This window comes from Streptomyces sp. NPDC034099 (genome assembly GCF_055575415.1).
Genome location: NZ_JBVISR010000005.1, coordinates 111384 through 223402, shown reverse-complemented (window position 1 = coordinate 223402; position 112019 = coordinate 111384). Strand labels below are relative to the sequence as shown.

Annotated in this window: 102 protein-coding genes and 10 pseudogenes (1 of these 112 only partly in view); 53 read left to right on the top strand and 59 right to left on the bottom strand. The window is 70.7% G+C overall.

Features of this window, described 5'->3' with window-relative positions; translation table 11 throughout:
- The first annotated feature begins 88 nt into the window (after nt 1–88).
- On the top strand, nt 89–3484 hold the full coding sequence (locus ACZ56V_RS16800; RefSeq protein WP_468942990.1) for a CARDB domain-containing protein: 3396 nt from the start codon (nt 89–91) through the stop codon (nt 3482–3484).
- Between the two features lie 19 nt (nt 3485–3503).
- On the opposite strand, the gene ACZ56V_RS16795 is transcribed toward ACZ56V_RS16800, so the two are convergent.
- Complete coding sequence (locus tag ACZ56V_RS16795) at nt 3504–5786, bottom strand: PI-PLC domain-containing protein (RefSeq protein ID WP_468942987.1); 2283 nt, start codon at nt 5784–5786, stop codon at nt 3504–3506.
- A 149-nt stretch (nt 5787–5935) separates the two neighbouring features.
- A complete protein-coding gene (locus ACZ56V_RS16790) occupies nt 5936–7390 on the bottom strand; it encodes a glyceraldehyde-3-phosphate dehydrogenase (protein ID WP_398911802.1) in 1455 nt (484 codons plus the stop codon).
- Between the two features lie 212 nt (nt 7391–7602).
- Between ACZ56V_RS16790 and ACZ56V_RS16785 the strand changes: the two genes are divergently transcribed.
- Complete coding sequence (locus ACZ56V_RS16785; RefSeq protein ID WP_059297372.1) at nt 7603–8013, top strand: SseB family protein; 411 nt, start codon at nt 7603–7605, stop codon at nt 8011–8013.
- A gap of 33 nt (nt 8014–8046) precedes the next feature.
- Here ACZ56V_RS16785 and ACZ56V_RS16780 read toward each other — a convergent pair whose 3' ends face one another.
- Nucleotides 8047–8454: a MarR family winged helix-turn-helix transcriptional regulator gene (locus tag ACZ56V_RS16780; RefSeq protein WP_356364474.1), complete on the bottom strand. Its 408-nt coding sequence runs from the start codon at nt 8452–8454 to the stop codon at nt 8047–8049.
- A gap of 129 nt (nt 8455–8583) precedes the next feature.
- Between ACZ56V_RS16780 and ACZ56V_RS16775 the strand changes: the two genes are divergently transcribed.
- The 5 genes from ACZ56V_RS16775 to ACZ56V_RS16755 all read left to right on the top strand — a co-directional run bounded on the left by ACZ56V_RS16775 (nt 8584) and on the right by ACZ56V_RS16755 (nt 11135).
- Nucleotides 8584–8871, top strand: a complete 288-nt coding sequence (locus ACZ56V_RS16775; RefSeq protein ID WP_398911800.1) for an ArsR family transcriptional regulator — start codon at nt 8584–8586, stop codon at nt 8869–8871.
- Nucleotides 8872–9082: 211 nt separating this feature from the next.
- Nucleotides 9083–9547: a fluoride efflux transporter CrcB gene (crcB, locus tag ACZ56V_RS16770; RefSeq protein ID WP_468942982.1), complete on the top strand. Its 465-nt coding sequence runs from the start codon at nt 9083–9085 to the stop codon at nt 9545–9547.
- Entirely contained in the window at nt 9544–9888 is a 345-nt protein-coding gene (locus ACZ56V_RS16765) for a DUF190 domain-containing protein (protein WP_398911798.1), read from the top strand. Before crcB (ACZ56V_RS16770) ends, ACZ56V_RS16765 begins: the two co-directional genes overlap by 4 nt.
- Complete coding sequence (gene crcB, locus ACZ56V_RS16760) at nt 9885–10259, top strand: fluoride efflux transporter CrcB (RefSeq protein WP_398911797.1); 375 nt, start codon at nt 9885–9887, stop codon at nt 10257–10259. Before ACZ56V_RS16765 ends, crcB (ACZ56V_RS16760) begins: the two co-directional genes overlap by 4 nt.
- Before the next feature lie 39 nt (nt 10260–10298).
- A complete protein-coding gene (locus tag ACZ56V_RS16755; protein WP_398911796.1) occupies nt 10299–11135 on the top strand; it encodes an undecaprenyl-diphosphate phosphatase in 837 nt (278 codons plus the stop codon).
- Between the two features lie 18 nt (nt 11136–11153).
- On the opposite strand, the gene ACZ56V_RS16750 is transcribed toward ACZ56V_RS16755, so the two are convergent.
- Nucleotides 11154–12212 carry a fatty acid desaturase family protein gene (locus ACZ56V_RS16750; protein WP_398911795.1) on the bottom strand — a complete coding sequence of 353 codons (1059 nt, stop codon included), beginning with the start codon at nt 12210–12212 and terminating at the stop codon, nt 11154–11156.
- Between the two features lie 135 nt (nt 12213–12347).
- Between ACZ56V_RS16750 and ACZ56V_RS16745 the strand changes: the two genes are divergently transcribed.
- Nucleotides 12348–13280 carry a glutaminase gene (locus ACZ56V_RS16745; RefSeq protein WP_467381160.1) on the top strand — a complete coding sequence of 311 codons (933 nt, stop codon included), beginning with the start codon at nt 12348–12350 and terminating at the stop codon, nt 13278–13280.
- An 18-nt stretch (nt 13281–13298) separates the two neighbouring features.
- Here the strand turns inward: ACZ56V_RS16745 and ACZ56V_RS16740 are convergent, their stop codons facing one another.
- The 3 genes from ACZ56V_RS16740 to ACZ56V_RS16730 form a co-directional block, all read right to left on the bottom strand.
- Complete coding sequence (locus tag ACZ56V_RS16740) at nt 13299–14474, bottom strand: D-alanyl-D-alanine carboxypeptidase family protein (RefSeq protein WP_398911793.1); 1176 nt, start codon at nt 14472–14474, stop codon at nt 13299–13301.
- 123 nt (nt 14475–14597) lie between these two features.
- On the bottom strand, nt 14598–15737 hold the full coding sequence (gene rho / locus ACZ56V_RS16735) for a transcription termination factor Rho (RefSeq protein ID WP_468942976.1): 1140 nt from the start codon (nt 15735–15737) through the stop codon (nt 14598–14600).
- A gap of 353 nt (nt 15738–16090) precedes the next feature.
- Nucleotides 16091–16501, bottom strand: a complete 411-nt coding sequence (locus ACZ56V_RS16730; RefSeq protein ID WP_398911790.1) for a nuclear transport factor 2 family protein — start codon at nt 16499–16501, stop codon at nt 16091–16093.
- Nucleotides 16502–16581: 80 nt separating this feature from the next.
- Between ACZ56V_RS16730 and ACZ56V_RS16725 the strand changes: the two genes are divergently transcribed.
- Together ACZ56V_RS16725 and ACZ56V_RS16720 are read left to right on the top strand one after the other, a co-directional pair.
- A complete protein-coding gene (locus ACZ56V_RS16725) occupies nt 16582–17169 on the top strand; it encodes a PadR family transcriptional regulator (RefSeq protein WP_398911789.1) in 588 nt (195 codons plus the stop codon).
- A gap of 4 nt (nt 17170–17173) precedes the next feature.
- Entirely contained in the window at nt 17174–17899 is a 726-nt protein-coding gene (locus tag ACZ56V_RS16720) for a class I SAM-dependent methyltransferase (protein WP_467381151.1), read from the top strand.
- Nucleotides 17900–17908: 9 nt separating this feature from the next.
- Here the strand turns inward: ACZ56V_RS16720 and ACZ56V_RS16715 are convergent, their stop codons facing one another.
- The 6 genes from ACZ56V_RS16715 to ACZ56V_RS16690 form a co-directional block, all read right to left on the bottom strand.
- Nucleotides 17909–18670 carry a GntR family transcriptional regulator gene (locus tag ACZ56V_RS16715; RefSeq protein ID WP_398911787.1) on the bottom strand — a complete coding sequence of 254 codons (762 nt, stop codon included), beginning with the start codon at nt 18668–18670 and terminating at the stop codon, nt 17909–17911.
- Between the two features lie 124 nt (nt 18671–18794).
- Nucleotides 18795–19763 carry an acetylxylan esterase gene (locus ACZ56V_RS16710; RefSeq protein WP_467381149.1) on the bottom strand — a complete coding sequence of 323 codons (969 nt, stop codon included), beginning with the start codon at nt 19761–19763 and terminating at the stop codon, nt 18795–18797.
- 119 nt (nt 19764–19882) lie between these two features.
- Complete coding sequence (locus tag ACZ56V_RS16705) at nt 19883–20467, bottom strand: Rv1733c family protein (protein ID WP_468942971.1); 585 nt, start codon at nt 20465–20467, stop codon at nt 19883–19885.
- 151 nt (nt 20468–20618) lie between these two features.
- Complete coding sequence (locus ACZ56V_RS16700; RefSeq protein ID WP_468942968.1) at nt 20619–21395, bottom strand: ferredoxin reductase; 777 nt, start codon at nt 21393–21395, stop codon at nt 20619–20621.
- Nucleotides 21388–21993: a sulfite oxidase-like oxidoreductase gene (locus ACZ56V_RS16695; RefSeq protein WP_123621704.1), complete on the bottom strand. Its 606-nt coding sequence runs from the start codon at nt 21991–21993 to the stop codon at nt 21388–21390. The genes ACZ56V_RS16700 and ACZ56V_RS16695 overlap by 8 nt, the downstream gene beginning before the upstream one ends.
- 90 nt (nt 21994–22083) lie before the next feature.
- Nucleotides 22084–22578: a MarR family winged helix-turn-helix transcriptional regulator gene (locus ACZ56V_RS16690; protein ID WP_398911783.1), complete on the bottom strand. Its 495-nt coding sequence runs from the start codon at nt 22576–22578 to the stop codon at nt 22084–22086.
- A gap of 273 nt (nt 22579–22851) precedes the next feature.
- On the opposite strand from ACZ56V_RS16690, the gene ACZ56V_RS16685 reads away from it, so the two are divergent.
- Nucleotides 22852–23694: a putative protein N(5)-glutamine methyltransferase gene (locus tag ACZ56V_RS16685; protein ID WP_398911782.1), complete on the top strand. Its 843-nt coding sequence runs from the start codon at nt 22852–22854 to the stop codon at nt 23692–23694.
- Here ACZ56V_RS16685 and ACZ56V_RS16680 read toward each other — a convergent pair.
- Nucleotides 23684–25795 carry a SpoIIE family protein phosphatase gene (locus ACZ56V_RS16680; RefSeq protein WP_467381143.1) on the bottom strand — a complete coding sequence of 704 codons (2112 nt, stop codon included), beginning with the start codon at nt 25793–25795 and terminating at the stop codon, nt 23684–23686. The genes ACZ56V_RS16685 and ACZ56V_RS16680 overlap by 11 nt on opposite strands.
- 256 nt (nt 25796–26051) lie before the next feature.
- On the opposite strand from ACZ56V_RS16680, the gene ACZ56V_RS16675 reads away from it, so the two are divergent.
- From ACZ56V_RS16675 to ACZ56V_RS16660, 4 genes are all read left to right on the top strand, one after another.
- On the top strand, nt 26052–26948 hold the full coding sequence (locus ACZ56V_RS16675) for a hypothetical protein (RefSeq protein ID WP_468942964.1): 897 nt from the start codon (nt 26052–26054) through the stop codon (nt 26946–26948).
- Nucleotides 26949–27038: 90 nt separating this feature from the next.
- A complete protein-coding gene (locus tag ACZ56V_RS16670; RefSeq protein WP_398911779.1) occupies nt 27039–27410 on the top strand; it encodes a hypothetical protein in 372 nt (123 codons plus the stop codon).
- A 111-nt stretch (nt 27411–27521) separates the two neighbouring features.
- The gene (locus ACZ56V_RS16665; RefSeq protein ID WP_398911778.1) at nt 27522–29537 is read left to right on the top strand and encodes an FAD-dependent oxidoreductase; all 2016 of its coding nucleotides are present in this window, start codon (nt 27522–27524) and stop codon (nt 29535–29537) included.
- Nucleotides 29538–29591: 54 nt separating this feature from the next.
- A complete protein-coding gene (locus tag ACZ56V_RS16660) occupies nt 29592–30143 on the top strand; it encodes a PadR family transcriptional regulator (RefSeq protein WP_356364519.1) in 552 nt (183 codons plus the stop codon).
- Between the two features lie 38 nt (nt 30144–30181).
- Here the strand turns inward: ACZ56V_RS16660 and ACZ56V_RS16655 are convergent, their stop codons facing one another.
- Together ACZ56V_RS16655 and ACZ56V_RS16650 are read right to left on the bottom strand one after the other, a co-directional pair.
- Nucleotides 30182–30739 carry a hypothetical protein gene (locus ACZ56V_RS16655; protein WP_356364520.1) on the bottom strand — a complete coding sequence of 186 codons (558 nt, stop codon included), beginning with the start codon at nt 30737–30739 and terminating at the stop codon, nt 30182–30184.
- A gap of 183 nt (nt 30740–30922) precedes the next feature.
- Nucleotides 30923–31912, bottom strand: a complete 990-nt coding sequence (locus ACZ56V_RS16650) for a fibronectin type III domain-containing protein (protein ID WP_468942961.1) — start codon at nt 31910–31912, stop codon at nt 30923–30925.
- 400 nt (nt 31913–32312) lie between these two features.
- Between ACZ56V_RS16650 and ACZ56V_RS16645 the strand changes: the two genes are divergently transcribed.
- Nucleotides 32313–33167 carry a glycoside hydrolase family 75 protein gene (locus ACZ56V_RS16645; RefSeq protein WP_468942958.1) on the top strand — a complete coding sequence of 285 codons (855 nt, stop codon included), beginning with the start codon at nt 32313–32315 and terminating at the stop codon, nt 33165–33167.
- A 49-nt stretch (nt 33168–33216) separates the two neighbouring features.
- Here ACZ56V_RS16645 and ACZ56V_RS16640 read toward each other — a convergent pair whose 3' ends face one another.
- The 3 genes from ACZ56V_RS16640 to dhaK are packed head-to-tail and all read right to left on the bottom strand — an operon-like array spanning nt 33217 to nt 35260.
- Nucleotides 33217–33627, bottom strand: coding sequence for a PTS-dependent dihydroxyacetone kinase phosphotransferase subunit DhaM (locus tag ACZ56V_RS16640; protein ID WP_398911774.1), 411 nt, complete (start codon nt 33625–33627; stop codon nt 33217–33219).
- A complete protein-coding gene (gene dhaL / locus ACZ56V_RS16635; RefSeq protein ID WP_398911773.1) occupies nt 33620–34219 on the bottom strand; it encodes a dihydroxyacetone kinase subunit DhaL in 600 nt (199 codons plus the stop codon). Before dhaL ends, ACZ56V_RS16640 begins: the two co-directional genes overlap by 8 nt.
- 48 nt (nt 34220–34267) lie before the next feature.
- Nucleotides 34268–35260: a dihydroxyacetone kinase subunit DhaK gene (dhaK, locus tag ACZ56V_RS16630; RefSeq protein ID WP_398911772.1), complete on the bottom strand. Its 993-nt coding sequence runs from the start codon at nt 35258–35260 to the stop codon at nt 34268–34270.
- A gap of 989 nt (nt 35261–36249) precedes the next feature.
- Here dhaK and ACZ56V_RS16625 point away from each other — a divergent pair.
- The 6 genes and pseudogenes from ACZ56V_RS16625 to ACZ56V_RS16600 all read left to right on the top strand — a co-directional run bounded on the left by ACZ56V_RS16625 (nt 36250) and on the right by ACZ56V_RS16600 (nt 40157).
- The gene (locus ACZ56V_RS16625) at nt 36250–36585 is read left to right on the top strand and encodes a hypothetical protein (protein WP_398911771.1); all 336 of its coding nucleotides are present in this window, start codon (nt 36250–36252) and stop codon (nt 36583–36585) included.
- Between the two features lie 492 nt (nt 36586–37077).
- On the top strand, nt 37078–38250 hold the full coding sequence (locus ACZ56V_RS16620; RefSeq protein WP_468942955.1) for a hypothetical protein: 1173 nt from the start codon (nt 37078–37080) through the stop codon (nt 38248–38250).
- A 400-nt stretch (nt 38251–38650) separates the two neighbouring features.
- Nucleotides 38651–38884: a peptidylprolyl isomerase gene (locus ACZ56V_RS16615; RefSeq protein ID WP_468943494.1), complete on the top strand. Its 234-nt coding sequence runs from the start codon at nt 38651–38653 to the stop codon at nt 38882–38884.
- Between the two features lie 174 nt (nt 38885–39058).
- The gene (locus tag ACZ56V_RS16610; protein ID WP_468942953.1) at nt 39059–39370 is read left to right on the top strand and encodes a transposase; all 312 of its coding nucleotides are present in this window, start codon (nt 39059–39061) and stop codon (nt 39368–39370) included.
- Nucleotides 39371–39396: 26 nt separating this feature from the next.
- Nucleotides 39397–39621, top strand: a pseudogene (locus tag ACZ56V_RS16605) (IS3-like element ISRhosp5 family transposase); the annotation flags it as partial.
- A gap of 377 nt (nt 39622–39998) precedes the next feature.
- Nucleotides 39999–40157 carry a hypothetical protein gene (locus ACZ56V_RS16600; protein ID WP_468943520.1) on the top strand — a complete coding sequence of 53 codons (159 nt, stop codon included), beginning with the start codon at nt 39999–40001 and terminating at the stop codon, nt 40155–40157.
- Between the two features lie 82 nt (nt 40158–40239).
- Here ACZ56V_RS16600 and ACZ56V_RS16595 read toward each other — a convergent pair whose 3' ends face one another.
- From ACZ56V_RS16595 to ACZ56V_RS16575, 5 genes are all read right to left on the bottom strand, one after another.
- Nucleotides 40240–40446, bottom strand: coding sequence for a hypothetical protein (locus ACZ56V_RS16595; RefSeq protein WP_468943517.1), 207 nt, complete (start codon nt 40444–40446; stop codon nt 40240–40242).
- A gap of 151 nt (nt 40447–40597) precedes the next feature.
- Nucleotides 40598–41893, bottom strand: coding sequence for an MBL fold metallo-hydrolase (locus tag ACZ56V_RS16590; protein WP_468942950.1), 1296 nt, complete (start codon nt 41891–41893; stop codon nt 40598–40600).
- Between the two features lie 319 nt (nt 41894–42212).
- On the bottom strand, nt 42213–42845 hold the full coding sequence (locus ACZ56V_RS16585) for an RraA family protein (protein ID WP_468942947.1): 633 nt from the start codon (nt 42843–42845) through the stop codon (nt 42213–42215).
- A 35-nt stretch (nt 42846–42880) separates the two neighbouring features.
- Nucleotides 42881–43870 carry a hydroxyacid dehydrogenase gene (locus ACZ56V_RS16580; protein WP_468942944.1) on the bottom strand — a complete coding sequence of 330 codons (990 nt, stop codon included), beginning with the start codon at nt 43868–43870 and terminating at the stop codon, nt 42881–42883.
- Between the two features lie 33 nt (nt 43871–43903).
- Nucleotides 43904–45199, bottom strand: a complete 1296-nt coding sequence (locus ACZ56V_RS16575; protein WP_468942941.1) for an MFS transporter — start codon at nt 45197–45199, stop codon at nt 43904–43906.
- Between the two features lie 304 nt (nt 45200–45503).
- On the opposite strand from ACZ56V_RS16575, the gene ACZ56V_RS16570 reads away from it, so the two are divergent.
- The gene (locus ACZ56V_RS16570; RefSeq protein WP_468942938.1) at nt 45504–47051 is read left to right on the top strand and encodes an IclR family transcriptional regulator; all 1548 of its coding nucleotides are present in this window, start codon (nt 45504–45506) and stop codon (nt 47049–47051) included.
- Here ACZ56V_RS16570 and ACZ56V_RS16565 read toward each other — a convergent pair.
- Nucleotides 47040–48206, bottom strand: a complete 1167-nt coding sequence (locus tag ACZ56V_RS16565; RefSeq protein WP_468942935.1) for an MFS transporter — start codon at nt 48204–48206, stop codon at nt 47040–47042. The genes ACZ56V_RS16570 and ACZ56V_RS16565 overlap by 12 nt on opposite strands.
- Nucleotides 48207–48363: 157 nt before the next feature.
- Here ACZ56V_RS16565 and ACZ56V_RS16560 point away from each other — a divergent pair, with 157 nt between their 5' ends.
- Together ACZ56V_RS16560 and ACZ56V_RS16555 are read left to right on the top strand one after the other, a co-directional pair.
- Nucleotides 48364–50142 carry a hypothetical protein gene (locus ACZ56V_RS16560; protein ID WP_468942932.1) on the top strand — a complete coding sequence of 593 codons (1779 nt, stop codon included), beginning with the start codon at nt 48364–48366 and terminating at the stop codon, nt 50140–50142.
- A gap of 127 nt (nt 50143–50269) precedes the next feature.
- A complete protein-coding gene (locus ACZ56V_RS16555) occupies nt 50270–50836 on the top strand; it encodes a TetR/AcrR family transcriptional regulator (RefSeq protein ID WP_468942929.1) in 567 nt (188 codons plus the stop codon).
- Nucleotides 50837–50874: 38 nt separating this feature from the next.
- On the opposite strand, the gene ACZ56V_RS16550 is transcribed toward ACZ56V_RS16555, so the two are convergent.
- Together ACZ56V_RS16550 and ACZ56V_RS16545 are read right to left on the bottom strand one after the other, a co-directional pair.
- Nucleotides 50875–52131 carry an MFS transporter gene (locus ACZ56V_RS16550; protein WP_468942927.1) on the bottom strand — a complete coding sequence of 419 codons (1257 nt, stop codon included), beginning with the start codon at nt 52129–52131 and terminating at the stop codon, nt 50875–50877.
- Nucleotides 52119–52946: a glycoside hydrolase family 3 N-terminal domain-containing protein gene (locus tag ACZ56V_RS16545; protein WP_468943491.1), complete on the bottom strand. Its 828-nt coding sequence runs from the start codon at nt 52944–52946 to the stop codon at nt 52119–52121. The genes ACZ56V_RS16550 and ACZ56V_RS16545 overlap by 13 nt, the downstream gene beginning before the upstream one ends.
- Before the next feature lie 407 nt (nt 52947–53353).
- On the opposite strand from ACZ56V_RS16545, the gene ACZ56V_RS16540 reads away from it, so the two are divergent.
- Together ACZ56V_RS16540 and ACZ56V_RS16535 are read left to right on the top strand one after the other, a co-directional pair.
- Nucleotides 53354–54058 (top strand): TetR/AcrR family transcriptional regulator, encoded by a 705-nt coding sequence (locus ACZ56V_RS16540; RefSeq protein WP_468942925.1) that lies wholly within the window; start codon nt 53354–53356, stop codon nt 54056–54058.
- A gap of 336 nt (nt 54059–54394) precedes the next feature.
- The gene (locus ACZ56V_RS16535) at nt 54395–55843 is read left to right on the top strand and encodes an MFS transporter (protein ID WP_468942923.1); all 1449 of its coding nucleotides are present in this window, start codon (nt 54395–54397) and stop codon (nt 55841–55843) included.
- Between the two features lie 327 nt (nt 55844–56170).
- Here the strand turns inward: ACZ56V_RS16535 and ACZ56V_RS16530 are convergent, their stop codons facing one another.
- A complete protein-coding gene (locus tag ACZ56V_RS16530; protein WP_468942921.1) occupies nt 56171–57538 on the bottom strand; it encodes a caspase, EACC1-associated type in 1368 nt (455 codons plus the stop codon).
- Nucleotides 57525–57962: an effector-associated constant component EACC1 gene (locus tag ACZ56V_RS16525; protein WP_468942919.1), complete on the bottom strand. Its 438-nt coding sequence runs from the start codon at nt 57960–57962 to the stop codon at nt 57525–57527. Before ACZ56V_RS16525 ends, ACZ56V_RS16530 begins: the two co-directional genes overlap by 14 nt.
- 463 nt (nt 57963–58425) lie before the next feature.
- On the opposite strand from ACZ56V_RS16525, the pseudogene ACZ56V_RS16520 reads away from it, so the two are divergent.
- Both ACZ56V_RS16520 and ACZ56V_RS16515 read left to right on the top strand, forming a co-directional pair.
- Nucleotides 58426–59153, top strand: a pseudogene (locus ACZ56V_RS16520) (SPDY domain-containing protein); the annotation flags it as partial.
- Nucleotides 59154–59485: 332 nt separating this feature from the next.
- Nucleotides 59486–59818 (top strand): MerR family transcriptional regulator, encoded by a 333-nt coding sequence (locus ACZ56V_RS16515; RefSeq protein WP_468942917.1) that lies wholly within the window; start codon nt 59486–59488, stop codon nt 59816–59818.
- Between the two features lie 359 nt (nt 59819–60177).
- Here ACZ56V_RS16515 and ACZ56V_RS16510 read toward each other — a convergent pair whose 3' ends face one another.
- Nucleotides 60178–60651, bottom strand: coding sequence for an ATP-binding protein (locus ACZ56V_RS16510; RefSeq protein ID WP_468942914.1), 474 nt, complete (start codon nt 60649–60651; stop codon nt 60178–60180).
- Between the two features lie 629 nt (nt 60652–61280).
- Between ACZ56V_RS16510 and ACZ56V_RS16505 the strand changes: the two genes are divergently transcribed.
- Nucleotides 61281–61436 (top strand): hypothetical protein, encoded by a 156-nt coding sequence (locus ACZ56V_RS16505; protein WP_468942911.1) that lies wholly within the window; start codon nt 61281–61283, stop codon nt 61434–61436.
- Between the two features lie 493 nt (nt 61437–61929).
- A complete protein-coding gene (gene trhA / locus ACZ56V_RS16500) occupies nt 61930–62706 on the top strand; it encodes a PAQR family membrane homeostasis protein TrhA (protein WP_468942908.1) in 777 nt (258 codons plus the stop codon).
- A 159-nt stretch (nt 62707–62865) separates the two neighbouring features.
- Here the strand turns inward: trhA and ACZ56V_RS16495 are convergent.
- The 3 genes and pseudogenes from ACZ56V_RS16495 to ACZ56V_RS16485 form a co-directional block, all read right to left on the bottom strand.
- A pseudogene (locus tag ACZ56V_RS16495) lies at nt 62866–63162 on the bottom strand (SCO5918 family protein); the annotation flags it as partial.
- A gap of 49 nt (nt 63163–63211) precedes the next feature.
- Entirely contained in the window at nt 63212–63547 is a 336-nt protein-coding gene (locus ACZ56V_RS16490) for a CBS domain-containing protein (protein ID WP_468942905.1), read from the bottom strand.
- A 238-nt stretch (nt 63548–63785) separates the two neighbouring features.
- The gene (locus ACZ56V_RS16485) at nt 63786–64622 is read right to left on the bottom strand and encodes an alpha/beta fold hydrolase (RefSeq protein WP_468942902.1); all 837 of its coding nucleotides are present in this window, start codon (nt 64620–64622) and stop codon (nt 63786–63788) included.
- A 131-nt stretch (nt 64623–64753) separates the two neighbouring features.
- On the opposite strand from ACZ56V_RS16485, the pseudogene ACZ56V_RS16480 reads away from it, so the two are divergent.
- Together ACZ56V_RS16480 and ACZ56V_RS16475 are read left to right on the top strand one after the other, a co-directional pair.
- Nucleotides 64754–65120, top strand: a pseudogene (locus tag ACZ56V_RS16480) (transposase family protein); the annotation flags it as partial.
- 57 nt (nt 65121–65177) lie between these two features.
- A complete protein-coding gene (locus ACZ56V_RS16475; RefSeq protein WP_468943488.1) occupies nt 65178–66863 on the top strand; it encodes a ribonuclease J in 1686 nt (561 codons plus the stop codon).
- 286 nt (nt 66864–67149) lie between these two features.
- Here ACZ56V_RS16475 and ACZ56V_RS16470 read toward each other — a convergent pair whose 3' ends face one another.
- The gene (locus tag ACZ56V_RS16470) at nt 67150–68268 is read right to left on the bottom strand and encodes a fatty acid desaturase family protein (protein ID WP_468942900.1); all 1119 of its coding nucleotides are present in this window, start codon (nt 68266–68268) and stop codon (nt 67150–67152) included.
- A 7-nt stretch (nt 68269–68275) separates the two neighbouring features.
- The gene (locus ACZ56V_RS16465) at nt 68276–69331 is read right to left on the bottom strand and encodes a ferredoxin reductase (RefSeq protein ID WP_398910318.1); all 1056 of its coding nucleotides are present in this window, start codon (nt 69329–69331) and stop codon (nt 68276–68278) included.
- Between the two features lie 87 nt (nt 69332–69418).
- On the opposite strand from ACZ56V_RS16465, the gene ACZ56V_RS16460 reads away from it, so the two are divergent.
- The 3 genes and pseudogenes from ACZ56V_RS16460 to ACZ56V_RS16450 all read left to right on the top strand — a co-directional run bounded on the left by ACZ56V_RS16460 (nt 69419) and on the right by ACZ56V_RS16450 (nt 71856).
- Entirely contained in the window at nt 69419–70558 is a 1140-nt protein-coding gene (locus ACZ56V_RS16460) for a PucR family transcriptional regulator (RefSeq protein ID WP_398910316.1), read from the top strand.
- A 177-nt stretch (nt 70559–70735) separates the two neighbouring features.
- Nucleotides 70736–71059 (top strand): hypothetical protein, encoded by a 324-nt coding sequence (locus ACZ56V_RS16455; RefSeq protein ID WP_468942896.1) that lies wholly within the window; start codon nt 70736–70738, stop codon nt 71057–71059.
- A 27-nt stretch (nt 71060–71086) separates the two neighbouring features.
- Nucleotides 71087–71856, top strand: a pseudogene (locus ACZ56V_RS16450) (transposase).
- Between the two features lie 54 nt (nt 71857–71910).
- Here the strand turns inward: ACZ56V_RS16450 and ACZ56V_RS16445 are convergent.
- The 5 genes and pseudogenes from ACZ56V_RS16445 to ACZ56V_RS16425 form a co-directional block, all read right to left on the bottom strand.
- A complete protein-coding gene (locus ACZ56V_RS16445; RefSeq protein WP_468942893.1) occupies nt 71911–72468 on the bottom strand; it encodes a hypothetical protein in 558 nt (185 codons plus the stop codon).
- Between the two features lie 154 nt (nt 72469–72622).
- Nucleotides 72623–73015, bottom strand: a pseudogene (locus ACZ56V_RS16440) (helicase-related protein); the annotation flags it as partial.
- A 411-nt stretch (nt 73016–73426) separates the two neighbouring features.
- Nucleotides 73427–74740, bottom strand: coding sequence for a replication-associated recombination protein A (locus ACZ56V_RS16435; protein WP_468942891.1), 1314 nt, complete (start codon nt 74738–74740; stop codon nt 73427–73429).
- Between the two features lie 100 nt (nt 74741–74840).
- Nucleotides 74841–75209 carry an MmcQ/YjbR family DNA-binding protein gene (locus ACZ56V_RS16430; RefSeq protein ID WP_468942889.1) on the bottom strand — a complete coding sequence of 123 codons (369 nt, stop codon included), beginning with the start codon at nt 75207–75209 and terminating at the stop codon, nt 74841–74843.
- Entirely contained in the window at nt 75206–75601 is a 396-nt protein-coding gene (locus ACZ56V_RS16425; RefSeq protein WP_398910311.1) for an MmcQ/YjbR family DNA-binding protein, read from the bottom strand. Before ACZ56V_RS16425 ends, ACZ56V_RS16430 begins: the two co-directional genes overlap by 4 nt.
- 88 nt (nt 75602–75689) lie before the next feature.
- On the opposite strand from ACZ56V_RS16425, the gene ACZ56V_RS16420 reads away from it, so the two are divergent.
- Nucleotides 75690–76628, top strand: coding sequence for a helix-turn-helix domain-containing protein (locus ACZ56V_RS16420; protein WP_468942886.1), 939 nt, complete (start codon nt 75690–75692; stop codon nt 76626–76628).
- A 54-nt stretch (nt 76629–76682) separates the two neighbouring features.
- Here the strand turns inward: ACZ56V_RS16420 and ACZ56V_RS16415 are convergent, their stop codons facing one another.
- Nucleotides 76683–77675 (bottom strand): aldo/keto reductase, encoded by a 993-nt coding sequence (locus tag ACZ56V_RS16415; protein ID WP_468942883.1) that lies wholly within the window; start codon nt 77673–77675, stop codon nt 76683–76685.
- Between the two features lie 123 nt (nt 77676–77798).
- Here ACZ56V_RS16415 and ACZ56V_RS16410 point away from each other — a divergent pair, with 123 nt between their 5' ends.
- Complete coding sequence (locus tag ACZ56V_RS16410; protein ID WP_468942880.1) at nt 77799–78416, top strand: TetR/AcrR family transcriptional regulator; 618 nt, start codon at nt 77799–77801, stop codon at nt 78414–78416.
- Nucleotides 78417–78498: 82 nt separating this feature from the next.
- On the opposite strand, the gene ACZ56V_RS16405 is transcribed toward ACZ56V_RS16410, so the two are convergent.
- The 3 genes and pseudogenes from ACZ56V_RS16405 to ACZ56V_RS16395 form a co-directional block, all read right to left on the bottom strand.
- Complete coding sequence (locus ACZ56V_RS16405; RefSeq protein WP_468942877.1) at nt 78499–79521, bottom strand: alcohol dehydrogenase catalytic domain-containing protein; 1023 nt, start codon at nt 79519–79521, stop codon at nt 78499–78501.
- Between the two features lie 74 nt (nt 79522–79595).
- Entirely contained in the window at nt 79596–81032 is a 1437-nt protein-coding gene (locus ACZ56V_RS16400) for a carboxylesterase family protein (RefSeq protein WP_468942874.1), read from the bottom strand.
- 650 nt (nt 81033–81682) lie between these two features.
- A pseudogene (locus tag ACZ56V_RS16395) lies at nt 81683–82447 on the bottom strand (integrase); the annotation flags it as partial.
- Between ACZ56V_RS16395 and ACZ56V_RS16390 the strand changes: the two are divergent.
- Nucleotides 82337–82678 (top strand): annotated as a pseudogene (locus ACZ56V_RS16390) (SDR family oxidoreductase); the annotation flags it as partial. The pseudogenes ACZ56V_RS16395 and ACZ56V_RS16390 sit on opposite strands and share 111 nt — an antisense overlap.
- Nucleotides 82679–82936: 258 nt before the next feature.
- Nucleotides 82937–83387: pseudogene (locus tag ACZ56V_RS16385) on the top strand (transposase); the annotation flags it as partial.
- 593 nt (nt 83388–83980) lie between these two features.
- On the opposite strand, the gene ACZ56V_RS16380 reads toward ACZ56V_RS16385, so the two are convergent.
- On the bottom strand, nt 83981–84997 hold the full coding sequence (locus ACZ56V_RS16380; RefSeq protein WP_467383980.1) for an Lrp/AsnC family transcriptional regulator: 1017 nt from the start codon (nt 84995–84997) through the stop codon (nt 83981–83983).
- Between the two features lie 149 nt (nt 84998–85146).
- On the opposite strand from ACZ56V_RS16380, the gene ACZ56V_RS16375 reads away from it, so the two are divergent.
- Nucleotides 85147–86751: an MFS transporter gene (locus tag ACZ56V_RS16375; protein WP_468942870.1), complete on the top strand. Its 1605-nt coding sequence runs from the start codon at nt 85147–85149 to the stop codon at nt 86749–86751.
- A gap of 43 nt (nt 86752–86794) precedes the next feature.
- The gene (locus ACZ56V_RS16370) at nt 86795–87496 is read left to right on the top strand and encodes an alpha/beta hydrolase (protein WP_467383983.1); all 702 of its coding nucleotides are present in this window, start codon (nt 86795–86797) and stop codon (nt 87494–87496) included.
- A 327-nt stretch (nt 87497–87823) separates the two neighbouring features.
- Here ACZ56V_RS16370 and ACZ56V_RS16365 read toward each other — a convergent pair whose 3' ends face one another.
- Entirely contained in the window at nt 87824–88060 is a 237-nt protein-coding gene (locus ACZ56V_RS16365; RefSeq protein WP_467383984.1) for an integrase core domain-containing protein, read from the bottom strand.
- A 36-nt stretch (nt 88061–88096) separates the two neighbouring features.
- Nucleotides 88097–88289: pseudogene (locus ACZ56V_RS16360) on the bottom strand (IS30 family transposase); the annotation flags it as partial.
- Nucleotides 88290–88798: 509 nt separating this feature from the next.
- Here ACZ56V_RS16360 and ACZ56V_RS16355 point away from each other — a divergent pair.
- The 3 genes from ACZ56V_RS16355 (at nt 88799) to ACZ56V_RS16345 (ending at nt 92153) form a co-directional block, all read left to right on the top strand.
- A complete protein-coding gene (locus tag ACZ56V_RS16355) occupies nt 88799–89980 on the top strand; it encodes a sensor histidine kinase (RefSeq protein ID WP_468943485.1) in 1182 nt (393 codons plus the stop codon).
- The gene (locus ACZ56V_RS16350; RefSeq protein WP_468942867.1) at nt 89967–90638 is read left to right on the top strand and encodes a response regulator; all 672 of its coding nucleotides are present in this window, start codon (nt 89967–89969) and stop codon (nt 90636–90638) included. Before ACZ56V_RS16355 ends, ACZ56V_RS16350 begins: the two co-directional genes overlap by 14 nt.
- A 264-nt stretch (nt 90639–90902) precedes the next feature.
- Nucleotides 90903–92153: a serine hydrolase domain-containing protein gene (locus tag ACZ56V_RS16345; protein WP_468943482.1), complete on the top strand. Its 1251-nt coding sequence runs from the start codon at nt 90903–90905 to the stop codon at nt 92151–92153.
- Nucleotides 92154–92744: 591 nt separating this feature from the next.
- On the opposite strand, the gene ACZ56V_RS16340 is transcribed toward ACZ56V_RS16345, so the two are convergent.
- The 6 genes from ACZ56V_RS16340 to ACZ56V_RS16315 form a co-directional block, all read right to left on the bottom strand.
- On the bottom strand, nt 92745–93911 hold the full coding sequence (locus tag ACZ56V_RS16340; protein ID WP_468942864.1) for an epoxide hydrolase family protein: 1167 nt from the start codon (nt 93909–93911) through the stop codon (nt 92745–92747).
- Nucleotides 93912–93934: 23 nt separating this feature from the next.
- Complete coding sequence (locus ACZ56V_RS16335; protein ID WP_468942862.1) at nt 93935–94243, bottom strand: hypothetical protein; 309 nt, start codon at nt 94241–94243, stop codon at nt 93935–93937.
- A complete protein-coding gene (locus ACZ56V_RS16330) occupies nt 94240–94731 on the bottom strand; it encodes an MFS transporter (RefSeq protein WP_468942859.1) in 492 nt (163 codons plus the stop codon). Before ACZ56V_RS16330 ends, ACZ56V_RS16335 begins: the two co-directional genes overlap by 4 nt.
- Before the next feature lie 298 nt (nt 94732–95029).
- Nucleotides 95030–95626: a class I SAM-dependent methyltransferase gene (locus tag ACZ56V_RS16325; RefSeq protein WP_467383992.1), complete on the bottom strand. Its 597-nt coding sequence runs from the start codon at nt 95624–95626 to the stop codon at nt 95030–95032.
- A gap of 47 nt (nt 95627–95673) precedes the next feature.
- Nucleotides 95674–97146 carry an MFS transporter gene (locus ACZ56V_RS16320; protein WP_468942857.1) on the bottom strand — a complete coding sequence of 491 codons (1473 nt, stop codon included), beginning with the start codon at nt 97144–97146 and terminating at the stop codon, nt 95674–95676.
- Between the two features lie 70 nt (nt 97147–97216).
- Nucleotides 97217–98245 (bottom strand): NAD(P)/FAD-dependent oxidoreductase, encoded by a 1029-nt coding sequence (locus ACZ56V_RS16315; RefSeq protein WP_468942854.1) that lies wholly within the window; start codon nt 98243–98245, stop codon nt 97217–97219.
- A 90-nt stretch (nt 98246–98335) separates the two neighbouring features.
- Between ACZ56V_RS16315 and ACZ56V_RS16310 the strand changes: the two genes are divergently transcribed.
- Complete coding sequence (locus tag ACZ56V_RS16310; RefSeq protein WP_468942851.1) at nt 98336–98938, top strand: helix-turn-helix domain-containing protein; 603 nt, start codon at nt 98336–98338, stop codon at nt 98936–98938.
- Nucleotides 98939–99308: 370 nt separating this feature from the next.
- Here ACZ56V_RS16310 and ACZ56V_RS16305 read toward each other — a convergent pair whose 3' ends face one another.
- The 4 genes from ACZ56V_RS16305 to ACZ56V_RS16290 all read right to left on the bottom strand — a co-directional run bounded on the left by ACZ56V_RS16305 (nt 99309) and on the right by ACZ56V_RS16290 (nt 104586).
- Nucleotides 99309–99935, bottom strand: a complete 627-nt coding sequence (locus ACZ56V_RS16305) for a histidine phosphatase family protein (protein ID WP_398910302.1) — start codon at nt 99933–99935, stop codon at nt 99309–99311.
- Nucleotides 99936–100078: 143 nt separating this feature from the next.
- Nucleotides 100079–102238, bottom strand: a complete 2160-nt coding sequence (locus ACZ56V_RS16300) for an ATP-binding SpoIIE family protein phosphatase (protein WP_468942847.1) — start codon at nt 102236–102238, stop codon at nt 100079–100081.
- A 169-nt stretch (nt 102239–102407) separates the two neighbouring features.
- Nucleotides 102408–103592, bottom strand: a complete 1185-nt coding sequence (locus ACZ56V_RS16295; protein WP_398910298.1) for a type III polyketide synthase — start codon at nt 103590–103592, stop codon at nt 102408–102410.
- A 283-nt stretch (nt 103593–103875) separates the two neighbouring features.
- Nucleotides 103876–104586: a TetR/AcrR family transcriptional regulator gene (locus tag ACZ56V_RS16290; RefSeq protein ID WP_468942844.1), complete on the bottom strand. Its 711-nt coding sequence runs from the start codon at nt 104584–104586 to the stop codon at nt 103876–103878.
- A 149-nt stretch (nt 104587–104735) separates the two neighbouring features.
- Between ACZ56V_RS16290 and ACZ56V_RS16285 the strand changes: the two genes are divergently transcribed.
- Nucleotides 104736–105857 (top strand): FAD-dependent oxidoreductase, encoded by a 1122-nt coding sequence (locus tag ACZ56V_RS16285; protein ID WP_468942842.1) that lies wholly within the window; start codon nt 104736–104738, stop codon nt 105855–105857.
- A gap of 59 nt (nt 105858–105916) precedes the next feature.
- On the opposite strand, the gene ACZ56V_RS16280 is transcribed toward ACZ56V_RS16285, so the two are convergent.
- Entirely contained in the window at nt 105917–106372 is a 456-nt protein-coding gene (locus tag ACZ56V_RS16280; RefSeq protein WP_468942839.1) for a DoxX family protein, read from the bottom strand.
- A gap of 408 nt (nt 106373–106780) precedes the next feature.
- On the opposite strand from ACZ56V_RS16280, the gene ACZ56V_RS16275 reads away from it, so the two are divergent.
- The 3 genes from ACZ56V_RS16275 (at nt 106781) to ACZ56V_RS16265 (ending at nt 108581) form a co-directional block, all read left to right on the top strand.
- Nucleotides 106781–107212, top strand: coding sequence for an NfeD family protein (locus ACZ56V_RS16275; RefSeq protein ID WP_398910291.1), 432 nt, complete (start codon nt 106781–106783; stop codon nt 107210–107212).
- Nucleotides 107213–107214: 2 nt separating this feature from the next.
- The gene (locus tag ACZ56V_RS16270) at nt 107215–108264 is read left to right on the top strand and encodes an SPFH domain-containing protein (RefSeq protein WP_398910289.1); all 1050 of its coding nucleotides are present in this window, start codon (nt 107215–107217) and stop codon (nt 108262–108264) included.
- 92 nt (nt 108265–108356) lie between these two features.
- The gene (locus tag ACZ56V_RS16265) at nt 108357–108581 is read left to right on the top strand and encodes a hypothetical protein (RefSeq protein WP_467384008.1); all 225 of its coding nucleotides are present in this window, start codon (nt 108357–108359) and stop codon (nt 108579–108581) included.
- Here the strand turns inward: ACZ56V_RS16265 and ACZ56V_RS16260 are convergent.
- Nucleotides 108559–109527, bottom strand: coding sequence for a DUF3152 domain-containing protein (locus ACZ56V_RS16260; protein ID WP_468942836.1), 969 nt, complete (start codon nt 109525–109527; stop codon nt 108559–108561). The two genes, ACZ56V_RS16265 and ACZ56V_RS16260, sit on opposite strands and share 23 nt — an antisense overlap.
- 113 nt (nt 109528–109640) lie before the next feature.
- On the opposite strand from ACZ56V_RS16260, the gene ACZ56V_RS16255 reads away from it, so the two are divergent.
- The 3 genes in view from ACZ56V_RS16255 to ACZ56V_RS16245 are tightly spaced (at most 26 nt apart) and all read left to right on the top strand, a layout consistent with a single transcriptional unit that may run on beyond the window.
- Nucleotides 109641–110330: a response regulator gene (locus tag ACZ56V_RS16255; protein WP_468942833.1), complete on the top strand. Its 690-nt coding sequence runs from the start codon at nt 109641–109643 to the stop codon at nt 110328–110330.
- A gap of 26 nt (nt 110331–110356) precedes the next feature.
- Entirely contained in the window at nt 110357–111838 is a 1482-nt protein-coding gene (locus ACZ56V_RS16250) for an ATP-binding protein (RefSeq protein ID WP_398910377.1), read from the top strand.
- Nucleotides 111835–112019, top strand: the 5' portion of a protein-coding gene (locus tag ACZ56V_RS16245; protein WP_468942830.1) for a hypothetical protein. Its footprint extends 439 nt past the window's final position; 185 of the gene's 624 nt are visible here — the first part of the coding sequence; it begins with the start codon at nt 111835–111837; its stop codon lies off the right edge, out of view. Before ACZ56V_RS16250 ends, ACZ56V_RS16245 begins: the two co-directional genes overlap by 4 nt.

Genomic DNA, 112019 nt, shown 5'->3' with positions numbered 1-112019 from the left:
CCTGCTCAATTGGCGCGCAGAGTCGGTGTTTCCCCCCAACTGCCGGACCGTCGCGCCCTCCCCGACTCCCCACGGAACAGAGGACCCCATGAGACGGAGATCTCTCGGCCGACGGACGCTCACCGGCGCCGCCGTCGCCGGGCTGATGACGGTCGGGCTGCTGCCACTGCCCCTCGCCGCCACCGCGCAGGCGGCGTCGGCGCCGGTGACGGCCGCCGCCGACGTCAATCTGGCCCTCGGCCGCCCCGCCAAGGCGGGTGGCTCGCACGGCGCCTACCCGGCCGGCAACGCCACCGACGGACAGCAGGCCACCTACTGGGAGGGACCGGCCGGTTCCTTCCCGCAATGGCTCCAGGTCGACCTCGGCACCGCACGCGAGGTGGACCGGGTGGTGCTCAAACTGCCCGCGGGCTGGGAGAGCCGGACCCAGACGCTCGCCCTGCGGGGCAGCACCGACGGTTCCACGTTCCACAGCCTCGACGCCTCGGACGGACGGGCGTTCGACCCGGCGCAGGCCGGCACCGTCGCCATCGACCTCGACTCACCCTCCGAGGCCCGCTACGTCCGCGTCGACATCACCGCCAACACCGGCTGGAACGCCGCGCAACTGGCCGAGGTCGAGGTGTACGGCGACGACGTCGACACCGGCCCGCCGCCCACCGGCACCAACCTCGCCCGCAACAAGCCGGCCGAGGCCACCTCCACGACCCAGAACTACGTCGCCGCCCACGCCACCGACGACTCCACCTCCACGTACTGGGAGGCCGCCGGCCACCCGGCCGATCTCACCGTCAAGCTCGGCGCCGACGCCGACGTCAGCGGTGTCGTGGTCAAGCTCAACCCGGACCCGGTGTGGTCCGCCCGCACCCAGAGCATCCAGGTGTTCGGGCGGGCCCAGGGCGCGAGCGACTTCACCTCGCTGCGCGACCGCGCCGACTACGCCTTCAGCCCCGGCCAGGACAACGCGGTGACCATCCCGGTCAGCGGCCGGGTCTCCGACGTACGGCTCCGGTTCTTCTCCAACACGGGTGCCCCCGGCGGCCAGGTCGCCGAGTTCCAGGTCCTCGGCAGCGCCGCACCCGCGCCCGACCTCACGGTCACCGGCCTCGACTGGTCGCCCGCCGCGCCGAACGAGCGCGACGAGGTCACCGTGAACACCACGGTCCGCAACGCCGGCACCGCGGCCTCGGCCGCGACCACCACCGAGGTCACCGTGGAGGGCAGGGCGGCCGGCAGCGCCGCGGTCCCCGCGCTCGGCCCCGGCGAGTCCGCCGAAGTCGCCGTCGCCACCGGCACCCACGCGGCCGGCAGCTACGCGGTCGCCGCCGTGGCCGACCCGCATGACACCGTCGCCGAACTGGACGACACCAACAACAGCCGCTCCGCCACCGACCGCCTCGTCGTCGACCGGGCACCCGGACCCGACCTCGAAGTGCGCTCCCTCACCACCGACCCGGCCAACCCGGCGGTGGGCGCCGAGGTCTCCTTCACCGTCGCCGTGCACAACCGCGGCACCAGCGCCGTCGAGGCGGGCTCCGTGACCCGCGTCCAGGCCGGCTCCACCACCCTGGACGGCACGACCGGGCAGATCGCGGCGGGCGCCACGGTGAACGTCCCGGTCAACGGCACCTGGAAGGCGACCGGTGGCGGTGTCACGCTCACCGCCACCGCCGACGCCACCGCACGGGTCGCCGAGACCAACGAGAACAACAACGTGCTCGCCAAGTCCCTCGTCGTCGGACGCGGCGCCGCCGTGCCGTACACCGAGTACGAGGCGGAGGACGGCCGGTACGACGGCACCCTGCTCACCACCGACGCCGAGCGGACCTTCGGGCACACCAACTTCGGCACCGAGTCCTCGGGCCGCGAGTCCGTCCGGCTCGACTCGACCGGCGAGTACGTGGAGTTCACGTCCACCACACCCACCAACTCCATCGTGGTGCGCAACTCCATCCCCGACGCCCCCGGCGGCGGCGGAGCCGAGGCCACCATCAGCCTGTACGCCGACGGCCAATTCGTACAGAAGCTCAACCTGTCGTCCAAGCACAGCTGGCTCTACGGCAGCACCGACGACCCCGAGGGCCTCACCAACCGGCCCGGCGGCGACGCCCGGCGCCTCTTCGACGAGTCCCACGCGCTCCTCGACCGGACCTTCCCGCAGGGCACCGAGTTCCGCCTCCAGCGCGACTCCGGCGACTCGGCCGCCTTCTACGTCATCGACCTGATCGACCTGGAACAGGTCGCGCCCGCCAAGGCGAAGCCCGCCGAGTGCACCTCCATCACCGAGTACGGGGCCGTCCCCGGCGACGGACTCGACGACACCGACGCCATCCAGCGCGCCGTCACCGACGACCAGAACGGCAGGATCGACTGCGTCTGGATCCCCGCCGGGCAGTGGCGCCAGGAACAGAAGATCCTCACCGACGACCCGCAGGACCGCGGCCAGTACAACCAGGTCGGCATCAGCAACGTCACCATCCGCGGCGCCGGCATGTGGCACTCCCAGCTCTACACCCTGACCCCGCCGCACGAGGCCGGCGGCATCAACCACCCGCACGAGGGCAACTTCGGCTTCGACATCGACGGCAACACCCGGATCTCCGACCTCGCCATCTTCGGCTCGGGCACCCTCCGCGGCGGCGACGGCAACCAGGAGGGCGGCGTCGGGCTCAACGGCCGCTTCGGCAAGGACACCAAGATCAGCAACGTGTGGATCGAGCACGCCAACGTCGGTGTCTGGGTGGGTCGCGACTACTCGAACATCCCCGAACTGTGGGGCCCCGGCGACGGACTGGAGTTCACGGGCATGCGCATCCGGGACACCTACGCCGACGGCATCAACTTCTCCAACGGCACCCGCAACTCCACCGTCTACAACTCCTCCTTCCGCACCACCGGCGACGACTCGCTCGCGGTCTGGGCCAACAAGTACGTGAAGGACACGTCCGTGGACATCGGCCACGACAACCACTTCCGCAACAACACGATCCAGCTGCCGTGGCGGGCCAACGGCATCGCGGTGTACGGCGGTTACGGCAACACCATCGAGAACAACGTCGTCTCCGACACCATGAACTACCCCGGCATCATGCTCGCCACCGACCACGACCCGCTGCCCTTCTCCGGGCAGACGCTCATCGCGGGCAACGCCCTGCACCGCACGGGCGGCGCGTTCTGGGGCGAGGCGCAGGAGTTCGGCGCCATCACCCTCTTCGCCCAGGGCCAGGACATCCCGGGCGTGACCATCCGGGACACCGAGATCCTCGACTCGACCTACGACGGCATCCAGTTCAAGACGGGAGGCGGCGCGATGCCGGACGTCAAGATCCAGAACGTCCGCATCGACAAGTCGAACAACGGCGCCGGCATCCTCGCGATGGGCGGCGCCCGCGGCAGCGCGACCCTGACCGACGTCACGATCACCAACTCGGCGAAGGGAGACATACGGATCGAACCCGGCTCCCAGTTCAAGATCAACCAGTAGCCCGACCAGGGGGAACCGGTCAGCAGTAGCGGGCCCGGCGGCGCGGAGCACCACCGCGCCGCCGGGCTTCCGCCGCGCCCGGGATCCGGCCGGGCGTGCGCTCGACGGGGACGCGGGTGTCGTCCTTCAGGCGCTCGGCGTTGAGTGCGTTCACCGCGCCGATCGCGTCGCCGATGGTCGCGTAGTCCACCGCGATGAAGTTGACCGGGCGGCCGCGCTGCCGTTCACAGGTGTGCGCCCGCTCCAGCACCCGCTGCCGGGAGTTGACGACCCCGGCGTCGAGCCGCAGCCCGCCGCCCGCGGTGACGAAGTGGTTCATCAGGAACAGCCGCTTGTCCGAGCCGCCCCGGTTGGGCAGGCAGGACATCTCGTCCGGGCTGCGGAAGGCGAACGGCGTCTCCATGCCGTACCGGTAGAGGTTCCGGTACCAGGGCGCGGGCCCGTCCGCCTGCTCCGCGAAGACGACCAGCCGCCGACCGCTGTCGATCATGTCGCCGAGCTTCGGCCACGGACGGTCCGGGTCCGGGTCCGGCTCGTGGAGCAGGTCCGACAGCCCGGCCCGGACGAAGGCGTCCCGCGTCGTCACCGCGTCCACGCCGTCCTGGAGGATCAGCGTGACGATCTCCGTGGGGTTGTCGCGCAGCCACTCACCGATCTGCCGCAGTGTCGGCTCCAGTTCGAGGGCTCCGGCGCCGCACACCGAGTGGCACAGCCACAGGCCCGGGTGGGGCGGGTTCACCCGCTTGAGGATCGTGGTCAGCCGGCGGCGCTCGGCGGGGGAGAAGTCCGAGGTGCTCAACCGCTCCGCGACCTCCTCGGGCCGCTCCCAGCGGTGGGTGTCGAGCAGCAGGACCCGCGATCCCGCGCCCAGCTGGCCGACGATGTCCGGGTCCTGGAGCGGGCCGATGAACCGGTCGGCCGTCGTCGCCATCGCGTTGTGCGACGCGAGCTGGGCGATCTCGTCGTAGCGGGCCTCGCACAGCTCGGCGCTGCCCTGGCAGATGCGCGGGGAGGAGCCGGTGATCGCCACCGGCGCCAGCATCGTCCCGACGAGGGCGACGGCGGTGACGGTGAAGGTCAGCGCCGGAACGTGCCGCGGATCGGTGAGGACCGGCACGCTGGGCCGGGTCTGCCAGACCCAGCCGACGGTGATCAGCAGGGCGCCCGCGGCGAGCAGGATCACCGCGACGACGACGGCGGTGGTCAGCAGCCGGTCGAGCGCGGCGGCCTGGACGTCGGCGAGCAGCCCCGAGGCCGCGGGCGGCCACGATCCCGGCGTGCCGAACAGCGTGTCGCCCAGCGTGAGCCGCAGTACGAGCACGGTGAGGGCCATGAGGGCGGCCGCGGCGGCCGGCACCCAGCCCAGTGGAATCAGCCGGCGCTTGGCGGGCGACGGCGTCAGGAACCACAGCAGGGTGAGCGCGGCGGCGCACAGCACGGCCGCCGCCGGTTCCACCACGTCCTGGAAGAGCCGGGTCACGTTCCGGGCGCGGTCCAGCGGGGCCAGCGCCTCGGTTCCGGGCTCGACGTCGACGGTGACGACCCAGGTGCCCTGCCTCGCCTCCCGCAACAGCTCCTCGGCGGTCTCCCGGACCTGGTCGGTCAGGGCGACCGGGGCGATCGCGGCCAGGGCCGAGGCCACGTCGCCCCGGTCCAGCGCCGTCAGCACGGTGGATCCGACCCCGTCGCGCGCCGTGCCGTCCGGCACCAGACGCATCAGCGCGTCCGTGGCGGCGACCGCCTGGCCGTGGGAGAGCGGCAGCGTCGGCAGCTCGTCCAGCGGCGCCTCACCGGCCACCACCCGCGCCACCAGTTCCGACACGCGTTGCACGAAGGCCTGGAAGTCGGGTTCGGACCGCTTCTGGAGCGCGGCGACGGCGTCGCCGAAGTACGCCTGGCTGAGCCGCTCGACGTTCGCGACGACGGGTTCCAGGTCGACCGTGATCCGCAGCCGGTCGCGGTCGCCCTCCAGGTAGTGGACCATTTCCGCGATCTGCCCGTCGCCCATGGTCCGCAGCGTCTCCGGCGGGATCACCACCTTGAGGTTCGAGGTGATGGTCGACTGCGGCACGGGCAGCCGGTCCAGCAGGTCGCTGGTGAACGGCGTACTGCCCGGGTCCACCAGCACCTCGTCGTAGAAGCGCTGGTAGGCGCGCTCGTCCTCCAGCACCTTGCCGTAGAACCCGGGGTCCAGCACCGTGCTGCGGACGACGGCCGCCGCGGCCAGGACGGTCAGGCTCAGCACCGCCACGCACCAGACCAGCACCTCGACCCAGGGCGGGCGCCGGAACAGTGCGTTCATGGAACCATTCTCGTATCAGCCGGCCGCCGTGCCGCGCGGCGGCCGGACGGGGGAGTGCCACCACACGCATGCCCCGCACCGTGCGCCGGCACGCGTGAGGGGCGGTGGGGACCGTCGTCCCACCGCCCCTCACGCGGCCGTGGCGCGGATCAGACCGCCGGAGCCGGGTACGTCGGGTACTCCACCCCGGAGACGTGCTGCACGACGCGGACGACCTGGCAGGAGTAGCCGAACTCGTTGTCGTACCAGAGGTAGAGGATCGCGTTGTCGCCCTCGACCTTCAGCGCGCCCGCGTCCACGATCGAGGCGTGGCGGGAGCCGATGAAGTCGCTGGAGACGGCGTCGGGCGCGCTGATGAAGTCGATCTGCCGCTTGAGCGGCGAGGTCAGCGACACCTCGCGCAGGTGGTCCACGACCTCTTCGCGACTGGCCTCCCGGGCCAGCTGGAGGTTGAGGATCGCGATCGACACGTCCGGCACCGGCACCCGGATCGAGCTGCCGGTGATCCGCGCCTTCAGGTCCGGGAGCGCCTTGGCGACGGCGGAGGCGGCGCCGGTCTCCGTGATGACCATGTTCAGCGGCGCGCTGCGGCCTCGGCGGTCCGACTTGTGGTAATTGTCCAGCAGGTTCTGGTCGTTGGTGAAGGAGTGCACCGTCTCCACGTGACCGCGCAGCACCCCGTACTCGTCTTCCATCGCCTTCAGCGGCGGGACGATCGCGTTGGTGGTGCAGGACGCGCAGGACAGGATCCGCTCGTCCGGCTTGATGGTGTCGTGGTTGACGCCATGGACGATGTTCGGGACGTCGCCCTTGCCCGGCGCGGTCAGCACGACCTTGTCGATGCCCGGACGCAGGTGCTTCGACAGGCCCTCGCGGTCGCGCCACTTGCCGGTGTTGTCGATGAGGATGGCGTCCTTGATGCCGTACGCCGTGTAGTCGACCTGAGTCGGGTCGTCCGCGTAGATCACCTTGATGGCGTTGCCGTTGGCGAGGATCGTGCTGTTGTCCTCGTCGACGGTGATCGTGCCCTGGAACTGGCCGTGCACGGAGTCGCGGCGCAGCAGCGAGGCGCGCTTGACGATGTCTTCGGCGGCCCGCTCGCCGCCGCCCCGGACGACGATGGCACGCAGCCGCAGCCCGTTGCCCGAGCCCGCCTTCTCGATGAGCAGCCGGGCGACGAGGCGGCCGATGCGGCCGAAGCCGTACAGGACGACGTCGCGGCCCTCACGCCGGTCGATCTTGTTGGCGCCGGTGGCCCCGGCGACGGCCTCGGCCGTGAACTCCTCGACCGACAGACCCCGGTCGTCGGTCCGGTAGGTCGCGGCGAGCATGCCGATGTCGATCTGCGAGGGGCCGAGGTCGAGCGTGGTGAGCGCCCGCAGGAAGGGCATCGTCTCGGTGACCGACAGCTCCGCCCCGGCGATCTGGCGGGCGAAGCGGTGGGTCTTGAGGATGCTGACCACCGACTTGTTCACCAGGGAACGGCTGTGCAGCAGGATCGTGACGTCCTGCTCCCGGTGCAGCTTCCCGATCATCGGGATCATCGATTCCGCGGTCTCTTCGCGGTGCTTCCAGTTGGTGAACGAGTCGTCGTTGACAGTCACGTCTCTATCTTTCGAGCTAGGCGGCGCTCATATGCTAACCCCACCGCATTGATGATCGATCAAGTGGGCCCCCGGTCGATCAGATGAGTACGGCACCGGGTGCGTGTCCCGAACAGGATTGCGCCGTGGACGTACCGGGTACGCGAGGCTGGACCGTGTCCGCGCCGATCACCCGCGTGGGCCGCAACACCGCCGCTACCAGGGAATCAGCCATGGAGACACCCGCGAACGACCACCCCGTGACGCCCGCCCAGCGGGCACTGGACACGCTCGCCGAGACCCCCGAGGCCGCCGACAACACGGCGGCGCTCGACACGCTCGCGAGCAGTGACGTCCTCGTGCCGGTGCCCGACGACGCGAACGACCAGGACACCGCCGACCCGGGCATGCTGGCGCTGCCGGTACTGGAACAGCAGGGCGGCCGCCAGGTGGTGCCCGTGTTCACCTCGGAGCTGGAGATGGCGGACCTGCTGCCGTACGTCTCCCGCTACCGCATGGTGCCGCTGGGTGCCCTCGCCGCGCAGTGGCCGGCCGACGACCTGTCGCTGTCCATCGACGCCGGCTCGGAGCACCGCCTCACCCTCACGTCGGACGGCGTGCGCACCCTGCTGGCCCGACCCTAGGGGCGGGACCGATGGCGAGGGCCTCCGCTCCCCTCAGGGGCGGGGGCCCTCGGCGTCGCCGAGCGTGCGGGCCAGCGCGGCCCGCTGCAGCGGCAGTATCTCGGCGTGCAGGTCCCGGCCCCTGGGGGTCAGCGCGACGTACACGCCGCGCCGGTCCTCCGCGCACATGGAGCGCTGCACCAGCCCGTCCTTCTCCAGCCGGGCGATCAGCCGGGACAGCGCGCTCTGGCTCAGGTGGACCCGGCCGACCAGGTTCTGCACCCGGCACCGGTCGCCGGCCCCGGGCCCCTCGGTCACGAGCAGGTCGAGCACCTCGAAGTCGCTCGCGCCCAGGCCGTGCGGGTGCAGTGCCCGGTCGATCTCGCACATCGTGCGCGCGTGCACCGACAGGATGTCCCGCCACCGTTCCTCGAGCCGCGCGCCGGCCGTCCTGGCTCCCATGGGTGAACGGTAGCACCGGAACCGATATTGGTTGAATGTGCAAATGGCCCGGTTGCCGGACAACGGGAGCCCGGCTGCGGGAAGGTGGAGGGACACGGCAGGGGCGGGCTCGCGCGGAGGGAGGACGAGATGCTCAGGACCCCCGTCCACGGCACCCGTCTCGACATCCTGGAGTGGCTGAAGGACCCGGCCGCGCACTTCCCGTCGCAGCGTCGCGTCGACCCCGTCGAGCACGGTGTCCACGCGGGCCCCGTCGCCGCGAAGCTCGGGGTGACCCGCCGGGTGGCCGAGACCCACCTGGGCCTCCTCGCCGGTCTCGGCCTGCTCCGCGCCAGGAGGATCCGCCGCCGCACGTACTACCGGCGCGACGAGGTGCGGATCGCCGAGGTGGCGCGGATGTTCGAGAAGGGCTGGTAGGCACGGGCACCCTCCCGGCGTGACCGGGCATCTCCCGGAGTGACCCGGGCGCCGCCCCGGCGTTACGCTGAGCATCGGCCGCGGCCCCCGGGGCGCGGCGCGGCGGTGGGGCCCGCCGTACCAGAACCGCGGCTCAGGCGCCGCCAACGGTCCCTACTTGACTTGCGCACGGGGGGCGTCCCCCTGCCCGGCGAGTAGGAGACGTACGACCATGACAGTCCCGAAGACCTGGCGTCCCGGCGGCACCCGGGCCGCCGCCCCGAGCCGGTCCGGGTGGCGCGCCCAGGCACCGGTCGTCGCGGCCGTGGCCCTCGGCGGCGGCACCGGCGCCGCCGCCCGCTACGCGGCCTCCCTGGGGTGGCCGACGCAGAGCGGGGACTTCCCCTGGACGACCTTCGCGGTCAATGCCGCGGGCTGCGCCGTGATCGGCGTGTTCATGGTGGTCATCACCGAAGTACGGGCGGCCCACCGCCTGGTCCGGCCCTTCTTCGGCACCGGCGTGCTCGGCGGCTTCACCACGTTCTCCACCTACGCGGTCGACACCCGGTCCCTGTTCGCCGACGGCCGGGCCCCCACCGGCCTGGCCTACCTCGCCGCGACCCCGCTCGCGGCACTCACGGCGGTGTGGCTCGCCGCATGGGCGGCCCGCCGGGTCCTGAAGAGGAGGCAGTCATGACGAGGCTGACCGGCAGTGCCCTGCGCCTGACCGTCTACGTCGGCGAGAACGACACCTGGCACCACCGCCCCCTGTACTCGGAGATCGTCCACCGCGCCCACGCGGCGGGCCTCGCGGGCGCCAGCGTCTTCCGCGGCGTCGAGGGCTTCGGTGCCTCCTCGCTGATCCACACCACCAGACTGCTGTCCCTGAGCGAGGACCTCCCGGTGGCCGTCGTCGTCGTCGACACCGAGGAGCGGGTCCGGGACTTCCTGCCGCTGCTCGACGAACTCGTCACCGAGGGCCTGGTCACCCTCGACCCGTGCGAGGTCGTCAGGTACGAGGGCGGGAGGCCGTCGTGAACTGGCTGCTGGTCGTCGCGGGCGGCATGGTGGGCGCGCCGCTGCGCTACCTCACCGACCGGGCCGTGCAGTCCCGGCACGACTCCGTCTTCCCCTGGGGCACCTTCACGGTGAACGTGATCGGCAGCCTGGTCCTCGGCCTGCTGACCGGCGCCGCCCTGGCCGGCGCCGCCGGCTCGGAGCTGCGGCTGCTGCTGGGGACGGGGCTGTGCGGCGCCCTCACCACCTACTCGACCTTCTCCTACGAGACGCTCCGGCTGACCGAGACCGGTGCGCGCCTGCAGGCCGCCGTGAACGTGGTGGGGAGCGTGGCGGCCGGCCTCGCGGCGGCGTTCGCGGGGGTGACTCTGGCCGACGCGCTCTGGACCTGACGCCGGGCTCACAGGCTGGTGTAGTAGGAACTGGATGCCATGAGCGCCATCAGCATCGGTCAGGCCGTCGTCCTCGGAGCCGTCGAGGGGGTGACCGAATTCCTGCCCGTCTCCTCCACCGGACATCTCAAGATCGTCGAGGGTCTGATGGGCATCCCCGTCGACGACGACGCCGTCATCGGCTTCTCCGCGGTCATCCAGGTCGGCGCGATCGCCGCCGTGCTCGTCTACTTCTCCAAGGACATCGCGCGGATCGTCTCCGCCTGGGCGCGCGGGCTGCGCGACCGCGACGAGCGGTACCACCACGACTACAAGTTCGCCTGGTGGGTCATCTTCGCCACCATCCCCATCGTCCTCGTCGGCCTGGCCGCCAAGCCCCTGATCAAGGGCCCCCTCGCCTCGCTGTGGGTGGTCGCGGGCTCGCTGATCGTCGGCAGCGGCGTGATGTGGTGGGCCGACCGCACCGGCCGGCACAAGCGCGGCGAGGACGACACGTCGTTCAAGGACGCGATGCTGGTCGGCGGCTCCCAGATCCTCGCCCTGCTCTTCCCCGGCTTCTCCCGCTCCGGCGCCACCATGTCCACCGCCCTGATGCTCGACCTCGACCGGGTCGCCGCCACCCGGCTGTCCTTCTTCCTCGGCATCCCGGCCCTGACCGGAGCGGGCCTGTACGAGCTGAAGGACGCCCTGGGCACCGGAGCGGGTGCCGCGCCCCTGGCGGTCGGCACCCTCGTCTCCTTCGTGGTGGCCTACGCCTCCATCGCCTGGCTGCTGAAGTTCGTCGCCAAGCACTCCTTCAACGCGTTCGTCGTCTACCGGATCGCGGTCGGCGTCCTGCTGTTCGGGCTGCTCGGCGCGGGCGTGCTGCACAGCTGACCGCCGCGCGCCGCCCGTTCAGCGGGCCGCGCGCAGCGGCTCCCCGACGCTCCTCATGTGCCGCAGGGCCTCGCGGTGCGAGGCCAGCAGCCCCGTCTGGTGATACGGCACGCCCAGCTCGGCGCAGTACGCCTCGGTGACGGCCTGGGCCCGGCCGAGGGCGGGGGTCGGCATGCTGGGGAAGAGGTGGTGCTCGATCTGGTAGTTCAGGCCGCCCATGAAGGCGTCGACGAGCACGCCGCCCCGCACGTTGCGGGAGGTGAGGACCTGGCGGCGCAGGAAGTCCAGCCGCATGCCCTCCTCGATCATCGGCATGCCCTTGTGGTTGGGCGCGAAGACCGAGCCCAGGTAGATCCCGAACAGACCCTGGTGCACGGCGAGGAAGACGAGCGCCTTGCCCGGCGGGAGGACCGTGAACAGGCCGCCGAAGTACAGCACGAAGTGGGCGACGAGCAGCGTGCCCTCCAGGACCGGCCGCTTCACGGCCCGGCTGCCCAGCGCCTTGAAGCTGTTGAAGCTCAGATTGAGGCCCTCCAACGTCAGCAGCGGGAAGAACAGGGCGGCCTGGTGCTTGCCGACGAACCGCGGAAGCCCGGTCGCCCGGTCGGCCTGGCCCCGCGACCACACCAGGATGTCGGGGGAGACGTCCGGGTCCTTCTCCTCGTGGTTCGGGTTCGCGTGGTGGCGGGTGTGCTTGTTCATCCACCAGCCGTAGCTCATGCCGAGCAGCAGGTTGGCCACCAGCAGACCGCCCGCCTCGCTGGGGCGCCGGCGCGTGAAGACCTGCCGGTGGGCGAGGTCGTGGGCCGCCAGTCCGAGCTGGCCGAAGACGACGGCGAGCGCGACCGCGACGAACAGCTGGCTCCAGCTGTCCCCCAGGGAGACGAACGCGGCGACACCGCCGGCGAGCGCGAGGGCGACGGCGCCGAAACGGACCGTGTAGTACAGCGGGCGCCGCCGGAGCAGACCCGCGTCGGCTATGCGCCGTGAGAGTTCGGAAAAGTCGCTCCCCTTTTCGCGTCCCTTTTCCCGTGCGGGCTTGGGCAGGCTCTCGACGAGCACCGTTGATTCGACCATGTACCTGAGTATGTGAACGATCTCCCCGCCGCAGAATGGCGTCCGCCCCCGAAACGGGGGTGAGGCCAGCACCACCCCGGCACGGGGGTCCACCCGCCGTCGGCCTCCGGCCGCCCGGACCGGCCCGGAGGGAGAATGGCGATCATGAACACACCCACGACCTTCCGGCCGGTCCTGGAGCGCATCGCCGAGGAGATCGAGCGGACCCCGGGCAGTGGCCGGCCCGCCGACTACATCCCCGCCCTCGCCGCCCGCGACCCGCGCCGCTTCGGCATGGCCGTCGCCGAGCCGGACGGCACGGTGTACGGGGTGGGGGACTGGCGGGAGCCGTTCTCCGCGCAGTCCATCACCAAGGTGTTCACCCTCGCCCTCGACCTGGCCAGGGAGGGAGAGGCCCTGTGGGAGCACGTGGGCCGCGAGCCGTCCGGCAACCCGTTCAACTCCCTGGTGCAGCTGGAGTACGAGAACGGCATCCCGCGCAACCCGTTCATCAACGCGGGCGCCCTCGTCGTCACCGACCGGCTGCACACCCGCACCGGCGACGCGGCCGGCGAACTGCTCGCCTTCCTGCGCGCGGAGAGCGGCAACCCGGACCTCACCCACGACGAGGAGGTCGCCGCCTCCGAGGCCGCGCACGGCGACCGGAACGCCGCGCTGGCGCACTTCATGGCGTCGTACGGGAACATCGACAACCCCGTGCCGGTGCTCCTCGAACAGTACTTCCGTCAGTGCTCCGTCACCGCCTCCTGCGCCGACCTCGCCCTGGCGACCGGATTCCTGGCCCGGCACGGCGTCCGAGCCGACGGCACCCGGCTGCTCAGCCGCAGCCGGGCCAAGCAGGTCAACGCGGTGATGCTGACCTGCGGGACCTACGACGCGGCCGGCGACTTCGCCCACCGGGTGGGACTGCCGGGCAAGAGCGGGGTCGGCGGCGGCATCATCGCGGTCGTACCGGGGCACTGCACGCTGTGCGTGTGGAGCCCCGGCCTGGACGAGCGGGGCAACTCGGTGGCCGGGGTGGCGGCCCTGGACCGCTTCACGACGCTCACGGGGCTGTCGGTGTTCTGAACGCGCACGACGCTCGCGTCAACTGCCGTCGTCCCGTACGAGCCTGAGCCGCAGGGCGAGCGCCATGACGCCCGCGCCGAGCGCCGCCACGCCCAGGATCGCGCCGGTCTCCGGCCAGCCCGGCTCGTCCTCGGCCGGCTTCGCCGCGGTCGCCGCCGCGGGGACGGCCTGCGGTCCCTGCCGGGGCCGGACGCCCTCGTGGGCCAGCGAGCCCACCGGGTCGACCTCGCCGGCCGCCTCGAAACCCCAGTCGAGCAGCGAACGGGCCTCCTCGTACACGGCGTGGCCGCCGCCCTCCTGAGGGTTCATCACCGTGACGACCAGGGTGCGTCCGTCGCGGCGGGCGGCGGCGACGAGGGTGTTGCCGGCGTTGCTGGTGTAGCCGTTCTTGACGCCGATCAGCCCCGGGTACGGCTCCACACCGTCGGCCCCGGTCAGCAGCCGGTTGGTGTTCATGATCCCGTACGAGCCGCCGTCACGGCCGGGGAACAGCGCGTCGACCTTGGCGCAGTACCGCGCGAAGTCGGGACGCCGCAGCCCCTCCCGGCCGAACACGGCCAGGTCGTACGCCGACGAGACCTGGCCCGGGGCGTCGTACCCGTCCGGCGAGCGGACGTGGGTGTCGAGGGCGCCGAGCGCGCGGGCCTCGGCCTGCATCCGGGCCGCGGTGGCGCTCCAGCCGCCGGCGAGGGAGGCGAGGACGTGCACGGCGTCGTTCCCGGAGTTGAGGAAGACGCCGTTCCACAGGTCGGAGACGCGGTACGTCTGGCCCTCGACCACACCGACCAGGCTGCTGCCCGGGCCGATGCCGGACAGGTCCTCGGTGCTGACCTCGTGCCGGATGCCGCCCGGCAGGGCGGGCAGCACCGTGAGGGCGAACAGCGTCTTGAGGGTGCTGGCCGGCGGCAGTCCGCGGTGCGCGTCGTTCGCCGCCAGCACATCGCCCGTGCCGGCGTCGGCCACGACCCAGGACAGGGCGGAGACATCGGGAACCCGGGGCGCTGTGGGGTGCGGCCGGACCTGGGTGCCCGAGCGGTACAGCAGCGACGGCGGGGCCGCCGTGACGCCGCCGGGCGGGCCGGGGTCCGGCCGCTCCGCGGGGGCGGCCGCGGCGGCCGGCACGAGCGTCAGCAGCCCTGCCACGCAGAGCATGCAGCTGGATCGAGCCGCCCGGGATGAGAATCCGATAGTCATACCGCAAACGTAGGAACGGCCCCTCGCACCGCCACGCTGACCGGGCCGGGTCCGCTCCGCAAACACCCGGATGCCGTAGCCGGGCCCGGAGTGCGGTGCCCGTCGGCGCCGTGGGCGCAGGCGTCAGCCGGCGGGCAGCGTCGGCTGCACCTGCCGCAGGAACGTGGCGTTGTCCGGCGTCCGGCGCAGCCGCTCCAGCAGGGTCTCCAGGCCGGACTGCCCGTCCCGGGTCCCCAGGGCCCGCCGCAGCCCGCGCACGGCGGTGGCCTCGGCGGCGGAGAGCAGCAGCTCCTCGCGCCGGGTGCCCGAGCCGACCAGTTCGACGGCGGGGAAGACCCGGTGGGAGGCCAGCTCCCGGCTCAGCCGCAGTTCCATGTTGCCGGTGCTCTTGAGCTCCTCGAAGTAGAAGTCGTCGGCCCGCGAGCCGGTCTCCACCAGGGCGGTGGCGAGGACGGTGAGGGAGCCGCCCTCCTCCGCCTTGCGGGCCGCGCCGAAGAAGCGCTTGGGCCCGAGCAGCGCCCCGGCGTCGACGCCGCCGCTGAGCGTGCGGCCACCGGAGGCGGCGGCGTTGTTGTGCGCCCTGCACAGCCGGGTGAGGGAGTCGAGGAGGATCACGACGTCCTCCCCGGCCTCGACGAGCCGCTTGGCCCGCTCGATCACCAGCTCGGCGAGCGCGATGTGCTGCTTGGCGCTCTGGTCGAAGGTCGAGGAGTACACCTCGCCGCGCACCGAGCGCCGCATGTCGGTGACCTCCTCGGGGCGTTCGTCGAGCAGTACCACCATCAGCCGGGACTCCGGGTGGTTGCCCGCCACCGCGGCGGCGATCTGCTGGAGGAGGACGGTCTTGCCGGTCTTCGGCGGAGCCACGATCAGGCCGCGCTGGCCCTTGCCGACGGGGGCGATCAGATCGGCGACGCGTCCGGTGAGGCCGGCCGCCGGGTGTTCGAGCCGCAGCCGCTCGTGCGGGTGCAGCGGGGTCAGGTCGGCGAAGTGCCGTCGCGCGCTCCGCCGGTCGGGCGTGCGGCCGTTGACGCGGACGACGTCGGTCAGGGTGCGCCGGTCGCCGCACACCCCCTCGACGAGGTCGCCCTTGCGCAGCCCGTGCCGTCGGATCAGCGCGGGGGAGAGGGTGAGGTCGGAGGGCTCGGGATGCAGGCTCCTGCCCCGAAGGCGCCCCTTTCCGCCCGCCTCGATGTCGAGGACACCGCTCGCGATCTCGGTCGGGGACTGCTGTACAGGGGGGTGTTCGAGTGTGGTGGTCATGGTGGTCGGTCCTTTCGAGGACACGGGCATGGGACATGCGGAAGGAAGGGGGAAGCCGCGCGAGGGGTCGGACGACACGCCTCCGGACGGCGGGAACAGCACCTCGGACACGGCGGGGCGAAGCCCCTGCTCACGAGGTTGGGCTGAGAAGCGGACACACCGGGACGGGCGGATCCGCGAACCGAAGGGAAACTGGCACCGGCGCCCCGATCGACGGGGCGTACACAAGTGCTGACTGCACCGTACCACGGGACCGTGCGCCGTGGCGGTGGGGCGGGACAGGTGATGTCCCACCCCGTGCAACGCGGCCGGTGCGCAAGCTGTTGTCGTCTTCCGCGTGTTCCGGGCCGGGCTCAGCCGGCCGAACTCGCCCGCGTCCCCTGCGCCTCCTCCGCGATCCGCTCGAACTGCGCGGCCATGGCCGTCTGAAGGGCCTGCGCGCCCGAGAGCGGGCGCACCATCACCGTGAGTTCGGCGATGCGGCCGGCCGCGTCGAGGCGCAGGAAGTCGCAGCCGCTGATCTCCCGGTCGCCCACCCGTGCCGCGAAGAGCAGCGCGTGGTCGCGGCCGTCCGCCTCCCCGATGACGCGTTCGTAGCGGAAGTCCTCGAAGACGCGCTCGACCGCGCGCAGGATCGCCGCCGTGATCGCCTTGCCGTGGTAGGGCTTGAAGACGACGGGGCTGGAGAACACCACGTCGTCGGCCAGCAGTGCTTCGACGGCGTCCATGTCGTGTGCCTCGACCGCCGCGCGGAACGCCCGCATCGCCACTCCTTCATACTGAACTATTTGAATAGGTGTGGAGTAGAGTAGTCGTCGTGGGCCGTGCTTGCTAGCGTGTCGACATGTCTCTCAAGTACGCCGTCCTGGCCGCCCTGCTGGAGGGCGAGGCCTCGGGCTACGAGCTGTCCAAGGTGTTCGACGTGTCGCTCGCCAACTTCTGGCCCGCCACGCCGCAGCAGCTCTACCGGGAGCTGGAGCGCCTCGCGGGCGACGGACTCATCGAGGCCCGGACCGTGCCGCAGGAACGCAGGCCCACCAAGCGGCTGTTCTCGCTCACCGAAGCGGGCCGGGAGCAACTGGGCGTCTTCGCGGCCGAGCCGACCCGGCGGCCCACCGCCATCCGCGACGAGTTCCTGATCAAGATGCAGGCCATGGACGGCGTCGACCCGGCGGCGGTCCGCGCGCTGGTCGAGGAGCGCAGGGCCTGGGCGCTGGGCAAGCTCGCCCGCTACGAGCGGGTGCGTGAACGCCTCCTGGACGGCCGCACCGAGGAGGAACACCTCCGGGAGGCCGACCGCGTCGGGCCCTACCTCACGCTGGCCGCCGGGATCGCGTTCGAGCGGGAGAACGCCCGCTGGTGCGCGTACGCGCTCACCGTGCTCGACGGGCGCCGCGCTCCCGCGGGGCCCGCCGGACAGACCCCGGGCTGACCGGATGTTCAGCCCCGAGGGCCCCACCCTGCGCGAACTCGCCGTCCAGGCACTGTCGTCGGTCGAGCACGGCTACGACCTGCTCGCACCGAAGTTCGACCGGACCCCGTACCGGACGCCGGACCGGGTGCTGGCCGCCGCGGCCCGAGCACTGGAGCCGCTGGGCCCCTTCGCCGCCGGACTCGACCTGTGCTGCGGCACCGGCGCGGGCCTGGACGTGCTGGCCCGGGTGTGCCGACGGAGCGTGACCGGCGTGGACTTCAGCGCCGGGATGCTGGAGGTCGCGCGCGGGCGCACCCTGCCGCGGGGCCCGGCGGTCTCCTGGGTGCGCGCGGACGCCCGCGCCCTGCCGTTCGGCCCCGCCTTCGACCTCGTGGTGAGCTTCGGGGCCTTCGGGCACTTCCTGCCCCGCGAACTGCCGGGCCTGTTCGGCCAGGTGTGCTCCGTGCTGCGGCCGGGCGGCTGCTTCGCCTTCCCCGTCGTCGCCCCGCCCCGCCCCGGCTCACCGGGGTACTGGACGCTGCTCGGCTTCGACGCCGCGATGCGGGTGCGCAACGCGCTGTGGCGGCCGCCGTTCGTCATGTACTACCGGACGTTCCGGCTCGGGGACGTGGGCCGCGAGCTGTCGCGGGCCGGCTTCCGGACGGACCTGCACGCCCTGCCGGAGTTCGGGCGCCGCCCCGACGGCAGCCCGCGGGTCCGGCTGGTCGTGGCCCGGCGACTCCCGTAGCGCGCCGGGTCAGCCCGCCGCCGGCAGGGTGAACTCGTAGACCAGGGCGTCCTGCCGGGTGTCCACCAGGAGGTCGGTGATCTCCAGCGGTCGCGCGTACTGGTCGTGCACCCGCCGTACGACCCGGACCGACGCGGTGTCGGGCTGGAGCGTGATGGTGTCCCGGTGATGCAGCGTCAGGCCCGCCCGGCGCATCCAGTCGTAGGCCCGCCGCAGCTGCGCGCGGGCGACCCCGTCGGCGCGGTCGCGATAGCGGGCCAGTTCCTCGACCTCGGCGAGCGCCACCGCGGAAAACGATGTCACGGCCGTCCGCCGGCCGTCGCCCCCGGCCACCGCCGACGTGTAGTGGTGCATCAGGGTGGGCCGGCCCGGCACCAGCCCCAGCGCCGCGGCGTGCTCCGGCGGCGGCGTCCCCCAGACGACGGTGGCACGCTCACCGGTGCGCGGCTCCGCCGCCCGGGCGCCGACCGGGAAGACCAGGGGTGCCGGACTCCCGGCCGGCGGCCCCGGCAGCGCGACGTGACTGCCCCGCCGGTCGGTGGTGAGCAGACCGTCCCTGCGCAGCACGTCCAGCGCCTGCCGTACGGTTTCCCGGCTGACTCCGAAGTGCTCCGCCAGCCGGCGCTCGCCGGGCAGCCGTTCACCCGGTGGGACGGTCCCGTCGCGCAACTCGCCCAGCAGCTGGTCCGCCACCCGCCGGTACAGGGGCGGCCGGACGTCGGCGGTCGGCGGGTCGGCGGGGGACGGGACGTGCGGGGTGGTGCGGGCCATGCCGCGCCTCCTGTTGATGACGTACGGTAGCCGCGCGGGCTCGGTGCGCCACCAGGATTACCATTGGTCTAAACCAGCAGGGAAGACCGGTCCGCCGGTTCGGCCGAAACACCACCCACGGACCTCAGGCGTGGCGGCTCAGCCAGCGCAGCTTGGCCGCCTCCTGGTACGGCCCGCCGCCCTCGTGATCGTTGAAGTCGTACACCTCGATCGTCTTGTCCTCGTGCGTCCAGGCGTTGAACGCGGCGAAAACGGTCGACGGCGGGCAGGTCTGGTCCTCCAGGGCGGCCGAGAACAGTGCCGGAGCCCGGCCCCGCGCCGCGAAGTGCACACCGTCGAAATAGGACAGCGTGCGCAGCGCGTCCCCGGTCCGGCCGCGGTGCGTCTTCAGGTACAGGCCGACCTCGCGGTAGGGGTGCCGGTCGGTGAGCGTGGTCGCGCGCGGGAAGTCGCACAGGAACGGCACGTCCGGCGCGACGGCGACCAGGTCCGGCACGAGTCCGCCCACCGCGATCGATATGCCGCCGCCCTGGCTCGCGCCCAGCACGACCGTGCGGGACGGGTCGGTCAGCGGGTGGGAGCGGGCCGCCTCGACGGCGCGCACGGCGTCGGTGAAGACCCGGCGGTAGTAGTAGTTCTCCGGAGCGTCCAGGCCGCGGGTCATGAAGCCCGGGTACGCGGGCGTGCCGCCGACGGGGTCGGGGGTCCCGCCACCGCCGCCCCAGGCGCTGCCCTGGCCGCGGGTGTCCATCACGAAATGGGCCCGGCCGGTGGACGCCCACAGCAGGTGCTCGTGCGGCAGCCCGCGTCCCCCGCCGTACCCGACGAACTCCACGACCAGCGGCAACGGCTCGGACGCCGCGGCCGGCAGGGTCAGCCAGCCCTTCACCGGGTGACCGCCGAACCCGGCGAACGTCACGTCGTACACCCGCACCGTGGACAGTCCCGTGTCGACCGGTTCGAAGCGGGCGTCCAGGTCGTGCTCGCGGGCCTCGGCGAGCGTCTTGCTCCAGAACGCGTCGAAGTCCTCGGGCTCGACCGACGCGCTGCGGTAGGCGTGGAGTTCGTCGAGCGGAAGGTCGAACAGGGCCATCGAGAACCGCCTTTGCGGGGAGACGCGGCAGACCGTACGGATGATCACACGGTACGTGAGCGGTTCGCGCAAACGCCAGGTCCGGCCCTACTCGGGAACCGCGCGGGAGGGGGGTGCGGTCAGGCCCGGCGATGGGTCCACTGCGGCTCGGTGAGGGCCCAGTCGCGGTCCCACTCCGCCATGCGCCGGCGCAGCGCCACCGCGCGTACGGCGCGGTGCGCGAGCAGCACCGTGAGCGCCGTCCCGATGGTGGTGAACGAGCCGATGGTGGCGCTGTGCTGCCAGATCTCGGCACCGTCCGACGGCGGGGGCACGCTCTGGCCGTGGGAGTCCAGCCACACGTCGACGCTGTCACCGTGCCGGGTGCCGGCCGGCACCCGGGCCGTGGTGCTCTTCTCCGCGCCGTCCGCCGCCCTCCAGTGGACGGTCGCGCGGTAGGTCTGCTGTCCGCCGAGCTGCCCCGTCGACAGGGCGTCGGGGGTCCGGTCCACGACCGTGGCACGGATCTGGTGCCGCTCGGCCCGTTGCTCGGCGACGATGGCCCGGGCCTGTCCGTAGCCCCACCACGCGGTGGCGGCGCCGAGCAGCGGAGCGGCCACGAACAGCAGGAGGGCGACGACCACCGTGGTCCACGCCTCGACGACGTCCGACCGGCGCCGCAGGGGATTGCGCCGCCAGCGCCAGCCGCGTACCCGGGTTCGCATGTCGACCTCCCCGCGATCACCGCGACCGGAGGGCGGGCGGACGGCCGTCGAGTGCGGGGGCCGCCGTGCCTTCGTGTCGCGCCACGTGTGCGAGTGCCCGCACTAGGACTGGTACCCAGTCCTGCGGGCCTCGCTCACGAACCCGGCGGGATCAGCCGAAGCGTTCGATCCGGATCCGGTCGACCGGCTGTCCGGCCGCCACCAGCAGCCGCGAGGCGTGCTCCGCGAACGCGTTCGACCCGCACACGTACGCCTCCCAGCCGCCGGCGGGCGGCTCGGACAGGAACGGCGCCAGGTGCGCGGACGTCAGCCGGCCCACGGGCGTCCCGGCCGGCGCGGTGCGGGTGAACACCGGCGTCGTCTCCGCGCCGAACTCACGGGCGTAGATCAGCTCCTCGGGGCCGCGCGCCGACACGAGGAGGCGCAGCGGCACTGTCAGGCCCCGTGCCCGGTGGTGCCGCACCATCGACATCAGCGGTACGACGCCGGAACCGGCGCCGAGCAGCAGGGCGGGCCGGTCGCCCGGCCAGGCGAAGAAGCCGCTGAGCGGGCCGCGCACCTCGATCCGGTCGCCCGGCCGCGCCACCGTGTGGAACCAGCCGGACACCTCCCCGTCCGGCACCCGGTCGAGGGTCAGCTCGATGTGCCCCGACTCGTCCGGGGCGGACGCCAGCGAGTAGTGGCGCTGGGCCCGGTAGCCGTCCTCGGCGGTGAGCCGCAGCATCAGGTGCTGGCCGGGCAGATGGCCCGCCCAGCCGGGCACGGCGAAGCGGAAGGTCGACGCGCGGGGCGTCTCGCGGCGGATCTCGGTGAGCGTGGCCGTCTGCCACGTCCCGGCCACCCGGCCGTTTACCTCGATGCGCCCGGGCACGGCGAACCGCGTCGGGGGTGTGAAGGCCCCTGCCGTGTGCGTGGCTGTCTCAGTCACCGGAGTACCGCTGCTCCTCCCAGGGATTGCCCCGCGCGTGGTAGCCGTTCTGCTCCCAGAAGCCCGGCTCGTCGTGGTCGAGGAGTTCGAGCCCCGCGATCCACTTCACGCTCTTCCAGAAGTACAGGTGCGGCACCACCAGCCGGGCCGGGCCGCCGTGCTCGGGGGCGAGCGGCTCCCCGTCGTACTCCCACACGATCCAGGCCCGTCCGCCGGTGAGGTCGGCGAGCGGCAGGTTCGCCGTGTAGCCGGTGTGCGCGTGGGCGACCGCGTGCGTGGCCGACGGCAGGGGGCCCGCCGCGTCCAGGAAGGCGTCCAGGGACACGCCCCCGAACCGCACCCCGAACTTCGACCAGCCGGTGACGCAGTGGATGTCGCCCGCGTACCCGGACGCCGGCAGCAGGCGGGCCTGTGCCAGGTCCCAGGTGCGGGGCTCGGCCACCAGGCCGCCCACGCGGAAGGTCCAGTCGGCGGGCGCGATCTCGGGCGTGACCTCGGCGGACAGCACGGGCCAGTCGTCGCCCGCGTCGTACTGGCCGGGCGGCAGTCCCGGCCGGGCGGCGCGCGGGCGCCCGGTGAAGCCTCGGGTGGTGTTCATGCGGTGGAGCCTTTCGGGCCGCCGGGGCGGGCTGCCCGCGGCCGGCGTGATCAGTGCGTACCCGTCAACGGTACGTGTCCCCGGCGCCGCTCAGACCGGGTCCCCGCCCGGGGCCGCACCCGGCCACGCGTTGTACCGCTCCAGATACGCGGCGAAGCGGAGCAGGTCATCCTCGGGCCAGTCGGCGAGCCGCTCCCGGAAGGCGGTCCTGCGGCGCTCGGTGACCCGGTCCAGGGCGTGCCGTCCGGACTCCGTCAGGTGCAGGACCTGGACGCGGTGGTCGTCCGGGTCGACGCGCCGCTCGATCAGCCCGGCGCGCTCCAGCGCGGACACCTGGCGGCTGACGGTGGACTTGTCCAGGGCGTAGTGGGCGGCCAGGTCGGTGGCCCGGCGGCCGTCCCGCTCCTCCAGGTGACCCAGCAGCGTGTACGACACCAGCGACAGCTCCGGGTGCATGCGTCCCGCGGAGGCGCGGGCCCGGCGGGCGAAGACCGTCATCTCGCGCTGGATGGTCTCCACGGCCGCGTCCGCGGGGCGTCCGCCGGGAGCGACGGTCGTCTCTTCCGGTGTCTCGGCAGCCGTCACGGTTCCTCCTCCGCTCCTCCTCCGCAGTGCTGGTTGCACAGTACAACTTTGACCAGGAGGTTGCGCGAGTCAACCATGTGCGGGAGGCCGTCGGCGTCTGATCATTGGGGTAGTGTGACCGTCGGCCGCGGACCGCCCCGGCCGCCGGACGACTGGGAGGTGAGACCGATTACCGCTGTGTCGGCCCGGGTGCTCTCACCTCACGGCAGTGCGGTCACCGGAAACGAGTGACCGGGAGAGCGCCCTTCGGTTCCCGAAAGGCTCTCGGCTTCCATGCCTCCCACCTTCCCCGCTTCGCCCACCCCCGCGTCCTCCCCGGACCTCGTCGCCCCCTTCTCGGCGGCTCTCCCGTCGCGTGACGCCGTCGTGGCCGCGCTGCGTGCCGCAGGATGCGTCTTCGCCGAGGACGAGGCCGCGCTCCTGCTGACCGCCGCCCGCACCGCCGCGGAACTCACCGCGCTGGTCGACCGCCGGGTCACCGGCCTGCCCCTCGAACTCGTCCTGGGCTGGGCCGAGTTCCGCGGCCTGCGCATCGCGGTCGCCCCCGGTGTCTTCGTGCCCCGCCGCCGGACCGAGTTCCTGGTGTCCCAGGCCCTGGCCCACGCGCCGCACGCGCACGTCGTCGTGGATTTGTGCTGCGGCTCCGGGGCCGTCGGCGCGGCCCTGGCGGCCGCCCTCGACCGTCCCGAGGTGCACGCCGCCGACGTCGATCCCGCCGCGGTGCGCTGCGCCCGCGGCAACCTCGCGGACGCCGGCGGCCGGGTGTACACCGGTGACCTGTTCGACGCGCTGCCCGCCGCGCTGCGCGGCCGGGTGGACATCCTCGCGGCCAACGTGCCGTACGTCCCCACGGACGAGGTCGCCCTGCTCCCCGCCGAGGCCCGCGACCACGAACCGCTGGTCGCCCTGGACGGCGGCACCGACGGCCTCGACGTGCTGCGCAGGGTCGCGGCCGCGGCGCCCGGCTGGCTCGCCCCGGGCGGCTGCCTGCTGGCCGAGACGAGCGAACGCCAGGCGCCCGACGCCGTCGCCGCCTTCACCCGGGCCGGCCTGACCACCCGCCTCGCGGTCTGCGAGGAGCTGTACGCCCACGTGGTGATCGGCGTCAGGGGCTGACCGTCCGGGCCCCGTACCGCGATTCCGGCGGCGTGGCCCGGGCGATCAGCAGGGCCACGTCGTCGGAGTTCTCCGGCTCGTGCAGGGTGCGCAGCAGCAGGTCGCAGACCTCCTCCAGAGGGCGGTCCGGGCCCTCCAGCAGGGCGAGCAGCGCGTCCAGCCGCTCGTCCAGCGGATGTCTGCGCGTCTCGACCAGGCCGTCGGTGTAGAAGACCAGCCGGTCGCCCGGCTCCAGGCCGACCTCGGTGGTGGCGAAGGCGACGCCGCCCACCCCCAGCGGCACCCCGGTGGGCAGGTCCAGCAGCTCGGGCGGCCGGCCGGCCCGCAGGCGGACCGGGGGCAGATGCCCGGCGTTGGCGATCAGGCACCGCCGCCGGTGCGGGTCGTGGACGGCGTACAGACAGGTGGCGATGGCCTGGTCGAGGCCCGCCGTGGTCCGCTCCAGGTGCCCGAGCAGCTGCGCGGGGTCCAGTTCGAGGGCGGCCAGGGTGTTCGTCGCGGTGCGCAGCCGCCCCATGGAGGCCGCCGCCGCGATGCCGCTGCCCATCACGTCGCCCACCACCAGCGCGGTCCTGCCGCCCGCCAGCTCGATCACGTCGAACCAGTCGCCGCCGACCTCGCTGGTGCCCCCGGCCGGCTGGTAGCGGGAGGCGACCTCGAGCCCGCCGGTCACCGGCGGATGGCTGGGAAGCAGGCTGCGCTGGAGGGTGAGGGCGGTGTCGCGGGCGTTCTGGTACCAGCGGGCGTTGTCGATCTGCAGCGCCGCCCGCGCGGCCAGCTCCCGGGCCAGCAGCAGGTCGTCCTCGTCGAACGGCACGGGGTTGGCGATCCGCTTCAGGTCCAGGGCGCCGAGCACCTCGCCCCGCGCGATCAGCGGCACGGCCAGGTACGAGTGGACGCCCGCCCGGCGCAACAGCTCGGCCGCCTCCGGCGAGCGGGCGACGCGTTCCAGGTCCTTGCGCGTCACCCGCGCCACCATCACCGGCCGGCCGGTGCGCACGCACTCGGTGACCAGGCGGTCCGGGCCGTACCGGGCGACCCGGCCGGGCGGGTCGGCCGCCCGCAGCGCGTCCCCGGCGTCGTCGTCGGCGCGCACGGCCAGTGCCCTGAGCACCGCGGGTTCGGCCGGGCCCAGCGTGCTGCGCCGGCCCTCGACCACGGCGTCCAGCAGGTCCACGGCGGCGATGTCGGCGAGGCCGGGCACGGCCACGTCGGCCAGCTCGTACGCGGTGCGGTCCAGTTGCAGCGTGGTGCCGATCCGGGCGGATGCGTCCGCGACGGCGGCCAGCCGGCGCCGCGCGCTCTCGGCCTCGGCCGCCGTCCGGTACTGCTCGGTGACGTCGACGACCGAGACGGCCACGCCCAGTACGGCGCCCAGGGCGTCCTCCAGCCGGTACAGCGAGACCGACCAGGTGTGCTCCTCGTCCGGGTCGGAGGGGGTCCGCCCGGTCGCGGTCCGGTCGACGACCGGCCGTCCGGTCTCCAGCACCTCGCGTGCCGCCGCCTCCAGCGGGCCGGCGTCCACCTGCGGCAGCAGCTCACGGATGGTCCGGCCGAGGTGGTCCTCGGCAGGGACGCCGTTGAGCCGTTCCAGGGCCGGGTTGACCGAGACGTACCGCAACCCGGGGTCCAGGACGGCCAGACCGATCGGGGACTGCATGATCACCCTCGTGGACAGGGCGACGTCCCGCTCCACGCGGCGGACCATCGACTGGTCGGCCGCGAGTCCGAGGGCGTAGACGTCCCCCCGGTCGTCAAGCAGGCGCATGTTGCGGAACTCCACCAGCCGGGTGCTGCCGTCCTTGTGCCGGACGGGGAAGGCACCGGCCCAGCTCCGGCCGGTCCTCATGACGTCCTCGAACAGCTTCACGACCAGGTCGAAATGGCGTTCGTGGACCATGATGCGGGCGGCGTACCGCCCCAGCGCCTCCCGCGCGGAGTAGCCGAACAGCTCCTCGGCCTGCGGGCTCCACAGGACGATCCGGCCCTCGGCGTCCAGGACGATCGAGGCCACGTTCAGCAGGTCGAGCAGCCCGCTGGGCCCCACCGGGCCGCGCGGCGACGGCTCGCCCTCGAACCCCGCAGACCCCGCTGCACTCATCCCACGCCCCGCCTTCGCCGTTCGACGCGGCACGCCCTGCGATGCCGACCTCCTTGTTCTACCGCGTTCCACCGCGCCGAGGACCGGTTCGTCAGGGCTCCGCCGTCTCCCCCCAGCATCTCCCCGCGGGCCGGGGACCGCCGCACGAAGCACGTCCGGAGTTGGTCTGTACATGACTCCATGGCCGGGCCAGACTGTGCGCCGAGTACCCCACGCCCGCCCCGTGCCGCCCGGCCACCCCCACCGAGGAACCCCGATGCCCCTGCGCGCCCGGCAACGTTGTCACGCCGCACTGACCGGACTCGCCGTCCTCACCCTCTCCGCCGCCCTCGCGGGCCCGGCCCGGGCGGACGCCCCCGAGGGAAGCGCCCGGGCCGCCGACACCTGGACCGAGGTGGGCTCCGACCGGGCCGACCCGCTGACCGAGAGTCAGGGCCTGGCCTCGGTGGAGGTCCCGGCGGGCAGCCCCAACCGCTACACCGGGATCGGCACCATTCCGCTCGGCCTCAGTACCCGCGGCTGGAACCATGTCGGCGATCCGGACGCCTCCTACGACGGCCACTACGTCGAGCCGTACCAGCGAGACGACGGGAACACGAAGATGTTCCGCGTGCAGGCGCCGGACGGGACCTGGTCGGAGTACGTGCACACGCTGAGCCCCGGCGAGGCGCTGAACAACTCGTGGTCCGCCGTCTCGCCCGACGGGCAGTGGATGCTGGCGGGCGAGTGGGGCACCATGAACCGGCTGCTGGTCTTCCCGAACCCGGGCGTCAACCCCGCCACCTCCCCCTCGGCGAACCTCTCGCAGGCGGCCACCGTCCATCTGGACCACGCCGTGCGCGACGTCCAGGGCTGCGACTTCCTGGACGCCACCACGCTGCTGTGCTCCTCCGACGACCCGGAGGGCACGCTCTTCGGCGTCACCAAGCCGCTGCTGAGGATCGACCTGTCGGCGGCGCCGAACGGCACCGCCGACGTCACCGGGCACGTCATCGCGCTGCGGCAGCTGCCCCTGCGCAGCGCCTGCTCCGGGGGCTTCGAGGCGGAGGGCGTCGACTACGACCGGCGTACCGGCACCCTGCGCGTGATCGTCGTGTCACCCGGGTTCTGCGTGCTCACCGACAGCAAGACGTACCGGTTCACCCGGAGCTGACCCGGCCCCTTCGCGCCCGGCCGCCGGTGGTGCTTTTCTGGGGGTATGGGAGAGCGGTATCGGCCATGACCACGAGAGGGAGCGATCACGATGGACGGTGAGCGACTGCATCCGGAGTCCGTCTCGGTGGAGCTGAGCGGGTGCAGCAAGGAGGACGCCCGGACCGTGTTCGACACCCTGTGCGCGTGCTTCTCCTCCGACCGGCACACGGGCGACGTGACCCGGGAGTACGACGAGGTGCGCCCGACCGTGTGGCTCGGCACCTTCGACGTGGCCGACGAGCAGCGGGGCGAGTGCGGCCCCGCCCGGCTCGGGGCGTCCGTGGAGGCCGACGCGCAGGGCGGCTACTGGGCGGTCGAGAGGCTCCGCACCACCCTGGACTCCCTGTTCACCGTGCACGACCTGAGCCAGGCCTCCGGGGACCAGGAGCGGGAGATGCACGTACGGCTCGAGAGCCGCTGAACGGGTCCCGCCGGGTGCGGTGAGGTGTGCGCCACCCCATTGTGCAACTAGTTGCACAATGGGGTGGCCGTCCTCTACAACAGAGGCACGTCACCGCGCACGGAGGGCCCGATGAGCCGTTACCCGCACCTGCTGAGCCCGCTCGACCTGGGCTTCACCACGCTCCCCAACCGGGTCCTGATGGGCTCCATGCACGTCGGCCTGGAGGAGGCCGAGCGAGGGTTCGAGCGGATGGCCGCCTTCTACGCCGCCCGGGCCCGCGGCGGAGTGGGCCTGATCGTCACCGGCGGCATCGCCCCCAACGACGAGGGCCGCCCGTACGAGGGCGGCGCCAAGCTCACCACCGAGGCGGAGGCGGACCGGCACCGTGTGGTCACCGACGCCGTGCACCGCGAGGGCGGCCGCATCGCCCTGCAGATCCTGCACTTCGGCCGCTACGCCTACCACGCCGACCTGGTCGCCCCGAGCCCGCTCCAGGCCCCGATCAGCCCGCACGTGCCGCGCGAGCTGACCGACGCCGAGATCGAGCGCACCGTCGACGACTACGTCCGCACCGCCCGGCTGGCCCGCGAGGCCGGGTACGACGGCGTCGAGATCATGGGTTCCGAGGGCTACCTGATCAACGAGTTCATCGCCGCGCGGACCAACCACCGCACCGATCGCTGGGGTGGCTCCTACGAGAACCGCACGCGCTTCCCCGTCGAGATCGTCCGCCGGGTGCGCGAGGCGGTCGGCGAGGACTTCATCGTGATCTACCGCCTCTCCATGCTCGACCTGGTGCCCGGCGGCTCCACCCTCGACGAGGTGATCGCCCTCGCCCGGGCCGTCGAGGCCGCCGGAGCCACGATCATCAACACCGGCATCGGCTGGCACGAGGCCCGCATCCCCACCATCGCCACCTCCGTGCCCCGCGGCGCCTACACCTGGGTGACCAAACGTCTCATGGGCGAGGTGTCGGTCCCGCTCGTCACCACCAACCGCATCAACACCCCCGAGGTGGCCGAGGCGCTGCTCGCCGAGGGCACGGCCGACATGGTCTCGATGGCCCGCCCGATGCTCGCCGACCCCGACTTCGTCGCCAAGGCCGCGGCCGGCCGGCCCGAGGCCATCAACACCTGCATCGGCTGCAACCAGGCCTGCCTGGACCACACGTTCAGCGGCCGGATCACCTCCTGCCTGGTCAACCCGCGCGCCTGCCACGAGACCGAGCTGGTCCTGTCCCCGACCCGGCGGCGCAAGCACGTCGCCGTCGTCGGCGCCGGACCGGCCGGCCTCGCCTGCGCGGTGAGCGCCGCCGAACGCGGCCACCAGGTCACCCTGTTCGACGCCGCGAGCGAGATCGGCGGGCAGCTGAACGTCGCCCGCAAGGTCCCCGGCAAGCAGGAGTTCGACGAGACGCTGCGCTACTTCCGTACCCAGCTCGCGGCACACGGCGTCGACGTGCGCCTGAACACCCGTGTCGGTGTCGACGACCTCACCGGCCACGACGAGGTCGTCGTCGCCACCGGCGTCACCCCCCGCACGCCCGACATCCCCGGCGTCGACCACCCCTCCGTCGTCGGCTACCTCGACGTCCTGCGCGAGGGCGCCCCCGTCGGCGAGCGCGTCGCGATCCTCGGCGCGGGCGGCATCGGCTTCGACGTCGCCGAGTACCTCACCGACGGCGGCGACAAGGCGCACGAGGACCCGGAGACGTACTTCCGCCTCTGGGGCGTCGACACCGGCTACCGCGGCCCCGGCGGCCTCGCCGCGCCCGAACGCCCCGCACCGCCGCGCACCGTCCACCTGCTCCAGCGCAAGACGTCCAAGGTCGGCGCCGGCCTCGGCAAGACCACCGGCTGGATCCACCGCACCGAGCTGAAGCACCGCGGCGTCACCATGGTCCCGGGCGTCCGCTACGACCGGATCGACGACGCCGGGCTGCACATCACCGTCGGCGACGAGTCCACCGTGCTGGAGGTCGACACGGTCGTCCTGTGCACCGGCCAGGAGCCGAGCCGGGGCCTGTACGACGACCTGGTCGCCGCCGGACACAGCGCCCACCTCATCGGCGGCGCCGACGTGGCCGCCGAACTGGACGCCAAGCGCGCCGTCAAGCAGGGCACCGAGCTGGCGGCGGCACTGTAGGGCAGGGCGCGGGCGGAGAGCGGACGGCGGGCGGCCCGTCCCTAGGATGAGGCCATGTCACTCCCGCACGCGATCCTCACCGCCCTGGTCGAAAAGCCGTCCTCGGGGCTGGAGCTGACCCGCCGGTTCGACCGGTCGATCGGCTACTTCTGGTCGGCGACGCACCAGCAGATCTATCGCGAGCTGGGAAAGCTGGAGGCGCAGGGCCTGATCCGGGCCCTGCCCGGCCGGCAGCCGGCCCGCGGGCAGAAGAAGTCCTACGAGGTCCTGCCCGCGGGCCGCGCCGAACTGTCCCGCTGGACCGCGACCCCGCAGGACCCCAAGCCCCTGCGGGACACGATGCTGCTGCGGCTGCGCGCCGCCGCCGTGGTCGGCACCGACGGCGTCGAGGCGGACCTGCGACGCCACCTGGAGCTGCACGAGCGGCAGTTGGCCGAGTACGAGGAGATCGAGCGGCGCGACTTCCCGCCCGGCCGGGACAGCACCGAGGACCGGCTGCGCCACCTGGTGCTGCGGGCCGGCATCGACCTGGAGACGTTTTGGACCCAGTGGCTCAGGCACGCCCTGGCCCAGTTCGCCGAGCTGCCCGGCGACGAACCGGCCTGACCGGGCCCGGCGGCCCCGTGGGCCCCGTGGGCCCCCGCTCAGAACCGGTACGGCTTCGACCGGCGGCGCAGGAACCAGGCCGCGGCGATGACACCGGCCCCCACCAGCGCGCCGCCCGCCACCAGGGTGGCCGTGCCGTAGTCCTGGACGGCTCCGCCCAGACCGCCCATGACGCCGCCCGGCGACGCGGACGGGGCGGGGGTGGCGGAGCGGCTCGGCGAGGGCCTGGGGGAGGGGGCCGAGGAGACGATGACCGTCTGGGTGCCGGCGGTGCTGTTGTTGGAGCACATGACGATCACCGTGTACGTGCCCGGCGAGATTCCCGACCAGGCAGCGGACTGGCCCGAACCGCTGCCGGACAGCGCCACCTGGCGCCCCTGGGCGAAGTCCCGCTGGCTGCTGGTGAGCAGCGAGGCGGTGCCCCAACTGCCGTTCAGCTGGGCGCAGGCCGTGGTCGTGACCGACACCGTGGTCCCGGTGGTGCTCACGGAGATCCCCGGTCCCGCCGCAGCCGGTGCGGCGGCCAGGGCGACGGGCAGCGCGGCGGCGGCCGCCACCGTGGCACCGGAGCGGAGAAGTGGCGATGAGATGCGCATGTGGACTGCCCTCCGGCGGCACGGTCGGCGGTACATCCCTTGCGCCGCCGGGATCGGGAACGCCCGTGCCCCCTCTGGCAGCCAACAGGGCGCTGGCCGGGCCCGCATGCCGAGCGCGACCGGCCAGGTGACGCGTCCGCCGGACCGGACCGCACCGGACACCTGAGCCGACCGGGCGTCAGGTCACCGGCCCGCTCCCGTGGTCACCCTCCGCTCCGCCGAGAAGCCGCCCCAGGTTCCGTCGGCCAGCCTCGCCCGGACCTTCACCCGGTGTGTGACCCCGGCCTCGCGCCCGGCGTAGAAGCTGTACTCGGCGCGGTCGCGCGGCGCGTCGGCGCCGTAGACCAGCGAGGTCGCCGCCCGGCCGTCCAGGTGGATCTGGTACTCGGTCACCGGCGTCTCCGCGTGCGGCGGGACCCAGGAGAGGTCGAGGTAGTAGGCCCCGTCGGCCCGATGGGAGGCGGCGCGCAGCCGAGTGGGCGCGGTGGCGCGTCCGTCGTCGGTGCCCGGGGTGGTGAGCCGGACGGCGGCGCCCGCGGGGGAGACGTTGTCGGCGGCGTCCCGCGCCCGCACGGTGAACGAGTAGCGGGTGTCCGCCCGCAGTCCGGTGACCACGGCCGCCGTCTGACGGCCACCGACGCTGTGGACCTTCGTGCCGCCCTGGTAGACGTCGTACGACACCACACCCTGGTCGTCCTTCGCGGCCGACCAGGTGAGCTGGACCGCCCGGCTGCCCGCCGCCCGGCCGTGGACGTCCCCCGGACGGGTCGGAGCGGAGTCGTCGGCCACCGCGGCGGGCGTGGTCGCCCGCACCTCCCGGCTGCGCGGACCGGGCCTCCCGTCGGCGTCCCGCGCCCGCACGGTGAAGACGTACGCCGTCGAGGGGCGCAGCCGGACGACGTCCACCATCCGCTCGGCCGCGGGCACCTCCTTCACCAGCGTGCCCCCGCGGTAGACCTCGTAGGTCTCGACGTCCTCGACCGCGTTCCACATCACGTGCACGGTGGTCGCGCTGCCGGCCTTCGCGGTGACGCCCGTGGGCACCGCGGGCAGACCGCCGCCGTCACCGCCACCGTCCCCGGCCGAGCCCCAGCCGCAGGACGTGAGCAGGAGGAGCGCCCCGCAGAACAGGGCGCAGCGGTGCGGGAGAGCGGGAACGGAAACCTCGCGCACGGCTCTGCCTCCCCGGTGGCGCCGGCTTCGACGGCGACGGCTGTAAAGGTCCGGACCAATATGACGCCGTGGCGCGATCACATCAAGAGGGCCGTGGGTGAACCGCACCCGGACGGGTTACGTATGCTGAGTCACCTCACGGCCGAACTCCCGGGAAACCCAGGGATGTTCGGGCCGACGGCGCGTGGACCGCTGTCGTCGCCGACCCGCGCCGGCATGAGCGGCCGGGTGGGCCGGAGCCGGACCAGGCCCGGCCCGCCCGCCCCCGGTCGCGCAACCCCTGGGACGCGGAGCGCGCGGCGGACGTGCACCGTCTGGCCCTGTGAAAGGTGGCCGCGCGAGCGTTTCGGGGACACATGGGGCCGAGTGTCCGCCCATGTCCCCGAGGAGAGGCCCCATCGTGCGTGTCCAGTCGCTGACACTGGTCGCGGCCAGCGCCGCCCTGCTCGCCCCCACGACGTTCCCCGACGCTCCGCCCCCGCCGCGCCCCCACCCGCCGGCGCGGATCCTGCTGCCCGGCGTCCTGGACCGGACCGGGAGCCTGCGCGCGGACCGGTCCGGAGTCCGAATGGGCCCCGTTCCGCACGTCACGGCCGGGCCGTCCGAATCCCGCTCGCGGGTCGGGGCGGAGTCCCGGGCCGGGGCCCGAACGCAGCGGGACGGGAGCGGGGAACCCGTCCGCGCCGCCGACCTGCTGGCCAAGGTGCGGGACTGCGCACCCGTCTCGCGCGGGCGCTACCGCAGCGACGCCGGAGCACCGGCGGACATCCCGGTGTGCGGCACGCGGGACGCCGTGTACTGGAAGGCCGACCTGGACGTCGACTGCGACGGCCGGCCCGGCGACCGGTGCAACGCCCGCACCGACCCGCAGTTCAGCCCCGCCACCGCGTTCACGGAGTCCGACGGCCGCCCGCTGGACGCCGAACGCCTGCCCTACGTCGTCGTGCCCGGACCCAGCGACACCTGGGACCACCGCGAGGACGACGTCCGCGGCGGATCGCTCGCGGCCCTCGTCCACGGGGACCGGGTGCGGTACGCGGTCGTCGGCGACGTCGGCCCGAGCGAGCTGATCGGCGAAGCCTCCTACGCCGCCGCACGCTCCCTCGGCATCCCGGCGGACCCCGAGGGCGGCGGCGTGGCCTCCGACGTCACGTACATCGTCTTCAAGGGCAGCGAGGTCGAGCCCATCGAGGACACGGCCGCGGCCGAGAAGGCGGGGGAGCGGCTGGCGCGGCGGTTCGTGGACGGGGACTGAGCGGACCGGGCGGGGCCCCGCGCCCGGACCTCCCGGCCGAACCCTTCGATCAGACCTTCCGGTAGGAGTACGCCTCCGCGGCCGCCGCCTCCACGGCCGCGAGGTCGGCGCCCGTCGAGGCCGTGACGACCGCCGCCACCGCGCCCTCCACGAAGGGCGCGTCCACCAGTCGGGTGTTCTCGGGGAGTTCGTCGCCCTCGGCGAGCAGCGCCTTCACCGTGAGCACCGCACTGCCGAGGTCGGTGAGGACGGCGACGCCCGCGCCCCGGTCCACGGACGCGGCGGCGGCCGCGACCAGTTCCGAACTGGTCCCGAACTCCCCGGACGCGGTACCGCCCGCGGGGGCGACGGCCACGGCCCCGGCGCCGCCCGACAGGGCCTTCGCCAGCTCCGCCACCGACGCGGCGACCTCGGCGCTGTGGGACACCAGCACGACGCCCACCAGCTTCCCGTCACTCACCGGCCGTCTCCTTCAGCGCCTCGAAGAGCAGGGCGGCCGAGGTCGCCCCCGGGTCCTGGTGTCCGATGCTGCGCTCACCCAGATAGCTCGCCCTGCCCTTGCGGGCCTGCATCGGCGTGGTCGCCCCGGCCCCGTCCGCGGCGGCCGTACTGGCTGCCGCGAAGGAGTCGCCCAGGGCGTCCACGGCGGGCACCAGGGCGTCCACCATCGTCTTGTCCCCCGGGGCGGCGCCCCCGAGCGTCCGGACGGCGTCCACTCCCGCCCGCAACGCGTCGGCCAGCTGTTCCGCGCTCACCTCGGGGGAGTCCCCGAGCGCCTTGCCGGTACGGCGCAGCAGCGTCCCGTACAGGGGCCCCGAGGCGCCGCCGACCGTGGAGATGAGCTGCCGCCCGGCGAGGATCAGGACGGCGCCGGGAGTGTCGGGCGCCTCCTTCTCCAGCGTGGCGGCCACGGCCGTGAACCCGCGCTGGAGATTGCTGCCGTGGTCGGCGTCGCCGATGGGTGAGTCGAGGGCGGTGAGCCGCTCCGCCTCGCGGTCGACCAGCGCGGTGGCCGCCGTCATCCAACGGCGGAAGAAGTCGGCGTCGAGCACAGGATCTCCTTGCCTGGTAGGTACGTGGCGATTCTTCCCGGCTCGCCGTCACATGCCCCATCGCAGACCCGGGGTGCTGACCGGCGCGTCCCACAGTCCGAGCAGCTCCTCGTCGATCTCGCACAGGGTGACCGAGGCGCCGGCCATGTCGAGGGAGGTGACGTAGTTGCCGACGAGGGTGCGGGCGACGGCCACACCGCGCTCGCCGAGCACCCGCTGCACCTCGGCGTTGAAGCCGTACAGCTCCAGCAGCGGCGTCGCGCCCATGCCGTTGACCAGGACCAGGACGGGGTTGCGCGGGCCGAGGTCGGTCAGCACCGCGTCCACGGCGGCCTCGGCGATCTCGCCCGAGGTCATCATCGGGCGGCGCTCCCGGCCGGGCTCCCCGTGGATGCCGATGCCCAGTTCCAGCTCACCGGCGGGGAGGTCGAAGGTGGGGCTGCCCTTGGCCGGCGTGGTGACGGCGCTGAGCGCCACCCCGAAACTGCGGGAGCTGTCGTTGACCCGGCGGGCGATCGCCTCCACCTGCTCCAGCGGCCGGCCCTCCCGCGCCGCGGCCCCCGCGATCTTCTCGACGAACAGCGTCGCCCCGGTGCCGCGCCGGCCCGCGGTGTAGAGGCTGTCCGTCACCGCCACGTCGTCGTTGACCAGCACCTTCGCGACCCGGATGCCCTCCTCCTCGGCCAGTTCGGCGGCCATGTCGAAGTTGAGCACGTCGCCGGTGTAGTTCTTGACGACGAACAGCACCCCGGCCCCGCTGTCCACGGCCGCCGCGGCCCGCACCATCTGGTCCGGCACCGGCGAGGTGAACACCTCACCCGGACAGGCGGCCGACAGCATCCCGGTGCCCACGAATCCGCCGTGCAGCGGCTCGTGCCCGGAACCGCCTCCCGACACCAGGGCGACCTGCCCGGAGACCGGGGCGTCCCGCCGCACGATCACCCTGTTCTCGACGTCCACGGCCAACTCGGGATGGGCGGCGGCCATACCGCGCAACGCGTCCGCGACGACGGTCTCGGGTACGTTGATGAGCATCCTCAAGGGTATCTCCTAGGCAGGTTAGCAGATGGGCTTGTGAGCTGTGTTTTTGCTGGTCAGAGTTGGTTCGGGCAGTTCATGATCTTGGCGGTCCGTGGCGGTCGTGAGCGGGTTCTGGCGGTACTGATGCTGACTCAATGCTGACTTCGGTGACGCACCGTCAGGTCTTCGTGGCAAGTCGACTACAGCCCGACGGGAGTCCTACAGGGGCAGTATCGACCTTGCGACCGCGAAGGTCACGCGAGGCGACGTCTGCAGAGGCCAGATAAACCGATCTGGCAGATACGGCCAGAGCGCAGGATCTGTCGTACGCCCACTCCTGCCTCACGGGCCTGCCGCTCGCCCTTAACGAACACATGCTCGCGCGAACGCCGTTCCGGGAACCTTGCCGCGCAACGGAAGGGGGACGAGCGCGAACGCTGGCGCGGTCGCGCCGACGAAGCATTCACCCTTCATGCCGGACGCGCGATGTAGCGGCCACGGCCGCTCGCCGGCCATGTGCCCGGTCACATACGAGTCCGCTCTCGTACGTTCGGTTCCGGCCGTGGGGCTCCGGCGGGCCTATCGACGAGAGCGCGTCATTACCTCCGTAGGCACATCCCCGGCCGCCGTGGGTGCCGGAGACGTCTCCAGACGCAGGCTCGGCTTGCACTCCTTGGAGCGGCCGCGGACTCCCGGTCGAGTTGGAGCCGACGAAAGCCGGCGGCGGCCCCGGCGACGTTCGTATCGGTCCGGTCTTCATCGAGGCCGTCATCCTTGCCGAGGACCATAAGTTCCAGGACTGCGAAAGGTTTCGCGCGACACCCGGCCCCGTGATGACGGAGCGCGAGCTATCGGGTTCGACAGCTTTCACCGTGGTTCCCCGCTGTTCCCCGCTCGACCTGATGCACCTGTGGTGCGCCAGGTCCGCGAGACTTCCAACCACGCTGGACTGCGAGCTCAGTCCGTGCCGGAGAGGATGGCTGACACTGGAGACTGCCAGGGCATCGGACGTGAAGCCACTCATACTGAATGTACAGGCCCAGCGTGTTCTTGCCCTTGCGCTCGATATTGCTCTTGAAAATGTCCAGCATGGATCGGCCGATGGGCTCCTTCCACCACTTGGCCTCAAGGACGTTGTGGTCAGTGGCATAGGCGAAAACCCCGTCGATTTGCTCATGGTCAAGGTTGTAGGACGCCCGGGGCTCAAGGTCGTACAGACCAAGCCTGTTGATGAAGCGTTCAAAGTCGATACGACGCTTGTGCGCGTCGACGGCCGGGGGGCTTGCGAAGCAGTGGGTCGCAGCGTCTGGCGTTGGCGCGTCGCACTCGGTTGTCCTCTCTCGTAGCACCCGAATCAAGGACGCGGCGACGACAAGCGTCGTACGGTCGATGCGTAGCACGTGACCCCGGAGCTCCCGCGACGAACCTTGCCATCTTGTTTGCTTCTGCACACCTTTCAGCTTGCTCCGACTGGCGTGCTGCGAAGATGGGGACGTGATATGACGGGGCTCCGCCGGCTTGCTCCAGCGTGACGTCGTCGTTCAGTTGGTCAAGACGGATTGGTGCTTGTACTGGCGGCGCCGCGTGCGCGTCGGCAGCGAGGTGATGGTCAATGCGGTTGGCGGCATGGCGGCCGCCGGTGTTGGTCCGAGCAGTCGCGCATCTCGCGCCGGTGCCTCCGTTGGAGGCTAAACCGGCCTGTGGGCACTTCCTCAGGTCGGCACTTCAACAGGGGCCCGGAAGGGTGAGAACGGCTGACTCGGTTCAGCCCTGTGGTCGTCGGGACGCAGTGGACATGGAATGAGAAGGGCCTGCGGAGCGACCTACGATCGTCTGTCATGGGTGTATACGCGAGCCGGAATCGGACGGATGCGGCGCCGAAGCGGGCGGCCGAGCCACAGGCCGAGTTCTTCGAGAGGGTCGCCGGTCCGTTCTGGGACCAGGTTCGGGACGTGATCAACGAATGGTGGTCGCGCTTTCCGGACCAGGCTCGACCCGGCCTGCTCAGCCGGCTGCGGGACCGAAACTCCGACACGAACGTCTACTCTGCGCTGTGGGAGTTGTACCTGCACGAGATGTTGCTAGGTTCCGGTTGCAGCGTGGAGGTTGAGCGGCAGACGGGAACGGGTGGCTATAAGCCCGACTTCCTGGTTACACGCGGCAACGCGCAGTTCGTCATCGAGGCGATCTGGAAAGCTCAGAAGCGTGACGCTGGGTCTTACTCGCTCCCACCGCAGTTGAGCGATGCCATCGATCGCTTGCCGAGTCCGAACTTCTTCGTATCATGCGAACTGCACAGCGCCGGTACGGCAACGCCGCCGCAGAGACGACTGAAGTCCGGGCTGACGCGATGGCTTGAAAGCTTGGACCCCGACCAGGTCATCGCCGACTATGAGCGTAAGGTGCCGCTTCCCAGTCACACTTGGCAAGAGGCTGGCTGGTGCCTCACGTTTCAAGCGATCCCCCGCAGCCCAGGCAAACGTGGCAATCCATCCAGCAGGACAATCGGCGTCTACCCCTCGGCATGGGCGGTCGAGGACGGATCGGAGCGAGTGCTCCACGCCGTCACACACAAGGGCGGGAAGTATGGTGACCTGGACCTGCCATTCATAGTGGCGCTAGGCCGTGCAGCCGACTTCCCCGAGGATGAGGACATCGAGAGAGCGCTGTACGGGAGTACGGTCCAGTATGTTTACGACAGCGGATCGACTTTCACCCGCAAGCCCGATGGCTATTGGAGTGCCACCTACGACCATTCCCACAGCCGTGTCAGCGGCGTGCTCGTCGTGAATAACCCGGCACCCTGGACCTGGACGAAAAACACTCCCGTTCTCTGGCAGAGCCCGGATCCCGCCTCGCTTCCTGCCCCCATCTTTCCTAGCTGGGCAACCGCGCAACTGGTTGGGATCCAGGTCGAGCGCCAGCCCGCGATACGCTCCGTCCACACCGCTCTCGGCCTGCCGGAACGCTGGCCGACCGGCGACGCCTTCCCCCGGAGTGACCCGAGATGACGACAGCGGCACCGTCAGTCCGACAGCGGCACCCCGGTGAGATCACCTCATGCGCACGGCAGCGTTCGGTGAGGGCCTCTGCGCGGACTGGGGAGACCGCTCGACCGGGTTCGGGGGCATCCGTCGTGCACCGAGTGGACGCTCTGATCGGCCAGCCGACGCCGTGCCGCATTCGAACGAAGTGGCTTACGGTCGTGGGCCGAAGGCTGGGAGGCAGATGTGGCTTGCGGACGGGTGCTTGCCCGCCGGGCCGCACTTTAGACTGCGACCGCGGCGACCCGACCGACACTGGCGAGGGCGGGCCGGGGTACGAGTACAAGGGCGAGGTGTCGGTGGACCTGCCGTCGGCACGAGCGATCCGACCGGTACCCGTCGCCTTTACGGGCGCGGTTTGCTGGCGATGGCCAACGCCGGACCGAACACGAACGGTTCGCAGTTCTTCGTCGTCTACGGCGACTCCGCCCTGCGCCAGAACTACACGGTGTTCGGCACAGTCGGTGCCGCCGGCCTGAAGACACTCGACAAGATCGCTGCTGGCGGAGTCGAGCCAACTACTAAGGACCCGGCGCCTGTCGATGGCACGCCCGTGCTGCGGACCGAACTGCTCAGCGTCCGGCCGTCCTGCCGGCCCTGATGAACTGCGGTGCGATCACCACGGGTCCAGCTACGTGCCTCGTACCACGGTGATCTGACGCCTCAAACGATATGCCGCCGGCGAGGTCTTCAACCTGATCAGGACGGTATCCACCGACCCTCCGTTATAGGGGCGTCTGTGACAGGGCCAGTGATAGACCGAGGCCCCACCGCGATGAAGGACTACCCGGACGAGTTCAAGGCCGATGCCGTGGCCCTGTACGAGTACACACCCGGGGCGACCTACAAGAGCATCGCTGCTGACCTGGGCATCAACCGGGCGGCCCTGTGCGAATGGGTGCTGCGGGACCGTGGATGCCGTGGCGTCACCGCCGCGGCTGTGAAGCCGGGTGCCCAACCTCAGGATGCGGTATCGTCCGCTGATCCGGACTGGCGGGTCCGGCAGCTGGAGGTCCGGGTGGCAGAACTCGAGGCGAGTGAGCGCAAATTCGCCACCGAGCGGGACATCATCCGCAAAGCGGCCTAGTATTTCGCCGGGGAGACGAACTGGTGATGAGCCGCTTTCAGTTCGTTGACGACCACCGGGACACCTACGAGGTGAAGCGGCTCTGCCAAGTTCCGAACGTGAACCGGTCCAGCTACTACAAGTGGCTCGCCGGAGCCGAGGCCCGGACCGCTCGGCAGTACAAGGGCCGGGTCCTGGCCGAGGAGGTCGGCGAGGTCCATGGATTGTCCGGCGGCGCCTACGGCTCCCCGCGGGTGACCGCCGAGCTCCGCGAGAAGGGGCGGCGGGTCAATGAGAAGCGGGAAGCCCGACTCATGCGGGCGTTCTCCCTCGTACACCTCGGTGTGCTCAGCCAACAGGTAGCGGGACAGGCCCGCGCCGAAGGTACCGGTGCCCTCCCTGGACACGGCGGAACACCGCCAGTCCCGGTACGCCACCCAGATGCGCTGCGGCAGCTCTCTGCCGCCGCCGTCGCCAACTACGACAACACCGTCGCCGAGGAGGCGATCCTTGCCCAGTGCGGGAGCGATCCGGGACCGCTCGCAGCGCATGCAGCGCTGGCTCGCGTCCGGCAAACGACTCAAGGGCACCTTCGGACAGTTCCTCGACCGTTCAGCAGACCACCCGCCGCACGATCGGGGATCCCGCGGTGGTGTTCACGCACCGAGGCATCTACGAGACGGTTGCGGCCGGCGACGCGGACGTTGCCGCCGCGGCGATGGGCCGCCACTTCGACAACACAGATCGCTATGTCACCGAGGTTATCCGGCCGACCAGTCGCCCTGACAAGGGCGGAGATGAGGGCTGAGCGAAGAGCGCTCGGCGTGCTTGAGCGGCTCCGAATGGACGAGCGGCCGCTGGCCGCCCTTCGACCGGACCGCGGACCCTGCTCAGTGCGGGTCTGGGCCCGCTCGTCCGTCACCGCAGACGCGCCGGCGGCCGCTCTGGATGAGGTCGAGGACGTCGTGAGAGCCGACCAACGAATCCCATAGGACCAGGGCCTCGTCCCTGAAGCCGTCGGGTCCGAGTTCCTCGGTGGTCTCACGAAGCAGCCCGGTGAGGACCTCGGACTGCGAGGCCGCTTCGTGCTCAAGCACGGTCGCCGCCAGTGGTGCTCCACCCGCCGCGGCGACCGTGCCCGCGCTGATTCACCTATGCCCGCCGCGCCCACACTCCTGCGGAGTAGGCCCGCGTATCGGTCCGTTGTTCAAGGCACCGTGTCGGGGGCGATGCTGTGGAGGGGCGTGCTCAGTCCCGCGTGGCCACGCGGGTGGAGCCGGAGCTTGGAAGGTTCACGTACTCGGCGGACGTGTTCCCGTCGAACTGTGTGGTGATTTTCTGCCCCGGCCGGTGCGTGACGGCGGACTTGCAACTGGCCTCACCGCGCTGGTCCGTGACGGCGACGCACCCAGCCTTCGAACCTAGGATGCTGAACTTGACCCTCTGGCCGGCGACAGGACCCCAAGGGCTCTCCACACGCGCTGAGAGCTGCTTGGTCAGCGGTATCCGCTGGGGGAGATGGACCGTGGTGACGCGCCAGACGGGAATCATTGCCGAGGGATCCGCCTCCGCTGCCTTCGCCGCAGCGCACTCCCGCCAGAGCGCCGCCGCCCGCAGGGTTCGCTCGGTCCCGAGAAGGAAGTCGGGGTCGAGCGTGCCGGTCGCCTGTACGGAATCGATGTTGCGCATCGACACATCGGAGAGCGGGTGGGTGTGGATCGTTCCCGTTGCGCCGAGCTTCTTGGCCGCCCAGTAGACCCGTTCGGTCCCCTGCAGGTACTGCCGGGAGCCGTCGGCGGTTGCGGGTATTCCTCCGCGGCCGTTGACCAGCAATCGCTCGCGATGCCCGTTGTGGTGGGCGGGGATGAACAAGACCAAGGAGCCGGGGGTGTGCCCCGGCACGGGCAGGGCCACGATCCGGGTCCCGCCGACGGTGATGGTCTGTGGCTTGGTGCCGGTGGTGTCGATGGGCGTGGGAGCGTAGGTCTTGCCGGTCGCGTCGGCGGAGCCCAGGTAGATCGGAAGGTCCGCGCCGAACCGGGCCCGCAGTTGGGCGGCACCCCCGTCGTGGTCACTGTGTCCGTGGGAGAGGATCACGGCCCTCAACTGGCTTGGCGCTGTCATCCCCAGGGCCCGCAGCGCAGGAAGCGTGTACTGCGTGACCTCGCTGCTGTTGTTCAGCGAGTCGATGAGCACGAAGCCGCCGTCGGCGGTCTTGAGGATGTACTGCCCGACGTAGCGGTCGCCGATGTACCACAGGTCGTCGAGCATGCGGGTCAGCGGGACGCGGGTGGCCGCTCCGGCGCGGTACTCGTCACGGATGGACGGGTCTTCGACCTCGAAGCAGGAGTACTTCCGGTAGGTGTCGAGCAGAGTTTGGTCTCCGGCCGCGTTGCGTGTCGCTGCGTCGAGATGCACCGCTGCCGATGCCGAGGGCCGTGCCGCATCGGCAGCGGCGGGAGTCGTCCCTCCTGTGGCTGAGAGCAGTGCCAACGTGAGAGCACCCGTTGTGAGCAGGGAGCCCGTGCGCATTCCTCTGTTCACTTTTTCGACCTTTCCCTGGATGGACCTGTGACGTGAGGCGAGGTGGCTCGCCGCAATCTGGTTCTCAACAGACGTGCTGATCGCAGGAACGGACCACAACCGGCTGGAGCAGCTGCGCGCTTGGGCCTCACTCCTGCGAGCCCGCTGGTAGTGGTTGGGTGGGCGCGCCCTCAATCGCGCCCCCCAACCCTGTCCACAGCGTGTTGCGGCCCACCTCTGTGCGGTGAAGGCGGGCGCGTGCCCAACCACGGTGTGGAGTTCTTCCTTCAGCCGTCAGCCTGCTGGACAGGGGGGAACTCGGCTGCCGGCGCCGCTCTGGTCAGGCGGCGTGGATGGCGTCGCGCATCTTCTGCTCGGCCTGCTCCTGGGCCTGGGTGTGTGCGAGGGTGGCTGCCAGGGCGTGTCGGGGGACGACGATGATGCCGTCGTTGTCGCCGATGATGGCGTCGCCGGGGCTGCAGACGACGTTTCCGCAGGCGACCGGGTAACCGATGCGGCCGGGGCCGTTCTTCCACGGGCCGGCCGGGGAGACGCCGCGGGCGTAGACGGCCAGGCCCTGGCCGGCGAGTTCGTCGACGTCGCGGACGGCGCCGTCGATGACGACCCCGGTGACGCCCTTGGCGAGGCAGATCTCGCCGAGCAGGTCTCCGAAGACGGCCCGGTTGGTCTCGGCGTTGGCGTTGACGACCAGGACGTCGCCGGGGCGGGCGTCGTCGAGGGCGCGGTGGATGGCGAGGTTGTCGCCTTCCCTGGCGTGGATGGGCAGCACCGTGCCCGCCAGGCGAGGGGAGGGCGTCACAGGGCGGATGGGGGATGCCATGATGCCCATGCGGGCCTGGACGTCACCGATCAGGGCCACCGGGTACTGGGCGAGCTTCTTCACCTCGTCGAGGTCGGCGCGCTGCCACTGCTCGGCGATGTCGATGTTGTCGGTGGAGGCGTTGATGAACAACGGAAGTCTCGATTCTGGTCGCGGATGGTGGAGGGTCAGGCTGCGGCGGCGGGGTTGTTGACGGCGTGCTGCGGGCTCTCGCCGGCGAGGGCCTGCTGGATGCAGTGCAGGGCCTGGGTGCCGGCGGCGAGCAAGGACTGGGTGGTCTGCCCGGCGATGTGCGGGGTCACGATGAGGTTGTCGAGGTGCCCGTTGCGTGCGGCGATCTCCGGGCTGTGGGGCAGGGGATCGTGCATGTCGGTCGACTCACCCTCGAGGACGTCGAGCGCGGCACCGCCCAACTGCCCGGACTCCAGAGCCAGAAGCACCGCTGACTCGTCGACGAGGGCTCCACGGGCGGTGTTGATGAGTACCGAGCCGGAACGCATACGGGCGATGGCATCGGCGTCGACGATCCGCTTGGTCGTCGCGGTGAGCGGCGCGTGCAGACTCAACACGTCTGACTGGGCGATGAGTTCGTCGAAGGAAACGAGCTCGGCTCCGTGCTGCCGGACGAACTCCGGTGCAACGTAGGGGTCGGATACGAGGACGGGCATGCCGAAGCCGCGTGCGATGTCGGCGGTCAGGGAGGCGATCCGGCCGAAACCGAACAGGCCCAGCGTACGGCCGTGCAGCTCGAACCCGGTCAGGTGCGGCTTGATCGATCCCCACTGCCCGGCAGCTGTGCCGGTGGCGGCGGCCGGGACGCGCCGGGCCAGGGCCAGGGCGAGGGCGAAGACGTGCTCGGCGACGGAGCGGGCGTTGCTGCCCGGTGTCACGGATACCCATACACCGGCCCGGGTGGCGGCGGGGATGTCGACGTTGTCGGTGCCTACCCCGTGCCGGGCGATGATCTTCAGGCGGGGGGATGCCTGGATCTTCTCGGCGGTGAACCGCTCGGCGCGCAGCATGACCGCGTCCACGCTGCTCTGGACGGCAGCGTAGGGGGTGGCAGTGGGGCCGTAGCCGAGGTGGACTTCGCCCATCTCGTACAGGATGTCCAGCACCTGGGGGTGGATGGCGTCGGAGACGTAGAACGACGGCATGCGTGTCTGGTCCGTTCGGTCGGGTCGTGCGGGTCAGGCGTAGAGGTGGTCGTGAGAGGCGCTGCGGCGTACCGCACCGAGAGCGATGCCGAGGCCGAACAGGCCGAAGAAGACAAGGATGTAGGCGGGCACGAAGGTGCTGCCGGTGGAGTCGATGAGCCAGGTACTGACGTAGGGTCCGGCTCCGCCGCCGATGACAGCGCCGATGCTGTGGCCGAAGGCGACACCGGTGTTACGGACCTGGACGGGGAAGAACTCCGGCATGACCGCGTAGGTGCCGGCCTGGCAGAGGGCGTACGGGACCATGCCGAGGATCAGGCCGACGATGGCCAGGCCCACCGAGCCGCGACCCATGAGCCAGAACGAGGGGATCGTGACGGCGATGTAGGCGATGTAGGAGACGATCAGGACGCGCTTGCCGCCCAGTCGTGAGCCGAGCTGGCCGCACAGGGGGATGAACACGGCGGCCGTGAGAACGGCGAGCAGCACGATGGTCGCGGCCTGGCTCTCGCTGAAGTCCAGGACGGTGCTCAGGTACGAGGCGACGAAGACGGTGCCGACGTATGTGCCGACGTTCTGCACCGTGGAGATCGCCATGACCTTGGCCAGTGGGCCGCGGTAGCCGGCTGTCAGTTCCTTCAGCGGCTTGCGGTCACTGCGGTCGGCGGGCCCGGCATCGCGGAACTCGGGGGTGTCCTCGATCTTCAGCCGCAAGTACAGACACAGCAGGCCCAGCGGGACCGCGAGAAGAAACGGCAGGCGCCAGCCCCATGCCTCCATCGACTCTTCCGGCACGAACGAGGCGGCCAGCGCGGCCATGCCCGCCGCGCACGCCTTGCCGAACACCGCGACGCCGGGGATGAACGAGATGTACAGCGAGCGCCGCTCTTTGGGCGCCCATTCCCGGATGTAGCTGGCCGCGCCGCCGATCTCGCCGCCGGTGGAGAAGCCCTGCAGCATGCGCAAAACGATCAACAGGATCGGCGCGGCGACGCCGATGGTGGCGTAGCCGGGAAGCAGTCCGGTCAAGGCGGCGGCCAGGCTCATCAGCCCGATGCTGGCGACCAGGCTGACCCGGCGACCGGCGCGGTCGCCGAGCCGACCGAAGAACAGGGCGCCCAGCGGACGGACGGCGAAGGCCGAGCCGAACACCAAGAAGGTGTTGAGCAGGCCGACGGTCGGGTTGTCACTGGGGAAGAAGACGATCGACAGGGTCGCGGCGACATAGCCGTAGACGCTGAAGTCGTAGTACTCGATGAACGTGCCGAAGGCGGCCACGGCGGTGGCCTTCTTGGCTTTGCGGCGGCGTTCGTCGGTGACGGGGGTCACCTCTGCAGTGTCTGCGGGGACTGACATCTCGCACCTCGCTGTGCAAAAAATGGGACAGTGTCCTGTAAACTGTTCAGGGAGTGTCTGGGGGAGATCCGCCTGGTGTCAACCCCTGCCTGCAACCAGGAAGAGACCTTGGCGAAACCGCCAAGGAGAGCACTGAGCAGCAGCAACAGCCCTCGCACCCGCAGGAGGCCCCGTAAGGTGACTGAACGCGGACACGGCAGGGGCGCGACGAGACGGAGAGGCCCGCCATGCTGACGTCGCCGAACAGTCCCCGACCGCGCACTGAAGGGGGCTCGATATGAGCAGCGGATCAGCCGCCAACGACCGACTCATCGCTACACTCGACGCCCTCACCCGCCGCACCGTGGACGAGCCGTGGGGTGTGCGTGAACTGGCCGAGGAGACGCGCCTGAGTCGCAGCACCGTGCACCGCGTCCTGCAGGCTCTTGCCGAGTGCGACCTGGCCGCCCAGACCGCCAATGCCACCTACACGTTCGGGCCCCGCCTGCGGGTCCTGATGGGCAGTGTCCATCGCGCCCACCCGCTGCTCAGCCAGGCCCGTCCGCTGACGGAAGAACTCGCGGCCACCTGCGATGCCACGATCCTGCTCGCGCTCTACGAGCCTGGGCGCACTCAGGTCTTCGTTGCGCTGGCCGCTGTGCCGGACGGACCGCTGCGCTACCGCCTCGATCCCGGCCGGATCATCCCGCTGCACGCCGGCGCGGCCGGCCGGGCCATCCTCGCCGAACTCGGTCCCGAGGTCCTCGACCGCCTCGACCTGGTCACGCACACCGCGGACACGGTCACCGACCGCGGCGAACTCGCCCGGCTGCTCCAGCAGTCACGCCAGGACGGCATCACCATCAGTATCGGCCAGCACGTCGCCCTGGCCTCAGGTGTGGCAGCGCCCCTCCACGCCGCCGGACTGATCGGCGCGATCTCGGCCACCCGCCTGCGTCACGAGACCACCACCGCGGACCTGGAGCGCTTCGCCGTCCATGTCCGTGACACCATCGACGAGATCGGCCGCCTCGTCGGCGGCGTCGATCCCGTCGCCCAACACGGCACAAGCCCGGACCCGTTGGCCGGCCGCCGCGGTGTGGAGGGGAAGGCATCGGCCGCCGACCGCCTGGAAGGACTGCTGACCGCTCTGGCCATCGGAGCACCCCTACCGACAGGGGGCCGTGCACTGGCCCGGCTCCTGGGCGGCAACCCTGCCACGACCGCCCGTCTCCTCGACGCCGCCTTCGCCACCGGACTCGCCGTCACCCGCGACGAACAGGCAGTGGCCGGGCCACTCCTCCTGCGCTGGGCCGCCTCTCTGGGGCCCCTGCCGTCCAACCGTGCGATCGCCGAGCCGGTACTCCGTGCCCTCGCGCAGGACACAGGCGAAACCGTCGCCCTCACCGAGTACGCCCCGCAGACCCGCTCCGCTCGCATGACCTGCGTGGTTCCGGGCCCCAAGCCGGTCCACTACAGCCTGCCGACGGACACCGAAATCCCCCTGGCCGCAGGCGCTGCCGGCAAGGCCATCCTGGCCCACCTGCCAGAAGACACACTGGCGCAGCTGCCCATGGTCAAGTACACCGACAACACCCCCCTCGACCGCGCGCACATCAGCAAGGATCTGCAGCGGGTTCGTGAACGGGGCTGGGCTCAGGGGGACGGTGAACGCATCCCCGACGCCTTCGGTATCGCCGTCCCGTACTTCGTCGGCCACGCGGTGGCCGGGTCCGTCACCGTCACGGTTCCGCGTCATCAAGCAGACCAACTCGACGTCGACGGCCTCACCCGCCGGCTCACCGACGTCGCTCATACCCTGACCCGTCTCCTCTCACTGCGGTAGGCCATTGGTGATGGGAGCCATGCAACGCCGCCGCATCGAGGCGATGTGCACGGTCGCGGCTCCGGCGAGCGGCACCAGGGCGACAGCGGGCAGGAGGTACGGGCCCACGGCGGGGAGCAGGGTGCCGCCGATGAGACCGCCCAGGCTCATTCCCAGGTAGACGGAGGTGGTGTTGAGCGGGATCAGCAGGCTGCTCCGTTCGGCGAACAGGTCGATGATGCGTACCTGCTGCGGAGCGATGAAGACCGGGTTGAACAGCCCCCAGAGTGCGAACAGTGCGATGCCGAAGGCCGGCTGGGCGGGCAGCAGGGCGACGCCGGTGAAGGCGAGGGCCACCCCCGCGATCGCCCCTGCGAGGGTCCACTCTCCGCCGAACCGGGTGTACGCGCGGGCCCCGAGTGCGTTGCCGCACAGGGCTACGGCACCGAAGGCCACCAGGATGACCAGGGCCGTAGTATCCGAGGCCCCAAAGCGTCGGGGGAGGTAGGCGGTCGCGGTGCCGTAGACGACGTACTGGGCGAGCAGGGCCAGGAAGGTGGTCCACAGGATCGGCTGTGCGCCAGGGGAGCGCACGACCGTGCCGAAGTCGCGCATGCGCAGGACGGTTCTGGGCGGCAGCGGTGGGAGCAGGGCCACCATCACGACCAGACCGATGAGGATCAGCGCTGCCAGCGCGGCGAGGGTCCAGCGCCATCCGACGAGCGCTCCGGCCGCAGAGGCGAGTGGTGCGCCGAGAACCATAGCGGTGATGGCGCCACTGCCCACGAGTGACAGCATCCGGGCGCGCCGTTCAGACGGAGCGATCATGGCGGCGGCGACCGCCGCGGTGGGTGCGAACACCGCGGCGCCGACACCCTGGATCGTGCGGGCGGCGACCATCAGCGGCAGTTGGGACGCCACCGCGCTGCCCAGGCCGCCGAGCACCATCAGTGTCAGGCCGATGAGCAGGACCTTCTTCCGGTCCACGCGTTGGAGCAGCACGGCGGCGACCGGCGCTCCCAGGGCGAAGACAAGGGTGTAGACGGTGCTCAGTGTCCCGGCCGCACCGGAACCGACGCCGAGACCGTCGGTGATCAGCGGACCGAGCCCGACGATGGCGACCGCGGCGGCCACCATGGCGAAGTAGGCGACGGTCAGGGCGAGAAGGGCAGGCATCGGTGAACGGGGAGGAGGCATGAGGTCCTTTTTACAATACGGTACGGTGCGTATTGAATAAAGGATACGCGCGGCACCGCGCGGGAATGACCCGGCCTCTGCTCCCCGGGGCGCCCGTGCACGCCGTGCCCACCCATCCGAGATCGGAGTCAGCACCGTGACCGACACGTACTACGACCTCGGCGACCATCGCCGCACCGTCACCACGTCCTCGCCGCAGGCGCAGGTGTGGTTCGACCGTGGCCTGCTGTGGGCGTACTGCTTCAACTTCGAGGAGGCCGCGAGCTGCTTCGAGAAGGCTGTCGTCGAGGACCCCGAGTGTGCGATGGCCCACTGGGGGATCGCCTTCGCCAAGGGCCCCAACTACAACAAGGCCTGGCGCTTCTTCGACGCCGCCGACCTGAAGGCCTCCGTCGACCGGGCCAACGGCGCCCTCGAGCGGGCGCGCGCCGCCTCCGCCTCGTGCACTTCCTTCGAGCGGGCCCTGATCGAGGCCATGGCGGCACGCTTCCCGCGCCACGGCCTCCCCGAAAGACCGGACGGGTTCGCCGCCCTCGACCGCGCGTACGCCGACGCCATGCGCGAGGTCCACCGGGCTCACCCGGAGGACCTGGACTCCGCGGCGCTGTTCGCCGACGCGCTGCTGTGTGTGAGTCCCCGCGCTCTGTGGGACCTGGACACGGGGGAGCCGGTCGGCTACGGCACTCTGGAGGCCCGCGGGGTCATCGAGTCCGCCTTCGCCCGGCCGGGCGGAGACCGGCATCCGGCTCTCAACCATCTCTACATCCACCTGATGGAGATGTCCCCGTTCCCGGAGACCGCTCTCCCCGCGGCCGACCGGCTGCGGAACCTGGCCCCCGACGGTGGGCACATGGCCCACATGTCCACGCACATCGACGCCGCCTGCGGCGACTGGCGCCGCGTGGTGGAGTCCAACGCCGTCGCGGTCGCGGCCGACGACCGCTTCTTCGGGCGCGAGGACGGCAGGCACTGGTACTCGCTCTACCGCGCGCACAACCTGTGCGTCCTGGCCTACGGCGCCATGATGTCCGGAAGGTCCCGCGAGGCGCTGGACGCCGCCCGCCGCATCGACGCACTCGTCACGCCGGAACTCCTGCGGATCGACAGCCCGCCCATGGCCGACCTGATGGAGAGCTACCGCACCACCCTGCCGCACGTCCTGATTCGCTTCGGCCGCTGGCAGGAGATCCTCGAGCTCGAACTCCCACAGGACCAGGAGCTGTTCTGCTCGACCACCGCGATGATCCACTACGCACGCGGTATCGCCTTCTCCGCGCTCGGCCGCATCGCCGAGGCCGAGGCGGCCCGAGAACAGTTCGCAACAGCTCGCGCCATGGTGCCCGGGACCCGGTGGAACGCCGTGCCGGCCAAGGAGGTCGACGTCCTCGATGTCGCCGACGGGATGCTGGAGGGCGAACTCGAGTACCGCAAGGGCAACTTCGAGGCAGCCTTCGCAGCCCTGGAGCGTGCCATCGAGGCGGAGGACGCGCTGCCTTACACCGATCCGCCGGCCTGGCTCCAGCCGGTCCGTCACGCTTACGGCGCGCTCTCCATGGAACAGGGCCGGATCGAAGAGGCCGCTGCGATCTACCGCGCGGACCTCTACCTGGACCGCACTCTCGCCCGTCGCCGCACCCACCCCAACAACGTCTGGAGCCTGCACGGACTCCACGAGTGCCTCACCCTCCTGGGGCGGCACGCGGAGGCCGGGCAGATCGCGCTGGCCCGCGACATCGCCGTCGCCTCGGCCGACGTCCCCGTCGCGGCCTCCTGCTTCTGCAGGCTGAGCGCCTTCGAGGACGGGTCGGCGTCCGGGTGTTGCGGCCCGCAGGGTGAACGGGGCGCGGACGGCGCCCAGAACGCCGATGACGCCCAGGATTCCGGCACGACCGCGTGCTCCTGTTGCGCACAGTGACGTGAACCCGGCCCGGCCGGGCCGCCCCGGGGTGCTCCACACCGCCGTGTGTGGAGCACCCCTTGCGTGTCCGGCACCGCACCGGATTCCCCTACGCACCGTTACGGCACTGCCGTAGGCTGATGACGTGCAAGGAAGACCAAGGGATCCGGCTCGCGACGAGGCGATCCGCAAAGCGGCCCTGGAGATCGTCACGGAACGTGGCTACCGGGGCATGAGCATGGAAGGCGTCGCGGCCCGCAGCGGCGTGTCCAAGCAGGCCGTCTACCGCCGCTACGCATCGAAGGGCGAGCTGCTGCTCGACGCCCTGGACTCGGTCGGACGTGAGGTGTTCCCGGTGCCGGACACCGGCAGCCTCAGGAGCGATCTGCTGCCGATGGTGCGGGCGGCCTTCGAACTGCATCGCTACAGCAACAAGGCCTTCAGCCAGGCCGTCGCCGCGGAGGCGGCCCAGGGACCGGACTTCGCGAGGCTGGCTGTCGAGTCCGTCATCAACCCCCGCCGGGATCTCTTCCGCGAGGTCATCGCGCGCGCCCGGGAGCGCGGCGAGGTCACCTGCCCCGACGACGACGTCCTCATCGACCTGATCTACGGGCCCATGTGGTACGCGCTGCTCTTCGACTTCGACCGGCTGACCGACGAGTACGCCGAGTCGATCACGGACGCGGTGCTCGCGGCGGCCCGTCCCACCTGAATCCCCTTGGGGCCCGCACGCCGGCGCAACCCCACTGCTCAGCGCACTCCCCGCACGCGCAGGATTGTGAGCGCGCCGAGCACGGTGAAGGCCGCGGCGACGTAGAAGAGGACGGAGTAGTCCCCGCTGCCCATGGCCAGGATCGCGGGTGCGACGGCCGGGGCGATCGACTGCGGCAGGGCGCTCGCGATGTTGAAGACGCCCAGGTCCTTCGCGGCGTTGCGCGGGTCGGGCAGGACATCGGCCACGAGGGCCAAGTCGATCGCGAAGTAGACGCCGATGCCGATCCCGGAGACGGCCATGGCCACCAGGAACGGGGTCATCTCCCCAGAGAACGCGACGAGCACAAGCCCTATCGAGTAGATGACGGCGGCGGCCAGGACGAAGGGCTTGCGCCGTCGCAGCACGTCGGAGAGGCGGCCGCCGGCGAGACTCGCCACGACCCAGAAGGCGGAGGAGACGAGGGTGGCGACGAAGACCTGCTCCGGAAGGTCCGCCTCCGCGACGCCGATCTTGTCGAGCAGGTAGAACGCCTGGTAGGTCATGAGGAAGGCCTGGCCCATGACGAACAGGAAACGGCTCAGCCAGGCCCAGCTGAAGTCGGGAGCCTTGACGGGATTGACATACAGGCTCGTGACCAGCTCCCGGAGGGACCACGCCGGCCGGTCGGCGGGGTCGAGCCTGCGGTCACGGAGCACGATCACGAACGTGACGATCGGCACCGCGGCCAGTGCCACAGGGAACAGGAACATCGCCGACTCACCCAGAGGAGCGACCAGTTGCACGATGTACGTGCCCAGTGCCATGGCGATCGGCATGCAGACGCCGAGGATCCCGGAGACCGTGCCGCGCTGTTGTGCGGGGATCTGGTCGGAGAGCACGGCGACGGTGGCGGCGAGCAGTGCGTTGAGCGAGAGCTGGGCGAGGGCCCATCCGGCGATGACGACCGGGAGGGCCGGGGCGAGCGCCACGACGAGCAGTCCGGCCGCGCCGCCGGCGAGGCCGATCACCATCCACGGGCGGCGCATGCCCATCCGGGAGACCGTCCGGTCGCTGAGCTTTCCGAAGACGGGGTTGCCGAACATCGCGAGCACAGCGCCGACGCCGGTGACGAGGCTGAGGGCGCCGGGCCCGTCCGCGGTGCCGACGAGATCGTTGATCTTGAGTGGCAGCGTCACCATGATCGGCGCCGTTAGGGCGAGCCAGAGGCCCAGGTACGCCAGGGTGAACAGGCTGATGAATCCCGCCCCGACGTGCGTGGTTCTCGTGGTGCGCGGGGTGGTCAGAGTCGGCATCTTCGTCGCTGCTTTCGGGTCAGAGCGCGGCGAGGCGGGCCAGGAGCCCGGCGCGTGCTTCGGGGGCGAGGTCGTCGGCGACCATGGTGATGACGGTGGCGACGTCCGTGCCGAGCGAGACGTTCAGCAGGGGGTGGGTGAACAGTTGCGGCAGTTCCTCGGCGAGGACGGCCTTGGCCTCCGGGTCCTTGAGGAGCAGGCCGACACTGGTGCGGTGCAGCCGGTAGCGTCCGCCGCGGGGGCGGGTCAGGGTGGTGGCGGCCCGCTCCGTGTCGGTGGGCTGTGGGCGCGGCGTCCAGCCGGCGTCGTAGCGCAGGCTGTGCCCGAACGCGAAGGCGGGCTCCGCGGTGTCGGAGGGAACGTCGGGGCGGCCGGCCTCCACCGCGGCCATCGAGGACGGCAGCTCGAAGGGCAACCGGCCGTGCGGGGCGGCCTCGCCGAACACGACGCGGGCCAGCGCCTCGTCGTCGGCGCCGAAGTCGGCGACAAGGGCGTCGGCGTGCGGGACGAGCGGGGATGCCCCCGGCGCGGGCCCAGCGGGGGTCGGTGGCCAGATCGATCTGCGGGTGCAGGCCGAGGGTGATGCCGACGGCGCGGTACTCACGGCGCACGGTGTCGGCGAAGCGCTCGGTGAGTCCGGGGTCGTCGAGAGCACCGAAACCGAGCGGCTCGGGCCACTGGGAGAAGGGGCCGGCGGCCAGGCCGGTGCCGAGGTTGTTGCCGAACGCGTGCCGGGGGTCGGAGGAGATGGTCGCGGGGACGGCGAGCGGCTGCTTCTGGATCTCGCGCTGCACCGCGTTCGCCCACTCGGCCATCTCGCGGGCGCTGTCGGCCTGGAGGGCGTTGAAGTGGTTGATGCGGCGATCGAGGATCGTGCGCGTGGACGGGTAGCCGATCGGGCCGGGGGCGTCGAAGTCCGCGAGCCCCACCAGGGGCTGGAACATCAGGCCCGCCTTGTCCTCGAGGGACATCCGGCCGAGCAGGTCCTCCGCGCGGTGAGCCGGGTCGATGCCGGAGTCCTGGTACGGGTACAGCGTGCCGTCGTGCATGGGGTGACACCCACTCGATCTCTCTTCCGGGAACGTGGGCATCAGCGGTGCGTCCGTGTGCGGGACCGCGTACAGGGATGGACGCCCTCGTCCTGAGCCACCGCGACCCGGGGCCCGAAGCGAATTGTTACACCAGTGCCACGTTTCAAGCCAGGGTCTCTTATGCTGGGCCTGTGGAGACCAGCCCCCGAACCGAGAGCCGCGCCGAGAGTCAGTCCGGAAGCAAGGGCGGGAAACCGGCCCGGGGCCGGACCGCGGCCGGCGGGTACGCCAACGGACGCGTCCGCCGCCGGGCCATCGTCCAGGTGGCCGCCGAACACTTCGCGGTGAGCGGCTTCAACGGGGCGACGGTCCGTGACATCGCCGCGGCCGTCGGGATCTCGCGGGCCGGCCTGATGCGCCACTTCGAGAGCAAAGAGGCTCTCCTGCAGCAGGTGCTGGAGGACCGGGACGAACGCGACCGCGAGCACTTCACCCCGTACGCGCGCATACCGGGCGGGATCGGAATCCTGCGCGGCATGATCGACCTGGCGGAACACAACGAGCGGACGCCGGGCATGATCAACCTGTTCCTCCGGCTGTCCGTCGAGGCCTCCGCCCCCGAACACCCGGCGCACGGCTACTTCCGGAAGCGGTACGCGGACATCCGCGACGGCACGGCCCGGACGCTGCGGTCGGCCGCCGCCAAGGGGTATCTGCGCCCCGGTGTCGACCCCGAGGGCGCCGCCATCCGGCTCACCGCGGTCATGGACGGCCTGCAGACGCAGTGGGTCCTCGACCCGGACATCGCGATGAGTTCCCAGGTCCGCGCGGCCATCACGGATCTCCTCACCGCCGAGGGGGTCGATGCGTTGGCACGGGTCACGCCCGCGGAATGAGCGGTCGGGGCGGTCGGCGCACGCGAGCGAAGGCGTGCTCGACAGGTGCCCGGTCTCCGCGAGGGGAGTCGACCGCCCCGCCAGTGCTCTCCGGCCGGGCGCGGGTGTCCGGGGTGCGAGACGTGCGCGGCGGTGCCGTTCTCGGCCGCTCCCGCCCGCTCGGTAGCCGTTCCCGCCCTCATGGTCTCCCTGTCACCTCGCCCCGAGGAGATACCCCCCTCCCGTATATGGTTACATACCAGTGGGGGGTATCCATCCGTGACCGTGGGGGCGATCAGACCCCGTGAAGCAGTGCGAGGGCTGGGGATCCTGCGGGCACCGAGTGAAGGAGACGACGTGACAACGACGGCGAGGCAGCGGGCAGGGATGGTCCCGCTGCTGGTCATCGCGACCGCCCAGCTGATGCTGGTGCTCGACGACTCGATCGTGAACATCGCGCTGCCGAGCATCCAGCGGGACTTCGGTGTGTCGGCGGAGCATCTGCCCTGGGTGGTCAACGCCTACATCCTCGCGTTCGGAGCGCTGCTCCTGCTCGGTGGCCGGATCGGCGACCTGTGGGGGCGCCGTCGCACCCTGCAACTCGGGATCGCGGTCTTCGTGATCGCGTCCCTGACGGGCGGTCTGGGACAGAACGTCACCATGCTCATCGTCGCCCGTGCCGTGCAGGGCATCGGAGCGGCGCTGACCGCCCCGAACGCACTGGCCCTGATCACGACCACGTTCCCCGACCGCAAGACGCGTGACCTGGCGCTGTCCCTCTACGGGGCGATGTCCGCACTCGGGATCGTCGTCGGACTGCTCCTCGGCGGTGTCCTGACCGACCTCCTCGATTGGCGGTGGGTGTTCTTCATCAACATCCCGTTCGGCCTGCTCGTTCTTCTGGGCAGCCGCACCCTGGTCGCAGCGGACCGGCACCCCGGCCGGGTCGGCACGGTGGGGGCGGTGCTGGGCACCGGCGGAATGGTCGCGCTCGTATACGCGATCACGCGGTTCGGTGAGGACGGCTTCACCGACCCGGTCGCACTGACCCTCCTGGCGGCGGCCGCCGTGCTGCTGGTCGCGTTCGTCCTCACTCAGGCCCGCAGTGCCGGCCCCCTGGTGCCGCTGAGCCTGTTCAGGGACCGCAACCGCTCCGGCGCCTACCTGATCATGCTGCTGCTGGCCATCGGCCCGATGGGCACGTTCTACGTCGTCACCCTCTACCTCCAGCAGGTGCAGCAGTTCAGCCCCCTTCGCACCGGGGTGGCATGGCTGCCGTTCGCCGCCGGACTCGTCCTCGGTGCCGGCGCCGCCCCGAAGCTCCTGGTGAAGATCGCCCCCCGTTTCGTCGCCGCTCTCGGCGCGCTGCTGAGTGCGCTGGCCGCGTTCTGGTTCTCCACGATCACCGTCGACACGGGCTACTGGCCGCACCTGGCACCGGCGATGTTCGTCCTAGCGCTCGGTTTCGGTTTCGGCGTCCTCGCCCTGACCCAGGCAGCGGTCTACCGCGTCGACGCGGACAAGGCCGGGATCGCCTCGGCCCTGCTCAACTCCGCCCAGCAGATCGGGGTCGCCCTCGGCCTGGCCGTACTCGCCGGGGTCGCCGCCACCGTCACCGCGCAGCCGGAGAAGGCCGCGCTGGGCACCCGAGAAGCGCTGGTCGTCGGCTACGGCACGGCCCTGACCGTCGCCGCAGGCATCCTCCTCGCCGCCGGCCTCCTCGCCCTCGCCACCCTCAGCGCGCGCCCGACCACGGAACAGGACGGGCCGCAGCCGGTGGAGACGAACACCGGGGCGGGAAACTGACCGGGGGCCGGGCGGTGCCTCCGGCAGGGCAGCGGGGGTGACGCTGTTCCCCCGCTGGGATCCCGCGGGCGCTCTCGGAGCGGGCGCTCTTCACGGCCCGTCGGCCAGTGGGACCGCGTCAGGGCGGTCGCCGCCTCGTGCCGACGCCGGCCACCTCCCTGAGGCCGCGAAGGCGCCTCCGGCACCACACGCTGAAACAGATCCCACAACTCATCCGGCACCAGCCGCTCAACGATCCCCACCACGGCCGACAGTTTACCCAGCCAAATGAGATGCCGTCTTGGTACACAACGGTCCAACTGTGCCGCGCTGCAGAGATGGTGGTTGTTACTCCTGCAGGCCCGCGTGCAGGTCAGTGAGTTTGTTGATGTCGGCGCGCAGTTGGTCCGCCCTCTCTCGGTAGGCGTTCACGGTGTCCATGGTCAATTGGTAGCTAGCCTGGCTGCGTCCGCCGGGGACTTGGGCTGCGTAGGGATCATTGACAATCGTGGTCACGTATCCCTCTGTGCGATCTTCGAGGGATTTGATGGATTCGGCGATGACCATCCATCGGGAGTCACCGGTGGAATGGTGCAGCCAGGTCGCGATGCTTGCGGGGGAGCGGACATGGAACGGTACTTGTAGGCGGCGGCGGACCGTCTTGAACTCTTTCTTCAGGTCCGCCCACGCTTGATCGAGCAGCCGTCGGTGCGCGTACTGCTGCTTGAAGTATGCATCGTCGCCGGGATAGGGGAGTTCGCTTTCGGGCCGCCATCGTCCGACCGGGGCAGGTCGCCAATCTGGCCCGGGTGCGCTGGCCGGGACGACAGACCGTACACCTTCACTATTCTTCTGCATCTGATCGATTTTGGTGGAGATGCCAGGCAATTCGGCGCTGTAGAGCTTGGCATCCTCGCTCACTCCAGCAGGCGCCGCCGCAGTGGCGGCACGGTTCGGGAAGCAGAGGGAGTCAGCCACCGTGTTTTGGGCGAACTGTTGGGGCGCCGGGCTTCCCCTTTCCAGCAGCCGCCTACGCACCCGCTGCCACGCAAGGGTGACGCTTAACTCCGGCCCGATGCCGGGGATTCCGCGCTCAAGGATCTTGATAAGTTCGCCTGTGGCCTCCGGATAGGTGGCGCCGGGCAGTACGAAGGACTCCCGGTTGTGCGGAGCGGACGTAAGTACTACGTCCCCGTAGTCCTCCGAAGGATCGCTGTCCAGAGTGGCCGGTTCGCCCAAGGCTCGGGCCAGTTCGTCGCGCGTGGCCCGGCCATGAGGACTCATCGCGCCGGCCAAGCCGCTGTAGCAGCAGTCCAGCACGGTCAGGCGGTAACGTGCCGACGCGCCGGCTGTCCGCAGAACACGACGCAGGTCCCGGTATGCGAGCGTTCCGACTTGCGGGTAGTTGGGGTCGGCGCCGGCCAGGCACAGGTAGAGGTTCTCCCCTTCCTGGTCGCGGAGGCCGTGTCCGGCAAAGTAGACGACCAGAGTGTCCCTCGTCGCTTCGGCGGCGTCGCGGACCGCGCTCAAGATGCCGCCTGCGGACGCTTCGGCACCGAGCACTGTGATGTGGCTTTTGGGAAGGCCCCAGAGGTCGAGCAGCAGCTTGGAGAGCCTCCGGGTTCCGTGGGCTGCGGCGGGAAGTGATGTCATGCCGGTGTAGGTGTCCAGTCCGACGAGCACTGCCCGGCTTGCCCGCGGGTCAGGAATCACCATCGGCTCCGCTGCTGGAAAGAGTGCCCCCCGCCGGCCCTTGCGCCTGGCCGGGGAGACCGGTGCCGGCTAGCAGGCCTGCGATCTGGACTGCTTCTTCGGCGGAACCCGCCTCGATCACAGTTCGCGAGTCGCCGTGTTCGACGACCAACCGCACCGCCGACTGGACACGGGGAGGCAGCGAAGCTCGGAACGATTTGTGTGAGTACACCAGCGATGCCACGGAGAACCCACTGTTCAGTACCAGACCGAGCCACTCGACCAGTCCGGCGGACATCGCGCCGTCATCTACTTCTGAGCGGATCCGACTGATCTCCACGTGCGGGCCCACCGTGCGGTCCTGGACAAGCCACCGCGCGAAGGCTTCCGTTAACTGTGAGGCATCCTGATTTTGAACACCGCCTACGACTTCGATACGAATGCGCACACATACCCCCACGTCGGGCTTCCGTCAAGCGAATGCCGCTTGAACTGTACTGGCTGATCAGTGCACGTTCTACCGGACGGCGCAAGGGCGTTTCCGTCGGCAGGGGGGGTGACGGTCGGAAGAGGGGCGGATCGGTCACGTCGACTTGGGCAGGGAGTCGAGAGAATCATCAGCGGAGAAGTGAGTCCGCCTCACGGGGAGGCACCTCCGTTTCCCACCCCGACATACAAGCTTCGATGACGTGACCACCTCCGCCGGGCGCCTTGGTTTGTGACGAGGGCCGAGCCGTCCTTCGTGAACATGGTCGCCCAGATCCGCTGAGTCGTGATCGCGACCTGGCTTTCCGCCACCGACCCAGCTCTGCCCACCTCGGACGAGAGGTCTCGCACGCCGGGGCCAGCACCGCGCACCCAACCGCATGGCCTACGAAACCCGCGGCCCTTGACAAACCTGATTCCACATAATCGGCAACGCCTACCTCACGGCTCCCGACGGCAAGGTCCGCCTCGGATACCTCCCCGAAGGCGAGACGACGGACTGTGGCGCGTCAACGCCTACAAGGACGCCTTCGGCCCGCCGGCCTGGGGCGTCTGCTTCAACGACGCCGCGCCCACGGAGTTCGTCACCGCCTTCACCACCGCCCTCGCCGAGGCGTACCGGCAGGGACCGGACCACTACCTCGCCCGGCCGGTCGCCGACAGCGCCGACCACAACCCGTTCCTGGCCGTCGCCCCCTCGTCAACCACGGTTGGCAGCTCGACCGCCCGCACCCGAGCGCCTTCGCGATCACCTCACCCGACGGGCTCGCCACGCTGGAGTACACCACCGGAGACCTCGACCCGGCGATCGAACTGGAAACCCGCGACGCCCGCTGCACCTGTGGGCCGGCACCTCCTCAGCCCGGCCCTTCTGGTACGCCACGGCCAGCACCGACACCCCAGCCGCCCTCCTGTGAGCCGTGACCGAAGCCGTGGCCGACCCCGCGCCCCTTCCTCGCCGGCGGGACGACACCTCCAGCTACGTCAAGGACCACGCCCAGCTCTCCCCGATCCTCCCGCCGAGTCCGCCGTCGCCCACCCCCCTTGACGTCCGGCGGGCCGCCCCGTCCCGCCGCCCGGCCGCGCCCCCCGCGGCCAGCGTCCCGCGCTGGAGTACCACGAGCCGACCTGCCTGCCCGGCCCACGCCGCTGACCCCAGCCCAACCCCGACCGTGACCTACCCCTCGTGTCCCTGCAGCCCCCGAATTCTTCAACGAACTGCGCCTCCCGTTCCACGACCACGCCGTCGTGGGTAACACCTACTACGCCGCTCCCGTCCCGGGCACGCCGCTACAGCTTCGGATCGACTTCACCCGCGCCGTCCACGCGGACACCTATGGCGGGCTGCGTGTCGCAGTCGTCCACCCGGAGCGCGGGGAGATTGACGCGGTGGCGCTCAGCTTTGTGGACCACGGAAGCCGACAGGCAAGCCGATGGAGAAGCCGAGCGACAATCCCTCCCCGGACCAGCACGACGAGGACGAGGATGTCCCGGCTCCGTCCCCCTCGGGCACCTCGACGGTACCCCGCCTACACCATGGGGCGGGCGGCCGAGATGCTCGGCACGACCCCCGCTTTCCTGCGGGCCGTCGGGGAGGCCCGGCTGATCACGCCGCTCCGCTCGGAGGGCGGCCACCGCCGCTACTCCCGCTACCAGTTGCGCATCGCGGCCCGCGCCCGCGAACTTGTCGACCAGGGCACCTCCGTGGAGGCGGCCTGCCGCATCGTCATCCTGGAAGACCAGCTCCAAGAAGCACGGCGTATCAACGAGGAAATGCAGAGGCACCCCGTCGGCCTGGCGGACAAGGCCGACGCCTGAGGCCGAGTCTGCCAGCCTGTCCTGTGAAGGTGGGAAGCTCATGCCGTAACTCGAAGAGGCAGCTGTCCGCACCGATGTGGGTGCACTTCGGTATGAGGGGTCCCGACGACTGCCGGGTGTGCAGGGGAGTGGGGAGCAACGCCTGGGCCGAGACTGGCTCTGTGATGACTACGCCAGCCCTCCATGCGAAGCGTTAAGACGGCGTCTGTGCGGCGCGTGCCGGACGGGCGGGCTGAGGCCGTGGACCGGAACGCGTCCGACTGCGACTTGGTTTCGGACGGCGGGGGCGCAGGGTCTGTGCCGCGGGATCAGGGCACTGGGGAGACGTGGAGGCGTTCGGCAACAGGGTTGGCCACAGGTCACATCAGCCGCCCTGCGGGGTGCCCGCCGGGATCGTCGGCCAGCACGATGGCGGCTTTGACGCGTTTACCCACCGGCTCGCGACGGATCTCGAAGGTGCGGCACACGGCCATCACGATCTCCACGCCGTGCTTGCCGACCCGGTCCGGGTCGGTCGCCTGGGGCACCGGCAGGCCCGGGTCGCTGTCCCAGACGCTGATCTCCACGGCACCGTCGTTGATCTCCAGGTCAAGCAGGCATGGGCCGGGCGCGTACTTGTGCGCGTTGGTCACCAGTTCACTGACCACCAGCTCCGCCAGGCCCATCGCGCGCTCCGATACCGGGACTCCGTGCGCGGCCTGTGCCCGGGCCATGAAACGGCGGGTCACATTCCGGGCCTCCCCGATGCGCTCTCCGCCCTCCAGGGCGATCGCGGACAGCACAGGTCGGCCGGCCAGCGACTGATTCGCGTCTTCGTGCACCACTGGCCCCATACCGCCACCCTTGTCCTGAGCAATCCGGCTTGTGGTCGCCCAACCGCACTGAAACCCCGACTACATGCAACCCTCGTGTCACGGTTGCATAAATCACTCAAGTGCGGCGGCCTCGGCGGGTGTGGGGAACGTCGGTGGGGGAGAGGCCGGGACGGGGCGATGCCAGTGCCGACGGCGGAGGTCGCGGGGACATCGATACCGACTTCCACCACCAGACCGGGTTCCACCAGCGTGACGTCCACCTGATCCAGGCTGCCTCCGTAAGCGCTCGACGTCAGGGGTGTACCGGCGCAGTTGTACCGTTCCGCCCGCAAGGAATACCCCGGAAGACCACCGTCGCGCCCGGCGCCGTCGCCGGTACGGCGCGATATGAAGGAGGCAAACCTCCTCGGGTGACGGGCCGGACTGTACGGCCAACGCCAGGGGTTAAGCGCGGCCATCGTGAGTTCCACGGGGCAGAAAGGGGCTCAGTGGGACGTCCTTGCCGGAACCGTGCTGCTGGGTGTCCGCCACATGGCAGGTGATCCCATGCTGTCTGCGACCCAGGGCTGTCCTCCGTCTGGGCGAGGGTCCTCGTCTTCTGGGCGGCATCCCTTTAACGTGGGCGGCAGCCGCCGAAGGGAGGCGCCATGTCGGACGATTCGACGGGCCCGTTGGGTACGGCAATGCGGGAGGTCACGTTCCCGGACCAGTCTCGCGGGATCATCTTAGTGCGGGCGGGGACACCGCAGGACGAGGCCGAGGCAATGGCCGCCCGGATGTGGGCCGATATGCCGGAAGGCTGATCTGCATGAATGCAGGTAACCCGTACTGCCCTCTCTCGCATTTGCCGAGCCGTCGGCCATGAACGGAACCAGCCGTACCGAGCCCGCGCCGGTGCATGGCGCCATCTGTACGCGTCGATTGCCTGGGGAGGATGCGCGGTGGCGGTCTCTGCGACGAGGCCGGGGCCACTCGGGGTGAGAGACGCCGCGCCGCGTTCCGCAGCATGGTGCGCCTGTTGGCTGTCCAGGAGAACACCGAGGGGAGAGTCGTCCGCCTCTAGCCCGGCGTGCTTGCCGGGCGAGGAGCAGGCGGTGAAGGACGGGCTTGCCGAAGGCGGCCGAGGAGACCTCGTCGGTCAGCCGACTTGCACGGCCTTCACTGACCCAGCGGCGGCAGGTCGCAGGCGTCGGAGGTTTCTCAATGGCAGCACTCGCCCCGCCTGGCGATGCCGGCCCGGCGGTGGAAGCTCGACCTTCCGCAGGGCTGTTTCGGGCATGCTTCTAGCATGATCGGATGGTTTTCGATGACGCCCATAGGACCAGGACGGCACGGGGAGTTGTGGAGGGGGAGGCTGTAGCCGGTCTTCCCGGCGGGGCACACCGTGGCGGTGCCGGGGAGAACTTTCATCCTGTGGCCGACCTGGCCGGGTGGGCGGCGGACCTGGTCGAGCCGGTCAAGCCGAAGCTGCGTGGCTGGCTCCACGCCGCTATGGTCCCGGCCTCGTTGAGTGCCGGCATCGTCTTGATCTGCCTGGCCCGGACGCCGGCGGTCTGGGCCTGCACCATGTACGCCGTGACCGCCTGGCTGCTGTTCGGAACGAGCGCCGTCTACCATCTTGGCACCTGGGGACCGCTGGGCGAGGCCGTTCTGCGTCGTCTCGACCACGCCAACATCTTTCTGATCATCGCCGGCACCTGCACGCCTCTGGCCGTGCTCCTCCCTGCTGACCGGCAGGCCCTGCTGCTGTGGATCGTATGGACGGGTGCACTGGCCGGCATCGCCTTCCGTGTCCTGTGGGTCAACGCTCCCCGCTGGCTGTACACCCCCTGCTACCTGGCCCTGGGCTGGGCACCGGTGCGCTACCTGCCCGACTTCCTGCACACCGGCGGAGCGGCCGTAGTCACCCTGATCGTGACCGGCGGTCTCCTCTACAGCGCAGGCGCGGTGGTCTACGCCGTCCAGCACCCCAACCCCTCGCCCCGCTGGTTCGGCTTCCACGAGGTGTTCCACGCTCTGACCGTGGCAGCCTTCACCGTGCACTACATCGCCATCTCCCTCGCCGTCTACTGACCCCAGCAGGAGGAATCGCTCCTGCGCCACGGTGCCGTCGCCCCACTCGCGCACCGACCGGAGAGTGCGGCATACGGTGAGGGCCCGACCAGTGCGCGCCCGTCGGCCCCTCACCGCTGTTCTGGTGTCAGCGCGCGCCTGTCGTCGGTCAGACGGACAAGGGGCGCCGAGCATCGCGGAAGTTCGCTGCAACGGACTTTCGATGCGCGCGGGATCGGCCTCGGGCAGGGTGCGGCAGGTGAAGCCGAGCCCGGCCATGGCCCTCATGACCTCGCCGGCGCTGAAATCGCGGCGGTCCTGACGGGTGATGACCTGGCCGACCTGCTTGACGGGGTAGTGACGCCGCCAGATGATCACAGACTCGCCGGTGACCGGTTCGGGCTTGACGCCCTTCATCGACTCCAGCACGCCGCTCTTGGTCAGGTCGAACGGGAAGCGGGCAATGACACAGCGCATGATGCCTCACAGGAAGAAGAGGAAGCGGGACTGGCCGCCGTCCGGCGGTTCAGCGGGAGAGCGCGAGGACGCCCAGGGCGCTGCCGTGTTCGTCGACCGCGGGGACCGGCCCGAGCCGCCCGCAAGGCACCGCGTCCTCGGCTTCGGCCCTCGTGGCCAACGGTGAGACGAAGTACTCGCTGCCGTCGGTGATGTCACCCAGGCGGAGCCGGTCGGTGTATCCGGAGCTGTCCCGGACGGCGGTGAGCCGGGCCTGGGTGACCAGGCCGACGCTCCGGGCATCATCGTCGCAAACCACCAGATGCTCGGCACGGGCGGCGGCCATCACGGACAGCGCCACCTCGACGGTCATGTCGTACCAGACCTGCGGCCCAGCCGCGTCCATGACATCGACCACCGTGCCGTGCAATGGGCGAGCGCTTACGGAGCGATTGCAACTGTCCCAGCGTCAAAGGGTGCTCCTGCGCAGACGGACGGGCAAAGTCCCGGACCAACGGCGGTTCTAAAGGCTGTCCCGTAAGTTGTGGTCGTTCGGGGTTCGGCGGTCAGTTGGGGATGGGGCGTGCTCCGCTCCGAGTGCCAGGAGAGGTGCCAAGCGCCGCCGAACCGCTCGAACGACAAACTCATCCCTTGATGAACTCGATGATCTGCGGGGCGATTTTTCGCGGGGCCATGACGACGGCGCCATGGTTGAGTCCGGGCAGAGTGCGGTGGTCGGCCTGCGGCAGGATCTGGGTGACGGCGAGGGCGGCGCGCTGGAACGCGGCCGCACTCTTGCCACCGGTCAACACTCGGGTGGGTACGGCCACCCCTTTCCACTCCTCGGCATCGAGCGGCTTGCCTTGCTGGGTATCGCCCATGACCGCGATGTCATAGGGCAGAGTGCCGGCCAGCTTGGTGAGGTTTGCCCACATCTTCGGCATGAGCTTCATGAAGAACACGGCCAAGCCGGGCATGCCCTGCACCCTCGTCATGAAGTACTTGACCGCGTCACTGTGCCGGCCTTCCGCAAGCATCACGGTGATCTGCTGCGCGAGATCCTTGGGCGGCCCGTCGTCTCCTTCGGCGACCACGAACGGCGGCTCATACAGAGCCAGGCGGTCGACGTTGACTCCGGCCGCGGCCGCGCGCAGGGCGAGGACCGCTCCGGAGGACGAGCCGAACAGCGATGCCGAACCGCCGAGGTGTTCGACCAACGCGGCGATGTCTTCAATCTCGCGGTCAGGGGAGTAATCATGGGTGTCCCCGCTGGCGCCCCGTCCGCGCCGGTCGTAGTTGATGACGGTGAAGTGCTGGGCGAGGAGGGCCGCGAGTTTGGTCGTGTCCGAGCGGTCTGCCAATGCCGAGGCGACCAGGACGACGGCCGGCCCGCTGCCCGACTGCTCGAACGCGATCTCGGTGCCGTCTGCGGAGGCGACTCGGGCCTCGGCTCCGGCCGACTGCTCTCGCGCTGTTGCCATGTTTGTCTCTCCGGTTCACGTAGGGGCCGTACCGCTGTGGTGTGCGTTGCTGCCAATAGGACGCCCGCAGTGCAGGAAACTCATCGGCGCGCCAGGCGTGCGGTGCCGAAGCCAACTGGGGTGATCCAGTTGTGACTGGTGTGATTACGGCATCGCAGCCGTCCTGGACAGCCCCGTTCACCGGGCTGAGCCTGCGTTCCTTCGGGAAGCTGGTGACGGTTCTGCGGCGCGAGGGTGCGGACGCCGTCGGTAGAGGGCGGCCGTGGAGCCTGTCTCTGGAGGACCGGACGCTGCTGGTCGCGGCTTATTGGCGAACGAAACTTGACGCTGCGGCAGCTCGCCCTGCTCTTCGGTGTGTCGAAGTCAGCCGTGGACCGGATCATCGGCCATCTCGGGCCGATGATCGCGCTCTGGCCCCGCAGGTCTTTCGACAAGGGCACCGTACTGATCGTGGACGGGACGCTCGTGCCCACCCGAGACCACACCATCGCGCCCCGACTCTGTCAGGAGGAGGTAATGGATCATCCTGTCCCGCTCTCCGGGTACCGTCAGGGTATGAGTCATCCACACCCCGAACTGAAAACCGCCCCTCCCCTTCCCGAAGGAGGGCTGCGGGTTATCGCCCTGGGCGGCCTGGGTGAGATCGGCCGCAACATGACCGTGTTCGAGCACGCGGGCAAGCTGCTCATCGTCGACTGCGGGGTGCTGTTCCCCGAGGAGACCCAGCCCGGCGTGGACGTGATCCTGCCGGACTTCACCTCGATCCGGGACCGGCTGGACGACATCGTGGCGGTGGTCCTCACCCACGGTCATGAGGACCACATCGGCGGCGTGCCGTACCTGCTGCGCGAGCGGAGGGACATCCCGGTCGTCGGCTCCAAGCTGACGCTGGCGTTCCTGGAGGCCAAGCTCAAGGAGCACGGCATCCGGCCGCGCTCGGTGCGGGTGCGGGAGGGAGACCGGCGTGGCTTCGGGCCCTTCGACTGCGAGTTCGTGGCGGTCAACCACTCCATCCCGGACAGCCTCGCGGTCGCGATCCGGACCCGGGCCGGGATGGTGCTGCACACCGGCGACTTCAAGATGGACCAGTTCCCTCTCGACGACCGCATCACCGATCTACGTGCCTTCGCCCGCCTCGGAGAGGAGGGTGTGGACCTGTTCCTCACCGACTCCACCAACGCCGAAGTACCCGGCTTCACCACTTCCGAGCGGGAGTTGAACCCGGCGATCGAGCAGGTGATGCGCACCGCGCCGCGCCGGGTCATCGTCTCCAGTTTCGCCAGCCATGTGCACCGCATCCAGCAGGTCCTGGACGCCGCCCACCAGCACGGCCGCAAGGTCGCCTTCGTCGGCCGGTCGATGGTCCGCAACATGGGCATCGCCCGGGACCTGGGCTATCTGAAGGTCCCCTCCGGTCTGGTCGTGAGCACGAAGGAGCTGGAGAAGCTCCCGGATCACAAGATCGCTCTGGTGTGCACCGGCTCCCAGGGTGAACCGATGGCCGCGCTGTCGCGGATGGCCAACCGGGACCACTTGATCCGCATCGGCAAGGACGACACCGTCCTGCTCGCCAGCTCCCTCATCCCCGGCAACGAGAACGCCATCTACCGGGTGATCAACGGACTCACCCGGTGGGGTGCCCACGTGGTCCACAAGGGCAACGCCAAGGTGCACGTCTCCGGGCATGCCAGCGCCGGCGAACTCGTCTACTGCTACAACATCGTCAAGCCCCGCAATGTCATGCCCGTGCATGGCGAATGGCGCCACCTGCGGGCCAACGGCGACCTCGCCATCCGCACCGGTGTGGACCCCGACCGGGTGGTCATCGCCGAGGACGGCGTCGTCGTCGACCTGGTCGACGGGCGGGCGTCCGTCAGTGGCAAGGTTCCCGCAGGCAACGTCTACGTGGACGGCATGGAGGTCGGCGGTGCCACCGAGGCGTCCCTCAAGGACCGTCTCACCCTCGCCGCCGAAGGCGTGGTCACGGTGGTGGCGATCGTCGACGCGGACACCGGCGCCCTCGCCGAGGCCCCCGACTTCCTGGCCCGGGGCTTCGTCCACGACGACGCCACCTTCGAGCCGGTCATCCCCGTCATCGAGAAGACGCTGGCCACCGCTGCCGAGGAAGGCGTCGGGGACGCGCGCCAGCTCGAACAGCTCGTGGCCCGCGCCGTGGCGAACTGGGCGTTCCGCACCCATCGCCGCAAGCCCCTCATCATCCCCGTCATCATCGACGCCTGAGCAACACCCGGGCAGGTGTCCGAGGCGGACGCCGATGTGCACGAGGTGAAACCCGGCGACGAGTCGGTCCGGATGTCCAGCCTCATCACCGGGCCCACCGGGTTGGCCCGGGCGGCCCGGTGACGAGCGCTGCGCCGGGCATCCCGCGGCTGACCTGCCGCAGATTCTCCTCCCGTCCACACACCTTGTGACGTCCGATGACGCATCACGTGGAGTGCGTGGCGATTCTGGAACCTGCGGACAAGGGCGCCTGACCTCGGGTTCGTGAGCCAGGCGCTTGCAACAATCAGGCGGCGACGAGCTCCAGCTCGCGGTCCGGCGTTCCGACCTCGGGCTTCTTGTTCGGCAGCGAGAGCCGGAAGACCTTGCGCCACGCGGAGAACACCTGCTTGGGCAGTGGCCCTGTGACGTACTCCAGCTCGTACTTCTCGAACAGGGCGCGCACCTTCACCGCGACCTCGGCGTACCGGTTGCTCGGCAGATCGGGGAACAGGTGGTGCTCGATCTGGTGCGACAGGTTGCCGGTCATGAAGTGCATGGCCTTGCTGCCGCTGATGTTCGCCGAGCCCATCATCTGGCGCAGGTACCACTGGCCGCGCGTCTCGTCCTTGATCGACCGGCGCTCGAAGACCTGTACGCCCTCCGGGAAGTGTCCGCACATGATCACCGAGTGGGACCAGATGTTGCGGACCAGGTTCGCGGTGAACGTGGCGGCGAGCGTGGGGAGGAACGACGGGCCCGACAGCAGCGGGTGGATCAGGTAGTCCTTGAGCACCTGCTTGCGGATCTTGCGGCCCACGGCCTTGGCCCGCGCGCGGAACTCCGGGTCCTTGCGGCGGCGCTTGTTCAGGTTCTTGCCGAGCTCCAGGTCGTACGCTGCGATGCCGTACTCGAAGAAGCAGGCGTTGAGGAAGTTCCACAGCGGCTGGCCTAGGTGGAACGGGTGCCACGTCTGGTCCTCGTCGACGCGCATGATGCCGTAGCCGAGGTCGTTGTCCTTGCCGATCACGTTGGTGTACGTGTGGTGCTGCTCGTTGTGCGAGTGCTTCCACTGGTCGGCTGGCGAGACGTGGTCCCACTCCCAGGTGGTGGAGTGGATCTTCGGGTCCCGCATCCAGTCCCACTGGCCGTGCAGGATGTTGTGGCCGATCTCCATGTTGTCCATGATCTTCGCCACGGACAGACCGGCGGTGCCGATCAGCCACGCGGGCGGGAACATCGAGAACAGCAGCACGCCCCTGCTGACCAGCTCCAGCTTGCGCTGGGCGGCGATGACCTTCCGGATGTAGGCGGCGTCCTTTTCGCCTCGGCTGGCAATCACCTCGTCGCGGATCGCGTCCAGCTCGCGGCCCAGCTCCTCGATCTGCTCCGCAGTCAGGTGGGCGGTGGGGTCGATAGCGGTCAAGGTTCTCCTACCGTTCGATGTCGCAGGGGCCCGCGGCGGCGGACACGCAGGTCTGGATGAGGACGCCTGGCTCGGCCTCGGTGATCTCGCCGGTGCGTAGGTCGCGGACGGCGCCCGCCTTGAGCGGCGTGACGCAGCCGAAGCAGATGCCCATGCGGCACCCGGAGGGCATGAGCACGCCCGCCTCTTCGCCGATGTCGAGCAACGGCGTGGCGCCGTCCGCGTCGACGGTCTTGCCGGTGGCGCTGAAGGTGACCTCGCCGCCATCTCCGGCGACGACGATGCTGGGGCGGAACCGCTCGGTGTGTAGACGGTCCTGGAGGCCGTGTGTGCTCCAGTGCTCTTCGGCGGCGTCGAGCAGGCCCGCGGGCCCGCAGGCCCAGGTCTCGCGCTCGGCCCAGTCGGGCACGAGTTCGTCGAGACGGGCGATGTCGAGCATGCCGTCCCTGGCGGTGTGCACCTCGGTGAGCCGCAGCTTCTTGTCCGCGACCAGGTTGTGCAGTTCGTTGCGGAAGATCACGTCTTGCGGCTGTGGCGCGCAGTGGACCATGACGACGTCGTCGGGCTCGGTGTCGCGCAGCATGCCCATCACGGGTGTGATGCCGCTGCCGGCCGTCAGGTAGAGCACCTTGGCGGGCTTGGCCTGCGGCAGCACGAAGTCGCCGGTCGCCTGGTCGAGCTCGATCAGCGTGCCCGGTTTCGCCCTGCGGACCAGGTGGTTGCTGACCTTGCCGTCCGGGATAGCCTTCACGGTGATCGTGAGGCGGCCGTCCTGGCGGTTCGTCGGCGAGGTGATGGAGTAGGCACGCCACAGGCGCACCCCGTCGACATCGACCCCGATCCGCACGTACTGACCGGCTGTGTGGCCGCGCCAGCCCCGTCCCGGCCTGATCACGATGGTCGCGGCGTCACCCGTCTCGGGGTGCACGGCCTCGATGCGACCACGCAGGTCTGCGCCCGCACGCAGTGGGCTGACCAGGTCGAGGTAGTCCGACGGCAGCAGCGGCGTTGTGACCATCTCCAGCAATTTCCACGCCCTGCTGCGAAGGGCTGCACTCGTCATGGCTCCAGCTTGCTGCGCCTCAGGGCGTAAAGTCCTGACCGCAGGACGTGAATCTGGTGGGTGGAATTGTTCGCAGGGAACAAAGACGTGAGCCATGCAATCCGGAGGGCCAGCAAACTGGCCCTGGATGAGACGACGGTCACCGCACTGCGGGCCGCGCTGAAGACCACCGCCGACGAGGTCGTCCAGGCGATCATCGACGAAGTCCCCTCCTACGCCAACGCCCTGTCGGGCCATATGGGCGCCACCATCCGCCGGGCCGTCCGCACCGCCCTGGGGCACTACCTGGACCTCGCGAGCGGGAACGCCACAGGCGGCGACGCCGGCGATGCAGCCTACGAGCTGGGCCGCGGCGAGGTGCGCGACGGCCGTTCGATGGACGCCCTGCTCAGCGCCTACCGCGTCGGCGCGCGCGTGGCCTGGCGACGCCTGGCCGCAGGCGCCGTGTCCGCAGGTCTGCCCGCCGCCGAGGTCGCCAAGTTCGCCGAGCTGACCTTCGCCTACATCGACGAGCTCTCCGCCGCGAGCGCTGCGGGCCACGCCGACGAACTGGCCGCCCGGGGCAGGGCCCACGAGCGCCACCTGGAACACCTGGCCCGCGATCTCCTCGCCGGCGCGAGCCCGGACGTGCTGCTGGCCTCTGCTCAACGGGCCGGATGGCAGCCTCCGGATTCGCTGACGGCGGTCCTGCTGCCCGCCGCCCAGGCCCGGCCTGCCTATCGCGCGCTCGACCCGAGCACCCTCGTCCTCGACGATCTGCCGGACGCCACCGGTGTGCTGCTCGTCCCCGATGCCGACCGATCACATCTCTTGCGGCAGCTGACCGACCATACGGCCGTGGTCGGCCCGGCCCGCCCATGGACCCGTGCGTCCGCTTCGTACGGACGAGCCGTACGCGCCCGCTCCCTCTCCTCTGATATCCGCGACACCGAGGACCACCTGCCCGAGCTGGTGCTGACCGCCGATGTGGACGCGTTCGCAGACCTGCGTGCCCGAGCCCTCGCCCCGCTCAGGACCTTGCCTGTCACGACCGCACGGCGGCTGGAGGAAACGTTGCGGGCGTGGCTGCTGCACCAGGGCAGGCGGGACGAGGTGGCGGCGGCGTTGTTCGTCCATCCCCAGACCGTCCGGTACCGGATGTCGCAGCTGCGGGAGCTGTTTCCGGATCTCGCATCGCCACACCGGGTCCTTGAACTGACGCTGGCGCTCGGTCTTCGGGCCAGTTGACACGTACTTCGACCGTCCACGAACTCCTGGCGGGTTCCGGCATCGTGCTCGTGGCCACCGCTGATGCTGCACGCGTGACGGACCCGGACTTGGTCGTACGTGCCGGACGTCTGCGGTGAGAGGGCACAACAGTCCGCACGCGGTGGCTGGGGGAGCGCGGCTCTGGGGAGGGGCATCGTGAAGTGCAGAAAGCGAACGCCGGAAATGGTCGGCGACTTCATTTGCGGGAACCTCGGTGCGGCTGATCCTCAAGGTGACGCCGAGCCTGCTTACTTCCCGTACCGCTCGAGCATGTACATCACCGAGTTCTTTGCGGAACTCGACATGGACTGGGAGCACGACGGTTCGAGGCGGCACCGCTGGGTTGCGAGGGTGCTGGAACAATTGTTGGCGGCGCCGCACGAGGGGGCTGCGCACCCGCCCGAGCCCTTCTGCAGGTGGATCGACCGCTTGATGAACCCGGCGGATGCCCTCAACGAGGGGTTAAGGGCTGTCCCGTAACCGCTGGTCGAGTGCCATGATCTCGCCGTGTCTGGTGTGATCACGGCGTCAGAGCCGTCTTGGATAACCCCGTTCACCGGACTGAGCCCACAGCAGTTCGCCAAGTTGGTCACCGCGCTACGGCGCGAACGTGTGGCCACGGCCTGCAAGGGCAGGCCGTGGAGCCTGCCGCTGCAGGACCGGGTTCTGCTGGCCACCTCGTACTGGCGGACGAACCTGACGCTGCGGCAGCTCGTACCGCTCTTCGGAGGCCCAAGTCTGCTGCCGCCCGGATCATCGATCATCTCGGGCCATTACTTGCCCTTCGACAACGCAAGCGGTTCCGCAAGGAGACCGTGCTGATCGTGGACGGCACCCTGATCCCCACCCGCGATCACACGGTCGCCGAGCGGTCAAAGAACTATCGGTACTCCACCAACCACCAGGTCGTCATCGACGCCGACACCCGTCTCGTCGTCGCCGTGGGCAAACCAGTCCCCGGCAACCGCAACGACTGCAAGGCGTGGGAGCTGTCCGGTGCCGCGGCCGCCGTCGGCCGCACCACGGTGATAGCCGACGGCGGCTACCGAGGCATCGGCCTGATCATCCCGCACCGACGCGAACCAGGTCAGGACGACCTCCCGGCCTGGAGAGAGGACCACAACGCCTCCCACCGCAAAGTCCGCGCGCGGACCGAGCACACCTTCGCCCGCATGAAGACCTGGAAGGTCTTGCGCGACTGCCGCCTCAAAGACGCCGGCGTCCACCACGCCGTGCTCGGGATCGCTCGCCTGCACAACCTCACTCTCGCTGGGTGACTGGCAGGAAACAGCCAGGACACCCAGTACGACCGAGACCCAGGAGCAGGTTGGCTACGACTGCTCTCTCAGTCGCGTCCAGGTATGAGTGTCCAGGCTGTCATGGGGGCCCATGCGGGAGAGTTCGGCGCCGTTATGTCCCCGGGCCACGATGACGGGACGGGCTCCACGGCTGCTCTGAGGCGACGCCCAGACAGCAACGAGACTGCGCTGCTCGGGAACCTCGATACGGCGGGCGCCGATAAGGACCTGCCCCACGTCCTGCCCGAGCCGTACTTTGACGCAACTGATCCATGGGGCCGCGGCGAGGGAGTGCGGAGGGTCAAGGCTGCGGGTGAGGCTGAGCACGCCCCCGCCATTGCACACGTCGAGCACCTCAACGTCGACAGGATCGTTTCCGGAGCCGCTGCTGCCCCCGACGTACCGCCACTGCCTGCCGAACCACTCCAGGAACGCAATGCGCTCACGCGTCCGCGATGACTTCGGACGCCGCAGGATCCAGATCGCCCCGACACCGGCAGTGTCGTCGACATCCGTCGACACCACGGTCAGCACGCGCCGCGACACCCACCACGGCTGCGGCTCATCTCCCGCCAGCGCCCGCTTCACCATGCCCCGCAGGAAACTTTCCCACCGGGGTCCCGCCCACACGGTCTCTCCCCATGCCCGCATGCGCCTGCGATACCCGGCGCGCGAGGGCATCAAGCGCGATGCTGCTGAGGCAACACCTCACTACCTCCAACCAAAAGATCTTTACGGACAGAACTTAGGCGGCCGCACCGGCCGTGGACTGGAGCGCGCCGCGGCGGGTCGCTGAGGCGGGGCGGCGTCGGCCGCGTGAGGTGGCACCGCGCTTCTTGGACCGTTCGGCCACCGGGGCGGTGATGACGACCGGGATACCGGTCGGGGCCTGGGCTCCGGTGATCCGGCTGAGGGATTCGTCGCCCGAGCTGACCTGGGTGGTCTGCGGCATGATCCCGGCGTCCGACATGAGGCGGACCATGCCGCGACGCTGGCTCGGTGTGACGAGCGTGACGACGCTGCCGGACTCACCGGCGCGGGCCGTGCGCCCGCCCCGGTGGAGGTAGTCCTTGTGGTCGGTCGGCGGGTCGACGTTGACGACGAGGTCGAGGTTGTCGACGTGGATGCCACGGGCCGCTGCTTTGTTGAAATCTCAGCCCCCGGGCGCAAATACTGACCCATCGCGCGACGCCATATTTTGGGTGCCGCGCTTGCTTGATCCAGCCCCCGCACCACGCCCTCGAATCTGGCTCTGTCAGCGTCGATCCCAGATCGGTCCCTGACGGCTCGCTTCTTCCCGCAGCGAGCCGTCACCAAGGCCAGTGCGCACTGCCTGCATGCGGATGGGGCGCGGCCAGCGCAGGAACGACAGGGTCGTGTCCTTCGACAGCGAAGTTGGTCGCGCGCAGCGCGCTGACCTGCGTCGACTGGATTGGATGTCAACACGGCGGGCGATAGCGTGGAACATCGTGTCGGAGGGGGACGCTGGGTGCGGATTGTGCGCGACATCTGCCGTGTGCACATTCTGTGCGCTGCCCACGCGTCCGCGTCAGCCGCTGCGTCGGCGAGCGCGGAGGGCGGCCCAGTGGCGTAGCCGTTCGCTGATCTGGGCTTCGTAGCCGTTGCGTGTGGGCTGGTAATAGGTCTCGCGGTCCATGTCGTCGGGGAAGTAGTCGGCGCCGGAGAAGCCGCCGGTGGTGTCGGGGTCGTACTGGTAATCCTTGCCGTAGCCGAGGTCCTTCATCAGCCGGGTCGGGGCGTTGATGATGTGGGCGGGCGGCATGAGCGAGCCGGTTCGGCGGGCGGATCGGTGGGCCGCGTTGAAGCCGCGGTAGACGGCGATGGACTTGGGGGCCGTGGCGAGGTACAGAACGGCCTGGGCGATCGCCAACTCGCCCTCGGGGGAGCCGAGTCGCTCGTACACGTCCCAAGCGGCGAGGACCTGCTGGATGGCGTACGGGTCGGCGATGCCGATGTCTTCGTTCGCGAAGCGGACCAGGCGGCGGGCCACGAACAGGGGGTCCTCGCCGCCGTCGAGCATGCGGGCGAGCCAGTACAGGGCCGCGTCCGGGTCGGAGCCACGCATCGACTTGTGGAGCGCGGAGATCAGGTTGTAGTGGCTCTCCCGCGCCTTGTCGTATAGCGGGGCGCGCTGCTGGATGTGGTGGGCGAGGGCGGCGGTGTCCAGGGGGGTGCCGGGGTTCGGGAGGGCTTGGAGCTGTTCGGCCATGTTGAGGAGGTAGCGGCCGTCGCCGTCGGCCATGGTGATCAGGGCGCGGCGGGCGTCGTCGTCCAGGGGCAGCCGGTGGCCGGTGAGGCCCTCGGCACGGTCGAGGAGTGTGGACAGGGCGGCTTCGTCGAGGCGTTTGAGGACGAGGACCTGGGTGCGGGAGAGGAGGGCGCCGTTGAGTTCGAAGCTCGGGTTCTCCGTGGTGGCGCCGATCAGGGTGATCGTGCCGTCCTCGACGTAGGGCAGGAAGCTGTCCTGCTGGGCGCGGTTGAAGCGGTGGATCTCGTCGACGAACAGCAGGGTGCCCTGGCCGATGGCGCGCCGGCTGCGGGCGGCGGCGAAGACCTTGCGCAGGTCGGCCACGCCGGAGAAGGTGGCCGACACCGGTTCGAAGGCCAGGTTGCTGCCGTCCGCGAGCAGGCGGGCGATGGTCGTCTTCCCGACGCCGGGCGGACCCCACAGGATGGCGGAGCCGAGGCGGTGCTGAGCGACCATGCGACCCAGCGGGGCGTCCGGGGCCAGGAGGTGGTCCTGCCCGACGACCTCATCCAGCTGGGTGGGGCGTAGGCGGTCGGCGAGGGGCCGGGCGGGCTCCTCGTCGAAGAGCGGCAGGGTCGCTTCGGTCGGTTCCATTGGTCTCTCGGATCGCAGGCAAAGGTGTGCGGGCGTGGCGAGCCTTGCACGGGGCACTGACAGACGTGGGCTCAGCCGCTCGTGGGCGCGCTGGTGGTGCTCATCGGTTACGGGGGCGGTCGCGCCTGGGCAGCCGCTCGACGACCAGGTCGTAGGAATCCTCGACCGCGTCGGTGACCAGCCGCTCGGTGATGCCGGGGCCCGGCCCGAGCGAGATCCAGTGGTGTTTGTCGAGGTAGCGGCCCGGTGTGATCGAGGCATGACCGTGCACGCGCGCGCGGGCGTGTTCGGGTTCGCACTTGACCGTGATGATCTGGTCGTCCGGGTCGTCGGTGACGATCAGGAACACCTTGCTCGCGACCTTGTACACCTCGAGTGCGGGGGTGAAGGGGCGGCCGTGGGTGACGCCGGACAGGGCGAGCGCCGCCCGGCGGGCGGTGTCCTGGAGCCGGTCGCCGGCCGCGCTCACCGGGCCGCCCGCGCGCTGGTGCCGTAGGTGTGCGGGTCGACGGGCTGCTCGGCCTTGGGCAGGTGAGCGACGACGAGCCGGTAGGAGTCGGTGACGAGCTCCTCGACCAGCTTCTTGTTGACGTCGTCCCCGCCTTCCAGGGTGATCCAGTGCTTCTTGTTCATGTGGTAGCCGGGGGTGATGTGGCTGTACTGCTCCCGCAGGGCGTGGGCCTCGCCGGGGTCCGCCTTGAGGATCACGACGGGGCGCCCCGGGACCTCTGTCATCAGCATGAACACCTTCCCGCGCACCTTGAAGACCTCCCAGTCGTCGCCGAAGGGATGTTCCAGCTGGGCTCCGGGAAGCTCCTCGGCGCAGTCGGCGGCGGTCTTGTGCAGGGTCGTTCCGTTCATGGGGCGTTGCCTTCCTCACGAGGTGGTCCCGGCGGCATACGCCATTCTTCCTTTCAAGCTGACAAATAGGGCAGTAGACTGCGGACACGTGATGGTCGACAAGCGACACCTCACCGCGAGCGGAACCGCGGCCGGACCGGCCGAGGTTCGGCTGTACGGTTTCCAGCCCCCGGTCGGTACTCCCTACGGCCTCGAGGTGAGCACCGTCGAGGACTTCTTCGCCCACCACGACGACTGGCCGTGGAACCCGCCCCGTCCGGGCCGCGCCACCTTCCACTACCTCATCGCCGTCACCGAGGGTGAGCTGTGGCACGACGTCGACCACGTCACGCGGACCGTCGCCCCCGGCCAGTGGCTGTGGGTGCGTCCCGGACACGCACAGTGCTGGCATCTGCCCGGCGCGGCCCGCGGCCCGTTCATCCTGTTCGAACCTGACGTACTGCGGCCCGACCTCGCCCGTCTCCTGGCCCCGCTCACCGCGCACGGGGCACCTGCCGTGCTCAGCCCGCACCCCGACGACACCGCCTGGCTCCAGCAGACGGCACTCCAACTCCTGGACGAACACCGCGCACTGGGGTGCCGCCCCCTCGACATCCACCACGCCCTGCGGCGCAGCCTGCTCGAATCACTGCTGCTGCGCCTGGCCAACTCCCCGGGCATCGCCCCCACCGGGACAGTCGCGGCCGGCGCGGGCCGCGCCGACAGATACCGACACTTCCTGGACGCCTTGGAGCTGCACTTTCGCGAGCTGCACCAAGCCGCGGACTACGCCGAGTTGCTCGGCTGCTCGGTCCGCACCCTCAGCCGTGCCGCCCAGGATGCCGCCGGCAAGGGAGTACGTGAACTCATCGACGAGCGGCGCCTCCTGGAGGCCCGGCGCCTGCTGGGAAGCGCCGGTTGGGACGCCCGGGCCGTGGCCGTACACCTCGGCTTCACCGACCCCGCGAACTTCGGCCGCTTCTTCCGCGACCGCACCGGCCTCACCCCGGCCGCCTTCGCGGCCCGCGCAGCCGGGACCGACGCGTGACGGAAACGCGGCGCAGGCCCCTTGCCCGTCAGGAGGAGATGGCTCCCGGCGCGGTCAGTCTGTGGTGAAGCTGGACAGTACCGCGGCCGGGAGGCGGCTGCCTGCCGAGCCGTGGGGAAGGATCTCGGCGATGCGGGCGAGATCGGCGGCCGAGAGCTGGACGTCGACGGCGCCGGCGTTCTCCTCGATGCGCTTGGTGCTGCGGGTGCCGGGAATGGGCGCGATGTCCTCACCCTGGACGAGCAGCCACGCCAGCGCGAGCTGGGCGGTGGTGATGCCCTTGGTGTCGGCCAGGTTCTTGAGCTGTTTGGTGGCGCGCACGTTGTACGTGTAGTTCTCGCCCTGCCAACGCTCGTCCCAGCTGCGCATGTCGTCCGCGGGGTACTCGCTGGCGGGCTTGACCTGGCCGGTGAGGAAGCCGCGGCCGAGCGGGGAGTAGGGCACCAGGCCGATGCCGAGTTCCCGCAGGACGGGAAGGACCTTCTCCTCGACCTCCCGCTCGAAGAGCGAGTACTCGTACTGGAGCACGGAGACCGGGGTGACGGCGTGGGCACGGCGGATGTACCGGGGGCCGACGTTGCTCAGGCCGAAGTACTTCACCTTGCCCTCGGCGATCAGTTCGCCGACCACGCCGGCGACCTCCTCGACCGGAACGGCGGGGTCGGAGATGTGCTGGTAGAAGAGATCGATGTGGTCGCTCTGCAGGTAGCGCAGGCTGTTCTCGGCGACCTTGCGGATGTTCTCCGGACGGCTGTTGAAGGCGGAGCCGATCGGCTCGGCGGTCAGGTCGAAGCCGAACTTGGTGGCGAGGACCACCTCGTCGCGGAAGCCCTTGACCGCCTCGCCGAGGAGGATCTCGTTGCTGCCGGTACCGGCGCCGTACAGCTCGGCGGTGTCGAAGAAGTCGATCCCGACTTCGTGGGCGCGGCGGATGGTGGCGATGCCCTCGTCGTCGTTCGAGGCGCCGTAAGCCATGGACATGCCCATGATCCCTAGGCCGAGCGCCGAGACGCGCAGACCCTGAGAGCCCAGATTGCGGTGCTGCATGAGTTCACTCCTCAGTGTTTCGCCGGCTTCACCTGCACAGGCCAAACCGAACTGTTCTGTTTGACTCTATGTGCCGATCGCCCGGATGCCAAACCGAACGGTTCGGTGTCTTATCCTCGGGTCATGTCCCAGTCCCGCGACTCAGGCCAGACCGCAGCGCCCGCCTCCGGCGGCGACACGCGCGAGCGCATCCTCACCGCTGCCATGGAGGAGTTCGCCCGCCACGGCATCGCCGGCGCCCGCGTGGACCGCATCGCCAAGCTCGCCAGGACCAGCAAGGAACGCGTCTACGCCTACTTCCGCGGCAAAGAAGCGCTCTATGCCGCCGTGGCTGCACGGGAGTACCTCGTCATCGCCGAGGCCACTCAGATGGACCCGTACGACCTGCCTGGCTACGCGGGCCGCCTGTTCGACTACTTCGTCGCCCGTCCGGACCACCACCGTCTGATCACCTGGGGCCGCCTCGAACTGCCGGGCACCGCAGCCGTTGCCGACGATCCCACCCAGGCAGTGATCGCCCGCAAAATCGACCAGCTTTGCCGGGTGCAGCAGACTGGACAGCTCGACCCCGCCTGGGACCCGGCCGACGTCCTCGCCCTGGTCAACCAGATCGCCACGACCTGGGCGGCACAACCCGAACTCAGCGAGGCCGCCGCCGCACACGCCGTGGACCCCACCACCGCCGCACGCCGCGCCGCGGTGGTGACAGCAGTCGAGCAGCTTTTCCCTCGAGCGCGCTGAGGCCCCGGACTGGCGGCCGCCCAGCGCGAACAATACGTGACGGCCCCGATCGCTCTTGCCGCTCAAGTCGAGGGATCCGGGCTCAGTCGTCCAGGACGACGACGTGCTTGCCCGGCATGGCGCCGGACTCGAGGTCGGCCTGGGCGTCACAGACCTGTTCCAGGCCGTGGTAGACCTTCGCGACCGGGACCTTGAGGCGTCCTGCGGCGATGGCCTGGAGCTGGTGGGCGAATGCGTCGGCCGGCAGGTCGGCGGCCTCGCCCGCATAGCTAGTCAGCCGCACCCCGCTGGGGATCATGAACGGGGTGAAGTCGGGGATCGTCCATTGCCCCGCCAGGGCTCCGGTGAAGCAGACGGTGCCGTGGCGGTGGGCGGTGCGGAGGGTGTCGGCGAGGGCCGAGCAGCCCACAAGTTCCAGTGCGGCGTCCACGCCGTCCGGCAGCAGCGCGCGCACCTGGTCGGCGAGGGTGCCGTCGTCGACAAGGGGATGGTCAACGTCCGCCGCCCGCAGTTCCCCGGCCCGGCCGGGGCTGCGGGTGGTGGACAGGACGGTGGCTCCGAGGTCCTTCGCGATGGTGGCCGCGCTCAGCCCGACCGTGGAGGTGCCGCCGCGGATCAGCAGCGTCTGCCCGGCGTTGAGATCCAGGCCGGTAGTCAGCGATCCGTAGGCGGTCTGGAACATCTCCGGCAGCGCACCGACGACCTCCCACGGCAGACTGGTCTCGAACGGGATGACCTGCCCGGCTGGGACGCTCACGTACTGGGCGTACGCGCCGTCGTACGAGCGGCCCATGTTGCCCATCATGGTCGCCACCTGCTGTCCCGGCCGCAGTCCGCTGTCCTCGTCGGTCTCGTCGACCACGCCGACGCCCTCGATGCCGGGAACGCGCGGGTAGGTGACCTCCGTGTCCGACTCGCCCTTGCGGGTGGTGATCTCGGACTCGTTGACGCCGAACGCCTTCACTCTGATCCGCACCCAGCCGGGCTTGCGTATGGGCACCGGCACGTCCTTGATCTCCAGTGCGTCGAGGCCGCCGGGCCGGGTGACGACGACGGCCCGCATCGTCGCCGGTGCGGCGTCGCCGGCTGCTGTCCCTTGGCTCATACCCCGCTCCTTTACCGTGTTCGTCCCCGAATGGCTCTGTGCTGTTCCGCATGTCCGTATTTGCCTGATGGCCGTCAGGGGCGGTCGATGCCCTCCCACAGGTCGAGGGCCGCCTGGTAGTGGGCGCTCGCCTCGAAGGGAGGGTTGCCGACCCTTTCCGAGGTCGGACGGTCCGTGACGGCGGGCCACAGACGGGACTGCTCGCCGGTTACGAAGTCGAGCAGGATGTCGCGGATACGCGTGTCACGCTCGTCCTGCTCGGCACGGCGGCCCGGCTTTTCCTGGCCGACCAGGGCGTACATCTCGGTGCCGTGCACGGCGGGCGCGCCCTCGGCGGGGCCGATCACCAGGAGATGGGCGTTGCCGCCCGCGGCGGCGTGGGCCAGGGCGCCGCGGGCGGCGGGGAGCGCGAAGAGGTAGTCCGCCATGAGCGCGGCGCGAACCTCGGCCGGGGTACGGCCGCCCTGGTCGTAGGCATGGACGATCTTCTTGGCGCGGGAGCGGGAGATGCGCCAGCCCGCGACCTCGTCGGTGACGCGGTCGAGCGTGTGCGGGTCGAACCGGTCGAGGTCGTTCGCCACCCACCAGCCCATGTCGTCGCTGGCCATGCTCAGCAGCACGTCGACACCGCGGTGCGCGCCCGAGGCGAGGACGTCCATGGGGTGGGCGTGCACCACCGCGCCGGGCTGTCCGATGTCCAGGACGACGCCGGTGGCCTGGTTGTCCACCCCGCCACGGACGCCGAGATCCGTCGGGACGACCTTGTTCAGGGCGGCCACCAGGGAGGCCGTGTCGAGGTCGATCAGCTTGTCGGGGTTGTCTGCGACCCCGAGTTCCGTGACGAACCGGTGCGCGAGCTCCTCGGCCCACCAGGCCGGGATGGAGCGGGCGGGCCCGCCGGAGAACCCGGCCAGGCGTCGGTACAGGCCGTTGGCGGAGGAGGCACTGAGCAGCCCGAAGGTGGTGTAGGCGCCGCCGCTGTGGCCGTAGACGGTGACGTTGTCGGGATCGCCGCCGAAGTGGGCGATGTTCCGCTGGATCCAGGTGAGCGCGGCGATGGCGTCCTGCAGGAAGAGGTTGCTGGCCTCGGCGAGCCGCCCGCCGTACTGCGAGAGTGAGAGCGCGCCCAGGGCGCCGAGCCGGTAGTTGATCGACACGCCCACCACGCGCCCCGTCGCGGCGAGGCCGGCGGCGTTCGAGGTGATCTGCGTGTTCGCGCCGTACTCGAATCCGCCGCCGTGGATGTACACGGCCACCGGCAGCGCCTCCCTGGCCGGCTGCTCGGGAGCCCACACGTTCAGGTTCAGGCAGTCCTCGCCCATCCCGCTGTCCGCTTCGAGCCAGTCACCGCTGTCGGGCTGGACGGAGACGACGCCCTTGCGGTCATACGGGAGGTCCGGATCGAACTCCGCGACCACGGGGCGGCGGTACCGCTCGGCGGTGGCATACGGGATCCCCCACCAGGACCGTACCCCTGGTGCAGTCGGAGCCTTGGGTGTGGCGGCGGCCATGACATGTCCTTCCGGCGCGGTTCGGGTGATGTGGGAGGGTGCGTCGGCGGCTGATTGCTCGCCGTGGCGCCCTCCCATCCTTCCCCGGGATCCGGCAAATCGCCCGGCGGAAAGCGGTCACGTGATGGTCGCCAGGTGACACCTTGGCGCTCCTCTTCTTCGTCATCCACGCCCCCTCCGTCCCTGCCGCCCCGGACGCCACTCCGCTGCCCCTCCGCCGGTGGCCCTTCCGAGTCGCCGGACCACGCCTGCGCGCTTGCCTCCCCGGAGCGTCGCCGCCCCGTGCAAACTCGGTGGCGTCGCTGTCTACGACGGCCGTGACCTATGCATGCGGCTCTGGCATGGGGCCTCGTACTTCACCGCTGTCAGGGAAAGGCAGTTGGGGCCGCTGTATGCGCCTCTGGGTTCCCTACGCGTGCTGACGCTGTTCGGGATCGTGTGTATCGGATGTAGTGGCGGATGCTGTCGTATGTGACCAAGTAGTCGTGGTGGTCCATGAGTTCGGTCCAGATCTGCCTTCCGTTGAGCTCTCTGCCGATCATGCCCTCGACCAGGTCGGCGAGTTCCCCTGTGATGGGTTCGGTCAGCGGACTCATCTCTGCGGTGGTCAGGCGTGGGACCTCCAGGGCGAAGCGGATGTCCGAGCAGCGGTCATCCAGCAGGTCCTGCAGCTCGGGCAAGGACCACAACGGCCCGTCTCCCACACGCCGGCCACGGCGCTCCACCGAGCGGCCGGTGTACCCCGCGACGAACTGCGCGAACAGCGTCGCCACCGATCCCAGCGTCTTCTCGATCACGCCCTTCTCGAAGGGCGACGCCTTGTGCGTCGGCTGCAGCGAGACGCCCAAGAAGCGGCAGGAGGTACGGAAGTTGTGTGAGATGAACACTTTGCCGTGATCGCAGACGATCGTCTCTGGAACGATCACTGGCCGCGCCGCCGCCTGCTCCAGCCGCTCGTCCAGGGTCAGCAGCCGCTGGTGCGGCAGGATCGACCGGGACATCCGCAGCGCCTGTGGCCAGCCCGGCCGCATCGTCTCCGGTGTGATGCTGCGGGCCAGGAGGGCGGAGGCGTCGGCCGCCTTCGTCGTCGGACGCAGCACTGCCGCCGTGATCGACCTGGACGCGATGTCGACCAGCGCGGTCAACTCGACCTTCTCCGCGATGCCGTCATCCAGCCGTACCAAGACGTCCAACGGAGTTGAGTCGATCTGCATCAGCTCGCCCGGCGCGATAGCCGGGACCTCCCCGAACGGACCGGCCGGACGCGCCTGCAACGAGCGGCGTGTCCTCGCCGAACCGGTCGCGTGTGTGCCGACCGCCAACTTGTCGAACAGCCCATAAAGCGTGCGCTCCGTAGGCAGTTCGATGCCGTCGGCATCCTCGCGGGACTCCAGGATCTCCTTCGTCCGCCAGATGGTGAAACGGACCGTCCTCGATCAGGGGCCCTCGCACGGCACGGACACCTCGACGCGGTCGTTGCCAACGCCGGCATCGGCGTGCACGCTCCGCTCGGCGCGATCACAGAAGAGCAGTTCGACCTGACCTTCGGTGTGAACGCGAAGGGCGTCCAGTTCACCGTCCAAGCGGCGATCCCGCTCTTGCCGACCGGCGGCACGATCGTCATCATCGGCTCGACCGCGTCCATCCAGCACCCAGCCGGAATGGGCCTGTACGGCGGCGCCAAGGCCGCGGTGCGCGCCTTCAGTGCGCGTGACGGGCGGGTGTCCATGCGCCCCTCAAGCTCATCTCATTGTCCTTTTATCGCGTATCCGGGGCGCACAGTACCGGCGCAGGTTGTAGTCCTTTGGGCGGCAGCCTTCAGGACGTCCCGGGGAGAGAGGCTACGTTGCCGCCAGCCTGGTGCAGAGCTTCGCGCAGGGCGGCGTTCTCCGCTACGAAGGAGGCAGTTGACGGGACCGAATCCGACCGACCGCGACAAGAAAGGATCGAAATCCACCTCATCGTCGACCGCCGCCGTCTCCCTCTGTCGATCGGCATCTCCACCGCCGGCCTCCACGACAGCCAGGCCCTCATCCCGCGCGCCCGAGGCATCCCGCCCGTCCGCTCCCGCCGCGGCCCGCGACACCGACGGTCCGGCAAGCTGACGGTGACAAGGGGTACGACTACCGCCATCCCCGGCGATGGCTCTCTTACCGCGGCATCCGGCACCGCCTCGCCCGCGAGGGCATCGAGTCATCCCGCCGCCTGGGCCCGCACCGCTTGGGGCGTCGAGCGGACCGTTTCCTGGCTGTCCGCCTGCCGACGCCTCCACCGCCGCTACGAACGCAAGCCGGAACACGTCCTCGCCCGCACCGCCATCGCGGCGACCTCATATGCCGCCGCAGGTCCACATCGATACCTGACCCGGGGCCAGGGCAGCGGAACAGGCCGTCTCTGCGAGTTCACCGGCGCCACGGGGCATCCCGATCCGCCGATGCCGAGAGAAGGGCCGCCCTGGGCAGCTGCAGGGTGTCAGCAGCACGCGCTGCCCGGCGCGGACGGTGGCGGCGATCAGACGGGGTCGGCTCACCGCACGTCCAGCAGCGATTTCCCGTGGGCCCGGCGCTGGTCGAGTTCGAGCAGCGCCTGCGATCCCTGATCGAGAGGGAAGCATCGCCCCAGCACGGGCGAGGAGAATGCGCAGTTGATCAGAGTCTGGTGGGCGGAGGCACCCGGTGACCGCACCCCACCCCGCCCCTCTCCTCGCCTGCGCGATGGTGAAGGGTCCTGCGAGGCGCGAGCGTCGATGATTCGCGTCAAAATCGGCACTCCACAGGCAAGCCGCGAGGCGCACGGGTACTTCCACAACTCGTCACTGCAGCCAGGGGCGATCGATCCGCCTTCACGAGGGAACGATCTTCCTGTTGGTGGGAATAGATCTTGGAACTCAGCGGGCGGCGTCGCAGCTCATACCCACTCGTGAACACCCCGAGCGCGGGTGCGAAAAGTCATGCTGCGGCCGGGAGGTAGGGGCCGGGGCCCTTCAGAGTGCGGTGGACGGGCGCGGTCGCCGTATGACGCAGACCCGGCAGGGCGGCCACCGACCCGGTGAGGTAGCGGTAGAACTCCTGCGCGCTCGTGACAGCCACGCTGGCGTACAGGTTGGCCGTGCCCGTCACGGCGGCGGCGAAAGAGACCTCAGGATGGGCGGCCAGCGCTCTGCCCGCCTCGGCGAGACGGGCCGGGTCGATCTCCAGCCACAGCGCCGCCCGGAAGTTCTGCTGGAGAACGTCCAGGTGGTACTCGACGTCGAAGTAGAGGACACCGGCCGCTCTGAGCTCGGTGACCCGTCGGCGCACCGTCGACTGCGAAAGCCCCGTCGCGGCAGCCAGTTCCCCCGGCGCCGCCCTGCCGTCGCGGGCCAGCAGATCGAGCAGATGCCGGTCGCAGTCGTCCAGCTTCACGGGCGCCGCGTCCATGGCCCGCTCCGGTACGGCCGGCGGCGTGAGCGCCGCGGCCTGAGCGGGCGTCAGCGGCCCACTCTTGTTGATCGTGCTGAGGTCCCTGCCGAAGAAGACGTGTAGCAGGCTGTGCGCCGAGACGTCCATCACCTGCGGTGTGCGCGGCAGCTTCTGCAGAAGCAGCGGCTCCCGCAGTCCGGGACCCCGGGTCCGTACCACACAGACTAGTTCGGTGCCGCCGGAGCTGAGGCTGACCCAGTTGGTGTCCGTGCGCCGTGCCAGCGCCTCCCCGATGGAGGCGGCCGCGTCGGGCGTGCACCGGATACGCACGATCCAGGAGGAGTCGCCGAGCCGCAGCGGATCGGTCAGGCCCAGGACCCGGAGCTTCCCTGCGGAGCGAAGCCGTGACCAGCGGCGCGCGGCGGTCTGGTCGGACACCCCCAGGACCTCTGCGATCTCCTTGAACGAGGCCCGTCCGTTGATCTGAAGGGCGTGCGCGAGTGCCGTCTCCTCGTCCGACAGCGCACGACCGGCATCATCAGGTGTGTCGAGATACGTCTTCATGACCTCCATTGTGTCGGATCTGCACAGTCGGGCACCTCTGACTCATTGGATCGTCCGAAAGGGTTCCACACTCCATGGAAGGGACGGCACCAGGGCGACGCGCTCACCGGTCGTCCCGGACAGCACGTACGATCCGAACGGAGAACGACATGCGCAAATGGTGGCCCTTGCTGGCTGTCTGCCTCGGCGCCTTCGTCTTGCTGGTGGACGTGACCATCGTGAACGTCGCCCTGCCCAGCATGGCCGACGATCTCGGCGCCTCCTTCACCTCATTGCAATGGGTGATCGACGGATACGCCCTGGCCCTCGCCGCTCTGCTCCTGGCCTCCGGTTCCCTGGCCGACCGGTTCGGGCACCGGCGGTTCTACGTTTACGGCCTGGGAATTTTCGGCCTGGCCTCCCTCCTGTGCGGCCTCGCTCCCGATGCCAACGTACTGATCGCCGCCCGCGTGGTGCAGGGCGCCGGTGGCGCCGCCATGTTCGCCACGGCCCCTGCCCTGCTGATCTCCTCCTACCAGGGCAGGGACCGGGGGACCGCCTTCGGCGTATGGGGCGCCGCCAACGGCGCCGCCGCCGCCGCGGGTCCGCTGCTCGGTGGCCTGCTCACCGAGCATTTCACCTGGCAGGCAATCTTCTGGGTCAACCTGCCCATCGCGGCCGTCGCCATCGCCATGTCGCTGCGGATGGTACGCGCCGACCAGCCCGGCAGGCCTTCCGGCACCGACGCACCGGCCCGCATTGACCTCCCCGGCGCGACGGCCTTCACCGTCGCGGCCACCACCCTCACCTACGGGCTCATCCGTGGCCCCGAGGCGGGCTGGACCTCGGCCGAGATCCTGGCGTCCTTCGCCCTCACCACCGTGGCCCTGGCCGCGTTCGTGGTGATCGAGCACCGCACCGCACGGCACGGCGGTACCCCGATGCTCGATCTGGCACTGCTGCGACGCCCGTCGTTCGCGGGGCTGATGAGCGCCGCGCCGCTGCTCCAGGGCGGCGCCTTCGGCGCTCTGGTGCTGGTCTCCGTGTGGCTGCAGTCCATACTCGGCCTCAGCCCGGTCGCAGCGGGCCTCGCCCTGACCCCATTGGCCGGAGCGTCGTTCCTGGTGGCCGCCGGGGCCGGCCGCCACATCCAGCGGCTCGTCCCGCGTCTGCCAATCGGCTTGGGCCTTCTTTCCATCGCGGCCGGCATGCTCCTCCTACGCGCGGAGATGACGGCCGACGCTGGGGCAGCCGCCCTGACCGGGGGCTTCGTGGTCACCGGGATCGGCGTGGGTCTGGCCACCCCGGTGTTGCTCTCGGCCGCTACCTCCGCCGTACCTCCGCAACGGGCGGGGATGGCCGGCGGGGCCGTCAACACCTTCCGCCAGCTGGGCATGACCCTGGCCATCGCCGTTCTCGGCGCGGTCTTCACCAGCCGGACGGCCGAGGCACTCGCCGCGTCCGGTGCGGTTCCGGACCCCGACCAGGCTGCCGCCACCCTCGCCGCGGGCCAGGCACAGCAGCTGGTACAGGCGGTGCCCGCCGCCCGCGGCGCGGAGGCACAACACCTGGTGCACCAGGCATTCGCCGACGGCCTCGACAGTGTGTTCCTGCTCTCGGCCCTTGCGGCGGCCCTCGGCGGACTGATCGTCCTGGCCTTGGTACGACCGCCGAGCCGGACGGCCGCACCGGCCCCCGAGGGCAGCCCGGCCAGCCCCGCGGCCACCAGGGTTGCCCCGGCGCGGGCACGGGCCGCCGACCCACAGCCCTGGTGACGAACCACCACTGACCCACCACCCACCACCAAGGAGCACCGCCATGCCCACGACCGCAGTACGCCCTTCCTTCCTCCTCGTCCATGGCGCCTGGCACCGCTCGGAGTGCTGGACCGATCTCCAGGACGCCCTCGCCGCCGACGGTCATCACTCCCGCACGGTCGATCTGCCCAGCGCGGGACGCGCGCCAAATGCCGGTATGTACGACGACGCCGAGGAAATAGCCACGCACCTTGAGCAGATGGAAGGTCCCGTGATCGTCGTCGCGCACTCCTATGGCGGTTTCCCGGCCACACAGGCCGTCACCCTCCCGGGCCTCGCCCACCTCGTCTACCTCGCGGCCTACATGCCGGCCGAGGGCGAATCGGTCGGCGGCGTCCACGGCCACGCCATCGGCAAGGACGAAGAGCTAAGCGGCATCGCTCCCGTCGTCTTCGAAGATCCCCGCTCAGCTCTGTACGGGGATATGCCCGGCCACCGCGCCGAGCACGCCATGAGTCAACTCGTCGAGCAGAGCCGGCGGTCCTTCGGAGAGCACGTCACTCGCGCCGCGTGGCGGGCCGTGCCCTCCACCTACGTGCTCTGCGAACGCGACCAGGCCCTCCCGCCCGCGCTGCAGGCGAAGATGTCCCTACGGGCCACGCGCGTCGAACGGCTCGACACCGGCCACTGCCCCTTCCTGTCCGCACCCGCCCGGCTGGCCGCGCTCCTTAGCGACATCTCCTCCTACGTCGCCAAGGTCTGACCCCCCCCGACCTCAGCGGAGTCCGTGTGAAGCCGAAGCGACCGGGCCGCGCAGAGCCGGCCGCGGCCCTCCGTAGCAGCCGGGGACTTCAACTTTTGGAACGCCGAGTGCCTGCCGTCGCCCTCGTCCAGCGGTGGTCACTGGGACAGCGTGGCTTGCAACGTCTCAGGCCCCCGGGCACGCCGGACTCGCGCATGGTGATGGCCCTCCAGGTCGGCCGAGGAACGTGAACCACTTCCGACGGCAAAGGTGCCGGCCACTTTGGGGGTACCAGCAGGGGACAGATTCGCCCCAAGGCCGAAGCCCAGCGCTGCCGTCCGTGAGACCCTAGTAGTTGCTCTCGTGTTCGTGAGGCGGGATGTCTCCGGTCGCTGTGTGAAGACGCTGGTTGTTGAACCAGTCGACCCATTCCGCGGTGCCGAGTTCGATGTCGGCCAGGCCGTGCCAGACCGTGCGGGGCTTGAGCAGCTCCGTCCTGTGAAGGCCGGGCGGGGACTCCATGAGCGCGTTGTCCAGGGCGTCACCGACGGTGCCGAGCGAGGCGTCGATGCTGGCCTCGAGCAAGTGGGCGGTGACGCGACAGACCTGTACTGCTCAGATTCAAGGGGGTGTTGCAACACAAGTTCGTTGGAGCGAGAGTAGTTGCTCGTCGAGTGCCTCGGCCGTGGCCCTCCAACTGAGTGTCTTGCGGGGCCTGGCGTTCAGCGCGTGAGCGACGGCTTCGATGCCTTTGGCGGACCGGCGCGAGCGAGAGGTCGGTGCCCTTCGGGAGGTATTGGCGCAGGAGCTCGTTGCAAGGTACTGGTCACGCGCGCCATGCCGACAGCGGACCAGACTTACACGATTGACGCGGCCCCGGCCGGATTGATCATCGGAGGTGTCTCGGTCTCCGAAGGTGCGGCCGCGTCCGCGGAAGATCGCGCGAACCTGCTCGGACGTAGCGTCGCGGCAGCAGTCGAACCCTCTGCCCCCGTGGACGAGGAGACGGTCCGGGCGGCCGCTGGCGAGGTCGCAGACCTGCTGACCGCGGCCGGACTGGCGCTTACCTCCAATCCTTCGTGAGGCGGGTCGAGCCGCCGATAGCGAGTACGGAAGAGAACTATCCGCGTTTTCGCCGTCCACCCTCTCGCCCCCAAGCAAGAGGGGCGTGATCGCCGGCCGGCACCAGCCAGGCCCTCAGCCGCGCCACGCGGCCCTGCGCCACGGGCATGGAGCACCGGTGGCGCCGCGCCGGGGCGCGAGTGGCTCTTTGGAGTGATGAAGGCCGGAGTGTGAGGTCGTAATGTCGGCGGGATGAGAGTGATGGACGGCAAGTGGCCCGGTTGGGGCGCCGATGCCGGGTTGGTCGTGCTGACGCTTCTGCCGCCGCTGCTGTCGCAGCCGTACGTGGACACCTCCGGGGCTGCCTGGGCGTCGCTCATGGTGTACGAGACGGTGGGCGTGGTGGTCCTGCTGTTGCGGCGGCGGCTGCCGGCCACCACCTTCGTCGTGGGGTTCGGGGGCCTGCTGGCGGCGCTGGTGGGGAGCGCGGGCGAAGGGGCCAAGCTGTCGCCACTCGTCTTTCTGCCGCTGGCGGTGCTGCTCTACAACCTGGGCAACTGCTGCGCGAGCTGGAGGCGGACCGTGTCGGCGGTCCTGGGCGTGACCGTGCTGAGCGTGGCAGGTCTGTGGCTGAACCGGTTGACGACCGACTCCGGTGACTTCCAGGGCGGTCTGGACGTCTTCGCCGCGCTGGCTCCCATGCCGCTGGCGTGGGCGATGGGGTTCGCCGCGCGGACCCGGCAGGCGCTGCTGGCCGCGGCGGAGCGGCGGGCGGCCGACGCGCGCCGGGCACAGGCCCTGGAGGCGGCGCAGGCCACACAACGCGAGCGGACACGGATCGCTGGTGAGATGCACGATGTGGTCGCGCACTCCTTGACCCTGCTCGTCGTGCACGCGGAGACCTTGAGGGCCCGCGGTGGCGAACTGCCCGACTGGGCCCGTGCCCAGGTCGACGGGCTGGCGGCGGCGGGCCGGCAGAGCAGCGGTGAGCTGCGTGACCTGCTGCGGATGCTGCGCGATCCCGCGGACGCGGTCCCGCTCCAGCCCGTACCGGGCCTCGGTGAGCTGGAGACCTTGCTGGAGAGTCACCGTGCCGCGGGAGGAACGGTCGAGCTGACGACGGGCAGCGCGTTGGAGTCCGTGCCGGGGCCCGTGCAGGTGACGGGATACCGCGTCGTGCAGAAAGCACTGGTCAACGCTCGCCGTCACGCGCCCGGGGCACCGGTCCGGGTGAGTGTCGATGGCTCCGCGGGAGAGCTGCGGTGCGAGGTCGTGAACGGCCGCGCGGCGCGGCGCGGCGCGGCCGACGCGGGCATCGGGCTCGGCCTGGTCAGCATGGAGGAACGGGTGGGCGCGCTGGACGGCAATCTCACCGTGGGCTCGACCAGTGACGGTGGCTTTCGCGTCGTTGCCACGATGCCGTTGGAGCGTGCGGGTGTCTGAGCAGATCAGCGTGCTCGTCGTGGACGACGAGCCGATCATCCGCGCCGGGCTGAGCGCGATCCTGGACACCCAGGCGGACATCACCGTGGCGGGCACCGCGGACGACGGTGAGCAAGCCGTCGAGGCGTGCGCGCGGCTGCGGCCGGACGTGCTGCTGATGGACATCCGCATGCCGCGCCACAACGGCCTGTGGGCACTGGCCGAGCTGGGCCGCAGGGGACTGCTCGGGCCGGGACACAGCCGGGTACTGATGCTGACAACGTTCGACCTGGACGAATACGTCGACGACGCGCTGGCCGCCGGGGCCTCAGGCTTCCTGCTGAAGCACAGTTCATACGAGGAGCTGACCGGAGCCGTCCGCGCTGCGGCGGCCGGGCACAGCGCGCTGAGCCCCACGGTCACCCAGCGGATCATCGAAGGCCATCTCAGCGGCCGACGACGGCCCAGTGACCAGGACCTGGCCCGACTGAGAGACCTCACCGAGCGAGAGGTCGACGTACTGCGCCTAATCCGGGACGGGCTGAGCAACGCCGAGATCGCCGACCGGCTCGTCGTCAGCCTGCACACGGTCAAGACGCACGTCAGCCGCGTGCTCACGAAGACCGGCTGCCAGAGCAGAGCACAGGCGGCGGTGCTGGCCAGAAACACCCTGTCCTGAGCACCCGGGCCGACGGGGCTACATACCCCGCGAGGTCATTCCTTGGAGTGACCCCAAGCCGGTGGGAAGCCCGCCATCGAGCGATGTACCCGGTGCGCGCCACTGACTGAATGGTTGCTGTGCGCGGGACCCACCGGAAGGCCGCTCGACGGCTGTATGCCAGGTTCCTCGACGCACGCGTCAACTGCCACGCGCCGAAAGGAACTTGCCATGTCCGTACAGACGCTGTTTCGCCGTCACCGGATCCGCCGGGGGGCGCTGACCATGGCGTTGGCGACCTGCATGGGCGCGGTGCTCGTGAGCTGCTCGGACGAGGGGCCGGACGGGGCTGGGGCGGCGGCCGGACGGAGCGCGGCGAGCCCGTCGGCCGACGCGCGGCTGGCCGGCCTCGCTCAGAAGGCGGCGGACTCCGGCTCCCTGGGCGTCATCGTCCGGGTCGACTCCGGCGACGGGAAGCCCGTCGAGATCGCGAAGCAGGCCGCCTGGACGAAGGACGACCACCGCATCGCCGCCGACGACCGGTTCCGGGTCGGCTCCAACACCAAAACGGTCACCGCGACCCTCGTCCTGCAACAGGTCGCCAAGAAGACGATCAGCCTCGACGACACGGTCGAGAAGTGGCTGCCCGGCCTCGTCGAGGGCGGCGCGGACATCACCGTCCGGATGCTGCTCAACCACACCAGCGGCCTGGGCGACTTCTTGCTGACCCCGGAGTTCCTGCCTTCCCTCACCGGCCAGGAGGAGCGCACCTGGACACCCGAGGAGTTGCTCGCCATCACGCCCGAGCAGAACCCGCCAGCCGATCCCGGCGAGACGAACTCCTACAGCAACGCCAACTACGAGGCACTCGGACTCATTCTGGAGAAGGCCACCGGCACCGGCCTGGCCGAGCTGATCGAGAAGAAGATAACCGGGCCGCTCGGCATGAAGGACTCGTTCCTGGCCATGAACGCCGACTGGGACACCGCTGGGGCCACCGGGAAGCGGCACGTGACCGGCTACGAGCCGGACGCCCAGCGCCTGAAGGCCATCCTCTCCGGTACCGTGGACCTGCCCGAAGGCGTCGGATTCACCGGTCCCGAACGCCCCGAGGACAACATCGACACCTCTGCCATCGACCCGAGCTGGTCCTGGGCAGCAGGCGGCATGGTCAGCACAGCACAGGACTGGCAGCGTTTCCTGACCGCGCTCATGTCCGGCGAGCTGCTGCCCGAGGCACAGATGAAGCAGATGCGCACCACAGTCGATGCTCCTGAGGAGGGCGGTGGCTATGGACTTGGCCTGATGCGGGTGGATACCTCCTGCGGCACCGTCTGGGGGCACACCGGCGGCCTGCCCGGCTACTCCAGCGAGATCTACACCGACGCGGCGGGCAAGCGCAGCGTCGCTGTTCTGACCAGCACGAACTTCGGCATCAAGGACAAAGCCGCCGCGACTGCGAACAAGGCCCTCGTCGACGCGGCCGCCTGCCAGATGCTCGGTGAGCCGCATCCCTCGGACAGCCCGACCGGATGACAGCCGCGGACACCGGCCGGCACGCCTCCGCCGATGACCGTAGGACGCGGTCCGCGCTCGTGGCCGGGGCCTGGACGCGCTTTTCGCGAACGCTGGGACCGTGCAGGAGCAGGGCACCGAGGAGGGCCTCGCCCGAGCTCATGGACAGAGATGCGGAAATCTTGGACTACATGAAGTGACCGGCGTGCTCTGCATCGAGACCGACGAGGGTCTGGCTATCACTCGCCCGGTCAATGGTACCGAGCACAGCGTACGTGACATGGGCCTTGTGATGGGCGACCGAACGGCCCCGGGCCAACGTGTTCGGGGCCGAGTTGTATTCCACGTTGCACGGGAATGCGGCGGCACTGCTGCATCCCGTTGCCCCGGAACCATGCGCTGACGACGGGAACAAGCGCACCGCTTGGCTCGTCATGTGCGTTTTCCTGCGCTTCAACGGCATCGACGCCGGGGCAGTTCCGCCCGCCCGTCTGCGTGGCCGGCCCATTCGTCGAGGAAGCCGCTCAGGACGACATTGACCTGCCGGTCGGTCCGGCCTCATCGTCAATAGTGGAATTTTACCTGCCAGTTCGTATTCCCGTCCCTACGGGCTCATGCGCCCGTGCCGTAGGACTCAGGGGCGGTGGGGCGGAGATCACGGAAGAACTCAGTGATGTCGCCGGCGAGCAGGGCGGGTTCCTCGTGAGCGGCGAAGTGTCCGCCGCGGGGCATGTGGGTGTAGCGCGTGAGGTGGTAGGTGCGCTCGACCCAGCTTCTTGGTGGTCGGGCGAGATCCGCGGGGAAAAGGGCGAGGGCGGTGGGGACGTCCACTCGCCGTACACGCCGGGTCAGTTCGTGCGCGTGCTCGTAGTACGGCCGGAAGGACGTGGAGATCGTGCCGGTGAACCAGTAGAGGGACGCCTGAGTGAGGAGGAAGTCGTCACTGAAGCGGGTGGACAGGTCGCCTCCGCAGTCGCTCCACGCCCGGTACTTCTCCAGGATCCAGGAGAGCAGTCCGGCGGGTGAGTCGCTGAGCGCGGGGGCGAGGGTGAGGGGACGGGTGTTCTGCTGGTGCAGGTAGCCGCCCTCCTCCGCCTGCCAGGCCGCGATGGAGGCGAGGTATGTCTCCTCCTCGGGCGTCAGCGAGGCCGGGTCGTGGGAGGCAGGCGCCGCAGCGGCGAGCAGGTGGATGCCCACGACGGACTCGGGGTGGGCCTCGGCGAGCCGTGAGGTGATGCCGGCGCCCAGGTCGCCGCCGTGGGCCGCGTAGCGCTGGAAGCCGAGGTGGTCGTGCATCAGCCGGTGCCAGAGGTCGTGGGTCTGCTCGGTGCCGTCGAGGGTGGGCCGCTGAGGGGAGAAGGCGAAGCCGGGTAGTGAGGGGACGATAACGGTGAACGCGTCCCGGGCGTCGCCTCCGTGGCGCGACGGGGTGGCCAGTCGTTCGGCGAGGACGGTGAGTTCCAGGACGGTGCTCGGCCAGCCGTGGGTGAGCACGATCGGCAGAGCGTCGGGGTGCTCGGCTTCGTAGCGGAGGTAGTGCACGGGCGCGCCGTCGATGTCGGCGAAGTGGGAGGGCATGGCGTTGACGGCAGCCTCGTGGGTCCGCCAGTCATACTCCGAGGCCCAGTACGCGACGAGGCGGCGGAGTTCGGCAACGTCGGTGCCCGCTTCCCAGCCGTCGACGGGCCAGGGCTCGGGCCACCGGGTCGCGCGCAGTCGGACGCGGAGGTCCTCCAGGTCGGCGTCACCGACGCTGATGACAGGGGTGGCGGTCGGCACGATGTTCTCCTCGGTGGGTGTGTTCAGGTGGTTGTGGCGGTTGGGGTGTCGGCCGCTTCCCCGCGCGGGGCACGCGGGGCGACACGGACGGCGCCGGTGAGGGTGCGTGACGCGGCCATGGCGGCCGTGACCATCAGCAGACCGGGGCGAGACCGGTCGGCGAGGGCCCCGATCAGCGGTGGGCCGCAGACGAAGCCGCCGTAGCCGATCGAGGTGACCACCCCGACCCGGGCGGCCGCGTGGGCGGGAGCGTCCGAGCCGGCGCTCAGGCTGAGGGGGAAGCCGAGGGCGTCGCCCGCTCTCCACAGCAGTGCGCCGGCGACTCTCTTCACAGGCGGGGGCCGGTCGCGAACAGAGTGGCACCGAGACAGGTGGTGCAGACCGCCGCCCGCAGGGCGCCGGGTCTGCCCAGGCAGTCGACGATCAGCGGTCCGAGCCAGCGGCCCAGGGTGACGGCCGTGAGGAAGGCGGCGTAGGCGAGCGTGCCGACGGTCGCCGTGGTGTGGTGGCGGTCGGTGACGGCGGGGCTGATCAGGTTGCTGCCCGTTCCTTCCACCAGCGCGAAGGCACGTGCGATGAGGCCGAGGAGTACGGTGCGCGGGTCGCGCCGGGCGGGTGCCCCTAACCCGCGCACGCTGCCCGGTGACGTGGGGGCGGGCAAGGGCAGGAAGTGCCGGACGGTCGCCGGTGTCACCAGGGCGATGAGCAGGGCGACCGCGCCGATGTGCAGGCTCACCGGGACACGCAGAACCGTCATCAGTGGGCCGAGGCAGGCGCCCGCCACGGTGCCGACGCTGAGTCCCGCGAAGAAGCGGGGCATCAGGAGCCCGGCCGAGTCGTCGTTCCGGGGCCGCGGTGTGCACGCTCACCGCGTTCAACTCGCCATCGACGGGCCCACTTGTGGGCGTACGGGAGATGCCCATTCCGTCGGCGACGTGGGGACCGGCCTGCTGGATCGGACTCGGTCGACCATGAGCCGCCTGCCTTGGGACGGTCAGTCGGCATTGGGGTGAGACATGAAGATCCCCGGGGGACGTTGGAAGCTGGCGTCGACGTATATCGGCGGACGAGGGACGGAGTATGTGGGTGTCACCGAGTCAGGCAGGTTCGGGGGCGGCCTACGGCCGGCGCACGGCTCGCAGGACGGTGTCGTGGGTGTGGTGTGTGCCGGCCGGGGCGGGCCCGGGGCGCGGGCGGGTCCCGTTGACCAGGACGTTCCAGGTGGGGGCAAGGAGTGGGGCGATGTCGTCGGGCTGGTAATAGTCGGCGGGATCGAAGTCGCCGGACGAGGTGAGGCCGGTGCGGGCGTGGGTGGTGAAGAGCAGGGTGCCGCCGGGGGCGACCGCGTCGAGCAGGCGGTACAGCGTGGTGTGGCCGGACTGACGGCGGAGCGGGAAGTACTGCAGCGACACCAGGTCGAAGCTATGCGCCGGGGGCGGTGTGACGGTGAGGTCGGCCCGCGCCCAGGCCACCCGGGCTTGGAGGTCGGGGGCGGCGGCTGCGGCGCGTCGTAGGGCGGTGGCAGAGATGTCGACGGCGGTGACCTGCCAGCCTCGCCGGGCCAGCCAGAGTGCGTCGGCCCCTTCGCCGCATCCGACTTCGAGAGCCTGGCCCGGTGTCAGGGCGGCGATCTCACTGACGAGTACGGGGTTGGGTTCGCCGCTGAACACGTGATCTCGACTGCGGTACATCTCGTCCCAATGCTGGGCGTCCATGGGTTCGAGCCTCCTCGGTCTCTCGAGTGGTCGGTGTGCCGGCGGGCTCAGATCGCTGCCGGAGCTGCGATGTCGTCGCCCTGCGGCTCCAGCTGCCTACCGGGCCGGACGAGGAGTCCACAGGTGAGAGCGCCGAGGACGAACACCGCGATGGTCACCCAGAAGGCGACGCTGTTGCCGTGCACGGACGCCTGCGCAGCGGCGTCGGGGGCCTTGGGGTGGGTGGTGAGGTAACTGGTAGTGGCGCTGACCGCGATGGTGTTGAGCAGAGCGGTGCCGATGGCCGCTCCGATCTGCTGGCCGGCGTTGACCAGCGCGGAGGCGGCGCCTGCGTCGGCGGCATCGACCCGGTCGGTGGCGAGGTTCATCGCCGGTCCGAAGATCAGGCCGAAGCCGGAGCCGGTGATCAGCAGGCCCGGCAGAATGCCGGCGGCGTATCCGCTGTGCACGCTCAGCCCGGTGAACAGGGCGGTGCCCACGGCGGTGAGCAGAAAGCCGCCGATGACGATGGGGCGCGGGCCGGTGCGGGGCAACAGGACGCCTCCGGTCACGATGGCCATCACCACCATGGAGATGACCATGGGCAGGAACGCGACGCCCGTCATCAGCGCCGAGAAGCCGAGCACCTCCTGCAAGTGGTAGGCGAGGAAGAGGAAGACGCCGAACATGCCGATACCGGCGACCGCGACCATGAGGTACGCGGCCCCGCGGTTGCGGTCGCGTACGACCCGCATCGGCAGCAGAGGCTGGGAGACCCGGGTCTGGATGAGGACGAACAGCCCCAGGAGCAGTACGCCCGCAGCGAGGGAGCCCAGCGTCACCGGGCTGGTCCACCCGCCGCGCTCCGCCGTCGAGCAGCCGTAGACCAGGGCGAGGATACCCAGCACGGACGTGATCACACCGGGCAGGTCCATGCGCGGGCGCGACGAGACCGGAACCTGTGCGGGCAGCAGGGCCGCTGCCGCCGCGAGGATCACCGCGCCGGCAACGACGTTGACAAGCAGACACCAGCGCCAGTCCAGGTACTGGGTCAGTGCCCCGCCCAGTAGCAGGCCGACTGCGGCGCCGCTGCTGGAGACCGCGCCGAAGACGCCGAACGCCCTACCGCGGGTGGACCGGTCGGTGAAGATGGTGGCCATGAGCGACAGGGTCGCCGGTGCCAGCAGGGCCCCGAAGAAGCCCTGCAGGCCCCGCGCGGTGACCAGCATGCCGAAGCCGTTCGCGAGGCCGCCCAGTACGGATGCGAGGACAAAGCCGGACGTGGCCGTCAGCAGCATGCGCTTGCGGCCGAGCATGTCGCTCAACCGGCCTCCGGCCAGGAGCGTGCCGCCGAAGACGAGGGCGTAGGCGGTGACGACCCACTGCCGGTCCGCGCTGCTGAAGCCCAGGTCCGCCTGTACGGAGGGGAGGGCGACGTTCATGACGGTGGAGTCGAGCACCAGCAGCAGCTGGGTCAGGCTCAGTACGGTGAGGATCCACCAGTGACGGGATCCGGAGGGGCTCGTGCTTTCAGCACTCATGGTGGCTGTTGGTTCGCTCATGACGATCCTGCCTGAAAAGTGGTCATCGATGTCGGGTACGGGCTGCGAGTCACAGGCCGTGGCGCCGGTCGCCCACGACCTGTTCGCAGACACGGGCCTCGGACGCGGGTGAGAAGGGAGCGCGGTGGGCCCGGACCGCGTGGCGGGTGTCCTCGGCGATGAGGTCGCCGTTGATCGCTCCGGCGGCCGTGGAGCCGGATGCGGCCGAGGCGAGGACGTTGGCGTTCGGGTCGGCGAGGTTGCCCGCGACCCACACACCGGGAACCGCGGTGAGGCCGGTCATGTCAGCGGCGATGTAGGCGCCGAGCCCGCTGGGGTGTGCCGTCGGGACGAGCCCGAGCCCGGTCAGGAAAGCTGCCCGCGGGTACGGCTGGGGCGCGACGGCCAAGGCCCGTAGCGGGATCTGCGCGCCGGACGCCAGGCGGACCCCGGTCAGCTGGTCCCCGGCGACTTCCAGGCCGGTGACCTCGCCGTCCACCACCGTGATCCGGCGGGCAGTCAGCTGCTCCGCCTCCTCTTCCGTGGGACGGGGGGCGGTGTGCAGCAGCAGAGTCAGCCGGTCGGTCCACTGCCGGAACAGCAGGGCCTGCTTCGCCCCCAGCGGGCCGGTGGCCAAAACCCCGATCGGCTGGTCCCGGATCTCCCACCCGTGGCAATACGGGCAGTGCACCACATCGCGCCCCCACCGCGGAGCGAGCCCCGGCACGTCAGGCAGTTCGTCGACGACTCCTGCGGTGGCCAGCAGCCGCCGCGCCCACACCGTGCGGCCGATGTCGAGCTCGATCGCGAACCCGTCGCCGTCACGCACTACGCTCACCGCCTGCCCTGCCTGCACGGTGCCGCCGTAACCCTCTACCTCGCGCCGCCCCGCCTGCAGTAGGTCACCGGGCGCCATCCCGTCACGGGACAGGAAGCCGTACATGTGCGCCGCGGGTGCGTTGCGGGGCCGGCCTTCGTCGATCACCAGCACCGACCTGCGGGCGCGCCCGAGCATGAGCGCTGCGCTCAAGCCTGCCGGGCCTGCGCCGACCACCACGACGTCGTACCGCTCGCTGTTGACCTGGGCATTTTCGGTCATTGTGACCACCTCCGATCGTCACAGTGCCCCTGCTTTGACGATCGAGCAAAGCTCTTTGCGGAAAGTGAAAAGGGCAGGCAGGGTGGACGCATGAGCGACGACCTCAAGGCAGTGCTAGCTGCCGTCGGCCCCCGGCTGCGCGAGCTGCGCCGCCATCGCGGCGCCACCCTGACCGCCCTGTCGGAGACCACCGGCATCTCGATCAGCATCCTGTCCCGGCTCGAATCCGGGCGGCGCAAACCGGGCCTGGAACTCTTGCTGCCGCTGGCCCGGGCCTACCAGATGCCTGTCGAGGAGCTGATCGGAGCCCCCACCAATCTGGATCCCCGGCTGTATCCGCAGCCCTTCACCCGGAACGGCATGACCGTCGTCCCGCTCTCGCGCACCCCCGGCGGGCTGCAGGCGTTCAAGCACATCCTGCCCGCCGGCCTGACCGCCGGTCGCGAACCCGACCCTCGCTCCCACGAGGGCTACCACTGGCTTTATGTCCTGCGAGGCCGCCTACGCATCGTTCTCGGCGACAACGACTTCATCCTCACCGAGGGCGAGGTCGCCGACTTCGACACCCACCTCCCCCACTGGTTCGGCAACGCCGACCAACATCCCGTGGAGTTCCTCAGCATTCTCGGTCCGCAAGGTGAACGCGTCCACATCAAGGCCAGCTACCGCCCCGACGAAACCCGTCCACGCTGAACCGGCCTACCGGCACGAGCACGGTGCGTGGGACGTCTTCCACCCCGTCACCTCGCCCGCCCATGCGAGCTAGCGTTCCGCGAGGCGTCCAACGCTCTTCGGGGCCTCATGCGATCCGCGTTCCCGCGACGGGCCACGTCTCTCACGGCAGGTCACGCTGGCGATTCCAGGCGGGCGGTCGCTGCGGACGTGGTGGCCGTGATGTGCCGCCTTGCATGGCACACCCCCGTCGCTTCGGAGGGCACGGCCCTATCCCAGCGACCTGTCCGACGCCCGCTGGGAACTCATCCGTCCCACCCCCGAAGCATGGCGCCAGGCCCGAACAGTCAGTGGCCCAGGGTCACGGCATGACGCGCTGAGGACCTCGTCGTCAGACGTGCAGTTCGGGGGGAAAGCCCGTCCAGCGCAGTTCGGCGGGGAGGTGCCGCATGTCGTTGGAGAGGAGGACGGAGGCCGCTCGGCCGGGCGCGTAGCGGATGACGGTGAGCGCCGCGTTGCCGTGGTTGAGGCCGAGCCACCGCCACTTCGGCGCGTGCAGGGCGTCGCGGACGAGCCAGGCGATGAGGAAGTTGTGGGTGACGACCAGTTCGTGCCGGTCCTGAGCGCCGTCTGTCACCGCCCCCGTGAAGCGACGCAGCGCCTGACGGGCGAGTTCGGGTCCGCGCCTGCGTTCCTCATCCGTGGCACCGGCGAGGAAGTCGAGGTAGAAGTCCGCCGACTCGGCCGGGAGTTCGTCGCGTTCCGGTAGGTGGGGCACGTAGTCACCGGCGCTCTCCGCAACGCGCGGGGTGACACCCTCCAGTTCGTCCGTGATCAGGCGCGCCGTCTCTTCCGCCCGTGGCAGGGGGCCGTGGTGGACGGCGGTCAGGGGAAGGTCGCGGAGGCGTCGGCCGAGCAGGGTGGCCTGTCGCCGGCCGGCGTCCGTCAGACCGCTCCCGTCCGGCGCGGCCTCGCCGTGCCGCGCGAGACAGAGGTAGCGGGTGGCCGTGCCGGTCATCTCGAATTCCTCGGGGCGCTGGGGGTCTCGTGCTTCCACGGACGCCGGCGCCCGGCGCCCCGGTTCCCTTCACCCCGGTTCCCTTCACCCCGGTTCCCTTCACCCCGGGAACGTCGTGAACGACGTACGGTCCCGCCGGCGTGTCAGCGCACGACCTCGGCCCAGACCACCTTGCCGGTGTCCGTCCACCGCACCCCCCACCGGCTGGTGAGCCGGTGCACCACGTGCAGGCCGCGGCCCGTGTCGTCGAGGAGCCGACCCCGGCCCAGCCGGGGTCGGCCGTTGCCGGTGTCGCCGACCTCGCACAGCAGGCCGGGACCGGCCCTGATCAGCCGTACCGTGATGGGGCCGCCGGCGAACCGGACCGCGTTGGTGACCAGCTCGCTGACCAGGAGCAGCACACTGTCCCGGGTGCCGTCCCTGATGCGCCACTGCCGCAGCAGCGCGGAGACCAGCGCGCGGGCCCGGGCGGCCGCGTCGTCGCGGGCGGGCAGCCGCCAGGTGGCGGTGTCCCCCTTGCGGTAGCCGATCAGGCGCGCGAGCAGCAGGGCCACGTCGTCGCGCTGACGCGTCGGCATCACCTCGGAGACCACCCGCCGCGCCGCCTGCTGCAGCGTGTCCCAGGGGTGCACCGCGGCCACGGCCTCCGCCAGCCTGCCGATGCCCTCGTCGATCGGCACGGCCGGGTCCTCGACCAGGCCGTCGGTGTAGAGGGCGAGCAGGGAGCCCGGGGGTGCGACGAACGTGTGCACGCCGAACGGCTCCCGCAGCGCGAACTCGGCGCCCAGGCCGGGGTGCGGGTGGACCGGCAGTGGGCCGGCTCGCCCGTCCGGCGACACCAGGATCGGAGGCAGGTGGCCCGCGCTGGACAGCGCCACACGGTGGCTGACGGGGTCGTAGACGGCGATGCAGCAGGTCGAGCCCAGGGCGCTGTAGCCGGCCGCCAGTCCGGACTCCGAGTCGTCCAGCAGCGTCACGGTCTCGTCCAGGTGCTCCAGCACCTCGTCGGGCGCCAGACCGGCGGACAGCAGCGCGCGGGCCTCCATGCTCAGCTGGCCCATGGTCGCCGCGGCACCCAGGCCGTGCCCGACGACATCGCCGACGACCAGCGCGGTACGGCCGTCCGGCAGCGGAAAGCTGTTCACCCAGTCACCGCCGACGCCCGCGCTGTCGGGGGTGGTGGGCTGGTAGACGCTGGCGGTCTGGACGGTCTTGCCGCCGGAGCGCGGCAGCAGTCGGCGCTGCAGGGCCAGCACCTGGGTGTGCTCGCGCTGGTGCTGGCGGGCCAGGTCCACGTGGTGGGAGGTCCTGGCCACCAGTTCCTGGAGGTCGAACAGCTCGCTGTCGGCGAAGGGGCGGTCCGCCCGCCGCCAGACTTCCGCGACGCCCAGGACGACGGGCGGATCGCCCTCCAGGACCAGCGGTACGCACGCCACCCCCGCCGACCGGTCTCCGGGGACCAGGGCACGCACCAGCCGCGGGCTGCCGAGCACCCGCTCGATCGCCTCGCGGTCGGGCAGGACGATGGACTGCGGGGCGTCGGCGCGCCGTATCGCCTGCGACAGCAGGCGGCTCGCGTCGCTGGGAAGATCCTGGCCGAGGGTCACATAGCCCTCGGGCCACGCCCGGTCCGGCACCAGGGCCGCCCGCCGCAGCCGGATGCGGCCCTGTGCCCGCTCGGTGACCCCCTCGCCCGTCCAGACGGCGAAGTCGAGATCGACGGCGGCCACGTCCCCCCAGGCCAGCAGGGACTCCGCCAGCGACTGCGCCGTCTCGCCGATGTCCAGCGACGTGCCGATCGCGGTCTCGGCGGCGTACAGGTGCAGCCTCCTGGCCATGGCGATCACGGAGACGGTCAGGCCCTCCTGGGGCGCCGCCGCGGGCAGGATGCTCATCGAGACCACCAGCTCCGACCCGTCGCGGCGGCGCAGGCGCTGGACCCGGGCCACATGTGCCTCGCCGGTCTCGAGGACCTGGCGCAACCGCCGGGTGACCGTCGGCACGTCACCCTGGGGCAGGAGATCGACGAACGGGCTCCCGATCGCGGCGTCCAGTCCCGCGAAGACGGGGGCTTCGAGATTGCGGTGGGTGACTCTCAGCTCCCGGTCCAGATTGACCGCGCCGAGGATCTGCTCCGGCCGGCCCACTGCCGGATGATCGTGCTCCGGTTGCTGCCCGGCGGGGTCGCCCGGCGACTCGGCAGGACCGGCCGCCGCCGCTCCGCCACGCGGGATGTACCGTCCCAGAGCACTGCTGACCAGGTCGAACGGCGACGAGGACGAAGGGGAGGGTGTGGAGTCCATGCGGCTCCCTCAGCTCGCTCGCCAACCCCGGCACACTGCCGGGGCCGTACTCGAACCCGTGCGGAAGAGCCCCCGAGGATCCCGACCGCACACCCCATTCAATAACACCGGCGGACGCTTCGCCCACACCAGCGGACCGCACGACGACCACGGAAGGTGACCGCGGGGCCTAGAGCCACTCCCCTTCCAGGGCGGTGGCCGTGAGGCCGGGGGCGGCCGCGTAGAGGACGGCACGGCTGCCGGCCTGCTGCCCGGCGTCGTGCGCCCGCCGCAGGATGTCGAACACGGCGGCGCCCCCGCGGTTGCCGCTGGTGTAGCTGTCCCGGCTGTACTCCAGGAGCCCCGACGGCCACTCGTCGGGCATCGTCTGCTCCATGTACTCCAGCACCCGGGTCCCGCCGGGGTGCGCGAGCAGGACGTCGGGGTGCCAGGAGGCGGGGTCGTCCTCGTAGCGGACGCGGAGCCACTCCCACATCGCGGTGACCGTGTCCTGCACCGCCCGCGGCCCGCGCCGGTCCATCACGAAGTGGGTGCCGTCCGCCCGCGTCTCCAGACGGTGCAGGTCCTGTGTGCCCGGCAGGGTGTGGTGCCAGGCGGCGTCCAGCCGGAGCACCGACTCGCGCCTCGGGCGGCCGGTGACCACCGCGGCGACCGCGGTGTCCGCGAACAGCAGCCGGACGATCAGGGACTCCAGGGTGTCGTCCGCGGGCTGGTAGGTCGTACTCAGCGCCTCGGAGATCACCACCAGGACCACCCGGTCGGGGTCCGCCGCCACCAGGTCCGCCGCCAGTGCCAGGGAACGGGTCCCGGCCACGCAGGCCCACTGGGTGGCCGGCAGCAGCGTGGCGTCGCCGCGCAGCGGCAGCCGGTTCGCCAGGGCCACGTCCAGTCCGGGCAGCGCCGGGGTGGTGGAGTTGCTGGTGATCAGGCAGTCGACGTCCGCGGCGTCCAGCCCGGCGATCTGCAGGGCCCCGCGCGCCGCACGTTCCCCGTAGGACTGGACGGCCTCCCAGGCCGGGGCGGTGCGTTCCTGGACGGTCTGCGGCGCGGGTGCCGCCCCGAGGGCGGCGATCACGCGGTCCGCGTCCTGCTCGGTGAACCCGTCGCGGGCCAGCGCCGCCCGGGCGGCCCCGAGGTCGGCGGTCCCCAGGGCGCCGCCGTTGCCGGGCGCGACGGCGGCCTCCAACGGAAGCATCCAGCCGCGGGTCCCGATGCCCGTACTGGCCGCTATGCCGTCGATCCGCGGCGCCCACGCCGCGTCCGGGTGCCGGTCGCGCACTTCCGCCACGATCTCGCTGGTCTTCACGGAGTGCTCGCCGTGTATCACGGCGGGAGCGCACAGGTAAGCGGCCACGATCGGCACCTTTCTACGGGGTCTGCGGTGAGCGGGGGGGCAGGTGGAGAAGGGGAACGGTGGGGGAGGAGGGGGCTGCGTCACGAGCGCTGTGGCATGGCTCACTTGACTGCGACGCGACCAAGTCGACGGCGGTACGCGCGACTTCGCGCGGCGCCTCTCTCATCGAGCATGGATGCGAAAAGGGCATTTCCGCAGTGACCCACGCAACTTGGTCAGGCGTGGGATGCGTGAGACGGCGCACACGCCGAAGGCCGCCCGGCGGCGGCGGTCGTGCCCGGTGCTACCGGCCGGGCCGGTGAAGTGCCGTGATACCGGCCAGGACGAGGGTGATCCCGGAGAGGAACTGCTCGCGGTCGTCATGGCCGCGTACCTGGTCCGCCACGGCCCGGGTGAACGGGTACTCGTCCGGGTCGAGCCCTTCCCATGCCGTCGACACGGTGTCCAGGAACTCGTCCCGGTCCACGTCGCGCCCCGACGGGGCGGCGCCCGCGGAGTTCGCCGCGTTCTGGCCGGCGGCGCCGAGGATGTAGTGCATCAGCGCCGAGGACGCCGTGAACCAGTCGGCCTCGGGGACGCCCATCGCCCGGACCTGGCGGCCGAGGCTCTCGAAGATCCGCGGCGCCACCGTCCCCCATGGGGTGCGGGAGAGCTGCGTCGCGAGCTGCGTGGCCAGCCACGGGTGCGCTTCGGTCGCGTCGAACAGACCGAGCGCGACGGCGCGGACCGCGTCCTCGGGCGAGTCGGCGGGGTCGGCGGGGTCGACGGTGACGGCGGCGGCGACGACCGCGTCCGTGGCGGCGGCGAGCAGTTCGGCCTTTCCCGTGATGTGCCAGTAGATCGCCCCGGGGCCGGTCGAGAGGCGCTCGGCCAGCGCGCGGAAGGTGAGGCCGCGCTCTCCCGCGGTGTCGAGGAGTTCGACGGCGGCCGCGACGATGCGCTCCCGCGAGAGGGGTTCCTGCCGCCGTTCCGGACGGCGCGACCTGGTTGCCATGCCCCACATCCTAGACCGCCTGGAACGCCGTTCCAGCTTGACAAGCTGTGGAACGGCGTTCCACACTGGACGTGCTGGAACACCGTTCCAGTCCGGGTCGGACCCGTCGGCTCGCAGGCCCCGGGGACCGTGATCAGGAGGTATGCACCATGGCCACGCACGTCACGATCGTCGGCGCCGGACTCGGCGGTCTCACGCTCGCCCGCGTTCTGCACGTCCACGGAATCCCGGCCACCGTCTACGAGGCCGAGACCTCCCCGACGGCCCGCGCCCAGGGCGGGATGCTCGACATACACGACCACAACGGCCAGCCCGCCCTGCGGACCGCGGGGCTGTTCGAGGAGTTCCGCGGTCTCGTCCTGGAGGGCCGTCAGGCGAGCCGGGCCCTCGCCCCGGACGGGACGGTCCTGTATGAGGAGGGCGACGACGGCACGGGCGGCCGCCCCGAGGTGATGCGCGGCGAACTGCGGCGCATGCTGCTCGACTCACTCCCGGCCGGCACCGTCCGCTGGGGCCACAAGGTCCGTGCCGCCCGCTCCCTCGGCGACGGCCGCCACGAGGTGGCGTTCGCCGACGGCACCTCCGTCGTCACGAGCCTGCTGGTCGGCGCGGACGGCGCGTGGTCCCGGGTGCGACCGCTGCTGTCCGACGCCGCACCCGAGTACGTCGGCATGTCGTTCGTCGAGACCTATCTGTCCGACGCCGACGTCAGGCACCCGGCCGCCGCGAAGGCGGTCGGCGACGGTGCGATGTTCGCCCTCGCACCCGGGAAGGCGATCCAGGCCCACCGGGAGAGCGGCGGGACCCTGCACGCCTACGTGGCCCTGCGCAAGCCGCGGGAGTGGTTCGACGGCGTCGATCTCGCCGGGGCGGCGGGCGCGGCTCGGGTGGCGCGGGAGTTCGCCGGATGGGCACCGGAGCTGACCGCGCTGATCACCGACGCCGACGCCGCACCGGTCCTGCGTCCGCTCCACACCCTTCCCGCCGCGCACCGGTGGGAACGGGTGCCGGGAGCGACCCTGCTCGGTGACGCGGCCCACCTCATGCCCCCGTCCGGCGAAGGCGCCAACCTGGCCATGTACGACGGCGCCGAACTCGGCAGGGCGCTGGCCGCGCACCCCGGTGACGCGGAGGCCGCGCTCGCCGCGTACGAACGTGACCTGTTCCCGCGCGGCGCGGCCGAGGCCGCCGACGCCTCCCGGCTGCACGCGCTGATGTACGGCGACGACGCACCGTACGGCCTGATCGGCATGTTCGCCGGGCAGGAGTAGCGGGCGGTGCGGTGGCCCCGGGGGGACCACCGCTCGGCCACGGTCGGGCCCGCCGGGTTTCAGGCGGACGTCGGCGTGTCCGTGGGCATCGTCCGGGTGGCCCGTTCGCCGTCGTCACCGCGCCGTGGGCGGAGGCGGGAGGCCAGGCTCCAGCGGCCCGGACCGACGGCGGCGACCAGGAGGAAGGACCAGCAGAACATGGCCGCCGACTCCCCGCCGTTCTGGATGGGGAAGAGCCCGTCGGGCTGATGCTCCACGAAGTAGGCGTACGCCATGGACCCGGAGCACAGGATGGCCGCGGTGCGGGTGGCGAGGCCGCACACAACCAGTGTGCCGCCGGCGAGTTGCACCACGGCGGCCCACCAGCCGGGCCATGCGGCGAAGCCGGGCGCTGCTCCGTGCGGTCCGCCCAGGACGTCGAACAGGGTGGCCGCTCCGTGGCAGGCGAACAGCAGGCCCACGACGATGCGGAACAGCGCGATCACGTGCTCCCTGCGTTTTTCCAGCGCTTCCAACGGTGGTGCTCCTCTCTTGCGCAGCGGCCGCGGGTGGGGACCGGGCGGCCGGTGGGGATGGTGCGCAGCACGGGGGCTGGGTCCGAGGGCGTCCCGAGGGAGAGGGGAGACGCGCGACCCATTCGACCTTTCACCATCGCGGGCACGCTTGTCTAGACCAATAGCGCAACGAGTTGCGCGCCGGGGTCGCCGCGCCAAGTGGGCTCTGTCTCTTGGTAGTTGATGTTGCGCAGACCCTTGACCGGACCGGCTCCGCAGCTTTGATCCGACCGCCGACCTCGGAGCCTGCGCGGCCGCCTGACCGCGGCGCGCGCCGCCCCCCGTCCGTCCCCGGTGCTGGCCGGTGACGGACAGGTCCCGTTTTCCGGAAAGCCGGTAAAATAATTGAAACGCGGAAAGGGGGCCGTGATGGATCCGTGGCTGATCTGGCTGATCGTTTCTGCGGTCCTGATCGTGGCGGAGATCTTCACCCTGACCGCCGCGCTCGGAATGCTGGGAGTGGCCGCACTGATCACGTCCGCATCCGCGGCGGCCGGCCTTTCCACGCCTTTTCAATTCCTCGTGTTCACGGTCGTCTCCGCGGTCACGCTTCTCTTCCTCCGCCCCGTCGCGCTGCGCCACCTCGTCCAGCCCCAGACCCAGCGGTTCGGAGTGGACGCCCTGATCGGCCAGGCCGCCTACGTCGTCTCCGACGTGACCGGAAGGGACGGCCGGGTCCGCATCGGCGGTGAGGAATGGACGGCCCGTTCCTACGACGAGACGCTGGTGATTCCCCGGGGTGCGACCGTCGACGTCCTGGAGATCAGCGGCACCACCGCATTCGTCTATCCCCGGGAGTGACCATGGAAGCCACGGCTTTCCTCATCGCCGGTGTGATCGTCGCGCTTCTCGCCGTTTTCACCGTGATACGGGCGGTGCGCATCGTGCCGCAGGCCCGCGCCCGCAACGTCGAACGGCTCGGCCGCTATCACCGCACGCTGAAACCCGGACTCAGCGTGGTCATCCCGTACATCGACCGCGTCTACCCGGTCATCGACCTGCGCGAACAGGTGGTCTCCTTCAAGCCCCAGCCGGTCATCACCGAGGACAACCTGGTCGTCGAGATCGACACCGTGCTGTATTTCCAGGTCACGGACCCGCGCGCGGCCTTCTACGAGATCGCGAACTTCCTCCAGGCGGTCGAGCAGCTCACCGTCACCACCCTGCGCAACGTCGTGGGCTCCATGGACCTGGAGAAGACCCTCACCTCGCGCGACACCATCAACAGCCAATTGCGCGGGGTGCTCGACGAGGCCACCGGAAAATGGGGGCTGCGGGTGAACCGGGTGGAGATCAAGGCGATCGACCCGCCGCAGTCCATCAAGGACGCCATGCAGAAGCAGATGCGCGCCGAGCGGGACAAGCGGGCCGCGATCCTCGGCGCGGAGGGCCAGCGCCAGTCGCAGATCCTCACCGCCGAGGGCGACAAGCAGGCCGCCGTCCTGCGCGCCGAGGGCAACCGCACCGCCGAGATCCTCAAGGCGGAGGGGCAGTCCCGGGCCATCGACGAGGTCTTCCAGGCCGTGCACCGCAACGACCCCGACCCCAAGCTCCTCGCCTACCAGTACCTCCAGGTGCTGCCCCAGCTGGCGCAGGGTTCGGGCAGCACGTTCTGGGTCATCCCCAGCGAGGTCACCTCCGCGCTCCAGGGGGTGTCCCGCGCCTTCACCGAAGCGCTGCCGCAGTCGCCGGCCACCCGGGAGAGCCCGGCGGCGGACGAGGGGGCCGCCCAGGCGGCCAACGACACGGCACAGGCCGCGGAGGCCGCCGCCCAGGCACTCGCCGACGCGGCCAGGGCCAACGGCGTGCCCACCGAGGCGATGCGGCCCACCCCGGTGACCGAGGACCGCTGAGCCCGTGACCCGTCGTGAGCCGCGGGGTACGGGGCGCCGTAAAGTAGAGGTACAGGCATGCGGAAGCTCTCACGAGCGTGGGTGTGGGCGTCATGAACAGTCAGACGCAGAAGACGACAACGACGCGGACCGCCACCCGGCAGGTCGACGCGACGTACGAGGACACCTGCCCGGTCTGCGGCCACCGTGTCCCCGCCGAGATCCACCGGCACAAGACGCTGGGGATCTACGTACCGGCCTGGGGCCCCGGCACCTGCCGCAACCCGGACTGCGGAAAGCCCGACGGCGACACCGTCAGCCGACCGCCGGGCCGGTGACGGCACGGCCCTCGGCGTCGTAGGGCCAGACGTTGGTGCGGCAGCCGTGCAGGCCCTTGATCTGCTGCATCATCACCGGCGCCGGACGTCCCGCCCCGGGGCAGCCCTCATGGCCGTGGCCGAGGAAGTGCCCCACCTCGTGGTTGATGATCAGCGCCCGGTACGACGTCACGTCGTCCGCGTAGTACTGCGTGGCCAGCAGCCACCGTTTGAGGTTGACCATGACGTCCTGGCCCACGTTGCAGTTGACCTCGCCACCGGTGTCCAGGCCGTACTGACCGCATATGTCGTCCACCGTCCCCGCCGTGGCGAGCCGTACCCGGAAGTCGGACGCGCCCCCGGACACCCGGCGGAACCCGACCTTCCCGTCGGCCGTCCAGCCCCGCTCGTCGGCCAGGACGCGCTCCACCTCGGCCGCGACGTCCTGCGCCGGGATCCCGATGCCGTCCTCGACCTGCACCACGTACGTCAGCGTCCGCTCGCTCCCGCCGACCCGGTCACCGCCGCCGCCCGCGGTGGCGAAGGTCCCGGGCCCGGACGCCGGAATCGAGTCGGGGTCCGGCTTCTCCTCCTTCCCCTTCGCGTCCCCTTCCTCCTCGCTTTCCTTCTGCCTCTTCTTCTCCTTCTCCTTCGCCGACGTGGCCGTGGGCCCGTCCTTCGGCGCCTCCTCCGTCCCGCCGGCCGTGGGCGACTCGGGCCGCTGGGACGCCGAGGACGCACCGGCCGTGTCGGTGGAGCCGCCGGAGGGCTCCGTGGCCCCCTTGAAGGCCAGACCACCGGCGAGCACCAGGACGGCCCCGGCCGCGAGCCCCGGCCACAGCAGGCGGGGGCGGCCGCGGCCCCGGCGAGGGGAGCGGCTGCCGCCTCGGCGTCGGGAGCGGCTGCCGCCTCGGCGGCGGCCCGTGGCGGAGGACGGCGGGGGAGTCGGTCGACGGCGCTCGTTCATGATCACCAAGGGTGCCCGGGGCGTGTGATCGTCCGTGGACGGCTTTTGGACCGCTGTGTAACAGCCGTCACCCGCACGTGGTCTCCCATCCGTACGCACGCATACTGAGCTGCATGCCACGGGTCCTGATCATCGAAGACGACCGCGCCGTCCGGGACGGCGTGCGACTGGCCCTGCGCCGGCAGGGGCACGAGGTCGCCGCGGCCGCGACCGGCGAGGACGGACTGGAGCAGCTCCGGTCGTTCCGTCCGGACGCGGTGGTCCTCGACCTGATGCTGCCGGGCATGTCCGGCCTGGAGGTGTGCCGTCGCATACGCACCCACGACCAGGTGCCGATCATCATGGCCACCGCCCGCGGCGACGACACCGACATCGTCGTCGGACTGGAGTCCGGAGCCGACGACTACGTCGTCAAACCGGTCCGCGCCCGCGTACTGGACGCACGTATACGCGCCGTGCTGCGCCGCGTGGGCGGCACGGCGGACGACCAGGGCCCCGCGCGCACCGAACACCACGGCGACCTGGTCATCGACCGGGCCGGACTGACCGTCACCCACCAGGGACGGCCCGTCGCCCTCGGCCCCTCCGAACTGCGGCTGCTGCTCACCCTGTCCGCCTCGGCCGGGCAGGTGTTCAGCCGCCAGCAGCTCCTGGAGGCCGTGTGGGAGCACAACTACCACGGGGACGCGCGGCTCGTGGACGCCTGTGTCAAGCGACTGCGAGCCAAGATCGGTGAACCGCCGGGCAGCCCGCGTTACGTCCACACCGTGCGCGGCTTCGGCTACCGGTTCGGACCCCGGTGAGCATTCCCCGGGTGCTGCGGGCGCTGATGGGGCTGCGCCTGCGGCTGGTGGTGACCTTCACCCTCGTCGCGGTCGTGGCCACGGTGACCACCGGTGCGCTGACCTTCCGTGAGGCACGGACCGGAGTCCTGCAACAGAGCCAGGACACGGTGATCGAGGAGTTCCGGCACCGCGTCAACACGCTGGTCCCCAACTACCGGTTCCCGCCCGACGCGGCCGGTCTGGAGTCGTTCGCCGGCGACGTGTCCAGGGGCGGGCGGTCACAGCCGTGGCGGGTGCTGGTCGCCTACCGGGAGGCGAGCGCGACGTCCGTCCCCGGGGACGCCTTCGGGGAACTGTCCCCGGCCATGCGCGAGTCGGTGCGCTCCCGCCGGGCCACCGTGTTCCAGCGGGTCTCGCACGACGGCCACTCCTCGCTGGTCGTCGGCATGCCCGTCACCTTCGCCGGCCAGTACACCACCGAGCGGCGCGCCTCCGGCCTCGAGGTCTACCTCACGGTGCCGCAGCGGGAGGAGCAGGGGTACGTCGACGCGCTGGTCACCGCCATCGAACGCGCCACCGTGCCGGCCCTGGCCCTGGCCGTCCTGATCGCCCTCCTGGCCGCCCGCGGCGTGCTGCGTCCGGTGCGGGCGCTGCGCCGGGCGACCCGGAGCATCGCCGAGGGGCGGCTGGACACCCGGCTCGCCGTGCACGGCTCCGACGAACTCGCCGATCTCTCCCGCACCTTCAACGAGACCGCCGCGGCACTGGAGGGCTCGGTGGCGGAACTGCGGCGCATGGAGGCAGGCGCCCGCCGCTTCGCCGCGGACGTCTCCCACGAACTGCGCACCCCGCTGGCGGCGATGTCGGCGGTCACGGACGTGCTGGACGAGGACGCGGCCGGACTCGACGAGGACACCGCGACGGCCGTACGCCTGATCAGCGCGGAGACCACCAAGCTGGCCGCGCTGGTGGACGACCTGATGGAGGTCTCCCGGTTCGACGCGGGCGCGGCCGCCCTGCACCTGGACGAGATCGATCTCGCCGAGTCCCTGCGCCGCACCCTCGCCTCCCGCGGCTGGCAGGACACCGTGGAGACCGGCCTGCCGGAACCGGGCGCGCTGCGCGGCCGCGTCGACCCGCGCCGCCTCGACGTGATCGTGGCGAACCTCGTCGCCAACGCCCTGCGGCACGGCGCACCCCCGGTCCGCCTGGACCTCCACGCCCAGGACGACCCCCACGCCGGAAGGCAGGCCGTCGTCACGGTCCGCGACGGCGGGGACGGCATCCCCGAGAGCGTCCTGCCCCATGTCTTCGACCGCTTCTACAAGTCGGCCGACGCCCGCGCCCGGAGCGAGGGCAGCGGCCTCGGCCTGTCCATCACCACGGAGAACGTACGCCTGCACGGCGGTACCGTCCGGGCGGCCAACCACCCCGAGGGCGGCGCCGTCTTCACGGTCGTCCTGCCGCTGACCCCGGACGCCACGGAGGACCCGACGCCGCCCCCGGCGAAGGAGGACCGCACATGAACCCGTCCGCGCGCGCCGTCCCGCTGCTGCTCGCGGCGCTGCTGCCGCTCTCCGCGTGCGGCATCCCCGAGACCGGAGTGGTCGAGGCGGGCGAACCCGCGACCGGCGTCCTGGACCCGGGCGTCACCTCCGTGCCGTCGGAGTCCGCGCCCGAGGCGGTGCCCCTGGTCAAGATCCCGCT

Bases quoted from the DNA above. Each gene is read 5' to 3' on its own strand.
- ACZ56V_RS16800 (WP_468942990.1), top strand. From the start codon at position 89: ATGAGACGGAGATCTCTCGGCCGACGGACGCTCACCGGCGCCGCCGTC.
- ACZ56V_RS16795 (WP_468942987.1), bottom strand. From the start codon at position 5,786: ATGAACGCACTGTTCCGGCGCCCGCCCTGGGTCGAGGTGCTGGTCTGG.
- ACZ56V_RS16785 (WP_059297372.1), top strand. From the start codon at position 7,603: ATGGAGACACCCGCGAACGACCACCCCGTGACGCCCGCCCAGCGGGCA.
- ACZ56V_RS16780 (WP_356364474.1), bottom strand. From the start codon at position 8,454: ATGGGAGCCAGGACGGCCGGCGCGCGGCTCGAGGAACGGTGGCGGGAC.
- ACZ56V_RS16775 (WP_398911800.1), top strand. From the start codon at position 8,584: ATGCTCAGGACCCCCGTCCACGGCACCCGTCTCGACATCCTGGAGTGG.
- crcB (WP_468942982.1), top strand. From the start codon at position 9,083: ATGACAGTCCCGAAGACCTGGCGTCCCGGCGGCACCCGGGCCGCCGCC.
- ACZ56V_RS16765 (WP_398911798.1), top strand. From the start codon at position 9,544: ATGACGAGGCTGACCGGCAGTGCCCTGCGCCTGACCGTCTACGTCGGC.
- ACZ56V_RS16755 (WP_398911796.1), top strand. From the start codon at position 10,299: ATGAGCGCCATCAGCATCGGTCAGGCCGTCGTCCTCGGAGCCGTCGAG.
- ACZ56V_RS16750 (WP_398911795.1), bottom strand. From the start codon at position 12,212: ATGGTCGAATCAACGGTGCTCGTCGAGAGCCTGCCCAAGCCCGCACGG.
- ACZ56V_RS16745 (WP_467381160.1), top strand. From the start codon at position 12,348: ATGGCGATCATGAACACACCCACGACCTTCCGGCCGGTCCTGGAGCGC.
- ACZ56V_RS16740 (WP_398911793.1), bottom strand. From the start codon at position 14,474: ATGACTATCGGATTCTCATCCCGGGCGGCTCGATCCAGCTGCATGCTC.
- rho (WP_468942976.1), bottom strand. From the start codon at position 15,737: ATGACCACCACACTCGAACACCCCCCTGTACAGCAGTCCCCGACCGAG.
- ACZ56V_RS16730 (WP_398911790.1), bottom strand. From the start codon at position 16,501: ATGCGGGCGTTCCGCGCGGCGGTCGAGGCACACGACATGGACGCCGTC.
- ACZ56V_RS16725 (WP_398911789.1), top strand. From the start codon at position 16,582: ATGTCTCTCAAGTACGCCGTCCTGGCCGCCCTGCTGGAGGGCGAGGCC.
- ACZ56V_RS16720 (WP_467381151.1), top strand. From the start codon at position 17,174: ATGTTCAGCCCCGAGGGCCCCACCCTGCGCGAACTCGCCGTCCAGGCA.
- ACZ56V_RS16715 (WP_398911787.1), bottom strand. From the start codon at position 18,670: ATGGCCCGCACCACCCCGCACGTCCCGTCCCCCGCCGACCCGCCGACC.
- ACZ56V_RS16710 (WP_467381149.1), bottom strand. From the start codon at position 19,763: ATGGCCCTGTTCGACCTTCCGCTCGACGAACTCCACGCCTACCGCAGC.
- ACZ56V_RS16705 (WP_468942971.1), bottom strand. From the start codon at position 20,467: ATGCGAACCCGGGTACGCGGCTGGCGCTGGCGGCGCAATCCCCTGCGG.
- ACZ56V_RS16695 (WP_123621704.1), bottom strand. From the start codon at position 21,993: ATGAACACCACCCGAGGCTTCACCGGGCGCCCGCGCGCCGCCCGGCCG.
- ACZ56V_RS16685 (WP_398911782.1), top strand. From the start codon at position 22,852: ATGCCTCCCACCTTCCCCGCTTCGCCCACCCCCGCGTCCTCCCCGGAC.
- ACZ56V_RS16680 (WP_467381143.1), bottom strand. From the start codon at position 25,795: ATGAGTGCAGCGGGGTCTGCGGGGTTCGAGGGCGAGCCGTCGCCGCGC.
- ACZ56V_RS16675 (WP_468942964.1), top strand. From the start codon at position 26,052: ATGCCCCTGCGCGCCCGGCAACGTTGTCACGCCGCACTGACCGGACTC.
- ACZ56V_RS16670 (WP_398911779.1), top strand. From the start codon at position 27,039: ATGGACGGTGAGCGACTGCATCCGGAGTCCGTCTCGGTGGAGCTGAGC.
- ACZ56V_RS16665 (WP_398911778.1), top strand. From the start codon at position 27,522: ATGAGCCGTTACCCGCACCTGCTGAGCCCGCTCGACCTGGGCTTCACC.
- ACZ56V_RS16660 (WP_356364519.1), top strand. From the start codon at position 29,592: ATGTCACTCCCGCACGCGATCCTCACCGCCCTGGTCGAAAAGCCGTCC.
- ACZ56V_RS16655 (WP_356364520.1), bottom strand. From the start codon at position 30,739: ATGCGCATCTCATCGCCACTTCTCCGCTCCGGTGCCACGGTGGCGGCC.
- ACZ56V_RS16620 (WP_468942955.1), top strand. From the start codon at position 37,078: ATGGGTGTATACGCGAGCCGGAATCGGACGGATGCGGCGCCGAAGCGG.
- ACZ56V_RS16615 (WP_468943494.1), top strand. From the start codon at position 38,651: ATGGCCAACGCCGGACCGAACACGAACGGTTCGCAGTTCTTCGTCGTC.
- ACZ56V_RS16610 (WP_468942953.1), top strand. From the start codon at position 39,059: ATGAAGGACTACCCGGACGAGTTCAAGGCCGATGCCGTGGCCCTGTAC.
- ACZ56V_RS16580 (WP_468942944.1), bottom strand. From the start codon at position 43,870: ATGCCGTCGTTCTACGTCTCCGACGCCATCCACCCCCAGGTGCTGGAC.
- ACZ56V_RS16570 (WP_468942938.1), top strand. From the start codon at position 45,504: ATGAGCAGCGGATCAGCCGCCAACGACCGACTCATCGCTACACTCGAC.
- ACZ56V_RS16565 (WP_468942935.1), bottom strand. From the start codon at position 48,206: ATGCCTGCCCTTCTCGCCCTGACCGTCGCCTACTTCGCCATGGTGGCC.
- ACZ56V_RS16550 (WP_468942927.1), bottom strand. From the start codon at position 52,131: ATGCCGACTCTGACCACCCCGCGCACCACGAGAACCACGCACGTCGGG.
- ACZ56V_RS16545 (WP_468943491.1), bottom strand. From the start codon at position 52,946: ATGGCCGAGTGGGCGAACGCGGTGCAGCGCGAGATCCAGAAGCAGCCG.
- ACZ56V_RS16530 (WP_468942921.1), bottom strand. From the start codon at position 57,538: ATGGTGATTCCTGACCCGCGGGCAAGCCGGGCAGTGCTCGTCGGACTG.
- ACZ56V_RS16515 (WP_468942917.1), top strand. From the start codon at position 59,486: ATGTCCCGGCTCCGTCCCCCTCGGGCACCTCGACGGTACCCCGCCTAC.
- ACZ56V_RS16510 (WP_468942914.1), bottom strand. From the start codon at position 60,651: ATGGGGCCAGTGGTGCACGAAGACGCGAATCAGTCGCTGGCCGGCCGA.
- ACZ56V_RS16505 (WP_468942911.1), top strand. From the start codon at position 61,281: ATGTCGGACGATTCGACGGGCCCGTTGGGTACGGCAATGCGGGAGGTC.
- trhA (WP_468942908.1), top strand. From the start codon at position 61,930: ATGGTTTTCGATGACGCCCATAGGACCAGGACGGCACGGGGAGTTGTG.
- ACZ56V_RS16490 (WP_468942905.1), bottom strand. From the start codon at position 63,547: ATGGACGCGGCTGGGCCGCAGGTCTGGTACGACATGACCGTCGAGGTG.
- ACZ56V_RS16485 (WP_468942902.1), bottom strand. From the start codon at position 64,622: ATGGCAACAGCGCGAGAGCAGTCGGCCGGAGCCGAGGCCCGAGTCGCC.
- ACZ56V_RS16475 (WP_468943488.1), top strand. From the start codon at position 65,178: ATGAGTCATCCACACCCCGAACTGAAAACCGCCCCTCCCCTTCCCGAA.
- ACZ56V_RS16465 (WP_398910318.1), bottom strand. From the start codon at position 69,331: ATGACGAGTGCAGCCCTTCGCAGCAGGGCGTGGAAATTGCTGGAGATG.
- ACZ56V_RS16445 (WP_468942893.1), bottom strand. From the start codon at position 72,468: ATGGTGAAGCGGGCGCTGGCGGGAGATGAGCCGCAGCCGTGGTGGGTG.
- ACZ56V_RS16435 (WP_468942891.1), bottom strand. From the start codon at position 74,740: ATGGAACCGACCGAAGCGACCCTGCCGCTCTTCGACGAGGAGCCCGCC.
- ACZ56V_RS16425 (WP_398910311.1), bottom strand. From the start codon at position 75,601: ATGAACGGAACGACCCTGCACAAGACCGCCGCCGACTGCGCCGAGGAG.
- ACZ56V_RS16415 (WP_468942883.1), bottom strand. From the start codon at position 77,675: ATGCAGCACCGCAATCTGGGCTCTCAGGGTCTGCGCGTCTCGGCGCTC.
- ACZ56V_RS16410 (WP_468942880.1), top strand. From the start codon at position 77,799: ATGTCCCAGTCCCGCGACTCAGGCCAGACCGCAGCGCCCGCCTCCGGC.
- ACZ56V_RS16405 (WP_468942877.1), bottom strand. From the start codon at position 79,521: ATGAGCCAAGGGACAGCAGCCGGCGACGCCGCACCGGCGACGATGCGG.
- ACZ56V_RS16400 (WP_468942874.1), bottom strand. From the start codon at position 81,032: ATGGCCGCCGCCACACCCAAGGCTCCGACTGCACCAGGGGTACGGTCC.
- ACZ56V_RS16380 (WP_467383980.1), bottom strand. From the start codon at position 84,997: ATGAAGACGTATCTCGACACACCTGATGATGCCGGTCGTGCGCTGTCG.
- ACZ56V_RS16375 (WP_468942870.1), top strand. From the start codon at position 85,147: ATGCGCAAATGGTGGCCCTTGCTGGCTGTCTGCCTCGGCGCCTTCGTC.
- ACZ56V_RS16370 (WP_467383983.1), top strand. From the start codon at position 86,795: ATGCCCACGACCGCAGTACGCCCTTCCTTCCTCCTCGTCCATGGCGCC.
- ACZ56V_RS16355 (WP_468943485.1), top strand. From the start codon at position 88,799: ATGGACGGCAAGTGGCCCGGTTGGGGCGCCGATGCCGGGTTGGTCGTG.
- ACZ56V_RS16345 (WP_468943482.1), top strand. From the start codon at position 90,903: ATGGCGTTGGCGACCTGCATGGGCGCGGTGCTCGTGAGCTGCTCGGAC.
- ACZ56V_RS16330 (WP_468942859.1), bottom strand. From the start codon at position 94,731: ATGCCCCGCTTCTTCGCGGGACTCAGCGTCGGCACCGTGGCGGGCGCC.
- ACZ56V_RS16325 (WP_467383992.1), bottom strand. From the start codon at position 95,626: ATGGACGCCCAGCATTGGGACGAGATGTACCGCAGTCGAGATCACGTG.
- ACZ56V_RS16320 (WP_468942857.1), bottom strand. From the start codon at position 97,146: ATGAGTGCTGAAAGCACGAGCCCCTCCGGATCCCGTCACTGGTGGATC.
- ACZ56V_RS16315 (WP_468942854.1), bottom strand. From the start codon at position 98,245: ATGACCGAAAATGCCCAGGTCAACAGCGAGCGGTACGACGTCGTGGTG.
- ACZ56V_RS16310 (WP_468942851.1), top strand. From the start codon at position 98,336: ATGAGCGACGACCTCAAGGCAGTGCTAGCTGCCGTCGGCCCCCGGCTG.
- ACZ56V_RS16305 (WP_398910302.1), bottom strand. From the start codon at position 99,935: ATGACCGGCACGGCCACCCGCTACCTCTGTCTCGCGCGGCACGGCGAG.
- ACZ56V_RS16300 (WP_468942847.1), bottom strand. From the start codon at position 102,238: ATGGACTCCACACCCTCCCCTTCGTCCTCGTCGCCGTTCGACCTGGTC.
- ACZ56V_RS16290 (WP_468942844.1), bottom strand. From the start codon at position 104,586: ATGGCAACCAGGTCGCGCCGTCCGGAACGGCGGCAGGAACCCCTCTCG.
- ACZ56V_RS16285 (WP_468942842.1), top strand. From the start codon at position 104,736: ATGGCCACGCACGTCACGATCGTCGGCGCCGGACTCGGCGGTCTCACG.
- ACZ56V_RS16275 (WP_398910291.1), top strand. From the start codon at position 106,781: ATGGATCCGTGGCTGATCTGGCTGATCGTTTCTGCGGTCCTGATCGTG.
- ACZ56V_RS16270 (WP_398910289.1), top strand. From the start codon at position 107,215: ATGGAAGCCACGGCTTTCCTCATCGCCGGTGTGATCGTCGCGCTTCTC.
- ACZ56V_RS16265 (WP_467384008.1), top strand. From the start codon at position 108,357: ATGAACAGTCAGACGCAGAAGACGACAACGACGCGGACCGCCACCCGG.
- ACZ56V_RS16260 (WP_468942836.1), bottom strand. From the start codon at position 109,527: ATGAACGAGCGCCGTCGACCGACTCCCCCGCCGTCCTCCGCCACGGGC.
- ACZ56V_RS16255 (WP_468942833.1), top strand. From the start codon at position 109,641: ATGCCACGGGTCCTGATCATCGAAGACGACCGCGCCGTCCGGGACGGC.
- ACZ56V_RS16250 (WP_398910377.1), top strand. From the start codon at position 110,357: ATGGGGCTGCGCCTGCGGCTGGTGGTGACCTTCACCCTCGTCGCGGTC.